Genomic DNA, 110,860 nt, shown 5'->3' with positions numbered 1-110,860 from the left:
CGTTTTTATCAGAGCCATCTGGCTAACGCCACGCCCTCGGCCCGATCAGGCTTTCGCTGGCAGGCTCAGGCAGGCGACCGCTTCCACCTGCATCGCGCGAGGGGAAGATCCCGAGCGACGATCAGGCCTTCGCTGGCAGGCTCAGGCGAGCAACGGCTTCCACGTGCATGGAGTGCGGGAACATGTCCACCGGCTGCACCTCGTCCAGCACGAAGCCCTGCTTGACCAGCCAGGCGAGATCCCGGGCCAGGGTCTGGGGGTTGCAGGATACATAGACCAGACGGCGCGGCGCCATCGCCACCAGGGTCTGCAATACCGCCTTGTCACAGCCCTTGCGGGGCGGATCCATCACCACCACGTCGGCACTCACCCCGTCGGCATGCAGGGCAGGCATCAGCTGCTCCGCCTTGCCCACGTGGAACTCGGTCTGCTCGATGCCGTTGAGGGCCGCATTGCGACGGGCGTCGCTGATGGCGCTCTCCACCGACTCGATCCCCACCACCTTGGCGGCCTTGCCTGCCAGGAACAGGGAGATGGTGCCGATGCCGCAATAGATGTCGAACACCGTCTCGCTGCCGGTCAGCTCGCAATACTCCAGCGCCTTGGAGTAGAGCACGTCGGTCTGGCTCGGGTTGTTCTGGAAGAAGGAGAGGGGCGAGATCTCGAATTCGAGCTCGTGGATCTTGTCGCGGATCACCCCGCTGCCCAGCAGCACCCGGTTCTTGTCACCCAGGATGCGGTTGGTGCGCGCCTCGTTGATGTTCTGCACCAGAGTAGTGACCGGCAGATCCGCCAGGGCCGCCAGCAGCTCGGTTTCGAACGGCAGCGCTTCGCCCAGGGTCACCAGCACCACCATCAGCTCGCCGCTCTTGAAGCCCTTGCGGGTCATCAGGTTGCGCACGCAGCCGGTGTGGGCCACCTCGTCATAGGCCGCGATGTCGTGCTCGCGCATCCAGTTGCGTACCCGGGCATTGAGCTCCACGTGCAGCGAGTCCTGCACCGCGCAATCATCGGCGGTGATGAGGTCATGGGAGTGCTTGCGGTAGAAGCCGATCTCGGCGCCCGTCTCGCTGCCACGCACCGCGTACTGGGCCTTGTTGCGGTAGGCAAACGGCGTCTCCATGCCGAGGATGGGGTTGACCACGGCCTCACCCAGCCCGACCTGCTCCAGTGCGCTCTGCACCAGGCTCTGCTTGAGGGCAAGCTGGGCCGGATAGGCCAGCGGGCGCACCTGGCAGCCACCGCATTCGGTGTTGGGGCAAAAATCGGCCACCCGATCGGCAGAGGGCTGGGTCAGCTCGACCAGCTTGCCGTGCAGGTAGTTCGGTTTGACCTCGGTCAACTCGACCAGCGCCTGCTCACCGGGCAGCAGACCCTCGACAAACAGGGGGCGATCGAACAGGCGACCCTTGCCATCCCCCTTGTCGGTCAGTTCCAGAATATCGATCTGATGTTGGTGTCCCACTAACGGCATGAGCGGCTCCGAAGGCATGAAAGAGAGGGTGACGACGGGGTAGACCCGGCGACCCCGAATAAAGGGTGGCAGAGTTTAGCGGAGATCCGCCCAAAATGCAGGCATAAAAGACCCTGCAAACACAAATAGCGACCCCGGCCACCAGCGGCCCGGTCCGGGCAGCCTGGCCATCTCGCCCCAATAAAAAAACCGCCGGACGGGGCCGGCGGTATGACATTCATGGCAGCAGGATCAATGGCTGTAGGCTTTCTCGCCGTGGCTGGTCACGTCCAGCCCTTCGCGCTCGGCATCTTCCTTCACCCGCAGACCGATCAGCAGGTCCACCAGCTTGTAGGCCACGGCCGAGACCAGGGCGGTCCAGACCACGGTCACCCCCACGCCGATGACCTGTACCTTGACCTGGGCCAGGATGGAGTATCCCTCGGCCACCTGGTTGGTCACATAGTCCCACACCCCGGTGCCGCCCAGATCCGGGCTGGCGAACACCCCGGTCAGCACGGCCCCCAGGATCCCGCACACCCCGTGCAGGCCGAACACGTCCAGGCTATCATCGGCCCCCAGCAGACGCTTGAGACCGTGCACGCCCCACAAACCGGCCACACCGCTGAGCAGGCCGATGATAAGGGCGCCCCCCACACCGACGAAACCGGCGGCAGGGGTGATGGCGACCAGACCCGCCACCGCACCGGAGACAGCGCCAAGCAGGGAGGGACGGCCCTTCATCGCCCACTCGGCGAAGGTCCAGGAGAGGGCGGCAGCGGCTGGCGCGATCCAGGTGTTGGCGAAGGCCAGAGCCGCCGTGCCGTTGGCTTCGAGGGAAGAGCCAGCGTTGAAGCCGAACCAGCCGAACCACAGCAGGGCGGCACCGATCATGGTCATGGTCAGGCTGTGGGGGGTCATGGGGTCACGGCCATAGCCAACCCGTTTGCCCACCATGAAGGCCCCAACCAGACCGGCCACCGCAGCGTTGATGTGCACCACTGTGCCGCCGGCGAAGTCCAGAGCGCCGTGCTGGAACAGATAGCCTGCGGTGGCACCGGCCGCTTCGGCGGCGGCCGCATCCGTGTAAGCATCCGGACCCGCCCAGTACCACACCATGTGCGCCATCGGGATATAGGCGAAGGTGAACCAGATCACCGCGAACAGCAGCACCGCCGAGAACTTCATCCGCTCGGCAAAGCCGCCGACGATGAGCCCGCAGGTGATGGCGGCAAAGGCACCCTGGAACACCACGTAGATGAACTCGCTGATCCCGACCCCCTTGCTGAAGGTGGCGGCGATGGAATCCGGCGTCACCCCCATCAACAGCACCTTGTCGAAGGAGCCGTAGAAGGCGCCGCCCTCGGTGAAGGCCAGGGAGTAGCCGTAGACCACCCAGAGGACGGTGATGAGGCAGAACAGGGTGAACACCTGCATCAGCACGCTCAGCATGTTCTTGGCGCGCACCAGGCCGCCGTAAAAGAGGGCGAGGCCCGGCACGGACATCAGGATCACCAGGGCCGCTGCCACCATCAGCCAGGTATTGTCCCCCTTGTTGATGGTCACGGTCGCGGCCGCCTGTACCACATCGGCCTGCGCGGCCACCTCTTCGGCCCAGCCCGGGGCGGCCATGGTGGCGGCCAGCGCCAGCAGGCCAGTCATTACGAGTCTCTTGAACATACAGCCCTCTCCTTGTCGTCCCGGCATCCGGGTCCATTTCCTGATATGCATTTCCAACCTGGCCACCTGCCCACCGCACCTGTGTGGCTCACGGAGACATCATGGCGACATGACATGGGGAAAGCATAAAGCAGGCCAAGAAAAATAATCCTTTTATTTCATGGATTTATGTTTTTATCACATTCAACACGCACCATCTTGGCGCACGATGCCCGGTTACAGGGGGAAAATCGCACTTTGGCTGTGCATTGCCGGGAAAGTGCACCAGGATGACCCAACCACCTCACAATGACGGGGCGAACCCGTGGTGATGTCACCCTGGCAGGCTTATCTATCCCGCTAAGGTATTTATGAAATAAATGAAATGGGCCATACCATGGTGAAATCAAATGAGGCTGACGGCCAATATCCCCCCACCCGAGGGGCACAAGCACGATAAGAGTGCAAACTCGCGCCATTCGTCTGGCCTGCCCCGACATGCCCGGTCATACTGGCAAGCCATCTTCCCCTGTTCCCAGCGCCGCGAGGAGCCCATGCCCAATCTCAACGTGACCGAAATCAAGGCCTTCGTGCCTGCCCGGGATTTCCCGCTGTCAAAACAGTTCTATCAGGATCTCGGCTTTACCCTGGCCTCCGATGGCGACGGCGTGGCCTATTTTCATCTCGGCAACGCAAGCTTCCTGCTGCAGGATGGCAACCCCCCGGGGCTGGCCGAGCAGCTCATGATGCACCTCCTGGTGGAGGACGTGGCCGCCTGGCAGGCCCAAGTGGAGGCGAGCCAGGTCGCCGCCCGCTATGGCGTCAGGGTCACGGAGCTCGTCACCCAGCCGTGGCGCATGAAGGAATTCTGTCTGTACGATCCCGCCGGCGTGCTGTGGCGCATCGCGCAGAACATCGACTGAGGGGATGGCAGTCCGAGAGGCTGATGGCCTGACAGCCTGTGGGTCTGAAGGGCTGAGGGGCTGAGGGTCTGAGGGTCTGTGGGTCTGTGGGTACACCTCTTCGCACCGCCCGGAAAAACAAAAGGCCATCCGCGAGGATGGCCTTTTGTCATGGAATCTGATGGTGCCCGGGGTCGGACTCGAACCGACACGTATTGCTACGGCGGATTTTGAATCCGCTGCGTCTACCGATTTCGCCACCCGGGCAGCTGCGAGGGATTATACGAATGGCGCTTGGCCATGCAAGGTGTTTTTCTTGCGCCCACCGTTGTTTGCTCATTTATTCAACGCCTTGCCGATGCCAGGCCAGTTACATAGAATGCCCGCATCATATTAATGGAATAATCATCATGGCCAAGCGCAAGACCCCCTCCCCTCTCCAGCCTGCTCCCCGGCATCCGTCCGCCGGTCTGCTGCGCCGTCTCGGCGCCCTGCTCTATGACTATCTGGTGGTGATTGCCCTGCTGATCATCGCCGGCTTCATCGGGATGGGTGTGGCCCACCTGCTGCTGGCCACCGGCATGGCGAGCGTCCCCGAGGGCAAGGATGCCGCCTGGCTGCTCACCAGCCCCCTCTACAGCGCCTGGCTGGCCTTCGTCATCTGCGGTTTCTACACCTGGTTCTGGGTCCGCGCCGGCCAGACCATCGGCATGCGGGCCTGGCGCCTGCGCATCCAGAACCTGGACGGCAGCAACATTCGCGTCACCCAGGCCCTGATCCGGCTCGCCACCTCGGCCTTTGGCCTGGGCAACCTGCTGTGTGTGTTCAATCGCGCCCGCCCCCGCGCCTTCCAGGACATCTGGGCCGAGTGCGAGGTGGTGGTGCTCGGCAAGGCGGAAAACCTGGAGCAGCTCAATCGCTGATCCCAAGGCGGCAACGAAAAAGGGCACCCCGAGGTGCCCTTTTTGTTGACCAGAACTGACGGCTTGCAGCCCAGAACCTTGACGGAAACGGTGCATCGAGAGCAATGGCCGCCTTTTGTCAGCAGCCCGCCGTCCTTCAGGCCGCTACTGCTTGCGGCTCAGGATATAGAAGGAGATGCCGCCAAACAGCAGGCTGGGTGCGATGGCCGCGAGGATGGGCGGGACCGCATAGACCAGGCTGACCGGGCCGAACACCCTGTCGCTCACATAGACCGCGAAGCCGGTCATGATCCCCATCAGCATCCGCGCCCCCATGCTCACCGAACGCAGCGGGCCGAAGATGAAGGAGGAGGCGAGCAGTATCATGGCCACCACGGAGAGCGGTGAGAGCAGCTTGCGCCACATCTCCAGCTTGTAGCGGCCGGCATCCTGCTTGTTGGCATCCAGATAACCGATGTAGTCCCGCAGCCCCGAGATGGGCAGGTTCTCGGGATCGATGCTGACCACCCCGAGCTGCTTGGGGGTCAGCTCGGATTGCCAGGCCATCTGGGCATGCTCTTCGTCCTGGATCCGGGTGGGATCGTCAAACCGGGTGATGTGCACCTGTTTCAGCAGCCAGTGGTGATCCTCGAACACCCCCTCCTTCGCCTGCACCACGTCGATCAGGTTGCGGGACGGAGTGAAGCGGTAGAGGGTGATGCCGGTCAGGGCGCCATCGTTGCGCACCCCGTTGATGTTGACGAAGTTGTTGCCATCCCGTGCCCAGACCCCGTAGGCCGAGACCGTGAGCCGCCCTTCCGACATGGCCCCCGCCTTGATGTCATCCGCCATCCGCTTGGCGGCCGGTGCGACGTACTCGCCCATCAGCCCCACCAGCAGCATCAGGGGAATGGCGGTCTTGAGCGCCGCCATGACGATGCTGATCTTGGAGCGACCCGCCGCCTGCATCACCACCAGCTCGGAGCTGGTCGCGAGCTGGCCCAGACCGATGAGGCCACCGAGCAGGGCCGCCAGGGGGAAGAAGAGCACCGCCTCCTTGGGCATGGAGAGCAGCACGTAGTAGAGGGCGTTGAGCATGTCGTAGTTGCCTTCCCCGACCGCCTTCAACTGCTCCACGTACTTGATGAGCGCGGCCAGCCCGACCAGGGTCAGCTCGCACAGCAGGATCGACATGAAGATGACCCTGCCTATGTATCTATCGAGAATGCCGAACATCAGCAGAGACTCCCAGGTTGCAGCATCATGCTGACTTTCTCTTGAACAATTGCCCTTTGACCCCGTTCCACCAGCTGGTGCCCTGCAGGTTGAGAGGCAACCCTATCAGAAGCAGATAGACCAGGGGCACCAGGAACATCCCGGGCCAGTGGGGCAGACGCCCGCTGTCGATGGCCGACCGGGCGGCGCTGAGCAGCAGGAAATAGGAGAGATAGAGCAGGATGGCCGGCAGCAGCTTGGCGTAACGCCCCTGACGGGGATTGACCCGCGCCATCGGCACCACCAGGAAGGTGAGCACCAGTATGGAGAGAGGCAGCGACAGGCGCCACTGCAATTCGGCCATCAGCTGGTTGTCCTGGGTACCGAGCAATGCCAGGGTCGGCTTGGCCGCCGCCTTGCGGTTGGATCGCTCCATCTCCTGCTGGCGGATCACCAGGCTGTATTCACGAAACTCCGAGACCTGGAACTGCTTGCCGGTGAAATGCCCCTCGTAGCGCGAACCATCCTTCAGGGTCAGCCACTGCAAGCCGTTGCTGTCGGCGGTCACCTGCCCCTCGTTGGCCACCACCACTGACGGGGGTGAGCCCCCCTCGGCCCGTTGCAGCACGAAGATTTTCTGCAACTCCGACCCCTTGTCGTTCAGATCCTGGATGTAGGCCACCAGACGCCCCTTGTCGAGCTCCATGAAGCGGCCGGCCTGCAGGAAAGAGATACCGGGATCGGCCTTGAACTCGTCGATCACCTGGTACTCCCGCTCCTTGGCCTGGGGGGCGACCCAGCCGGTGTTGAACGCCGCGACGGCGGCGGTCAGCAAGGCCAGCACCAGGGCGCTGCCCATGATGAAACGGTGACTGAAACCCACCGCGTGCATCACCGTCATCTCGCTTTCCGCGTACAAACGGCCGTGAGCAAACAGAATGGCTAAAAACAGACTGATAGGCAGCATCAACAACGCCATATTCGGCAGGTTGAGCAGCAGGAGGGTGGATACCAGGCGCGTCGGCACCTCACCATCGGCGGCATCGCCAATGATCTGGATAAATTGCTGGCTGACGAAGATAAGCAGCAGCACGAACAGCACCGCCAGCTGGGTTTTCAGGGTCTCCCTGAACAAATATCGGAAAACGATCACAGTCATTCCCAAGTAAACTTGTGTTTTTAGTCGAATGCCTGAAAAATAGGGCCCTATATTGGATTTTTACCAGTTTGAACTGCGGAGCCTGTGACTGTTCGCTCCGCCTCTGATACCCCAACAAGCACCGCATTATTCAATAAATGGTGCCTTTTGTCTTTAGGATGTAGGAGATTCCATGGAGTTCAGTGTAAAGAGTGGCAGTCCTGAGAAGCAACGCAGTGCCTGCGTCGTGGTCGGCGTTTTTGAGCCCCGCCGCCTCTCTCCGGTTGCCGAACAGCTGGACAAGATCAGCGACGGCTACCTCAGCTCGCTGCTGCGCCGTGGCGACCTGGAAGGGAAACCGGGCCAGATGCTGCTGCTGCATCAAGTACCGGGCGTGCTCAGCGAGCGCGTACTGCTGGTCGGGTGCGGCAAGGAGCGCGAACTCGACGAGCGCCAGTACAAGCAGATCATCAACAAGACCATCACCACCCTGAACGAAACCGGCTCCATGGAAGCGGTCTGCTTCCTGACCGAGCTGCACGTCAAGGGTCGGGATACCTACTGGAAGGTGCGTCAGGCGGTTGAAACCACCAAGGCAGGCCTCTACAGCTTCGATCAGTTCAAGACCAACAAGGCCGAACCGCGCCGTCCGTTGCGCAAGCTGGTCTTCAACGTGCCGACGCGTCGGGAACTGACCATAGGCGAGCGCGCCATCAACCACGGCCTGGCCGTGGCGAAAGGCGTGCGCATCTGCCGCGACGTGGCGAACATGCCGCCCAACGTCTGCAATCCCGCCTACCTCGCCTCCCAGGCCCGCCGTCTGGCGGATGCCTATGACAACATCACCACCAGGGTGGTGGGGGAGCAGGAGATGGCCGAGCTCGGCATGAACTCCTACCTGGCGGTGGCCCGCGGCTCCGAGAACGAAGCCATGATGGCCATCATCGAATACAAGGGCAACGCCGACGCCAAGCCCATCGTGCTGGTGGGCAAGGGGCTGACCTTCGACTCCGGCGGCATCTCCATCAAGCCGGCAGACGGCATGGACGAGATGAAGTACGACATGGGTGGCGCCGCCTCCGTGCTCGGCACCATGCACGCTCTGGCCCAGTTGCAGCTGCCCATCAACGTCATCGGCGTGCTGGCGGGCTGCGAGAACATGCCGGGGGGCAACGCCTACCGCCCTGGTGACATCCTCACTACCATGTCCGGCCAGACCGTCGAGGTGCTCAACACCGACGCCGAAGGCCGCCTGGTGTTGTGCGATGCCCTCACCTATGTGGACCGCTACGATCCCGAGACCGTGATCGACGTGGCGACCCTGACCGGTGCCTGCATCATCGCCCTTGGCCACCATACCTCTGGCCTCTTGGCGAACCACAACCCCCTGGCCCACGAGCTGCTCAACGCCTCCGAACAGGCCGGCGATCGTGCCTGGCGTCTGCCCCTGTTCGACGAGTATCAGGAGCAGCTGGAAAGCCCGTTCGCGGACATGGCCAACATCGGTGGCCGTCCGGCCGGTACCATCACCGCCGCGGCCTTCCTGTCGCGCTTCACCAAGAAGTACAACTGGGCCCACCTGGATATCGCAGGGACCGCCTGGAAGAGCGGCAAGGAGAAGGGCTCCACCGGCCGTCCTGTGCCCCTGCTGACCCAGTTCCTGCTCAACCGGGCCGGCGTGGCGGACATCGAAGACAAGGAGTAATCCCCTTCCCCATCGACTCGAAGAGCGATGCGAGAAGGCGTTACCCTATATCACAAGGAAGAGGCCTGCCTCTTCCTTGTTTCATTGAGAGAATCCGGGAAGTCCGTGCCAGACGCGGCTCCCGAAGACGGCCAATCGCTGTCCGTCACAGCCAAACGGGACCGACCTGATGAGCCAAGTGACCTTTTACCTGATGAGCCAGCCCGATGATGCGGATGCCTCCGCCGTCGAGCGCCTCGCCTGCCAACTTGCGGCCGATGGCTGGAGCGCAGGCCACCTCTATCTGCTGTGCGAGGACGAGGCCCAGGCCCTGCGTCTGGACGAGCTGTTGTGGCAGTTGCCGCCCGATCGCTTCGTGCCGCACCAGTTGCAGGGGGAGAGCGGTCAGGCTCCGGTGGAGATAGGCCATCAGCCGCCACGGCGGCGCTATGCCTGCCTCATCAACCTGGCCCGGCAGACACCTTTGTTTGCAGGACACTTCGCTCAAGTGGTAGATTTTGTCCCCACTGACGAAACGCAAAAGCAGCAAGCCCGCGAGCGCTACAAGCACTATCGCCAGGCGGGCCATACCCTCGAGATGAGGGATCAGCCCGTCCTTGCCGCACCGGATCCGGCGCAGCCCTGACTGTGCCACCCTCGATCCACGACGAATCAACACCAGAATCCATCCATCCAGAATACGGCGAGACCATGGAAAAGACTTTTAATCACAACGCCATCGAACAGGCGCTCTACCAGCACTGGGAAGCCCAGGGTTACTTCAAGCCCCACGGCGACACCAGCAAAGACTCCTTCTGCATCATGATCCCGCCGCCGAACGTCACCGGCAGCCTGCACATGGGCCACGCCTTCCAGCAGACCCTGATGGACACCCTGATCCGCTACAACCGCATGCAGGGCAAGAACACCCTGTGGCAAGCGGGTACCGACCACGCCGGTATCGCCACCCAGATGGTGGTTGAGCGCAAGATCGCCGCAGAAGAGGGCAAGACCCGCCACGATTACGGCCGGGAAGCCTTCATTGACAAGATCTGGCAGTGGAAGGAAGAGTCCGGCGGCACCATCACCCGTCAGATGCGCCGTCTGGGTGACTCCGTGGACTGGGAGCGCGAGCGCTTCACCATGGATGAGGGCCTCTCCGCCGCCGTCCAGGAAGTGTTCGTGCGCCTGTACGAAGACGGCCTGATGTACCGCGGCAAGCGTCTGGTGAACTGGGATCCCAAGCTCAACACCGCCATCTCCGACCTGGAAGTGGAAAACCGCGAGATCAAGGGCCACATGTGGCACCTTCGCTACCCGCTGGCCAACGGCGCCAAGACCGCCGAAGGCCAGGATCACCTGATCGTCGCCACCACCCGTCCGGAAACCATGCTGGGCGATACCGCCGTGGCCGTGAACCCGGAAGACCCGCGCTACAAGGCGCTGATCGGCCAGCATATCCTGCTGCCGCTGGTGAACCGTCTGATCCCCATCGTTGCCGACGAACATGCCGACATGGAGAAGGGCACCGGCTGCGTGAAAATCACCCCGGCCCACGACTTCAACGACAACGAAGTGGGCAAGCGCCACAACCTGCCGATGATCAACATCTTCACCCTGGACGCCCACGTGCGTGCCGAGGCCGAAGTGGTCGATACCAATGGCAACCCCAGCACCGCCTATGACGCCGCCCTGCCGACCGAGTTCGCCGGGATGGAGCGCTTCGCCGCCCGCAAGGCCATCGTCGCCAAGCTGGACGAGCTGGGCCTCCTGGCCGAGATCAAGGATCACGTGCTGCAACAGCCTTACGGCGATCGCGGCGGCGTGCCCATCGAGCCCATGCTGACCGACCAGTGGTACGTGCGCGTGGCCCCCATGGCCAAGACCGCCATCGAGGCGGTGGAAGATGGCCGCATCCAGTTCGTGCCGAAGCAGTACGAAAACATGTACTTCTCCTGGATGCGCGACATTCAGGACTGGTGCGTCTCCCGTCAGCTGTGGTGGGGTCACCGCATCCCGGCCTGGTATGACGATGCCGGCAACGTCTACGTGGGCCGCAACGAAGAGGAAGTGCGCGCCAAGCACAGCATCCCGTCCGTGACCGTGCTGCGTCAGGACGAAGACGTGCTCGACACCTGGTTCAGCTCCGCCCTGTGGACCTTCTCCACCCTGGGCTGGCCGAACAACACCGAGGCGCTCAAGACCTTCCACCCGACCGACGTGCTGATGAGCGGCTTCGACATCATCTTCTTCTGGATTGCCCGGATGATCATGATGACCATGCACTTCATCAAGGACGAGAACGGCCAGCCGCAAGTCCCGTTCAAGACCGTCTATATCACCGGCCTCATCCGTGACGAAGAAGGCCAGAAGATGTCCAAGTCCAAGGGCAACGTGCTGGACCCCCTCGACATGATCGATGGCATCTCCCTGGAAGACCTGCTGGAGAAGCGCACCGGCAACATGATGCAGCCGCAGATGGCCGAGAAGATCGCCAAGCGCACCGCCAAGCAGTTCCCGGAAGGGATCAATGCCCACGGCACCGACGCCCTGCGCTTCACCCTGGCGGCGCTGGCCTCTACCGGTCGTGACATCAACTGGGACATGAAGCGCCTGGATGGCTACAACAACTTCTGCAACAAGCTGTGGAACGCCTCCCGCTATGTGCTGATGAACACCGAAGATCAGGATTGCGGCTTTGCCGGTGGCGAGATGCAGTTCAGCCTGGCGGATCGCTGGATCCAGTCCCAGCTGCAAGTGGCCATCCGTGACTTCCGCACCGCCCTCGATACCTACCGCTTCGACATCGCTGCAGGCGTCTTGTACGAATTTATCTGGAACCAGTTCTGTGACTGGTATCTGGAGCTGACCAAGCCGGTACTGACCAAGGGCTCCGAGGCCGAGCAGCGCGCTGCCCGCCACACCCTCGTCAGTGTCCTCGAGACCCTGCTGCGCCTGGCACACCCGATCATCCCGTTCATCACCGAAACCATCTGGAAATCGGTCGCCCCGCTGGCCGGCGTACACGCCGACACCATCATGATTCAGGCTTTCCCGGAATTCGACGCAGCCAAGGTGGACGACGCCGCGATGGCGGATCAGGAGTGGGTGAAGGAGTTCATCGTCAGCATCCGCAACATCCGCGCCGAGATGAACGTGGCCCCGAGCGTGCCCCTCAACGTGCTGCTCCAGTGCGATGCCAAGGATGCCCAGCGCGCCGCTGACAACGAGGCCTTCCTCAAGTCGCTGGCCCGTCTGGAATCCATCCGCGTACTTGGCGCAGGTGAAACCGCCCCGCTGTCGGTCAAGAAATTGATCGGTGCCACCGAGCTGATGATCCCCATGGCCGGTCTCATCGACAAGGAAGCCGAGCTGGCCCGTCTGGCCAAAGAGGTGGCCCGTCTGGTGGGCGAGTGCGGCCGCATCGAAGGCAAGCTCGGCAACGAAGCCTTCGTCGCCAAGGCGCCGGAAGCGGTCATCATCAAGGAGCGCGAGAAGCTGGAAGATTACCGTCTCCAGCTGACCAAGCTGGAAGCCCAGCAGGCCGAGATCGCCGCGCTCTAAGCCACAGCGCAACATGACAAGCCCCCGTTTATCGGGGGCTTTTTCATGTCAGGGGTTCAGTTCTCCCTCTCCTGCCCCGCAGTTTTATCCCTCCCACCGGGACGATATTCAAAAATTCACGAGCCAAATCACCTCCTTTCACAAGCGCAGAGCCCGCAAATTCATTACACTGCCAGCGGTCTTTTCTATCGGGAGTGCTGCTGCAGTATGGAAATATTGATCCTGTTTGGATTGATTTTGCTCAATGGCGTCTTCGCCATGTCGGAAATCGCCATCGTGACGGCACGCAAGGCACGCCTCGCCAAAATGGCGAGCGAAGGGAGCCGCTCCGCCGCCATCGCCCTCAAGCTCGGGGAAGATCCGACCCATTTCCTCTCCGCCGTGCAGATCGGCATCACCAGCATCGGTCTGCTCAACGGTATCTATGGCGAGTCCCTGCTGGCCCAGCCCTTCGCTCTCTGGCTGCAGGAGTGGGGGTTCTCCCCCAAGAGCAGCAGCCTGCTCGCCACCGTCATCGTGGTCGTGCTGGTCACCTATCTCTCCATCGTGGTAGGGGAGCTCGTGCCCAAACGCCTCGGACAGCTCAGCGCCGAGCGCATTGCCTGTCTGGTAGCCCGCCCCATGCTCTGGCTGGCGACCCTGACCCGTCCCTTCGTCTGGTTGCTCTCCGCCTCCACCAACGCCAGCCTGCGGCTGCTGCGGGTCGATCAGCGCAGCAGCAACAACGTCACTCAGGAGGAGATCCACGCCATGCTGGTGGAGGGCTCCGAAGCGGGGGTGATTGAGGACCATGAGCACACTATGTTGCGCAACGTGTTCCGCCTCGACGAACGCAGCCTGGCCTCCCTGATGGTGCCGCGCAGCGACATCCGCTATCTGGACCTGTCACTGCCGCTGGAAGTGAACCTCCAACGTCTGGTGGAGTATCGCCACAGCTTCTTCCCTGTCTGTGACGGCAGCCTGTCGGATCTCGTCGGCATCCTCAACGTCAGCAAGGTGCTGCACGCCTACATCAAGGGAGAGCCCATCGATCTGGCGGCGCTGACCCAGGACGGCAGCCTGCTGCCGGAGACCCTCAACGGCCTGGAGCTGCTCAACCACTTCCGTACCCACTCCGAGCACATGGTGCTGGTGGTGGACGAATATGGCGAGCTGCAGGGGCTGGTCACCCAGCAGGATCTGCTGGAAACCCTGGCCGGCGACTTCCAGCAGGAAGATGGGGAAGACAACTGGGCCTTCCAGCGCGCCGACGGCAGCTGGCTGCTCGACGGCCTCATTCCACTGCCAGAATTGAAGGACTGTCTGGAGCTGGTTCGTCTGCCGGAAGAAGAAAAACATCACTATCACACCCTTGGAGGGCTTATCATGCTGCTCCTTGGCCGCCTTCCCCAGACCGGAGACCTGGTCACCCTGGAACAGTGGCAACTGGAAATCGTGGATATGGACGGCCTGCGCATCGACAAGGTGCTTGCCATGCCCTTGACCGACCAACCCAGCTAACCTGCGGAGTTTGCATGTATGGAGCAGTTTTACCACCTGGCTCACGCCTTTATGCATCAGGATCTGGCGACACTCTCTGATCCCAAGATGGTCTTCATGGTCTATGTCGTCCTGCTGACCTTCCTGGTGCTCGAGAATGGCTTTATCCCCACCGCCTTCCTGCCAGGGGATACCCTGCTGATCCTGACCGGCGTGCTGATCTATCAGGGGGTGTTGCCGATGGCAGTGGTCCCGCTGCTGATCATGGCGACCTTCGTCGGTACCTGGCTTGGCTACATGCAGGGGCGTTTCCTCGGCCACACCCGGATGTATCACAGGCTGATGTCCCATCTCGATGACAAGCACAAGGAGAAGGTGCACTACCTGCTCAACAAGTACGGCATCATCACCCTGATCACCGCCCGCTACATCGCCTTCGTGCGTACCGCCTACCCCTATATCGTCGGCGCCAACGAGATCCCCCAGGGGCGCTTCCTGGTGGTCAACCTGATCAGCTCCATCATGTGGATCTGCCCCCTGGTCGGGCTGGGTTACTACCTGAGCCACACCAAGCTGGCCGCGCAGTATGAGTCCCAATTTCTCAGCGTCATTCTCTACCTGCCGGTCGTGCTGCTGGTGGGCGGCCTCATCGCTCTGGTCTGGCGCTGGTGGAGCAGACGCAAGCCCGGCGTCTCCAGAGAGTGAGACAAACCACAGGGTCGCCCACAGGCGGCCCTTTTTTATGGAAAATAGTGGCGAATTCCCCCTGCTCGCTCTTGTAAAGCAGGGGCAAAAATGAGTGAATCTAGCGCCTTTTTTCGCTGTGGATGGAGTTGGTTGTATGGGGTGTTGGATTCGCGCAATCGCGCTGGTAGGTGGATTGATGGGACTGCTGGGTTCGCAGACAGCCCTGGCGACCCCCGACCCGGCCAAGCTGCAGCTCAAATCGGGCAGTGCCCTGGTGATGGACGTCAACACCGGCAAGACCCTGTATCAGAAAAACCCCACCCGGGTGCGCCCCATCGCCTCTCTCACCAAGCTGATGACGGCGCTGGTGGTGCTGGATGCCCGCCAGAACCTCAATCAGACCCTGACCATCGATCAGAACGACAGGGACAACATCAAGCACACCTATTCACGGGTGCGCATGGGCACCCAGGTCAGCCGCCGCGACGCCCTGCATCTGGCGCTGATGTCCTCCGAGAACCGCATGGCCTCGGCGCTTGCCCGCCACTACCCGGGGGGTCGCCAGGCCTTCATCCGCGCCATGAACAACAAGGCCAGACAGCTCGGCATGCGCAACACCCGCTACTATGACTCCACCGGTCTCTCCACCCGCAACGTCTCCACCGCCCAGGATCTGGCCAAGCTCCTCTCTGCGGCCTATCGACAGCCGCTGATCCGTGAATTCACCCAGGACACCAGCAGGGAGATGCGCTTTCACAAGCCGGCCTACAGCCTGATGTTCAACAATACCAACCCGCTGGTGAAGAACCCGGACTGGGATGTACGCCTCTCCAAGACAGGCTATACCGACGAAGCGGGCCGCTGCCTGCTGATGCGTGCCAAACCGGATCGTCAGGAGCTCGCCATCGTACTGCTCAACTCGGTGGGCAAACGCACCCCTGTCGGGGATGCCAACCGCATCCGCAAGTGGCTGAAAAGCTGATTCTCTCCACGAAGACATGAAAGGATGCCGCGGCATCCTTTTTATTGCCCGCCAAACGCCTCAGCAAGCCGCCAGAGAGCGCCAGCCCCGCACAGCATAGTGCGTATGGTAAGGGCACCCAGGTTCACAGGCACGGCCACGGGATGCATCAGCAGCCTGCCAGGCAAGACCCGTCGAGAGTGGTTACCCGGGGGCACGTGCAGCCAGGGGGAACCGTCCCCCGTGGGAGCGTCAGGGAGAAGAACACGAGAGAGACAACCCCATGATGGGGAGGAGGATATCGCCCATAAAAAAACAGCCCCGACTGACGTCGAGGCTGTCTGTATGGTGCGCCCGAGAGGATTCGAACCTCTGACCACCTGGTTCGTAGCCAGGTACTCTATCCAGCTGAGCTACGGGCGCTCACAACTTGTTGCACTGCTTGAAATATGGTGCGCCCGAGAGGATTCGAACCTCTGACCACCTGGTTCGTAGCCAGGTACTCTATCCAGCTGAGCTACGGGCGCTCATAAATTGTTGCACTGCTTGAAACATGGTGCGCCCGAGAGGATTCGAACCTCTGACCACCTGGTTCGTAGCCAGGTACTCTATCCAGCTGAGCTACGGGCGCTCATAAATCATTGTATTGCTTGAAATGGTGCGCCCGAGAGGATTCGAACCTCTGACCACCTGGTTCGTAGCCAGGTACTCTATCCAGCTGAGCTACGGGCGCCCTGTTTTCAAACGATAAAAAAAGCTTACTCAACAGTAAGCCTTCTTTAGTGCCGACTTGCTGATGGTCAACACATGACTCCAAGAGTCAAATATGGTGCGCCCGAGAGGATTCGAACCTCTGACCACCTGGTTCGTAGCCAGGTACTCTATCCAGCTGAGCTACGGGCGCAAAATGGCGGAGAAGGGGGGATTCGAACCCCCGATGCGGGTATAAGCCGCATACTCCCTTAGCAGGGGAGCGCCTTCAGCCTCTCGGCCACCTCTCCGTTTGCGGGGCTGATAATACTTCACAGGGATTTTTAGTCAAACACTTTTTTGGAGAAAACAGAGCGTTCGCTCAGCATTTGGCCAAAGAGTGGAATATTCAAGCAATATCGACACTTACCCAGTAGTTTCGCGCTCTGCAGGCCGATTTGCAGGCCCCTGAAAAACAAAAGGCGACATCCGGGATGTCGCCTTCAGGCAGCCATGAAATGGCTTAGAAATTCGGTTGGCCCGGGACTTTCTCGGCCTGTATCCGCATGTAGATCTCTTCGCGGTGTACGGAAACCTCTTTCGGTGCATTCACACCGATACGAACCTGGTTCCCTTTTACGCCCAGTACGGTAACGGTTACTTCGTCACCAATCATCAGGGTTTCCCCTACACGACGAGTCAAAATAAGCATTCGCTTGCTCCTGTATCCTGTTTTGTATTTATATCGATATGCGCCATTATCTTACAAAGATACCGATATGGTAAATGGTTGAAACTAAATCAATCAGGGATTGTTTCCCAAGGGCTGCTCATGAGGCTCTTGATCCAACCCGAACGCCGAGTGCAACGAACGCACGGCCAGCTCCAGGTACTTCTCGTCAATCACCACGGATATCTTGATTTCAGAGGTGGAGATCAGCTGCATGTTGATCCCTTCCTCACCCAATACCTTGAACATGGTGCGCGCTACACCAGGATGATTCCACATGCCGACCCCGACGATGGAGACCTTGGCGATCTCTCCGTTGCCCTGCACGCAGGCGGCCCCCAGCTCGCTGGCGGTCTCCTCCAGCAAGGCGCGGGCCCGGCGATAATCATCGCGATTCACCGTGAAGGTGAAGTCGGCGGTACCATCCCCCATGGTGTTCTGCACTATCATGTCGACATCTATGTTGGCGTCGCTGATCGGATTCAGGATCTGCGCGGCCACGGTCGGCCTGTCCGGCACACCCAGAATGGTCAGGCTGGCCTCGTTGCGATTGAACGCAATGCCGGATACCAGGGGTGCTTCCATCCTCTCACCTCCATATGTGATTAAGGTTCCCTCTCCGTCGACGAAACTCGACAGCACCCTTAGCGGCACGCGGTACTTGCCCGCGAACTCGACCGAACGGATCTGCAACACCTTGGCTCCGAGACTCGCCATCTCGAGCATCTCCTCGAAGGTGATGGTATCGAGGCGACGCGCCTTGGGCTCGATGCGCGGATCCGTGGTATACACCCCGTCCACATCGGTAAAGATCTGGCACTCATCGGCCTTGATGGCCGCAGCCACGGCCACCGCGGTGGTATCCGACCCCCCTCGGCCCAGGGTAGTGATGGCATTGTGCTCATCGCGCCCCTGGAAACCGGCGATCACCACCACCTTGCCGGCACCGAGTGCGGCTTCCACCTGCTCGGTGTCGATACGGGTGATGCGCGCCTTGCCATAGGCGGAGTCGGTGTGGATGCGGACCTGATCACCGGTCATCGAGACTGCGGGGCAACCGCGCTTGTTGAGCGCAATCGCCAGCAGTGCAATAGTGACCTGCTCACCGGTGGAGATCAGCACATCCATCTCGCGCCGGTTGGCATCCTGGTCCAGCTGCTGGGCCATGCCCAGCAACCGGTTGGTTTCGCCCGACATGGCGGAGACCACCACCACCACGTCATGTCCCTGGGCACGGGTCAGTTGAACCCGCTCAGCAACTGCCTCGATCCGCTCCAGCGTGCCGACCGAGGTGCCACCGTACTTCTGTACATAGAGTGCCACAGATCACCTCGCCCGCTTACAGGCGCTCTTCCAGCCAGGAGTGAACGGATTGCAGCGCCGCCGGCACCGCCTCAGGCTGGGTACCACCCGCCTGGGCCATGTCGGGACGACCACCGCCCTTGCCACCCACCTGCTGGGCCACCAGATTGACCAGCTCACCAGCTTTGACCTTGCCGGTCAGATCATTGGTCACGCCCGCGATCAGGTTGACCTTGCCATCACTGCTGGTTGCCAGCAGCACGACACCGGATTTCATCTGGTTCTTCAGCTCGTCCAGCATGCCGCGCAGGGATTTGGGGTCGACCCCTTCCAGGGCGGCAACCAGCACCTTCTGGCCATTGATGTCGATGACCTGACTCAGCAGGTCGTTACCCGCCTGCGCCGCCAGCTTGGCCTTGAGCTGTTCCAGCTCGCGCTCCATCATCTTGGCCTTGTCCAGTACCTGGCGCACCTTGTCGGCGATGGAGAACTGATCGCCCTTCACCAACGCGGCGGCCTCTTCGATCTGTTCACCCAGCTGGTGCATCAGATCGATGGCGCTCTTGCCGGTGACCGCTTCGATACGACGCACGCCAGCCGCGATGCCGCTCTCGGCAATGATCTTGAAGAAGCCGATGTCACCGGTGCGCTTGGCGTGAGTACCGCCGCACAGCTCGGTGGAGTAGTCGCCCATGCGTACCACACGCACATCGTCTTCATATTTCTCGCCAAACAGCGCCATAGCACCGGCTGACTTGGCCTCTTCCAGCCCCATCAGCTGGGTGGCCACCTCGTGGTTGGCACGGATCTGGGCGTTGACGAGCTCCTCGATCCGGCGAATGGTCGCCATGGTCAGCCCTTCGAAGTGGGAGAAGTCGAAGCGCATGCGCTCGGCGCCCACCAGGGATCCTTTCTGGGTCACGTGCTCACCCAGCGCCTGGCGCAAGGCCGCGTGCAGCAGGTGAGTCACGGAGTGGTTAAGGGCGATGGCCTGACGACGGTCGCCATCGACCACGGCCTCGACCTCGGCTCCCTTCTCCAGGGTACCCAGTTCCAGATAGCCCTTGTGGATGATCGCCTTGCCCGCTTTCTGGGTGTCGGTGACGGCGAAGATGCCGTCATCCACCTTGAGGATGCCACTGTCACCCACCTGACCGCCGGACTCCGCATAGAAGGGGGTTTCCGCCAGCACGATCACTGCCTCTTCCCCGGCGATGAGGCCATTGACCTCGACACCATCCTTGTAGATACCGACCACCTGGGTGTTCTGGCTCAGCTGCTTGTAACCGGTAAAGGGAGTCTCGAAATCGAGCTTCAGCACGTCGTTGTAGTTCACGCCGAAACTGGAAGCCTCTTTCGCGCGGGCGCGCTGCTTCTCCATCTCGGCCTTGAAGCCCTCTTCGTCGATGCCGATCTCGCGCTCGCGCACCACATCGGCGGTCAGGTCGGCCGGGAAGCCGTAAGTGTCATAGAGCTTGAACACCACTTCACCCGGGATAACCTTGGCATCACCGAGGTTGGCCAGGACGTCTTCCAGCAGCAGCAGACCTCTGTCCAACGTGCGGACGAATTGCTCCTCCTCGATGCGCAACACTCGCTCGACCAGCGGCAGCTGGGCGATCAGTTCCGCCGCCACATCCTTCATCTGCACGGCCAGCTCGGCAGCCAGCTTGTAGAAGAAGACGTCGGTAGCACCCAGCTTGCGGCCGTGACGCACGGCGCGGCGGATGATGCGGCGCAGCACGTAGCCGCGACCTTCATTGGAGGGCATGACACCGTCAGCCACCAGGAAGGCGCAGGAACGGATGTGGTCCGCGATGACGCGCAGGGACTGGTTGCTCAGATCCGTGGTGCCGACAATCTCGGCCGCCTTCTTGATCAACGCCTGGAAGATGTCGATCTCGTAGTTGGAGTGCACCCCCTGCATGATGGCGGAGATACGCTCCAGACCCATGCCGGTATCCACGGACGGACGGGGCAGCGGCTCCATGGTGCCGTCAGCCTGACGGTTGAACTGCATGAAGACCACGTTCCAGATCTCGATGAAGCGGTCGCCATCCTCTTCCGGTGAACCGGGAGGGCCACCCCAGATGTGATCGCCGTGGTCGTAGAAGATCTCGGTGCAGGGACCGCATGGGCCGGTATCGCCCATAGCCCAGAAGTTGTCGGATGCATAAGGAGCACCCTTGTTGTCACCGATGCGCACGATGCGATCGGCCGGCACGCCGACCTCTTTTTCCCAGATGTCGAAGGCTTCGTCGTCAGTCGCGTAGACGGTCACCAGCAGGCGCTCTTTGGGCAGCTTGAGGGTACCGGTCAGGAATTCCCATGCAAACCGGATGGCGTCCTGCTTGAAGTAGTCACCGAAGCTGAAGTTGCCCAGCATCTCGAAGAAGGTGTGGTGACGGGCGGTATAGCCGACGTTTTCCAGGTCATTGTGCTTGCCGCCAGCCCGCACGCAACGCTGGGCCGTGGTGGCACGGTGATAGGCACGCTTGTCGGCGCCAAGGAACACGTCCTTGAACTGGTTCATCCCTGCGTTGGTGAACAGCAGGGTCGGATCGTTGTGCGGTACCAGCGAGCTGGAAGAGACAACCTGGTGTCCCTGGGTGCGGAAATACTCGAGAAACGCAGCGCGAATCTCTGACGTGGACATGTACATGGAAAATCCTGCTTGATTCGAATACGGACTTTTAACCGCATTAATGTAAGTTTTCTGCAAGGTAAAGTAAAACGTGGGGACCCTTGGCGGGTGAAATAGCCCCCAAGGGGCCAGCGTTTGGCAGCAGCACCCGCAAGGACGTCACAACAGGGGGGCTTCAGGATGCCTCGCTCGACCACAGGGCCGCCATCGACAGACCCGGCGAAGGGCTGATATTCCCCACCAGCCGCACCGCACGCCAGTTGCTATAGGTGTTCAACCTCGGCGCGCCACTATTGCTCACCTTGCATGGCTGAGAGGGCGTAACGGGCTTGTTCCTGGGTAAAACCACGCCCCATCAGATATTTGAGCCACTTCATGCGCAGTTTGAAGTCGGCAAGGTCGGTCGCCTTTGCCCGACGCGACAACAACGCAAGCGCCAGTTCGAACCAATCAAGCTCGGGTTGATCCAGGGCCGCCTCGATCTGGGTGTCATCCAGCCCCTTGCGGCGCAGGTCGAAGCGGATCCTGAGCGGACCATGGCCTTTGGCCGCACCAGCCCGCACCGCCATGGCACCGTAACGATCGTCATTGACCCAGCCATAGCCACGGCAATGGTCGAGTACAACGGCGACCACCTCCTCCTCGAATCCCTTCTGACGCAGGCGTCTGGCCAGCTCCGACTCGGCACTCTCGCGACGGGCCAGACTGCGCATGGCGTAGGCACGGGCGGCCGCCAGCTGCTCTTCAAAGGTCAATTCGACGGGCTCGCCCGTTTCGTTCACTGATTCATCCGCCATAAACAACAAGGCCGGGTATCAACCCGGCCTTTCCTCATTCCTTATTCGAACTCTTGTTCGTTTTCGGCTTCAAACTCGTCGTATTCGGCAGCCGTGGCCTTCTCTTCCACCGGCGCGGCGCCAGAGAGCAGCAGCTCGCGCAGCTTCACTTCCACCTCGGCAGCCAGTGCCTTGTTTTCGGAGAAGAGCTTCATCACGTTGGCTTTGCCCTGGCCGATCTTCTCGCCGTTGTAGCTGTACCAGGCGCCCGCCTTGTCGATCAGCTTGTGCTTGACGCCGAGATCCACCAGTTCGCCCTCCTTGGAGATACCGGCACCATAGAAGATCTGGAACTCAGCCTGCTTGAAGGGTGGCGCCACCTTGTTCTTGACGACCTTGACGCGGGTTTCGTTGCCGACCACCTCGTCCCCTTCCTTGATGGCGCCGGTACGACGGATGTCCAGGCGCACGGAGGCGTAAAACTTCAGAGCGTTACCACCGGTGGTGGTCTCCGGGCTGCCGAACATGACGCCAATCTTCATCCGGATCTGGTTGATGAAGATGCACAGGCAGTTGGCGTTCTTGATGTTGGCGGTCAATTTACGCAGCGCCTGGGACATCAGTCGGGCCTGCAGGCCGACGTGGGAGTCACCCATTTCGCCTTCGATTTCCGCTTTCGGGGTCAGGGCCGCCACGGAGTCGACGATGATGACGTCGACGGCATTGGAGCGCACCAGCATGTCGCAAATCTCCAGTGCCTGTTCACCGGTATCCGGCTGGGAGATGAGCAGGTCGTCGACGTTGACGCCCAGCTTGGCGGCATAGATAGGATCAAGTGCGTGCTCCGCATCGACGAAGGCACAGGTTTTGCCCTTCTTCTGGGCTTCGGCGATCACCTGCAGGGTCAGCGTAGTTTTACCGGACGATTCCGGACCGTAGATCTCGACGATACGACCGCACGGCAGACCACCGATCCCCAGCGCCACGTCCAGAGAGAGAGAGCCGGTGGAGATGGCTTCGATATCCATGGTCTTGCTGTCGCCCAGACGCATGATGGAGCCTTTGCCAAACTGCTTTTCGATCTGGCCCAGCGCAGCCGCCAGTGCCTTCTGTTTGTTCTGATCCATGCCAATCTCCGCTGGGAATCGTGAGTAAGAAGTGAAGTTGGGCTAAGTATACTGTTTATGCATACAGTATCAAGCCCAATTTATTTGAGCAGTGCCAGGAGTCCGGACAAGGCCTGTCTGACCGCCTGCTGGCGCACCTGATGGCGATCCCCATCGAAACGGGCAAGCAGGGAGTGGTGACGACCGGTACGATCTGCCCAGGCAAACCAGACAGTGCCGACCGGTTTCTCCTCGCTGCCACCACCAGGCCCGGCGATACCGCTGATGGCCACGCAGATACCCGCATCGGAGCGAGCCAGGCAGCCCCGGGTCATCTCCAACACCACGGGTTCGCTGACGGCGCCGTGGCGCAACAGGCTGTAGATGCTGACGCCGAGCATCTGCTGTTTGGCTTCGTTGGTGTAGGTCACGAAACCGCGATCGAACCAGGCAGAGCTGCCGGCAGTATCCGTGATGGCAGTGGCAACCCCGCCGCCGGTGCAGGATTCCGCCGTGGCGGCCAGCCAGCCTCTGGCCAGCAGTGCCTCGCCCAGCTCTCGGGATAGACGGTCGATCTCTGCCTCAAGTCCCATCATGATGCCCTCTCTGGCCCCTTGCGGGGAAAACATGGGGGCCATTATGCAGTTGCCCCGAATTGCGAGCAACCGGCCCAAGGCCGGCTGCGTCAGTCGCCAATCGACATGGCCCTGGGGGGATGCGGCGCAAGCGCACCGCAGCGGCAAGTTACCCGCGCTTAAGCTCCAGTACATGGGTGCTTCCTATAATCAGCAGGCACCGCCATCCATGCGGTTTCTATTTGTTAGATACTGGAGAAAGCAGATGAAGCATCAATTTAAAGTCGCCGTTGCCGCCCTGGCGATGTGCTTTGCCAGCAATACCTTTGCCACCGAGGCTGCCACAGACCTGCAGAGCGAGACCACCCTGGCCCAGGAGCTGAACTTGTCCAGCGCCCAGACGGAGCAGATCAAAGGATTGCGTGAACAAACCATGAATAGCCTGAGCTCACTCAAGCTCGACGCCATCGGCCAGGACGTGATCGTCAACATGATCAAGTCTGGCAAGTGGGATGAGGCAGCCGCCAAGAAACAACTGCAGGCCATCAGCGACATTCAGGCCCAGGCCCGTTACTACCGCGCCTTCTACCTGTTCGAAGTCAGCAAGGTGCTGACCCCCGAGCAGAAAGCCAAGCTGCAGCAGATGATGAGTGGCGACGAAGCCATGTATTGAGAGACGGCTCCCGTTTCTGTGATGCCAATCCCCGCACTGATGGCGGGGATCTTGCCCCTCCCCCGGCACGCCTCGCCCCCCGCCCCTCCTCGCTTCTGATCCCCATGACGGCCTTCCAACGCCACCCGGCCCCTGAAACCTCAGGACTGCCTTCCCCAAAATGAGATAACCCCTCACCATCTCGGCCCGAGCATGTAGAATGGCCCCCAGATTCAGACCCATGACGGCAGACGTTTGCCCGCAAGAGCACCTTCTGGAATAGCACATGACAGCACAATACCAAGCGCCAGGCGCCAACTTGAGCGCCCACACCCCCATGATGCAGCAGTATCTGACCCTCAAGGCCGAGAACCCGGAGATCCTGCTGTTCTATCGCATGGGTGACTTCTACGAGCTCTTCTACGACGACGCCCGCAAGGCCTCCCAGCTGCTCGACATCTCCCTGACCAAGCGCGGCCAGTCGGCCGGCAGTCCCATCCCGATGGCCGGGGTGCCCTATCACGCCATCGAGGGGTATCTCGCCAAGCTGGTACAGCTCGGCGAATCGGCCGCCATCTGCGAGCAGGTGGGGGATCCCGCCACCAGCAAGGGGCCGGTGGAACGCAAGGTCATTCGCATCATCACCCCGGGTACCGTCTCCGACGAGGCGCTGCTCAGCGAGCGGCAGGACAACCTGATCGCCGCCGTCTACCACGATGGCCGCCGCTTCGGTTACGGCACCATGGACATCGGCTCCGGACGCTTCTTCATCAACCAGTTCGAGAAAGAAGAGACCCTGCTGGCGGAGCTGCAACGCACCAATCCGGCGGAGCTGCTCTACCCCGAATCGTTCGCCTTCCTGCACCATGTCGAGGGTCGCCGCGGTCTGCGCCGCCGCCCGGAGTGGGAGTTCGAGCTCGGCACCGCCCGCAAGCTCTTGTGCCAGCAGTTCGGCACCCAGGATCTGGTGGGCTTTGGGGTCGAGCAGAGCGAGACCGCCCTGTGCGCCGCCGGCTGCCTGATGCAGTACGTGAAAGACACCCAGCGCACCGCCCTGCCCCACATTCGCAGCGTGCGCCTGGAGCAGCCCGACCATGCGGTCATCATGGATGCCGCCACCCGCCGCAATCTGGAGCTGACCCAGAATCTGGCCGGCGGTCACGACAATACCCTCTCCGCCGTGCTCGATTGCACCGCCACGCCGATGGGCAGCCGCCTGCTCAAGCGCTGGATCCACCAGCCGATCCGCGATCGGGTGATCCTCAAAGGTCGCCAGAGCACCATCAAGGAGCTCATCGAGCAGAACCTCTATGACGAGCTGGGCGGATTGCTGCGCCAGGTCGGCGATGTGGAGCGGGTGCTGGCCCGCCTCGCCCTGCGCTCGGCCCGCCCGCGCGATCTGACCCGATTGCGGCAGGCTTTTGCTCAGCTGCCCGAGTTGCAGCGTCTGCTGGCGGAGAGCGAGCACGAGGCGGTGCAGCAGCTGCGCGAGCGGGCGAGCACCTTCCCCGAGCTGTTCGACCTGCTGGAGCGTGCCGTGATGGAGGTGCCGCCGGTGCTCATCCGCGATGGCGGCGTCATCCGTGAAGGGTTCAATCAGGAGCTGGACGAGCTGCGGGATCTGGCCAATGGCGCCACCGCCAGCCTGGCCCGCATTGAGGAGCGGGAGAAGGCGCTCACCGGCATCAACACCCTCAAGGTGGGCTACAACAAGGTGCACGGCTTCTATATCGAGGTGAGCCGCGCCAACAGCCACCTGGTGCCGGCCCACTACATCCGCCGCCAGACGCTGAAAAACAACGAGCGCTACATCATCGATGAGCTGAAGAAGTACGAGGACAAGGTGCTCACCGCCCAGGCACAGGCGCTGGCGCTGGAAAAACGTCTCTACGAAGAGCTGCTCGACGCCCTGCTGCCCCACCTCGGCGATCTGCAGGAGTCTGCTGCCGCACTGGCGGAGCTGGACGTGCTGGCCAACCTGGCCGAGCGGGCAGAGACCCTCGACTATCGCTGCCCCACCCTCATCAACGAGGATCAGATCCTCATCGAGGCGGGCCGCCATCCGGTGGTGGAGCAGGTGATGACCGACCCCTTTATCGCCAACCCGATACGGCTGGAGCGGGAGCGGCGGATGCTGATCATCACCGGCCCCAACATGGGCGGTAAATCCACTTACATGCGCCAGACCGCACTCATCGTGCTGCTGGCCCATATCGGCGCATTCGTGCCCGCCGACAGCGCCCGCATCGGCCCCATCGACCGCATCTTCACCCGCATCGGAGCGTCGGATGATCTCGCCTCCGGCCGCTCCACCTTTATGGTGGAGATGACCGAAACCGCCAATATCCTCAACAACGCCACCGCCCGCAGTCTGGTGCTGATGGACGAGATTGGCCGCGGCACCAGCACCTACGACGGCCTCTCCCTGGCCTGGGCCTGCGCCGAGCAGCTGGCGAGCAAGATTGGCGCCTACACCCTGTTTGCCACCCACTACTTCGAGCTGACCCGCCTACCCGAGCTGATGAGCGGGCTGGCCAACGTCCACCTGGATGCGGTGGAGCACGGCGACACCATCGCCTTCATGCACGCGGTGCAGGAAGGTGCGGCCAGCCGCTCCTACGGCCTGCAGGTAGCGGCGCTGGCCGGGGTGCCGAAATCGGTGATCCACCAGGCCCGCCACAAGCTGCACGAGCTGGAGAGTGCCACTCCGGTGGCCGCCGGCGAAAGCCGTCCGGCTCCGGTCACTCTCGCCCCGCAACCCCATCCTGTGGTGGAGGAGCTGGCAGCAGTACGCCCGGACGAGCTGACCCCGCGACAGGCCCTTGACCTGCTCTATCGACTCAAGCAGATGCTGTAGCTAACGACCGCCGAACAGGCATGAAAAAGGGGAACCGCGAGGTTCCCCTTTCGTTTGACCGAACCTGTCATCAGCCCGGACCGATGCGATCCATCAGGCTCAGATTGACCGACCCCGGATGGCGCTTGAGCTTCTGCCTGTATTCGAACTGGTGCTGGCTCTCCTGTTTCAGCCCCTGCATCAGGGAGTAGCACATGGCCAGCATGATGACCGAGAAGGGCAGCGCGGCGATGATGCTGGCGGCCTGCAGGGCGGCAAGTCCGCCGGAGACCAGCAGAATGGCCGCGACCAGCCCCTGCCCCAGTCCCCAGATGGCGCGGTGCAGCACGGGGGGATCCTGGTCGCCGATGGAGAGCAGCGTCGTAATCACGAGCGTGCCCGAGTCACTGGAGGTGATGAAGTAGGTGCAGATAAGCAGGGTCAGCACCCCTTTGGCAATCCAGCCGAAGGTCTCCCAGTGCAGCAGTTCCACCGTCTTGTAGAGCGCCATGGTGACATCCTGATTGACCGCTTCCACCACGCCGCCGCCACCGAACAGCTCCAGGTTCATGGCAGTCCCGCCAAACACGGTGAGCCAGAGCATGCCGAGCAGGGAGGGCACCAGCAGAACACCGAGCACGAATTCACGGATCGTGCGGCCCTTGGAGATGCGCGCGATGAACATGCCGACAAAGGGGGCCCACGCAATCCACCAGCCCCAGTAGAACGCGGTCCAGCTAGACTGCCAGGCCGAGGTACCGTTGGCTTCGGTATTGGTCCAGAAGCTCAGCTTGACGATGTTCTGCAGGTAATCACCGATGTTCTGCACATAGGCGTTGAGGATGTAGGTGGTCGGCCCCAGCACCAGGAAGAGGCCAAGCACGAACACGCTCAACCAGATATTGAGTTCGGAGAGAATCTTCACCCCGCGCCCAACACCGGAGATGGCCGACAGGGTGGCAATCAGGCTGATGCCACCGATGAGCCAGAGCTGGTTCGCTTGTGACACGCCCATGCCGAACATCTGGTTGAGGCCGGTGTTCATCTGGGAGACTCCCAGCCCAAGGGAGGTCGCCACCCCGAACACGGTACCGAACACCGCCAGCACGTCGGCGGCATGGCCCCAGAAGCCGTAGATGCGATCGCCAAGAATGGGATAGAGCACGGAGCGGATGGCCAGCGGCAACTTGCGCCGGTAGCTGAAGAAGGCCAGCGACAGGCCGACGATCACATAGATGGCCCAGGGGTGCAGACCCCAGTGGAAGAAGGTGAGGCGCATGGCGATCTGGGCCGCTTCCGGCGTCATGCCTTCGGTGATGAAGGGGTTGCCCTGCAGGTGATACATGGGCTCGGCGATGCTCCAGAACACCAGGCCTATGCCCATGCCTGCGCTGAACAGCATGGAGAACCAGGCAAAGTAGCCAAACTCCGGTACCTGGTCGTCGTCGCCCAGCCGGATGCTGCCGAAGCGGCTGAACATCAGGTAGACGGCGAAGAACAGGAACAGGGCGACCACCAGGATGTAATACCACTTGAAGCCAGCAATGATGGTGTCCTTGGCCCCGGTAAACCAGGTGCCTGCGGTATCCGGATCAAAGACGCCGAACAGCAGGAAGAGGGTCACGACGGTGAGGGCCGTCATGGCCATGGTGGGATTGAGGCCTTTCAAAAGCCCTTTGGTTGCTCGCATCGGGCCTCCTTAGTCGTTGTTGAAAAAGTCTTCACCCACGTGATCGCCGGCACCGCCGATGGCGCGATAGGCCAGACGACCTGCAACCTGCTCACGGTGATCCACCAGGGTCACCGACGGCTGACCGTTCACTGCGTGGCGTTTGCCAAGGAAGATAGCCATCGGCACCCCCAGATTGGAGACACCGCTGGTGATCCAGAGGCGGTTGAAGTCATAGGAGCCACCGATGAACTCCAGCTGTGCCAGCCCATTGTCCAGACCCGCCAGATAAAAGTTCATGGCACTCTCGTCGGGGAAGAGGTGAACCAGCACATAGGCATAGCGCAACTCATTGACCAACTCCTTTAGACTGAAAGAACCTGTGTTGCTACAAGAGAGCGGCAGCTCACCATCGTAGTGGTGTACCTTGAGGTTGTTGGGGTCCTCGTCATAGGCAGGTTGATAACGCACAAACGCCGCGGTATCCGGCAGTTCATAGCGAACTCTGACCACGCGCAGATCGGCAACCAGGGACTTGATATCCAGGTCGTCATGCATGATTTCACTCCTCAAATATCGGGTTGGAATGGGGCAATTGTCCGATAACCTAACACAATATTCATTAGAGCTAAAACCATTACATCAAAAACCATATTGACCTTGTTATGGATTAGGCGGAGAATTTCGCGCCTCTCCACAGCCCTGCGATGACCCAGACCCCATGGAAAAACATGATGAAGTGCTGATCGCCCTGCGCCAGATCATCCGTGCCATCGACATGCACTCCAAGCGCTTGATCAAGGAGGCCGGCCTGACCTCGCCTCAGCTCCTGCTGCTCAAGGGAATCGACGAGCTTGGCCAGATCTCCATGCGCCAGCTGGCGGATCACACCAACATGAGCCAGGCCACCGCCACCACCATCATGGACCGGCTGGAGAGCCGCCAGCTGGTGCAGCGCATTCGCAGCGAAACCGACAAACGCAAGGTGCATGCGACGCTCACTGACGCGGGACGCGCCCTGCTTGCCCAGGCTCCGACCCCCTTGCAGGAGAGTTTCATTCAACGCTTTCAGGCGCTGGAGAACTGGGAGCAGGGGTTGTTGCTCTCATCCCTGCAACGCATCTCCGCCATGATGAATGCCGACGGCATCGATGCCGCCCCCGTGCTGAGTGTCAGCCCCCTGACCGAAGAGCGGGCCTGAACCGCAGCCATAAAAAAAAGCTCCCGACCGGGAGCTTTTTTTATGGGCAGTACGCGATGGCGTTACGCCTCCAGGCTGATGCCGATGTTGGAGACGCCGTCCTGGGCCGCGAAGGCGCGGATGGCAAGGATGCGGTCGCTGTCCCGTTCATGGGCCACCCGTTTGAGCAGTTCGACCTGGAACTCCAGCTCCGCCTCCATGTACTCGTGCTCATAGAGCTCCTCATCGCTGAGATCCCGCTCTTCCAGCATCTCGATGAAGCCGGCGACCGTGCCGACAGACGCATGGCTGGCGTCGTTGGCCTCTTCCCCCACCCGGCAGATCACCGAGTTGTAGGCACAACCCAGCGCCACGCAGGCGTCCAGTGCCGGATAGGCGCCGTAGGATTCAAACTTGCGGGGATCGGGAATGTAGACTTCAAACGCTTCCAGAATGGCACCAAGATTGACGCGGGATCCCTTGACCGTCAGGTAGTTCCACATCTGATCCAGCGCGTGACGGAATGCCCTCGCATCCCCGAAACCGGAAGCCTGGGTAAAGAGCACATAGTTGGGGTACATGCGCTCTGCCAGCGCCAGGGTATAGACGGTTTGCTGCCAGGGCTGCAGCTCGGCCAGTCGCTTATAAAACTTGTCACCAAACACTGGAGTCGGATCCTTTGCAAAATGTGGGGCAGATTGTAGCCCACGAGGGCCCCGTCTAAAAATGAAAAAGCGCCCTGCTCGACTATCTTGCCCGATCAACTGGGGTAAGATGGAGACAGCATCCCTCTCGCCTTGCCATAAACACGATAAGGAACAAGAGTATGAGCCAACGTACCCTGCTGCTGTTGAGTCAGGACAACAGCCACTATGAACGCCTGCTCAAGGCGGCCCATCTTCCCCATCTGCACATTCTTCGGGCCGACAATCAGGCCGAGGCCGAACAGCTTATCGGTGACGCTCATATCCTGATGGCCGAGCCTGCCCGGGCCAAGCCGCTGCTGGCCAAGGCCGGCAAGCTCAGCTGGCTCCAGTCGACTTATGCCGGGGTCGATGTGCTGCTGGACGCCAGTTGCCGCCGCGACTACCTGCTCACCAATGTCCGCGGCATCTTCGGCCCCTTGATGAGCGAGTATGTGTTCGGCCATCTGCTCAGCCTGACCCGCCAGTTGCCACTCTATCGCGAGCAGCAGCAACAGGGCGTCTGGCAGAGCCATCCCTATCAGGGCTTGAAGGGAAAGACGCTGCTGCTGCTCGGCACCGGTAGCATAGGGCAGCATATCGCCCACACCGGCAAGCATTTTGGCATGAGGGTGCTCGGCATCAGTCACAGTGGCCGTGAGCGTGCCGGGTTCGATCAGGTGTACCAGTTGCCGGCACTCAACAAGATGCTGGCCCAAGCCGATGTCATCGTCAGCGTGCTGCCCGCCACCCGCGAGACACGCCATCTCTTCACCGCCGAACGCTTCAGCCACTGCAAAGCGGGCGCCATCTTCTTCAACGTCGGCAGGGGCAATGCCGTCCATGAGGGGGAGCTGCTGGCGGCACTGCAAGCCGGCAAACCCGCCATGGCGGTGCTAGATGTGTTCGAGCAGGAACCCCTGCCCGCTGACAGCCCGCTCTGGCACCAGCCCAATCTCATCGTGACGCCCCACAACAGCGCCTACAGCTTCCCGGAAGATGTGGCCCAGATCTTCATCCGCAACTACATCCGCTTCATTGATGGTCAGCAGCTGGACGGCCGGATCGACTTTGACAAGGGTTATTGAAGCCGTTCTGCAATGAAAAGGCCCCGCCAGTTGGCGGGGCCTTTTTCGTCAGGAGGGAGCCGTTCAGCCCGCCTCCATCTCTTTGCGGTAGCTCTTCACCTTGGCGAGGAACTGACGCTTGTCCTTGCCGGAGAGCGGCTCCGCCATCGGCAGCTTGATCTTCATGGGATCCACCGGCCGGTTGTTGATGCGTACTTCGTAGTGCAGGTGAGCACCGGTGGAACGGCCCGTGTTGCCGGAGAGGGCTATCTTGTCGCCCATTTTCACCTTCTGCCCGGGTTTCACCAGCAGCTTGCTCAGGTGCAGGTAACGGGTCATCAGGGTACGACCGTGCTTGATCACGACATAGGTGCCTGCCAGCGGGTGGCTGGTTGCCTTGAGGACCACACCGTCACCGGTCGCCATGATGGGCGTGCCTACTGGCAGGGCAAAGTCGGTCCCCTCATGGGGCCGGACCTGCCCGGTAATGGGATGACGGCGATTCGGGTTGAAACTGGAGCTGACCCGGTAACGGCTGTGAGTCGGATAACGGCGGAAGCCGCGCTCCAGGCTGTTTGCCTGACCGTCATAATAGTTGCCATCTTCCGACAACCAGGCTGACACGGCCTTGCCTTGACTGAACACCTCGACCCCCAGCAACTGGGTATTGCCCGTACTCTTGCCCTCGACCGTCTCCTGGCGGACCAGCACCTTGAACTTGTCACCCTTTTTCAAATCCTTGGCGAAGTTGAGGCGCCACTGGAACAGGTTGGCAATTTTCTGGATGTGGTTGGCCGGGATCCCGGCATTGCGGGCGCTGACGTAGAAGCTGCCGTTGATGACACCGTCATAGCTCTTCTGCTGCCACTCCACCTCTTCATTGAGCATGTTGGCGCTATAGGTGTCGTCGGTACGCTCCAGCACCAGGGTCTGCTTGATGTTCAGGCGGATCTTCAGCTGCTGCAGAATGTTGTCCTGATCGATCAGCAACTCGATGGTCTGACCGGGTTTGAGACGCGCCAGGTTGTTCTTGGCATCCGCATCCAGCACCTTGTAGAGGGTGGTGGTGGACAGCCCCAGGTTGTTGAAGATGGTGGTCAGATTCTCGCCGTTGCGCACCCGGTAATCCTGCCATTGAGGCGTGGCATCGGCCGGGATGTCGTCTTCGGGAGCAGCTGACTCGACCAGCTCGTGATCCGGAATGTCGTTGAAGTCGGTGTTGTCTTCGTTGGTTGCGGTGCCCGTGGTGGCGATCGGCAACTCCAGACGCAGTGGCCGCTCCAGGATGTCACCGGGAGCTGGCAATACGGCTACTGCTGACAGCGTCATGGCCGTGAGCAATAGCATGGCATAGAAATGCTTGCGGGGAACCGGGGGTTCCCAATTGGCAGCCTGAGCTACCAAGGGACGGAGACGTTTCATCCGCTATCCTGTTATTAGATCTAAGGGTGGTGGTTGTGGGTCTGTTTTTATGAGTTTTTATTATGAAAACCGAATATCTGGCTTTTAGACCTAAATACTTACAAAAAGTTCATAGCTCCATGCACGAAACTCACATTTTATGCATAACCTTCCAGCATGGGCAGAAATGATCGTCATTTTCAGCCATTTTTTTCTATTTTTAAGAACCAAGTCCGGTTGTGGTGCTCTCCGGCCCAGAAAATGTTGCAAAAACATCTCCATGGAGTGGGTATGTCATTGGCAAAATTGTTAAATGTAATCATCCTAATCCTCTTCACCATCGGCGCCGCGCTGCTGCTCGTGCTGGAGATCACGACGGTACGACAGTCTATTCTCGACCAGATGTCGGCCAACCTTGAAACCGCCATCACCGCACTGGGGCTGGTGCTGCAGGGCACTCTGCTCAACGATGACAAGGTCCTTGCCGAGACCATAGTGAACGCCATGTTCGACGGAGGCTTCGTCAACTCCGTCGTCCTGCTGGATCCGGATGGCCAGGTGCTGTTCCAGAAGGTGTTCCACACCGCACAGCAAAATATTCCAGGCTGGCTCCCCTCAGTTATCGACATGCCACCGGTCAAGATTGAGCAGGAGTTGACCGACGGCTGGCGCATTCTCGGTACCCTCACGCTCGAGGGACACAAGGGTTACGCCTACCAGCATCTGTGGAACGCCATCAGTCGTACCGGACTTGCGCTGCTCGCCGGCCTGCTGGTGTTCAGTCTGGTGATCACCTGGGTGTGCCGCCGCCTGCTACGCCCCCTCGAACAGATCAGTCTGCAGCTGACCCGGATCCGCAAACGCCAGTTCAGCGGCAACCTGCCAACCCCGTGGCTTCGCGAATTGCAGGAAGTCGTCGTCTCCATCAACCAGCTGGTCTCCGAACGCAAACGGGACCTGCTGCAACAACGGCTGAAGATCACCCAGCTTGGCAAGCACGACGCCCTCCCGACCCACCAGAAGCTCGTTGGTCTGGTCGACACCGATGGCAACTCCTATCAGCAGCATTTCTTCTCCACTCAGGGGAGTATCAGGCTCTACAGCCGCCTGTTACCCAAGCACCCCCCCACCACGGACAGCTCGCCGGATGAAATTCGGGCGCTGCTCAACGACTGGCTGACCCAGAAGGCGGAAGGGCTCCAACTGCCTCTCAGCCTGCTCGGCCATCCAGACTGGGCGCAGTTTGCCCCCGTGCTGGCCAGCGCTCGTGGCAAGACACTGGACTGGCGCTGGGATCTGGCTATCTTCCCTCCCCTGGCCGAGGAGCGACTGACTGCACTCCAGTCCCAGGGGATTGAGCTGGCGTTCAGCAATATCCCGATGAACAATGACAATCTGGCCAGGCTCGACCCCATCAGACCTGTCTTCATCAGTTGCCAGCTCACCCAGTCCCCCCTTTATTGGAACCTGCTTTCCCAATGCCTCCATGCTTCCGGCTACACCTTGCTGGCGGAAGCCGGCGACGTGAGCGATGTGGACATGCTGCGCAGTTGGGGCATCGATGGTTATGCCACTCAGGAGAATGCATCATGAGGATCCCGCTGCTGCTGCTCGCCCTGCTGTGGCAACCGACCCTGCACGCGACCACCATGACCATAGGCACCGGGGGGGAGCAAGGCATCTATTACCAGGTCATCAAGGAGTTCTGCAGACTGGCCAAAAAAAGTGACCCCACGATGCCCTGCAAACTGCAGGCCAGCTCCGGGTCCATCGAAAATCTCCGCCAGCTGAAAACGGGAGAGGTACCCTATGCGCTCGTCCAGTCCGACTGGCTCTATCAGGCCAGCCAGGGCACCGGGCCTTTCGCTGCCCAGCCACAACCCGAGCTGAGGGCGCTCTTTGCCACCCACGCCGAACCTTTCACCATAGTGGTGCGAGCCGATGGGGATATCACCACCCTGGAGCAGCTCAAGCTGGCCCCCATCGACATGGGCCTGAAGAGTTCAGGGACTCGTCAAACGGCATTGGCCCTGTTCAATGTTCTGGGCGCAAAGGAGCAGGATCTCGATTTGAAGAGCGTCGCCAATCTCTCCGAAGCGTTGTGCAATAAACAGATCGATGCCTATGGCCTTGTCATGGGTCATCCCAACCGCATCGTGCTGGACACCGCCAAGCGCTGCGCCGTGCGCTTCCTGGCGATCGAGGGGCCCGTCAGGGACCAGCTTCTCAAAGGGGTCAGGTATTACCAGCGCAGCCAGGTGCCGGCACGCATCTACCCGGGCAACCTCAAGGCAACCCCCACCTTCGCCATCGCCGCCACCCTGGTGACCAATGCCGCCACTCCCGATGACGAGGTCTATCGGCTGACCCGGGCCATGCTGAGCCAGCAAACCAGTTTCAACGAACAGACCTATGGCTATGCGAACCTGTTTCACAAGGCGCGCAACAAAATAGGCCCGGTGCTGAGTGTCGAACAGCATCCGGGCGCGGGAAAATATTTCGAGGAGTTGAAGGCGGCTGGCAAGTTATAGCTGGCGACGGGGGGAGCGCAGATGCTCGCTGGAGAACCGGCTCTGCATCGAGGTCCACTGGGCCAGGCGATCGGCGCTCCCCGCCAGGGTTCCCTCGCGACGAGATTTCATGATCCAGATGCTTTTGGCATCGAAACTGTAAACCGGCTGCAGATCATTGCGCTTGCTCCCCGGCAGGATGCGGCCATTGATGTTGTCCAGCACCAGGGGATCTGACTTGATGGTCGGGAAATACAACGTCACCATGTGGAACTGGTTGTAACGAATTGCCTTCACATAGGCCAGCCGCAGCTTCTTCTCGTCGACCCCCAGCTCCATCAGGGTGTAGTACTTGGCGATGCTGTAGTCCTCGCAATCCCCTCCTCTCGCCCCGATGAACTCCAGCGGATTGGCCCAATAATCATCATCCCCCCACAGTCTGGGATCCTCGCTGTAGGTCAGGTTGTTGAAGTAGTTATTCACCAGCTCCAGCTTCTGCTGGTCCGTCGTTCCGGCCCTTGGCGTCAGCAGACGAGAGAAGGCCTCGGACCGCTGGATCGCTCTGGCGCCATAGACCGCCTGCATTTTTGCCCTGAGTTCCGGGCTGGCGATGTGTTCGGAAAGACCGGATGCCTGTATGCCGGATCCCAGCAGGGTCAGCGTGCAGACAGAGACGAGCAACCATTTCATGACTGACACTCCATATCAGATGCTGGAGGTCAGTATAGTTGGCCGCGCCGCCTCTATCGTCAATGTCGGGCAAGGCCTAGCGGCACTGGGCGAAGGCGTCCGCCAATTGCTGCATGAATTGCGGATAACCGTCCGGACCGAGCGGCACCTGCTCGCCGACTTCGTCCAGCAGCAGCACCTTGGCCCCGGTATTGCGGGCAACCGACTCGATCACCGCCGGGGAGAACTGCGGCTCGGCGTAGATGCAGCTCGCCTTTTTCTCTTCCAGCGCCTTGCGGATATCAATCAGCGTCTTGGCTCCCGGGCGACGCTCCGGACTCACGGTGAAGTGTCCCTTGGAGCTCATGCCGTAGTGACGCTCCCAGTATCCATAGGCTTCGTGGAACACGAAGTAGCCCTTCTGATCCACCGCCTCCATCTGCACGGCGATCACCTTGTCCAGGGCGTTCACCTTGCCCTCGAAGGCCGCGAGATTGGCGGCATAGCGCGCCTGGTTGGCAGGGTCCAGCTTGCCCAGTTCGGTTGCAATCGCCTTGGCAATCACCTTGGCCTGGGTTGGACCCAGCCAGATGTGGGGATCCACCCCTTCGTGGTGGTGCCCTTCATGGCCCTCGTCGTGCGAGCCGTGGTCATGGGCGGCATGGTCATGATCCTTGTCATCATGGTGATGATCGTCATGTTCCCCCTGGGTCGCATAGTTGTACAGCGGCATGCCGGGAACCTGGGTCAGGGTCAATACATGAGGATGCCGGGCCAGGGGTTTGGCCATGAAGCCTTCCAGCTCGGGACCGACCCACACCACCAGATCGGCCTCCTTAATGTTGCGCATGTCAGAAGGGCGCAGGGAGAAATCGTGGGGCGACGCGCCAGTGGGCAGCAGCACCCCGGGCTCGCTCACGCCATCGGTGATCGCCGCCGCGATGAAGCCCAGGGGTTTGATGGTGGTCAGCACCTCGAGGGCACGGACAGGCAGACTCACCGCCATCAGGGCAGTGATCAGAGCAAGAATTCGCATAGAGGTCTCGTCAGGGAGTATGTGTGTGATAATATAACAAACCAACGTCGCTGTTATATTATAACTCTCACAGGCTGTAAACCCCGGAGCTGTCATGACCCAACTGGTGGAGCTGAAAGAGGTCTGTCTCTCATTTGACGGACGACTCGTGCTCGACAAGGTCTCCTTTACCCTGAATAAAGGCAAAATCACCACCCTGGTCGGCCCCAACGGGGCGGGCAAGAGCACCCTGAGCAAGCTGGTGCTGGGTTTGCTCCGCCCAGATTCGGGGGACATCGTCCGCCGCCGCGACCTGCGGGTCGGCTATGTGCCCCAGCGCCTCTATCTGGATCCCACCCTGCCGCTGACGGTGCGCCGTTTCCTGCAACTCGGCAAGAATGGCCGCCTCTCCATCGAGGAGGCGTTGAACCGGGTCGGTGCGGAAGATCTCTTGGACAACCGGATGCAGAAACTCTCCGGTGGCGAGATGCAGCGGGTACTGCTGGCCCGCGCCCTGCTGGTCAAGCCCGAGCTGCTGGTGCTGGATGAACCGGTGCAAGGGGTAGATATCACGGGCCAGATCGAGCTCTACGCCCTCATCAGCCAGCTGGCCGCCGAGTTCCACTGCGCCGTGCTGATGGTCTCCCACGACCTGCACCTGGTGATGGCCAGCACCCACGAGGTGATCTGCCTCAACCGCCACGTCTGCTGTCACGGCGAACCGGAGAGCGTGGCTCGCCACCCCGAGTTTGCCCGTCTGTTCGGCCGACCGGAACAGGAGGTCCTGGCGGTCTACACCCACCATCACCACTGCGACGGTGAACACCATCATCATGAACCGCAGGCCCCCGTCATCCGCCTGCCCTCCCGCAATCAATAACGAACCAGACAGGATCATCAAGTGGACAGCTTTCTGTTATACGCCCTCGCGGCCGGGCTCGGCATCGCCCTGCTGGCCGGGCCCCTGGGCAGCTTCGTGGTGTGGCGCAAGATGGCCTATTTTGGCGACACCCTCTCCCATGCCTGCCTCTTCGGCATCGCCCTCGGCATCCTGCTGCAGGTGGACCTCACCCTGGCGGTCGTGGTCTGCTGCCTCGCCATGGCGATGCTGCTGGTGATCATGAGCCGCAACCAGCAGGTGGCCACCGACACCCTGCTCGGCATTCTGGCCCACAGCGCCCTGTCGCTGGGTCTGGTCACCCTGAGCTTCATGGACAACGTGCGGGTGGATCTGATGGCCTACCTGTTTGGCGACCTGCTCTCGGTGCAGCCCATGGACCTGCTCTGGATCTACGGCGGCGGCGCCCTGGTGCTGCTCACCCTGTGGCGGCTCTGGGATCCCCTGCTCTCCATGACCATCTCGGAAGAGCTGGCCCGGGTGGAAGGGGTGCGGGTGGATGTGCTGCGCTGCGTGCTGATGTTGCTGATAGGCCTGGTCATCGCCGTGGCCATGAAGTTCGTCGGGGCGCTCATCATCACCTCCTTGCTGATCATTCCCGCCGCCACCGCCCGCCGCTTCAGCCAGACCCCGGAGCAGATGGCCGGCTTTGCCGCCCTGACAGGCTGTCTCGCCGTGCTGGGGGGCCTTGCCCTCTCCTGGTATCAGGACACCCCGGCCGGTCCCTCGGTCGTAGTCTGCGCCACCACCCTCTTTGTACTGAGCCAGTTCAAGCGCACCTGACCCGCTCCTGATGGCCCTGGTCTCGCCAGTGCCATCAGGCCCCCCCGAAGCAGACTCCTGCGTCGTGGGCTGCGCCATCCATTCTGCATAGGGCACCCAGCCCGTTCAGACACGCCTGAGAGGCTCGTTTTCCCCGGGTCTCAGGCTCGCCTGCGACTCCTGCCACAGCCACTGACGCAACCGGCTGATGGCGGGTTCATGGGCGCGCGAGCGCTTGAAGACGAAATAGAAGTTGTCGCCGGTCTCGAGGGCGTGCAGGGGCAGCCGCACCAGACGCGGATCCTCCGGCTGCAACATATAGTCGTTGATGAGCGCCATTCCCTGGTCCCAGTTCGCCGCCTCCAGCGCGAGCAGGATATGGCTGAAATGGTGCACCCTCGCCTCGGGGGGAATGGTCAGCCCCCCCATTTCGGCCCAGCGCCGCCAATCTTCCCCCTTCTCGCGGTAGATAGCCTGGATGGAGAGCAGCGGCAACTGCCACAGGGTGGCGGGCCACTCCCCTTCCACCTGCTGCCACATCCGGCGACTGCACACCGGCATCAGCCGCTCCCGATAGAGCAGATCGTGCATGTAGCCCGGCCCTTCGGGGGAGACGGTGATGAAACCGTCCGCCACCCTGTCGGAAAGCTCGGGATCTTCCGCCACCATCTCCAGGCTGAGATCCAGCTCGGGATAGAGCTGGCGCAGCCCGGCCAGGCGCGGGATCAGCCACTTCACCGCAAAGGAGCTGTAGACCGCGAGCCGCACCCGCATCTCGCCGCCGCCGCGCAACTGCTCGCTGCTCTGGGCAATCTGGACCAGCCCGGCGGCGATCCCCTCGAAATAGATCTCCCCCTGGGGCGTCAGGGAGAGCAGCCGCCCCTGGCGCAGCAGCAGCCGCTCCCCCAGAAAATCCTCCAGCAGACGGATCTGGTGACTGACCGCACTCTGGCTGACATTGAGCTCCAGGGCGGCGCGGGAAAAACTCAGCAGGCGGGCAACCACCTCGAAATATTGAACGGCGCGCAGGGGGGGCAGCTTCATTATCCAAATTTCTCATGCGTGATGATTTTTTATCATTTTACTGGATAACAGGCCGCGGGCTACCCTCCCCTCATCTGAATCTGGAGGTGGTATGAATGCAGTCGGAATAGGCATCCTCTATCTGGTGCTCGGCAACATGGTGGCGGTCTTCTCCGATGCCCTGGTCAAGGTGCTGGAGCCGGACCAGCCCATTTTCCAGTTTGTCTTTTTCCGCCAGCTCTCCGCAGCCCTGCTGCTCGCCCCCTGGCTGCTCTGGTCCTGGCGGCGCAACCCGCCGGTAGCCCTCAAGTGGCACCTGCTGCGGGCCCACATCTGGGCCGTCGGCGTCTGCCTGATGGTGGTCGCCCTCACCCGACTGCCGCTCGCCACCGCCAACGCCCTCTTCTATGCCGCCCCGCTGCTGATGGTGCCGCTCGCGGTCTGGCTGGCGGGGGAGGCACTCTCGCGCCAGAAGGTGCTGACGGCGCTGCTCGGCTTCGTCGGGGTGCTCATCGTGCTGCGCCCGACCGAGGTAAACTGGGCCGCCCTGGCGGCGCTCGGGGTGGCGCTCTCCCTGGCGGTCAACAACCTGCTGATCAAGCGCATCCCGCTCCAGCAGCCCATCGCCCAGACCCTGTTTTTCACCAATGTGCTGAGCATGCCCTTCATCCTGGCGCTGGCCTGGTGGGAAGGGGGCGAGTGGCAATGGCAGATGTGGTGGCCCGCCTTCGGCTCCTCGGCGCTCATCATGGTCTATGCAGGATTGTGCGTGATGGCCTATCGCAAGGCGGAGGCGAGCAAGATCGCCTCGGCAGAGTACACCGGGCTGCTGATGGCGGTCGCCATCGGGGTCTGGCTGTTTGACGAACAGCCGGGGCTGCCGCTGCTGCTGGGGTGCCTGTGCATCATACTGCCGCTGGTCGCCATGGCCCGCAGCAAGCCCAAGCCCCAGGCCGAGCCGGCGCTCTAGCCTGCCGGGTCAAGCAGGGGGGCGACCCTCTGCTGCAGATGGGGGATCACCGCCTGCTCGAACCAGGGGTTCTTCCTGAGCCAGAGGGTGTTGCGCGGGGACGGGTGCGGCAGCGGCAACCAGGCCGGGCCATAGTCCGTCCAGTGTCGCACCGTCTCAGTGAGGGTCTCCTTGCCCGCCTTGCCCAGGTAGTAGGCTTGCGCATACTGGCCGATAAGCAGGGTCAGCTCGATATTGGGCAGCAGCATCAACACCTTGTCGTGCCAGGTCGGTGCACACTCGGGCCTGGGGGGCAGATCTCCCGACTTGCCCCGGCCGGGGTAACAGAGCCCCATGGGCATGATGGCGATGCGGGATTCGTCGTAGAAGACGCTCTTGTCCACTCCGAGCCACTGGCGCAGCCGATCACCGGAAGGGTCGTCCCAGGGAATGCCACTGGCATGGACCCGGGTCCCCGGAGCCTGGCCGATGATCAGCAGACGGGCGCACTCGCTGCCGCGGATCACCGGCCTCGGTCCCAGGGGGAGGTGAGCCTCGCACAGGCGGCAGGCCCGGATCTGTTCAAACAGGGAGTCGAGTCGGTTCATGGCCGGATAGTAACAGAGTTTTCCCCCGCTCCCGCTTGTGAAAGTGTCAGCGGATACTTATCATGCAGCCGCCATTGTTTAGTTTAATAAACGGAGAGAGATGAAGAACTGGATGGGCACCGGCAGCGCGGCCCTCTCATTCGTGCTGTGGGGCATGCTGCCCCTCTATTACCAGTTCATGCCCGAGATCAACATGTGGGAACTGCTCTCCCACCGGGTGCTCTGGTCCGTGGTGCTGCTGGGAGGCCTGCTTCTGCTCCTCGGCCAGCGGGTACCCTGGGGGGCCCTGCGCGGCGATCCCCGGCAGCTCGGCCTCGTGCTGCTGGCAGGCCCCGTGATGTCCATCAGCTGGTGCATGTTCACCTGGTGCCTGACCACGGGCCAGGTGCTGGCCACCAGCCTCGCCTTCTTCATGACCCCGCTCTTCAACATCGCCTTTGCGGTGCTCTTCCTCAAAGAGAAGCTCACCCCGCAAAAACACCTGGCGGTGGCGCTCGCCCTGGCGGGGCTCGCCTACATGCTCTTCTCCTACGGCGAGCTGCCCTGGTTCTCCCTCGTGATGGGGGCCAACTTCGCCCTCTACGGCCTCATCAAGAAGAAGGTGAGACTGGACGCCGGTACCAGTCTCTATCTGGAGTCCCTGGTGCAGTTGCCCGTCGCCCTTCTCATCATCGGCTGGCTGACCTTGCAGGGCACCAGCCAGTTTATGGCCGGTGACTGGACCGATCGCCTGCTGCTGATGGGCAGCGCCCCCGCCACCCTGCTGCCGGTGGGGCTGTTCTGCTATGCGGTGGCGCGCACGCCCATGAGCACGGTGGGGCTGCTGCAATACATAGAGCCGAGCCTCGCCTTCCTGCTCGCCCTCTTCTGGTTTGGCGAGATCCCGGATCCGGTGAAATCCGTGGGCTTTGCCTTCATCTGGGCCGGCCTGCTGGTGAGCCTGCTGCCCCTGCACCGGCTTGGGCGCCAGCGGGCCAGGTGGCGTACCTCGTGACCCTCGCCACCCCCACTCCCTCCCGCTGGTTTGTCTATCTGGTGCGCACCGGCACCGGGGCACTCTATGCGGGGATCAGCACGGATCCCGAGCGGCGACTGCGTCAGCACCAGAGCGGCAAGGGGGCCAGAGCCCTGCGCGGCAAGGGACCCCTCTCCCTGGTATGGCAGCAGGAGGTCCCCGGCAAACCCGAGGCGCTGCGCCTCGAGTACCGCCTCAAGCAGCAGAGCAAGGCGTTCAAGGAGCGCCTGGTACACGAGCCGGCGCTGTGGCACGGCTGGAGCCTTTCCTGGCTTGCCACCCCGCACACCGACCCTGTGTCGCCCCCATAAAAAGGGCCACTGCAAGCAGTGGCCAAGGAAGGATGCGAAATCAGGGGGGCTTAACGGTAGGTGTTCGACTGCTTGCGCCTGTTGCTGAGGAGCCAGCACACCACCAGCACCACCAGCAACCAGGGCGCCAGCTTGATGATGAGGGCAAACATGCCGGCCAGGGCGCCAAACAGCACGAAGACCCCGCTCACCAGCAGCATGGCCAGCACGGTGAATCCGGTCAGCGCCATGCCGATCAGCACCAGGATCAAGACGATAAATTCCAGCATGTTGTGCTCCTCACGGGCTTGCACTTGCCGACGGGGCGATCCGGAGATCACCCCAGCCAGCGTTGAAGTTCACGGCGGGGAGGCATGACGAGCCCCCCCACCAGATAGAGCGCCAGGGCCAGCGGCGGCATCAGGATCAGGGCGAGCAGGGCCACCACCCGCACCGTCACTCTGGACACCCCCAGCCCTCTGGCAAGACCGGCGCAGACCCCGGTCAGCTTGCGATGGGCGAGATCCTTGAGCCAGGGTGTCATGTTATGCCTCCACCTTCTGACCCTTGAGCCGGGCCAGCTCCCGCTCAATCTCGTCGTTCAGCTCCAGCTCGCGGAACTGGGCCTCGAGGGACGGATTCTGCCCCAGGGTCGCCGCCTCCAGCTGGGCCTCCAGCTGATCGACCCGGTTCTGGAAGCCGTCGAAGCGGGCCACCAGCTCGTGCATGCGCTGGTTGTCCACCTGGGCACGGGCGCGGATGCGGCTGTGGGCGGTCTGCTCGCGCAGGGTCAGCATCTTCTGCTTCTCCCGCGCCTCGGTCAGCTTGGCCGCCAGTCGCTCGCTGTCGGCGGTGAGCTGGGCCAGCACTTCGGCCACCCGCGCCTTGTCCTCTTCCAGCCGCTCGCACTGCTTCATCTCCGCCAGCTTCTCGGTGAGGGCGGCACGGGCCAGATCTTCGCGGCCCTTCTGGATGGCGAGTTCGGCCTTGGCTGCCCACTCCTGGATCTGGTTGCGCAGCGCCTGCTGATGGCGCTCCAACTGTTTCTGTTCGGCGATGATGCGGGCGGCCTGGGTTCTCATCTCGACCTGGACCTGCTCCATCTCCTCGATCATCAGCCGCAGCATCTTCTCCGGCTCTTCGCTCTTGTCGAGCAGGCTGTGCAGGTTGGCATTGATCACGTCGGTCAGGCGGCTGAATACGCTCATGGTCTGGCTCCTTGTTGATGGGGTGTCACTCTCTTCCCATGACATTACAAGAGCCGTGCCAGAATATTTTTTCCTTTATTTACAATTAGATGAAAGTTAACGATGGATGTCCATTGGATACAACGTGGTGAAAAAAACCAACAAGATGGTGATTTTCACCAATAAAAAAGGGAGCCAGCGGCTCCCTCTCTTCTCTGCAACCGGGCTCAGGCCGCCGGCCGATGGCCGAGCTTGCCATCCAGCTCCGCCAGCTTGGCTTCCATCTTCTCCCGGCAGGTGTCGGAGAGCTCGCGGATGCCGGCGGCGCCGTGCTCCTTGCTGCACACCGGGGCCATCACCTCCAGCAGCACCTCGCCGTTGTCCCAGCGGTTGAGATCGACCTGACCGAAGTAGCTGGAGCAGACGATGGGCACCACGGGCACCTCGGCCTGGACGGCTGTGTGGAAGGCCCCCGCCTTGAACGGCAGCAGACCACGCCCCTGGGAGCGGGTCCCCTCCGGGAACATCCAGATGGAGGTGCCGCGATGCTTGATGCGATCCACCACCTGGCCGATGGTGCCGATGGCGCGGGAGCGGTTGGAGCGGTCGATCAGCACGTTGCCGGAGAGCCAGAAGATGAGACCGAAGAAGGGGAGCCACAGCAGGCTCTTCTTGCCCACCGCCACCACGCCGGGCTGCACGGCGCCGGTCACGGTGAAGATGTCGTAGTTGCTCTGGTGATTGCAGACGTAGACCGCAGGTCCCACCGATTTGACCTCGTCGGCCACCGTCACCCGGACCTTGAGGCCGATCAGCGGGCAGACCGCATGATACATGCGGGCGAAGACATAGACGTTGTTCGGGTGGCGCGGGCGCACCAGACAAAGCAACAGGCCGAACAGGAACCAGAAGACGAGCAGCAGTGCCAGCAGCAGCACACGGGCAAGTTTGAGCATCGAACACCTCGGAATTTGACTCGGCGCAGTATACTGGTCCCCCTTTTAGCGAACAAGCGTTCGCCAGACAGAACCGACCAGCCCCGGACGCCACCGGCCACCCCGGCTTGCCCCACCCGCCATTGCCCGCTAGGATGTGGCCATCTTGATGAACGGGGCGAGCATGATTTTGCAACAACGCGCGGCGACACGACTCCTGCTGCTGGTCTGCCTGCTGGTGCTCAATTGCGCGGCCCAGCCGCTGGCCCGCCTCGCCCTGCTCGATCACGCCGTGAGTTGCCAGACCCTGCCCCAGTTCGCCTCAGCCGACGACCAGGCCGACAAGGGCACCCCCGCCAGTGTGCAGCCCAGCAGCTGCCAGCTCAACGGCAAGTGGCTGAGCGCCGCCAGTCTGCTGTGCGTGGAGCAACTCTTCTTCGCCATCGCCTTCGTGATTGCCCTGCTGGTGCCCCTGTCACGGCGCGCGCCGGCACTGCCTCCCCCCATCAATGTCTCGCCGCCAGAGCGGCGACTGCACCTCACCCTCTGCGTCTGGCGGGAATGAGTTCAGCCGCGCTTTTTCAGCCTGCTGTCACTCATTTTTTTGCGAGACCCAACACATGTCGAATCTCTTCAAGGCGGCCCTGCTACTGGGCAGCCTGCTGTGGCAATCCAGCGGATTGGCCAGCGATACGGGGTGGCTCACCCGCCCCCAGAACAGTCACGCCAAGGTCAGGCTGCAAGCCGACCGCAGCGTCCCGGATCAGACCCGCATCCTGCTCGATGTCCAGCTGGCGTCAGGCTGGAAGACCTACTGGCACAGCCCGGGTGAAGGGGGCATAGCGCCCCAGATCCTGTGGGATGAGCCGGTCGGCGACTTCCAGTGGCACTGGCCCACGCCGCGCCCCTTCGAGGTGGCCGGGCTCAGCACCCAGGGCTATCAGGAGCAGGTACGCTTCCCCCTGAGCCTGGGCTACCCGGCCGGGCAGCCGCTCAAGGGCACCTTGCGCCTCTCCACCTGCAGCAATGTCTGCATTCTGACCGACTACCCCTTCACCCTGGCGGCGGATGAGCAAGCGCCGGCCGGTTTTGACTTCGCCTGGGCCCGGACCATGAGCACCCTGCCACAGACGCTGCCCGCCGACACCCGGGTCGAGCTCGGCTACCAGCACAACCAGCTGCAACTGCGGGCCGAGCGGGCAGAAGGCTGGCAGGAACCTGCGCTCTTCATCGATGCGCTGGAGGGGGCCGAGTTCGGCAAGCCCGCGCTCGAGGTAAGCGGCACCACCCTGATTGCCCGGGTGCCGGTCAGCGACGGCTGGCAGGGGGATGCCCCTGACTTGCGCGGTCAATCCCTCGGCCTGCTGCTCACCAGCGGCGAGCAGGCCTGGCAGACCCGCGCCACCATCGCCGATCCCCTCGCCCTGCCGGCCCCGGGGCAGCCACTTCTCTGGCTGCTGGGGGCGGCACTGCTCGGCGGTCTCATCCTCAACCTGATGCCCTGCGTGCTGCCGGTGCTGGCTCTGAAACTCGGCACCGTGCTGCAGCAGCAAGAGAGCGAACAAGGAGGCGTGCGCAAGCAGTTCCTCGCCGCCAGCGCCGGGATAATCACCTCCTTCTGGGTGCTGGCGGCCATGAGCAGCCTGCTGCGCGCCACACAAGGGGCGGTCGGCTGGGGGATCCAGTTCCAGAGCGCCGGTTTCATCGGCTTCATGGTGCTGGTCACCCTGCTGTTTTGCGCCAACCTGCTGGGCTTGTTCGAGATAAGGTTGCCCAGCGATCTCAGCACTCGCCTCGCCACCCGCGGCGGCGAGGGGCTCGGTGGTCACTTCCTGCAAGGGAGTTTCGCCACCCTGCTGGCCACTCCATGCTCGGCCCCCTTCCTCGGCACCGCGGTGGCCTTTGCCCTGGCGGCGCCCCTCGGCCAGCTCTGGCTCATCTTCACGGCCCTCGGCATTGGCATGAGCCTGCCCTGGCTGCTGGTGGCGGCCCTGCCGCGCCTCGCCCTCTGGCTGCCCAAACCGGGGCGCTGGATGGGGCAACTGCGCATCCTGCTCGGGCTGATAATGCTGGGCTCCAGCCTCTGGCTGGCGAGCCTGCTCGGCAACCATCTGGGCAGCACGGCCACCGGCTGGCTGATGGCCGCCATGGTGCTGGCGCTGCTGATGGGCATCCTCTGGCGTTATGGTCTGCGCGGTTTCACCCTGGCCCTCTCCCTCTCGGCACTCATCGGCGGCGCCCTGCTGCTGGGGGGCGCCCTCACGGTGAAAGGGAGTGGCAGCGTCGATCGCATCGCCTGGCAGCCGCTCTCCGAACAGGCCATCGCCGACGCCCTGGCCCAGAACAAGCGGATCTTCGTGGATGTCACCGCCGACTGGTGCGTCACCTGCAAGGCCAACAAATACAACGTGCTGCTGCGTGACGAGGTGCAGCGCGCCCTGTCGGCCCCGGACGTGGTGGCCCTTCGCGGCGACTGGAGCCGGCCGAGCGATGCCATCTCCGCCTTCCTGCGCCAGCGTGGCGCCGCCGCCGTTCCCTTCAACCAGATCTACGGGCCCGGCCTGCCGGAAGGGGAGATCCTCTCTCCCCTGCTGGACAAGGCCGACTTGCTCGACAGCTTGCACAAGGCCGGCCTCGTTCAGGCCGATGCCACCCATTTCTAAGGAGAATGCCATGAGACTGCGAACCCTGACCCTCTGCACCGCCCTGGTAGCCGCCACCCTGGGCACCCCCACGCTGCACGCCGCCCCCTTCACCCCGGAGCAGGAGGCCCGCATCAAGGAGCTCATTCGCGAGACCCTGATCGCCAACCCCGGGATCCTCGACGAGGCAGCCGAATCCTGGGAGAAACAGAACGCCGCGACCCAGCAGGCCCAGATGGGTGACTTCATCAAGGGCAACCAGGATGTGCTGTTCAACAGCCCCACCAGCCCGCGCCTCGGTGCCAAGCATCCCAAACTGACCCTGGTGCTGTTCACCGACTACAACTGCCCCTACTGCAAGCAGTTCGACCCGGCGGTCGCCAAGCTGCTCGCGGCCTATCCGGACGATCTGGGGCTGGTGATCAAGCTGCTGCCGTTCAAGGGGCAGACCTCCGCCAAGGCGGCCCAGTACAGCCTGACCCTGTGGCAACAGGATCCTGCCCGCTTCCTCCCCCTGCACGACAAGCTCATGAGCAAGCAGGGGATGCTGACCGAGACGGACATCAACAAGGCGCTGGCCGCCACCGACAACCTGACCCTCAAGCCCGCAGGCAAGGCCACTGAGGAGCTGCGCAACAGCCTGCGCATCGGCACCCTGCTCGGCGTGCAAGGCACCCCGGCGACCCTTATCGGCAACCAGCTGGTGCCGGGTGCCATTCCCTATGACGAGCTGGAGCAGTTGGTCAAAGCCGAGCTGGCCAAGCGGAGCTAAGCCATGGCCGAGGATACAGGCATAAAGGCCCCCCGCTGGCGCCGCTGGGGCAAGGAGGCGCTCTGGCTGCTGCTGATGGCGCTCGTCATCACCACCCTGGTGGATCTGTGGCGCAGCCCCACCCTGCCGGCGGGTGCCATGGAGGCCCCCTTCACCCTGCAGGACGGCACCACCACCACGCTGGCCGAGCAGAGCCGCGGCAAGCCCCTGCTGGTCTACTACTGGGCCAGCTGGTGCGGGGTGTGCCGCTTCACCACTCCCACGGTGGAGCAGCTCTGGCAGGAGGGTGAAAATGTGCTGACGGTGGCCCTGCGCTCCGGCAGCGATGAGCCGTTGCGCGCCGGGATGGCGAAGAAGGGGCTGACCTTCCCCACCCACAACGACGAGTCCGGGGATCTGGCCGCCCGCTGGCAGGTGGGGGTGACACCAACCTTCCTCGTCATCAAGGATGGGGCTCTGGTGAGCAGCACCACCGGCTGGAGCAGCGCCTGGGGGCTCAGGTTGCGGCTGCTCTGGGCAAGCTGGTAGCCCCCTTCATGCCAGAGATACAAAGAGCCCGGTATCGCTACCGGGCTCTTTTTCATCAGAGGGCTGACAACCCGCCCTATTGGGCGGCCTCCATCGCCCGCTTCTCCAGATTGGCCTTGATGTCGAGACGCTCAGACTCCCCGATCACCCCGTCACCGTTCTTGTCCAGGCGAGAGAAGAGCGCCTCCTGCCGCGCCATGAACTGGGCCCTGGTGGTCTCCCGCGACGGCTTGAGCTGGCTCATCCGCTCCGGGACCGGCTTGCCAGCCTGTTGCATCACGCCAGCCAGCTTTGCCAGGTTGGCCTCTTTCTCGGCAACCGACAGCACGCCGTCACCGTTTTTGTCCTGCAAGGCGAAGCGCTGGGCGGCGCGCTCCATGAACTGGGCCCTGGTGACATCCCCCATCAGCGGCGAGACGGGCAATATGTCGCTGGCAGAGGCGGCACTGCCTGCCAGCGCGAGCACGAAAAACGCGGACTTGACCATGGCGATGACTCCTTGTGACGGCAGAATCCGGATGGTTCGGACAAGAGGGGGTCGGGCAACGCCGGGGCCTGCCGCCCCCCTCTGCCAGTGTAGCCCCGCCGCCATCTCGCACCGCCCGCTCTTTTCGTACAGAAAGACCGCACTTTCATGGCAGAGGCGCCGGCTTTCCGTTAAAATCTCCGGTTTTTGCCGAGCCTGGTTTGCCGACGTTGCGCCACCAGGTCGACACAGGATGAATTCCACCATGCCAGTGAGGCAGGATCCGTCATGAACAACTACTTCCGGGTGTTGGGCGTCAAGTCCAACGCCAGTGAAAACGACATCAAAAAAGCCTATCGACGGCTGTCGAACCAGTACCACCCCGACAAGCTGCACGGGGCGAGCGAAGAAGAGAAAGAGCAGGCAGCCGCCCGGCTGCACCAGGTAAAGCAGGCTTATGAAGTGCTGTCCGATCCGAAACAGCGGGCCGCCTTTATCAAGGATTTCAACAACGTCATCGTGACCGATCCCGCTGCTGCCATGCAGGAGATGTGGGACCAGTTCTACCCCTGAGCCACCAGGCAAGAAGAGCGACTATGCAAAAAAAATGGGACCAGGCACGGCTCAAGGCCCTGCAAAGCGATGCCAGCGAGAACATCGAATCCTACCGGGATCAGGATGACCCCAAGGGGCTCGAGCAGTTCACCGACAAGATGAAGGCCCTGCTGCTGGCCGACATGAGCATGCTGGAGTTCATGCCCGAATACCTGCCGCTTGCCCTCTATGGCCGGGTGCAGTTCCCGCCCAAGGCCAAGTCGCAGTGGAACAAGTGGCTCGCCAGCGGCGAGCAGCCCTCCTGGGACGAGTTCAAGGTGAGTGTCGGCTTCAACAATGCCATCCTGCCGCTGGTCAAGGCGGTGCGGGCCCAGAGCGAAGATCAGCTGATGGAAGCCTGCGCCGTGCTGTTCCTGCTGGACAACCCGCTGCCCCGCGGCAGCCACCGCGGCGATGACGACTATGAGCTGCGGGACGAAGAAGAGGAAGACGGGGAAGATGCCGACGCCGATTACCACGGCGGTAGCGACCGCTATGGTGATGACGACGGCGATCAGGATATGTACGACGAAGTCCGTTTCTAATTGGGGCAAGGCATGAGCAACAGTCTGATAGAAATTACCGCCATCGAGATCAAAGAGCTGGCCGTTATCGAGCCGAAGCAGGCCAGCGAGAAGTTCGAGCTGATCGCCAAGACCATGTCTGACGACCAGTTGGCAGAAGTGATTGAAAACATTGATATCGTTACCCTGACCCAGATCAACGGCCAGCACGACATCTCCTTCCCTTCCATCATCTCCGAGCTGATGACCCCGGAGCGGATCCGCGACATCGTCTGCCAGCAGCCCCTCTACTGGGAAGAGGCGATCAAGAACAACGCCGACGAGCTGCAACAGCACACCTTCGACTTCCTCAACTACCTGATCCGCACCCAGGAGAGCGAAGCCAAGCAGCGGGAGATCCTCGAGTGCGTGGCCGAGGATCCGGCCGGTCTCTTCTACCTCGCCATCCCCTTTATCGAGTTCTATCGCGGCGATCGCTATGAAGAGGACGAGGGCTATCGCGACGTGCTGCACGCCGAAGAGGAAGATCTCGAAGAGTCCCTGCGCTACAGCGAGCGCCAGCAGGCCGAAGACAGCCACGACTACGCCCTGGACGACCCGCGCAGCCTCTTGATGCTCATTCGCGAGCTGGCCCCCGAGGTGGAAAAATCCATCAAGGCGCTGCTGCGCAACGAACACTCCACCTGGGACGGCATCATCAACAAGTTTGCCGCCGAGCTGGTGATGCAGGCCAAAGAGAAGAACAAGGTCGAGGAAGACGAGTACGGTGACGTCGACGACATGTTCAGCTTTCTGGATTAAGGAGCCCATTCATGCAGTTAGTCATTCGCGATGCCAACCAGGGCCCCTTTCTGACCCAGGTGCTGCGCTTTGGCCGCGACAACGAACTCTTGAGTCAGCAGCAGCTGGCCGCCATCAAAGGCAAGGCGGTGCTGATGAGCCTCAAATTCGCCGACAAGTACTACAACAAGTACAAGATGCACCTGCTGGAGCAGGCCGCCCACGACGTCATCGGCGTGGTGAGCCTCGGTCTGCAGGAGCTCTCCCAACGGGATCCGGCCAAGGCACTGGCCCTGTTGCAGGCGCCAGAAGGCCCCATCAAGCCGTTCCAGAAGGGCTGGTCCATGCTCATCACCGTCAGCCCCAAGCAGGCTGGCAACAGCCTCTACGGTGACGTGGATGCGCGGCTCTTGGACAAGATCTCCAGCCCGCCCGATGTGGAGGAGTGGCAAGGGTGGCAGGAGTACGAGAAGGCGCTGACCGAGCACAACAAGAGCCGCCTGATGGCGCTCATCGACCAGCACTTCTTCGCCTGCGAGAGCGACCACCCCACCATGGAGGACAAGCTGGCCGAGGCCCTGCTCTACCGCATCCTCTGCGGCAAGGGCAGTGGCGCCGCCCCCCTCAAGGTGAAGCAGGATCTCAAGCGCCGACTTGCGCGGGAGATTGAGCTCGACGAGGGCTGGTACGACACCGGCTACCTCGCCGCCCAGCTCACCCTGATGCTGAACGCTCTGCCCGCAGACATGGCCGCCGCCCTGCGTCAGGAGCTGAGCCCTGGCTTTGTGCCCAACCTGCTGCATACCCTGGGGTTTGTGCGTCAGTACCAGCAGTTGCAAAAAGAGGACGCCTCGCCGGAGAAGCTCGACAACATGGAGATGCGCGCCGGGATCCGCCACCCCCTGCTCGGCTGGCCCCTCTACCACGACTTCTAAGGGGCCATGCACCCTTGCAGGACGGCACTTGCCTCTCCTCCCACAACGCCCGGCTTGCCGGGCGTTGTCATCTTTGCAGCTCGCAGATGGCGGCGCCGACCCTATCGGGCAATGGTCCACATGGCGCTCTGCATCCCGGTCTCCCGAAAATCGATCACCACGGGATAGTCGTTGCCACAGCCCGTCACCGTCCAGCGCTCCTGCCAGTGGCGACTGCCCGGCTCCCCCTCGGGAAGGTGCAACACCACGGGCACGAAGCGCTCCGGCGCGTCACACCCCTTGGTGGCCACCCAGGATGCGACCCCCACCATGGCATCCCGGATCAGCTGCTGATTGGCCAGGGTACCTTCCTGCACGGGTTCACTCGGACTGGCCTCGGCCTGGCACACCAGGGGGAAAAGCAACAGCAGGGCACAGGGTCTCATCGCACCTCCAGAGGGGTCAGTCAAAAAGTGGTTCGTTCGGGGCTTTCATCATGACCCGAAACGGCGCCAGACAGAAGAGGCCACCAGGGGGGAAGCAGGCGCAGGATCCGGGGCGCAGTGGCTTGCACGCAAGTCGGACTACCTCCTAAGCGTCATTGGCCCACATTTTGTCAGGGATATAATGACTCCCCCATACAAGCCGCCGGGGAACGAGCCGTGAGCAGAAAGCCGGACCGCATGACCGCCATGCAGCAGATCATCGACGCCGTGAAGGCGGAATTTCCGCTCTATCAACCGGATACCTTCAAATGCGGGCCGGACAACACCTGCATCGGCTGCCCCAAGAAGCTGATGGAGCTGGTGGATACGGACCTCTGCTACTGGCAATATCAGATCGATCGCGGCATCCCGCCCAGCTTCGACGAGCTCAACCGCTTCGGCAAGATGTGCAAAAATATCCGCCGGGCCCTGGTGCGCAATGGCCGCATTCCCGCCTGATGAGAAGCAATATGCTGCCTTCATCGGTTTTTTATGATGGTTTTATCCACCAGAATGAATCACCACCTCATTTAATGGCGCAGCACACCTTGTTCACCGCCTACCGTGCTGATGGCCGACGCAGGTTCATTGCCCCAAGGAGCACTATATGACTCAGGAAAGTATCCAGACCCGCTATACGCTGGATCCCGCCCTTGCCAGCGCCACCGAGCTGGAGCAAGCCATCGCCCAGGCCATCGAGGCCAACAAGCAGGACTTCTTCCCCCTGCTGGAGCGGCTGGTGGATGTGGGTGACAGCCGGGTCAAGCTCAGCCAGAAGGATCCCCTGCGGGTGCTGGGGGTGGAACTCGACGAGGCTCGCACCGGCGGCACTGCTCGCCTCGGCTACGAATCCAACTTTTCCGAGAGCTGCCGCCTTATCGACGAATACGACCAGCACCAGACCAGCGTGGCCTTCACCCTCGACGGGGATCAGCTTGTTTTCGATCTTGAGCTGCCCATCGAGTGGAACTTCGACAACTGATTGGCGGCGGTGCCATTCCCCTGGCGTGTTGTAGCCAGCGGCGCCCCTTTCCCCCCTTTCTGGTGTAGGGTTGTCTGCACAGCAACGGATAAACATCCCGAGGATCACCATGGGTGAGCATCAACCTACAGCATTGCCGGTATTGAATGACAGTGAGCGCCTCGGGCTCGAGCGCAAGAGCGCCGGGGATTTCCCCCTCTATCGCCAGGATCCTCACACCCCGTCTGCCCGTGGCTGGGCACTCATCCTGCTGGGGGTCATCCTGGGGTTTGCGGCACTCTCCGCCCCCATCGACTTTTTCAAGACCACCTCAGGGGGCTTTGTGCCCGCCCTCCTGTTCCCTCTCATTCCTCTGGCCGTGCTCGCCATGGTGGCGGGAACAGGGTGGCGCTCACTGTTTCGAACGCCGACGCGGCGGGATTGTCTCTTGATGCTGGCGATTACCGGCATCAACATACTGGTCTCAATCGCCGTTGCCATGACCATGCAGCACCTGTTCCAGCTGAATGCAAACCCGGTCAACGCCATGCTGGCAGAGGCGTCCAATACGGCGCGCATCCTCTTTTATCTCAAGACGGCGCCCCAGCTCTTCGGCGAGGAGGTGATCTCCATCCTGCCTTTTCTGGCCATCCTCTGGTGTTGTCACCAGAAGCTCGGCCTGACCCGCAAGTCCGCCATCCTCATCGCCTGGCTATCGACGGCTCTAATCTTCGGAGCCCTGCACCTGCCCACTTATGACTGGAATTTTCTGCAATGTTTTCTGGTGATTGGCACGGCCCGCATCGTGCTGCTCAGTGGCTACATCATCACCAAAAACATCTGGGTATCGACCGGCTCACACATCATCAATGACTGGCTGCTGTTTAGCCTGATGCTGCTGCTTGGCAGCCACACAGGCACCTGATGCACGCAATACACAGGCTGGCCATGGATAGAGAGAGCCGTAGGCGTGCCCGCAGCATGGCGGCAGCTTTTTTCGCGAACGTCTGATGACGCTTCGCTAATCAGACCTACGGCCTCCCCTCACCCTGACCCTCTCCCAAGGGGAGAGGGGATCAGCGCCTGCCAACCTGTAGCCATAGCTGTCACTCCATTTAAAAATTGCTGCGATCTGGGCTCCCTTCTCCCCTTGCGGGAGAAGGGCTGGGGATGAGGGGGTCACAAAATAAAATTACCGACCACATTAAGGTAATAGGTTTTTGCGATCGTCTGATTACGCTTTTCTAATCAGATCTACGGGCCTAATACTTGCCCTATTCAATAGACAACGATAGATTATCTACCAGATAATTGAAAACGAAACATCAAAATAAAGGGTATATGATGACGACTCATGATAACTTTATAAAGTCAGTTGAAGATTGGCGTAACATAGTCGTATTAAATGCAGAGAGTAACTCACTAAATTCCTTTGTGGATTCTGTTGTATCATCAAGTCCTGATATAGATAATATGTCCCGTTGGGCTCTAGGCGCCTCCGGTGCAATTGCTGGATTAATTATTAGTAACATCGATAAAGTTGGTTCTGCTTTTTATAACTCGTTTGAGATTAAACTCATGCTCCTCATGCTAGTTATTTCAATTTTATGTGGACTAGGCCAAAGATCATTGGCCGTATTATGTGCCATTCATATCAAAATAAAGGAAGCTTTATCAATAAAGTTAAAGGAAATATTGGCTGATTTTGATGCGGATGCAATGCTAATTAAAGAAATGGCAGAGAATCATGATTTAGATATCTCAGTTGAGTTAAACCTAGAAAGTGTGATAACCACATTCATTGAGATATCACCACGCTCAATCAGATATTTAATAAAGAAAGAGTCTGCAAAATCCATGACCAATCCAGTACACAGCGCAGAAAAAATATTGGGAATCTATTACAGACAAAATATTTGGCTATTGTTTCAAGGTGTATTTTTTATTGCTTTCATTCTCTGCGCAGTAGTTTTTATATAAAGAAGAACCATTTAAAAAATACAATGACACCTTCAAAAACAATTCGACTGCAGCTATACAGAAAATATAAAAACAATCGTGTTTTACAAAAGACTTTATGTTTATAAAATATCTGTACAAACAGGGCGCTTTCGCGCCCTTTATATTTATTACCCTTCCTGATTTTCCCCGGCTGCCGGCTCGGCGCCCGCGACGGGTTCAATCTCGATGCGATCCACGCGCTGCAAACCGCGGGGCAGCTTGGCGCCACGGCGGCCGCGCTCGCCACGGTAGTAGTCAAGGTCAGATGGCTTGAGGGTCAGCTTGCGCTTGCCGGCAAACAGGGTCACCGACTGGCCCTGCGGGATAATGGCCGCCATCACCATAAACTCCTCCCGCGCCTTGACGCGAGCAGAGGGGATGCTGATGAGCTTGTTGCCCTTGCCCTTGCCGAGTACCGGCAGGGTATTGAGCGGGAACAGCAGCATGCGCCCCTCGTTGGAGATGGCCATGCAGAGATCCGTGTCCGGCGCGCCTATCCTCTGGGGCGCCATGACGATGCCCCCTTCCGGCACGGTCAGCAGCGCCTTGCCGTTCTTGTTCTTACCGATCAGGTCATCGTACTTGCAGACGAAGCCGTAACCGGCGTCAGAACAGATGAGATACGGCTCGCCCTCGTTACCCATCACCAGATGGCGCACCTCTTCCCCGGCCCCCAGCGCGAAGCGGCCGGTGAGCGGCTCGCCCTGACTGCGGGCCGACGGCAGAGTATGGGCCTCCAGCGAGTAGGTACGTCCCAGGGTAGAGAGGAACACCGCCTGCTGGTTGCTGCGGCCATGGGCGTGGGCGAGATAACCGTCCCCCGCCTTGTAGGAGAGGCCCTCCACATCGACGTCGTGGCCCTTGGCGGCGCGCACCCAGCCCTTGTCGGACAGGATCACGGTCACTGGCTCGCTCGGGGTCAGCTCCTTCTCGGTCAGGGCCACGGCGGTGGCGCGCTCCACCAGCGGGGTACGGCGATCGTCGCCGTACTTCTCGGCATCCGCCAGGATCTCTTTCTTCAGCAATGTGCTGAGACGGCGCTCGGAACCCAGGATCAGTTCCAGCTTGTCGCGCTCTTCCGCCAGTTCGTTCTGTTCGGCGCGCAGCTTGAACTCTTCGAGCTTGGCCAGGTGGCGCAGTTTCAGCTCGAGGATCGCCTCGGCCTGGGTTTCGCTGATGTTGAAGCGCTCCATCATCACCCGGCCCGGCTCCTCCTCGGTGCGGATGATCTCGATCACCTCGTCGATGTTGAGATAGGCGATGAGCAAGCCTTCGAGGATGTGCAGGCGGGCCAGCACCTTGTCGAGGCGATACTGCAGGCGGCGACGCACCGTCTCACGGCGAAAACTCAGCCACTCGGTGAGGATGGTCTTGAGGTCTTTGACCTGGGGCCGGTTGTCCAGACCCAGGATGTTGAGGTTGACCCGGTAGTTCTTCTCCAGATCCGTGGTGGCGAACAGGTGGGCCATCAGCCCCTCCACATCCACCCGGTTGGAGCGCGGCACGATCACCAGACGGGTCGGGTTCTCATGGTCCGATTCATCCCGCAGGTCGGTGACCATGGGCAGCTTCTTGGCCACCATCTGGGCGGCAATCTGCTCCATGATCTTGGCGCCGGAGGCCTGATGAGGCAGCGCCGTGATAACGATGTCGCCATCCTCCTCGCTCCACACCGCTCGCTGCTTGATGGAGCCCTTGCCGGTCTCGTAGATTTTGCGGATGTCATCGCGGGGCGTGATGATCTCGGCATTGGTCGGGTAGTCCGGCCCCTGCACATGGGCCATCAGCGCATCCAGGCCGGCATTGGGGTTGTCCAAGAGCTCCACGCAGGCGTGGGCCACTTCCCGCGCGTTGTGGGGCGGGATATCGGTCGCCATGCCCACCGCGATGCCGGTCACCCCGTTGAGCAGGATGTGCGGCAGGCGGGCGGGCAGCACCACCGGCTCTTTCATGGTGCCATCGAAGTTCGGCGTCCACTCCACCGTGCCCTGGCCGAGCTCGGAGAGCAGCAGCTCGGAGAAGCGTGACAGGCGCGCCTCGGTGTAACGCATGGCGGCGAAGGATTTGGGATCGTCCGGTGCCCCCCAGTTGCCCTGACCGTCCACCAGCGGGTAGCGGTAGGAGAAGGGCTGGGCCATCAGCACCATGGCTTCGTAACAGGCGATGTCGCCATGGGGGTGATATTTACCCAGCACGTCACCCACGGTACGGGCGGATTTCTTGTGCTTGGACAGCGCCGACAGACCCAGCTCGCTCATGGCGTAGATGATGCGCCGCTGCACGGGCTTGAGGCCGTCGCCGATGTGGGGCAGGGCCCGATCCATGATGACGTACATGGAGTAGTTCAAGTAAGCCTGCTCGGTGAAGGCGCGCATGGGCTGGCGCTCCACCCCGTCCAGACTGAGCTCGATAGCATCACTCATGTGATTATCTCTTTCGGTTCGGGAGCTGGTTGGCGCTCTACTTCATCCAACAGACTGAGCTCGATAGCATCACTCATAAGGTTGTTCTCTTGCTATGGCGCGCCCTCAGAGGGCACGCCGGAAATGCGGGTCGGCAGGGGGCCGACGGTGAATCACAAGACCCCCTCCCAACCTCCCCCTCCATGAGGGGGAGGAGAGGCTTGGCCCCCTCCCCTTGCGAAGGGGAGGGCCGGGGTGGGGTACTTGCGACTCGCTTTAGATGATGGCGAGGTTGCCCTTCTCTTCCAGCCATTCGCGGCGATCGGAGGCGCGCTTCTTGGCCAGCAGCATGTCCATCATCTGCAGGGTCTCGCCCCCCTCCTCCCCCTCTTCGCCCATGGTGAGCTGCACCAGGCGGCGGGTGTTGGGATCCATGGTGGTTTCCCGCAGCTGTTTCGGGTTCATCTCACCCAGCCCCTTGAATCGGGTCACCATCACCTTGCCCTTCTTCTTCTCGGCCTCGACCCGCTCCAGCACGCCGTTCTTCTCGTCCTCGTCGAGGGCGTAGAACACCTCCTTGCCGATGTCGATACGATAGAGCGGCGGCATGGCCACATAGACGTGGCCCTTCTCCACCAGCGTGCGGAAGTGCTTCACAAAGAGGGCGCAGAGCAGGGTGGCGATGTGCAGACCGTCCGAGTCCGCATCCGCGAGGATGCACACCTTGCCGTAGCGCAGGCCGGAGAGGTCGTTGGAGTCCGGATCCAGGCCGATGGCCACGGAGATGTCGTGCACCTCTTGCGAGGCGAGCACCTGACCGGCCTCCACCTCCCAGGTGTTCAGGATCTTGCCGCGCAGGGGCATGATGGCCTGGAATTCGCGATCCCGCGCCTGCTTGGCACTGCCGCCCGCGGAGTCACCCTCCACCAGGAACAGCTCCCCCTGCATGGGATCGGCGCAGCCGCAATCGGTCAGCTTGCCGGGCAGGGCCGGGCCCTGGGTGATCTTCTTGCGCACCACCGTCTTGGCGGCGCGCATCCGGCGCTGGGCGCTGGAGATGCAGAGCTCGGCCAGCTGTTCGGCCAGTTCGGTGTTGCTGTTGAGGTAGAGGCTGAAGGCATCCTTCACCACGCCGGAGACGAAGGCCGAGCTCTGGCGGGACGAGAGCCGCTCCTTGGTCTGGCCGGCGAACTGGGGATCCTGCATCTTGATGGAGAGGATGTAGGCACAGCGATCCCAGATATCCTCCGGTGTCAGCTTGACCCCGCGCGGCAGCAGGTTGCGGAACTCGCAGAACTCGCGCATGGCGTCCAGCAGGCCCTGACGCAGGCCGTTGACGTGGGTGCCACCCAGCGCCGTGGGGATCAGGTTCACATAGGATTCGGCGAGGCACTCCCCCCCTTCCGGCAGCCAGCACAGGGCCCAGTCCACCGCCGACTGCTCGGAGCTGAAAGAGCCGACGAAGGGCTGCTCCGGCAGGCAGGTGAACTGCTTGACCGCATCGATGAGGTAATCCTTGAGGCCGTCTTCATAGCACCACTCAAGCTTGATGCCGGTGTTCTTGTCGAGGAACTTGATGGTGAGGCCCGGGCAGAGCACGGCCTTGGCTTTGAGCAGGTGCTCCAGCTTGGAGACCGAGAAGCGCGGCGAATCGAAGTAGCGCGCCTCTGGCCAGAAGCGCACCCGGGTGCCGGTGTTGCGGCGTCCGCAGGTGCCGGTGATGGTCAGATCAGACACCTTGTCGCCTCGCTCGAAGGCGATGTCATAGACCTGGCCGTCCCGGCGCACCGTCACCTCGACCCGATCGGAGAGGGCGTTCACCACGGAGATCCCCACCCCGTGCAAGCCACCGGAGAACTGATAGTTCTTGTTGGAGAACTTGCCCCCCGCGTGCAGCTTGCAGAGGATCAGCTCCACGCCGGAGACCCCTTCCTCCGGGTGGATGTCCACCGGCATGCCGCGACCGTCGTCGATCACCTCGAGGGACTGATCCTCGTGCAGGATCACCTCCAGATTGCGGGCGTGACCCGCCAGCGCCTCGTCGACGCTGTTGTCGATGACCTCCTGGCCGAGGTGATTGGGCCGGGTGGTGTCGGTGTACATGCCGGGGCGGCGACGCACCGGTTCAAGGCCATTGAGGACCTCAATGGCATCCGCATTGTATTGAGTGGACATGGAGGGCCTTGCGAATTGACGTTTGGGGGGAATCTTACTCGCTGGGAGGGCCCGGGACAAATGGGGCGCTCGCAAAGGGTGATCCAGAGGGGCTCCGGCCTCCCCGCCCGGGATCAGGCGGGTTCCCCGGGCAGGGCCTGCACAAGCTGGGAGAGGGAGCAGTGGAGTCGCCACACCAGCCCCGCCAGAGCCCGGGCCGCCGGGTCTGCATGTTCCCCCAGCCCCTGGCTGATGCGGTCCAGCTCCGCCAGGGTGCGCCCCAGGGGCTCGTGCTGCACGCCCCCTTCGGTCAGAATGCCTTTCAGGCAGCGCAGACAGCCGTCCCGCACCAGATAGAGGGCCGGATCCCGGCTGCGCCAGAGCCTGAGCTGCCAGACGATGTGGCTGCAATTGAGCAGCACCACGCCCCAGCGCAGCACCCAGAGCCGGGCCCCCTGATCCTGACTCTGGCTGAGCTGGCTCACCGCGTGATAGACCCGGGATTCAAACTCCCCCTCGCTCTGCTGCGGGGCCGGGGCCAGCTGGTCCACGAAATCACGCCGCAGACGATGCATCAGGCGGCGGCTCTTGCGCCGATCCGAGCTGGGCCTCAGGAGCTGGAACGCCAGTCCGGCACTCATCACCCCCAGTGCCTGCGCTAGGCTGCTGTTGACGAAGGCGAGGTAGTCGTAGCTCGGCGGATTGGTGATGGCGAGGAAGGAGCCGAGCAGCACGATGAGCTGGCCCCAGAGCGCCGCCCCCTGGGGTCGCTGCAATTTCAGCAGTTGCAGGGTGATGAGGGCGGGGAACAGCAGGGCGCAGAAGATCCAGAAGTCGTCGATGCGGATCATCAGCCCGAACTTGACCCCGAAGCAGATAAAGCTGAGCAGCACGATGGCCTTGAGCATGGTCTGGGCCCCCTTGGCCGGGGCCGGGGTGGCGGAATAGAGCACGCAGCAGATGGCGAGCAGGGTCAGGGCTGCGGCGCCCGCATCCCACTGGGTGTGGATCCAGAAGGTGCAGCCCAGCATCACGCAGAGGAAGGTACGCCCCCCGTTGTAGGCCGCCTCCAGGCCGTCGGTGTGGCTGGTCAGAGAGCTGTGGCGCGGCGGCGCCGGCCACTCCTGGCCATCGTGGCGGGCCAGCCTTTCCAGCCAGCGCTGACACTCCAGGTAGCTCCAGCAGAAGTGGCGCAGCCGCAGCCAGAAGGCCTGACAGCGATAATCATCCCCCGAGCGGGCCACGAAGGGCGCCATCAGGCGGGCAATGCGCAGCTTGTCGCAGCCCCCCTGTCCCAGCTCCCGCAGCACGGCGGCCAGCATGGGGGCCGGGTCGACTGCGTCCTCTGGCCAATGTTGCAGCATGCGGCGCAGCCCCGAGATGAGGCTGACCATCCTCAGCTGGCGATGGAGCAGATAGTTCAGCAACTGGTTGTGGCGACGCAGGCGGTGGTGGCTCCAGACTGCCTGGATGCGCAGCACGTTCAGGGTGAGGATCTGACCGATCACCCCCTCGTGGGCGGTGCGCACATCGGCGCCCGTCTCCCCGAGCCAGAGCAGCTGGGCATGTTCCAGCAGCCGGGTCTGGCTCTTGCCAAGGGAGTCCAGCAGAGTCTCGCCATCGGAGAAACTCGGCAGGATCATCATCATCAGGCCGCCGCAGAGGATGCCGACGATCACCTCGCTCACCCGGGCCTGGGCGATGTCGAAGATATGTTGCGGGTCGGTCAGGTTGACGCAGGAGAAGGCGATGATGGCGGCGGTATAGCCCGCCAGGGCGAAACCGTAGGAGACGTTGTTCTGATGGTGGTTGGAGATGTAGGTGCACCCCCCCAGCCAGAGGGCGATAAGCAGGCTGAAGAGCCAGGGATCACCGATGCCAAGGCCGGTGATCATCACCGCCGCCATGGCGCCGATGAGGCTGCCCACCACTCGCCCCAGGCTCTTGCTGATGACGCCCCCCACGGTGGGAAAGCTCACCACGGCGGCGGAGGTCATGGCCCAGTAGGGAGAGTCGAGTTGCAGCACGAACGCCAGCCAGAGTGACAGGCACATGGCCAGGGCATTGCGCAGGGCGTAGCGCCACTGGCCGCCGTTGGCCTTGCCCCAGGGGGTCTGGCGCCAGAGCGAGAGGATCACCCTAGTCCCCTATGGTGATGGTGCAGGTCGTGCCCGCGATCAAGACCAGATCCGGGGGAATCGCCAGCAGCCTGATCCGCACCGGCACCCGCTGGGCCAGACGCACCCAGGGCACGTTCGGCTTGACGTCGAGCAGCAGCCCCTCGCTGCCTTCCAGGCTCTGATCGTGAATGGCGCGCCCTATGCTTTCCACCTCCCCCCTGAGTACCCGATCCCCGCTGTAGAGCACCACCTCTGCCGGTTTGCCGGGGGCGATGTGCCTGAGCTTGGTCTCTTCGAAATAGCCCTGCACATAGAAGGAGTGGGTGTCTATCAGGGCCACCAGGGGCACCCCGGCGGTGGCGTAGTTGCCGACCCTGGCCTGCAGGTTGGTGATGTAGCCGTCGCTCGCAGCGTGGACCTCGGTCCGGGCAAGGGACCATCTGGCCTGCTCCAGATTGGCCTGGGCCACCTCATAGGCCGCCTTCATCGCCTGGGCATTGAGCCTGGATTCATCCACCGCCTCGGCGGAGATGACGGTGCGGGAGAGGCTCTGGCGACGGTTCGCCTCGTGCTCCGCCTTGTCGAGATCCGACCTGGCCTTGGCCAGGGCCGCGCTGGCGTTGTCCAGCGCGATGCGATAGGTCTCGGGATCCAGGGTAAAGAGCAGGTCCCCCGCCTTCACCAGCTGGTTGTCCTTGACCCCTATCCTGACGATCTTGCCCGACACCTGGGGCGTGATGCTGACCAGCTCGGCCCGCACCTTGCCATCCCGGGTCCAGGGACCCTGCATGTAGTCGTTCCACAGCCACCAGAGCGACACCAGCGCCAGGGCAAAGACCAGCAGGGTGGAGAAGTATTTGAGGGTCGCGAGGGGTGATTTAGCCATGTAGCAATATCCATAGGGCGCCGCTGACGGCGAGGATGAAGAGGGAGAGATCCATCAGCAGGGGGTGCCAGACATCCCCACCGTAGAGCCAGTCCCGCAGCAGATGGTGCAGCGGCAGCCAGCCCAGCAGGCCGAGCAGCACGGCCTTGAACAGGGGCGGAAAGTAGAGCGAGGCCCCGAGGATCAGATCCGGCAGCGCTGAAGCAGTCGTCACGGGTGTGCCCCCTGTTGGCAGAGATGGAATGAAGAGAGAGGCCGGGGTCCGCCGGGAGACGGACAGGGCAAGGTTAACACAGCCATGGCGGGGGCTACACAAGCAGATGACCCCCTGAGGTGTCGTCACGGGAGTGACGCGGCAACGCCTCGCCCGTCCTCCCCGCCACCCGTCGGGGCAGTCACCTCGCGTTCAATCGGCCACGGTATCTGCCGGGTGATGCACCCCGTCCCGGGTCGGCACCTCTCCCAGATCGAACGGGTTGACCCCCTCCAGACAGGCGAGGTTGTAGCCATATTCCGCCGGATTGGATCGGCGCTGGTGATGGGTGTAGATGCCGCAGACGCTGCAGAAGTAGTGTTTCGCGGTGCGGGTGTTGAACTGGTAGCAGCGAAGCGCCGCCTCCCCTTGCAGGATGCGGATGCCGGAGCGCGGCACCGAGGCGACGATGGCCCCACGCCGCCGACAGAAGGAGCAGTCGCAGCGGCGCGGATCCACCACGCCATCCGGCAGGGTCAGCTCCAGCACCACGGCGCCGCAGTGGCAGCTCGCCTTGTGTTTCTTCTGGATGGGGGTATTGCCGATGCGTGTGATCATGCTGCCTCCTTGCCGCAGTGTCAGGCTGCGAACCGGTTAATCGAACAGGGTATCCCGCCGCCCTTGTAAAAGATGGTCATGGAGGGTGCGTAGCTGGGACGCCACCACCCGGTGGCGGGAGAGTTCGGGCAAGGCGTCGATGGGGAAGTACCCCGCCCCTTTGGTTTCATCGGTGTCGGTAAGCAGAGCGCCCCCCGTCACCTCGCACAGGAAGAAGGCCTTGTGGGCATGGGGCAGCTGCGGGGGATGGGGATGCTTGAGCTTGTCGAACAACGCCAGCAGCTGCACCGCCCGACAGACGAGGCCGGTCTCCTCGCTCACTTCCCGCACCACGGCGTCCGCCGGCGAGTCGCCGATGTCGCACCAGCCCCCCGGCAGGGTCCAGCAACCGTCACTGCGCTCCTGCACCAGCAGGACATGGCCCGCATCGTTCTGAATGAAGGCCCGCACATCGAGCTTGGGGGTGGGATAGCCGCTGTCGAGGGAAATCCAGTCGCCGATGGCGTCGGGGGCCTGCTCGCTCTGGCTGGCAATGAGCGTCACCGTGGCCGCTCGCAGCGCCTCGAAGCGGGCGATGTCGAAGGGATCCCGGGAGTAGGTGAGCCCCGCCTGGGCCGTGGCCAGCACCTGTTCGAGGAAGGCGGCCAACGGCGGTTGCATGGCTAGAGCCCGAGGAAACGGACGATCTGGGCGGGGTAACGCTCGAAGCCTGTGAAGGCGTGATCGCCGCCGCACTCCAGGGAGAGACGGGCAAAGCGGTATTCGTCCAGCGCCTTGCGATAGTCGAGCACCTCGTCCTCCTGCTGTTGCAGCACCCAGAGCCGCTCGGGAGCAGTCACCGGCACCGCCAGCGCTCTCAGCTCGTCCATGTGCACAGGCAGCAGTTCATAGCGTTCGCCGCTGTAGGGGTTGGTCTGGGGGCCGAGGTAGTCGCAGAGCAGCTCGTGGGGGCGCACCGCCGGGTTGATGAGGGCGGCGCGGCAACCGTACATCTCGCTCACTCGCGTGGCCATGAAGCCACCGAGGGAGCTGCCCACGGCGCCCAGTCGCAGGGCGCTGCCGTGGCGGGCCTTCAGGTCGGTGATGGCCTGCTCGATGGCCGCCCAGGCGGCCGCCGGGGTGTTGGGCTGGGCCGGGATCACCACCTCGATATCGGGCCTGTTCTCGGCCACCCAGGCCGCCATCTGCTGCGCCTTGGCAGAGCCGGGGGATGAATTGAAACCGTGCAGATAGAGCAGGACGGGCTTCATGGCAACGCCTCAGTAACCGGTGGCATTGGGGTCGGGCACGAACTGCCCCAGCGGCAGGCGCCACACCTGACTCGCCACCCGGCCATCCGGGTGCAGGGTGAGGTAGCGCCAGCCCGGGCCGGATTCGTCCAGTGCGAAACCGTCGGAGAGCGGCTTGAACTGGATGCAGGTAGAGGGGCTGGCGATGAGCCGCACTCCGTGGTGCACCTCGTCAAACTCCTGATGGACGTGGCCGAACAGTATGGTCTTCTGCTGCGGGTGGCGGGCCAGCACGGCGAACAGGTCGTCGGCATTCTTGAGGTTGTGCTGATCCAGCCAGGCGCAGCCCACCGGCACCGCCTGATGGTGCAGGGCGATGAGGGCGTGGCGCTCGGGATGCTGGCGCAGGGCCTGATCCAGGGCCGCCAGCTGGTGATCCCCCAGCACCCCGTGGGGTTTGCCGCGCACCTGGGTATCCAGCAGGATCACCTGCCAGTGATCCCCCACCAGCTGCTTGGCCTCGCTGATGCCGGCCGCATGGAGGTATTCGGTCATCAGGGGGCCGTCGTCGTGGTTGCCGGGCAACCAGTAGATGGGGCGAGCCAGGGGGGCCATCATGGAGGCGAAGCGCTGGTAGGACTCCGGGCTGTGATCCTGGGAGAGATCCCCGGTGGCGAGGATGAGATCGAACGGGTGCTCGTTGGCCTGCACCCGCTCCAGCACGGCGGCCAGGCTCTGCGCCGTGGGTACGGCCAGCAGCCGCCCCTCGGCACTGGCGAAGAGATGGGTATCGGTAATCTGTAACAGGCGCACACTGCCGTCCGGCGCCTGAGGTAGCTCTGTTTCCAAAATCACGCTTCTTTTTTATGGGTTCGACTAGAGGATGTTAATCAGGCTGGTGCCGTGTTTGAGACAAAATCTCAACCAATCGGCCAAGAATAGATTTACCTGCTCCTTTTCATCCCTGTGATGCATTTTTTGATTGGGATAATCATAACGTGGTTGCAACATTGAAATCTGTTGCGCCGCACACACTTCCGCCATTCGCACATCATGATACAAACGAATCTCTATCCGGGCTTGCAAGTAGCTCGGCAATTCGGGGTTGTGCTGGGCCAGGATCACCTGGCTGGTGAAGCGGCTCTCCTCGGTCACCGTGAGCTGGAACTGCAGGCCGTTGCCGACCTGATAGCGGCGCTCGGCACCCACGCTGCCGCCGGGCGGCAACAGTTTCATCAGCGCCATGTAATTGACCTCGCAGGTACGCTGCAAGGACATCAAATCAGGCACATAGCGCTTCATCGGGCTCTGGACTAATGACATGTCGCGGCTCCCTCAATCAGGGTCCATGAAGGGTGGACCCACTGCACAGTGTTCCAGTCGGACACAGGGCACCTGACCCGGGTCTGAACGAGCGTCACCTCAGCGCCCCGCCAACCAGCGTGCCCGCAGCTCGCCGTGGTTCAGGGCCAGCCACTGCAGGGCGATGACGGAGGCGGCATTGTCGATGCGCCCCTCTTTGAGCCAGGCATAGGCCTGCTCGCGGCTCACCACGTGGACCCGGATGTCTTCCCCCTCTTCCGCCAGACCGTGGATCCCCTTGGCCTGGCTGGCATCCACCTCGCCCACGAACACCTCGATGCGCTCGGTGCTGCCACCCGGGCTCACCAGATAGCTGATGGCGTGTTCGCAGCGTCCCACCTCGATCCCTGCCTCTTCCACCGCTTCGCGCCGCACCACTGCCTCGGCGGCCTCCCCTTCATCGATGATGCCGGCCACCAGCTCCAGCAGCCAGGGGGTGGCGCTGGTCTCCATGGCGCCGATGCGAAACTGCTCCACCAGCACGATCTCGTCCCGCACCGGATCATAAGGCAGCAGGGCGGCGGCATGGCCACGTTCGAACAGTTCCCGGACGATGGGGGCGTTCCAGCCACCGGCAAACAGCCTGTGTTGCAGGCGGTAGACATTCACCTTGAAGAAGCCATTATATCCAGCTGATTTTTCAATGATTTTCACATCATCGCTGGAGTAGTGGCAGGTTTGAGGCAAGGCTTGCTGTGACATTCGAGACTCCTGCCAGCTTGACTTGGCTTGGTTTGACCATAATATTCGGGGGCATGAATGAACATTCATTCACTCGCTCTCGCCGACGATGAGGGAAGGATTTTAGCAGCCACAGGGCATTTGGCTAGGCGCGTTGCCGAGAAAACTCGCCCCGGACCTTGACGTTTCCGCAGCTGGAAAAGAGACAGTTCGCAATGAAATCTGCTTATAGTAGAGTGGTTAAGCTGAAATCAAGCTTGGTCGGTGACAATCCCCCCTTCATCCAGCGGACAGCTTTGGGTTGATACAAAAGGTTAAAACTATCATATGAAAAGAACACTCTTGTCAGTCATGGTGATGCTGGGTGTGAGCGGCGCCGCTCATGCCGAAAACCTGCTCGATATTTACCAACAGGCCCAGATCAAGGACACCCAGCTGCTGGAATCCAAGGCCAAGCGGGACCAGGCCTTCGAGAAGATCAACGAATCCCGTGCAGCCCTGCTGCCCCAGATCAACCTGGGCGCCGGCCTGAACTACCTGCAAAACAAGAACGACACCATGACCAACACGGGCGCTACCGGCTCCGTGACCCTGGATCAATCCATCTACCGTCGCAGCAACTGGGTCAACCTGGATCTGACCGAGAAGAGCGCCACCCAGTCCGACGTGGCCTACAACCTCGAGTACCAGAACCTGATGCTGCGTACCGCCCAGGCCTACTTCGACGTGCTCAAAGCCATGGATACCCTGGAATTCGTGCGTGCCAACAAGACCGCGGTCGAGCGTCAGCTTGAACAGACCCAGCAGCGCTTCGAAGTGGGCCTGACCGCCATCACCGACGTGCACGAGGCCGAGGCCGAGCGCGATCAGGCGCTGGCGGACGAGATCAATGCCGAGAACACCCTGGACAACAGCTACGAGAGCCTGCGCGAGCTGACCGGTATCGACCACCGTCAACTGGACGTGCTCAACACCGATCGCTTCAGCCCGCAGAAGACCGCGTTCAACTCCGACAAGTGGCTGGAACTGGCCCTGGACAAGAACCTGGAGCTGCACAGCGCCCGCATCGGCAAGGACATCGCCAAGGAGCAGATCGATCTGGCCAAGACCGGTCATGAACCGACCCTGGATCTGGGCGCCGGCCTGAACGCCGGTTACAACGATTACAAGGACGAGATCCGCAACCCCGAGAGCAACAGCAATCAGGGCAACATCGGCCTGAACTTCAAGCTGCCCATCTACACCGGCGGGGCCACCACCTCCCAGGTCAAGCAGGCACAGTTCAACTACGTGGCCGCCAGCGAACAGCTCGAGCGCAGCTTCCGCTCGGTGCAGAGCACGGTCCGCTCCTCCTACAACAACGTGAACGCCAGCATCGGCTCGGTCCGCGCCTACAGCCAGTCCGTCATCTCCGCCGACAGCGCCCTGAAGGCGACCGAGGCCGGTTACGAGGTGGGTACCCGCACCATCGTCGACGTGCTGGACTCCACCCGCAAGCTGTATCAGGCCAAGCAGAAGCTCTCCGAGGCCCGCTACAACTACATCCTCAGCATCCTCTCCCTCAAGCAGGCCGCCGGCATCCTGGAGCAGAAGGATCTGGAAGAGGTGAACCAGGGTCTGATGCCCGCCGCCCAGGTCACCAAGAAGTCCTGAGCCAGGCGCACACCATGAGAAAAGGCGACCCCGGGGTCGCCTTTTTCATCTCTGTTCGCCGCTGGAAGTGCGTTGGTCGGGGCCTGCCAGGCAGCGGCCATGTCACCGACCCGGCAGCCCCATCAAAAAACCCGGCCTTGGCCGGGTTTTACGCTTATCCGCGCTCGCGGATGGTCTTGATGATGTCGGTGGTGGAGCAGCCGTCCTCGAAGTTCAGCACCCGCACCTCGCCGCCATTGGCGGTCACCTCGGCGTAACCGGCGATCTCTTCGGGCTTGTAGTCGCCCCCCTTGACCAGGAGGTCTGGCAGGATCTCGGCGATCAGACGCTGGGGAGTGTCTTCGCTGAAGGGGACCACCCAGTCCACGGCACCCAGGGCCGCCAGCACAGTCATACGGCGCTCGGTCGGGTTGACCGGGCGACCCGGCCCCTTGAGGCGACGCACGGACTCGTCGGTGTTCACCGCCACGATCAGGCGGTCCCCCAGCTTGCCCGCATTGGCCAGATAGGAGACATGACCCGCGTGCAGAATGTCGAAGCAGCCGTTGGTCATCACCACCTTCTCGCCGCGCAGACGGGCGGCCTGGACGGCCACCTTGAGCTGGGCCTCGGACATGACGCCAAAGCCGGTCTCCTGCTCGGTGTAGAGGGCGTTGGCCAGCTCCACCGGGCTCACGGTGGAGGTCCCCAGCTTGCCGACCACGATGCCGGCGGCGGTGTTGGCCAGGGCGCAGGCCTCGTCCAGACTCTTGCCCGCGGCAAGGGAAGTCGCCAGGGTGGAGATGACGGTGTCACCGGCACCGGTGACGTCATAGACCTCGTGGGCCTGGGCCGGCAGGTGCAGCTCGGGCTGCCCTTCGCGGATCAGGGTCATGCCGTTCTCGGAACGGGTGACCAGCAGGGCGTCCAGCTCGAAGCGCTTGACCAGCTCCAGCCCCCTGGCGACCAGGTCTTCTTCCCCCTTCACCTTACCCACCACGGCCTCGAACTCGGACATGTTGGGGGTCAGCAGGGTGGCACCGCGGTACTTCTCGAAATCGGTCCCCTTGGGGTCGACCAGCACGGGGATGCCGGCGGCGCGGGCACGCCGGATCATGCCGGGCACATCGTTGAGGGCGCCCTTGCCGTAGTCGGAGAGGATCATCACGTCCGCCTGGGGCAGCGCCTGCTCCACCTTGCCCATCAGCAGGCTGGCATCCACGTCGTGGAAGGCCTCTTCGAAGTCGAGGCGCAGCAGTTGCTGGTTGCGGGACAACACCCGCAGCTTGGTGATGGTCGGATAGTCGGTCAGGCGCACGAAATCACAGGCCACCTTGACACCAGCCATCTGGCTGGCGAGGGCATCGGCGGCTTCATCCTGACCGGTCAGGCCCAGCAGCACGGCCTGGGCGCCGAGGGCGGCGGAGTTGAGCGCTACGTTGGCGGCGCCACCCGGACGCTCCTCGATGTGCTCGACCTTGACCACGGGGACCGGTGCCTCGGGGGAGATCCGGCCGGTAGGGCCATGCCAGTAGCGATCCAACATGACATCGCCAACGACCAGGATGCGGGCTTTTTCAAACTCGGGCAGGGTGATTTTCATCTGTATCGGCTCTCAAAACCTGAAAAATTCAGCGGCCGATTTTATCACACTCTTTTCCGGGGCGTGAAAAAAGCACGGCCCTGCCCCCTGATGCCCCCTCTGACCAGATGACGGCGATTCGCGCCCGCCCCCGCTTTTCGGATAGAATCCTCCACATGCGAGTGACCGCATCCGCGCCGGGCCACCCCACACAGGCCCCCCGGTTCGGTCGGACTCCCCCCTTTGCCTTTGCGAACAAGAGACTCTTCATGGCCCAAGAACACGCTCCCCGCCTCGAACCCCGTCTGTTCCATCCCCGTTACTGGGGGAGCTGGCTGGGCCTCTCCCTGCTCTGGCTGCTGGTGTTGCTGCCCTGGCGCAGCCAGATGTGGCTGGGCCGCCAGCTCGGCACCCTGGCCCGCAAGCTGCTGAAATCCCGCGTCAAGATTGCCCGCCGCAACCTGGAGCTGGCGATGCCCGAGCTCAGCCGGGATGAGCGCGAAACCCTCCTGGTGCAGAACTTCGAGAGCGTGGGCTGCGCCATCTTCGAGGTAGGCATGGCCTGGTTCTGGCCAGACTGGCGGATGCGCCGCCTGATGAAGGTGGAAGGGGAAGAGCACGTCATCAACGCCATGGAGAAGGGCCAGGGGATGCTGCTGCTCTCCTGCCACTTCCTCACCCTTGAGCTCAATGCCCGCTGCTTCGGCCTGGTGCGCCCCGGGGTCGGCGTCTATCGCCCCAACACCAATCCGGTGCTGGAGTACGCCCAGTACCACGGTCGCTGCGCCTCCAACAAATACCTGGTGGACCGGATGGACGTGAAGGGGATGATCAAGGCGCTGCGCAACGGCGACGCCCTCTGGTATGCACCGGATCACGACTACGGCAGCCATGCCAGCGTCTTCGTGCCCTACTTCGCGGTGGAGCAGGCCGCCACCATCACGGGTACCGCCACCCTGGCCCGGGTGAAGAACACCGTCACCCTGCCCTGCTACAACATCCGCACCCGGGAGGGCTACACCCTGCATATCGGGGCCCCGCTCGCGGACTACCCGAGCGGTGACGACATGGCGGATGCCAGCCGCGCCAACCGCGAGATTGAAGCCGCCGTACGCAAGGCGCCGGAGCAGTACATGTGGCTGCACCGCCGCTTCAAGACCCGCCCCAATCCGGACGATCCCGGCTACTACTGATGCCCTCCCGCCCCGTCGACCGGGCAAGCCCAGACGACAGGACAGGATGGCACCGCGCCCCATGAAAAAGCCCTCGCACTGCGAGGGCTTTTTTGTTGGCTGCCAGCGTCTGCCTTACTGGCGGATCAGGCGGTAGATGGCGTAGCCGGGGTGCTTGGCGTCATCCATCGGCAGGGTGGACTGATACGACAGATCCGCCCCCGCCAGGGCCTTGGCCTCGTCGGTCGGCGAGGAGTAGAGGCGCACGTCCACGTTGGCGGGCAGGGCCTTCATGTGCCAGTTGTTGTTGGCCGCCGGGCTGAAGCCAGCCGGGTTGTCCGCAGACTGGGCCTTCAGGTACTGGGCGATGATCTCCCGCGTCTCGAAGGGATCTTCATGGACGATGTTGCTGCCGTCGATGCCCGGGAAGTGGCCGCCGCCGCTGGCGCGGTAGTTGTTGGTCACCACGTAGAACTTCTGGGCCGGGTCCACGGGCTGGCCGTTGAAGGTGAGGCCGCTGATGCGCTGGCCGTCGCTCACCTTGACCCCGTCCTTGCTGTAGCGGGCCGGCTGGGTGATGTCCACCTCGTAGTTGACCCCGTCAATCACATCGAAGTTGTAGGTGGGGAAGCTCTCGTTCACCAGCCACTGCACCTCTGTCTTGCCGGTGTCGATCTGATTGAACTGGCCGGCACTCATCTCCAGCCACTCCTTGACGGTGGCCCCGTTCACCTCGACCACCTGCAGGGTGTTCGGATAGATGTAGAGGTCGGAGACGTTGCGCAGGGAGATGTCACCCTGGGCCACGTAGGTGAAGTCGTTGATGCCGTTGCGACCGCCACGGAAGGGGGCCGCCACCGAGAGGATGGGGTAGGACTCCTTGAGCAGGCCGTCTTGTTGCAACTGCTCCGCGTGGCGGCGCTGGGCATCGCTCACCAGCTGCACCGAGGGGTCGTCCTGTACCAGGGCGAAGAAGCTGTGGATGGGGGAGGTGATCTTGCCGAGCGGCTCGTCCAGCCACTGGTTGGTGGCGTCGTGATCCGCCTGCACCAGGTCCACCACCCGCTGATCCACCGCACTGCCCTCGCTGGCGTCTATCTTGCGCAGGCTGGCCTGGCTCTGCTTCACCTGCCACTTGCCGTCCACCTGCTCCAGCTTGAGGTCGATGATGCCGAGGTGGTTGCCCCAGTAACCGGGCATCACGGTGGGGATGCCGCTCAGGGTGCCAGCCTGGTTGTCCACCTCCGGCAGATCCGGGAAGTCCCCGGGGAAGTTCTTGTGGGCATGGCCCAGCATCAGGGCGTCCACCCCCTTCACCTTGGCCAGATGCCAGGCGGAGTTCTCCATCATGGCCTCGTAGCTGCTGGCATTGATGCCGGTGTGAGCCACCACTACCACGATGTCGGCGCCCTTGGCGCGCAGCTCGGGCACATAGTGATTGGCGGTCTCGACCATGTCGGCCACCACCACCTTGCCCTCCAGATGACGCTTGTCCCACTGCAGCACCTGGGGCGGGGTCAGACCCAGGATGCCCACCTTGACGCGCTGGCGCTGGCCCTTGTCATCGGTCACCTCGCGCTCCAGCAGCAGATAGGGGGTGAACTTGTTGCCGCTCCAGTCAATCTGTCCCTTGGCATCGCGCTTGAAGGCCCCCGCCTCGAACACGTTGGCGTTCACATAGGGGAAGTCGGCTCCCGCCAGCACCTTGCCAAGGTAGTCCAGGCCGTAGTTGAACTCGTGGTTGCCCAGGTTGCCCGCATCGTAGCCCAGCTCGTTCATCGCCTTGAACACCGGGTGCGCCTGCTTCTCGAGGTAGCCGGCACCGGACTGCTCGAAGATGTAGTCCGCCAGCGGCGTGCCCTGAATGAGGTCACCGTTGTCGAGCAGCAGGTTGTTGGGGTTCTCGGCGCGGGCGGCGCGGATCAGCAGGGCGGTGCGGGAGAGGCCGAACTTGCGATCCTCCTTGTTCTGGTAGTAGTCGTACCCCAGCACGTTGGAGTGGATGTCGGAGGTCTGGATCAGGCGCAGGGAGACGGTCCCCGGCTGCGCCTTGCTGTCATTCTCGTTGCTGCAGGCAGACAGCAGCACGATGGCGGCAATAGCCCCCAGCTTCATGGTGTTATTCACTGTTTTTTCCCTTTTATTATGAGTAACGCTTTACCAGCGCCGGGAATTTAACAGACGAATATGTCAGCAGATGGCACCGGGACTCATTTTTATGAAGCCCGGCACAAAAATAGCCTCATGAGGCCGGTATGGCACCCAACGCCAGCTTGGCCGCCAGCACCAGCATGATGAGACCTACAACAAGATCAATGGCTTGCTGCACCCGGCCCCGGGCAAGCCAGGGGGAGAGTGCCGCCGCCCCGAACGCCAGTCCGTAGAACCAGACCAGAGAAGCCAGCATGGCCCCCGCCGCGAAGGCAGGTCTGAGCTCCTCGGCAAACTGGCTGCCGAAGGAGCCAAGCAACATCAGGGTATCCAGGTAGACGTGGGGATTGAGCAGGGTCACTCCGAGGGTCATGGCCAGCACGCTCTTGACCCCCATCAACCGGGGCGAGTCCGCCAGGGCCGCCTCCTGGCCGCGCCAGGCACTGCGCAGGGAACGGATACCGAACCAGCCGAGGAAGAGCACGCCGCCCCAGGTCAACAGGGCCAGGCCGATCGGGCTGGCCGCCAGCAGGTTGGCCCCGCCGAACACCCCGATGCCGATCAGCACGAGATCGCACAGGCAGCAGAGGGTCGCCGTCAGCAGGTGGTGGTTGCGGTGAATGCCCCGGCTCAGCACGAAGGCATTCTGGGCCCCGATGGGGATGATCATGGCAAGGCCGAGGGTAAAGCCTTGCAGGGTGGTGGCGAACATGGGGATGCGTTCCTGTGAAAGAGAGAAACGCACTATAAGGGGGCGCGGGCAATCAGAGAAATTCATTCATTTTCTGATGCATTCATAAAACTGATGAAAACCGGACCGAAACCACACAAAGAAGGTTGTCAATTGCAGGATCTGACAATTGTGGGGTCACAGCCCCGCCCCGAGAATCGGCGGCAGGATGGGACGGCGCAGGACAGCGGTGATGGCGACAGAGGGGATGCCGGGCGACGAGCCGGTGCCGCCGGGCCTGTATTCACTGCAGCAGGGAGGGGAAGTTGGTGACCACCACCTGCTCCAGGTTCGGCAGCAGGATGCCGCTGCTCACCCCCTTGGCGATGGCCTGGTAGCGGTTCATCGACCCTGTCTTGCGGGTGACCTGATTGAGGTGGTAGTTCACGGTGCGCTCCGTGATGCCGAGGATGCAGGCGATCTCCCCCGATGTCTTCCCTTCGCTGGCCCAGAACAGGCACTCGGTCTCCCGCTCCGTCAGGGGCTCCTGGGGATCGTCCTCCCTCATGCTCTGGCGCACGATCCGGATCGCCGCCTCGAAGATGTAGTTGGACATCCAGGAGAGGATGGGCGAGGACTCCAGCATCAGATCGCTCGACGCCCGCTCCCGGGTGATGAAAGAGAGTATGCCGTTTTCCCCCGCCGCCCCGTGCAGCGGGAACGAGATGCCGTTGCGCAACCCGAATTCCGCCGCCAGCCCCATCACATCCATGCTCCCTTCTTGCAGGAAGCGCGCCTTCTCGTCCAGCCGGTTCCAGTAGATGGGCAGGGTCTGCCTGCGGGCGAGCTGGATGATGGGATCGCAGGCCAGCATGTTGTTCAGGGTGTAGGCCTGTACCCAGGAGTCGGGGCACTGGTTGAACAGCACCACCTTGGGCCTTTGCATCGACATGGGCAGGATGAGGGCGAAGCGGTAGTAGTCGTAACCCATTCCCAGGGTGAAGCGGCCGATGAGCTCGGACAGCCGGTTGCCATCGGTCACCAGCGTGAAATGTTCCAGGTACTCAAGCAGTTGGTCGCGTGTCATAGGCAAGCCTCCCCTGGCCAAGGCCTTGGATTATAGCGCCTAACCATGAAATGGAGAGACATGAATGCTTGTTTTCAAAGGAAAATTGAAAGAACACCCCAGATGGGAGGTCGAAAACGAGCTCTACCGATTTCGCAACCGCATCTTCTCCGATCGACTCGGTTGGGACGTGGAATCCCGCCGTGGCCTGGAGCGGGACAACTTCGACAAGCCCGACACCCACTGGGTGCTGATTGAAGACAAGCAGGGGCTGTGCGGCTGCATCCGCCTGCTCAGTTGCGCCCAGGATTACATGCTGCCCAGCATCTTCCCCACCGCCCTCGCTGGCGAAGCCCCGCCGCGCGGCAACGACGTGTGGGAGCTGACCCGCCTCGCCATCGACGCCGACCGGGCCCCTCGCCTGGAGAACGGCATCAGCGAACTCACCTGCGTCATCTTCCGCGAGGTGCTGGCCTTCGCCAGGGAGCAGGGGATCCGCGAGCTGGTGGCCGTGGTCAGCCTGCCGGTGGAGCGCATCTTCCGCCGCCTCGGCCTGCCCATCGAGCGCCTCGGCCATCGCCAGGCGGTGGATCTGGGGGCCGTGCGCGGAGTCGGCATCCGCTTCCACCTGGACGAGCGTTTCGACCGCGCCGTCCATCGCCCCCTGCAGGGCCATTACCGGCCGGCGGGGGATGCTCTGCTCGCCGTCATCTGAGCAAAAAAAGTCCCGGGACCGGCCCGGGATTCAAGACGCTCGCTATGGTCCGTTTCCACCCCATGCAAAAACGGACCGGATGAGTATCTTATGAATCTCATGCCAGGACTACTGTCACATCTCACAGGGGCGGCCCCGGAGACGGGCCCCCTCCATGGGGGCGGTCGGGTTGTCCTCTGGCGCTCCCTTGAGTAGCATTCTTGCTGAACTCCCTTTTTTCATAAGGAATGCTGATGAAAACGCTGGACTACAAGCTGCTGCTGGCCCTGGACGCGGTGATCCGGGAGCAAAACTTCGAGCGTGCCGCCCAGCGCCTGCACATCACCCAGTCCGCCATCTCCCAGCGCATCAAGCAGCTGGAGCAGCAGTTTGCGGAGCCGCTCATCATCCGCAGCCAGCCGCTGCAGGCCACGGGGCTCGGCCAGAAGCTGCTGGCCCACTATCGCCAGGTGCGCCAGCTGGAGCTGGAGCTGGCCGGCGAGCTCTCCCCCGACGAGCCCAGGGCCCCCATCCGGGTCAGCATCGCCGTCAATGCCGACAGCCTGGCCACCTGGTTCCTGCCCGCCCTGGCGCCACTGCTGGAGCAATACCCCATCGAGCTGAACCTGCTGGTGGATGACGAGAGCCGCACCCTGGACCGGGTGCGCGAGGGGCAGGCGTTCGGCGCCGTCAGCCTGCAACCCCAGCCGCTGGCGGGCTGCTGCGTCGACGAACTCGGCGAGATGCGCTATCTGCTCACCGCCAGCCCCGCCTTCGTCGCCCGCCACTTCCCGAACGGCCTCACGGCGGCGGCCCTGGCCAAGGCGCCGGCGGTGGCCTTCGATCAGCGCGACGACATGCACATCAGCTACATGGCCCGTCATTTCGCCCTCCCCCCCGGTGGCTACCCCTGCCACACGGTGCGATCCTCCGAGGCCTTCGTCGCCATGGCGGAGCAGGGGCTGGCCTGCTGCCTCATCCCGGAATTACAGATCCGCCAGCAACTGGAAGAGGGGCGCCTGCTCGATCTCAACCCGGATCACCACCTGGTCGAGCAGCTCTACTGGCACCGCTGGGTGCTGGAGCGGGGGCTGCACAAGCAGATATCCCAGCGCCTGATCCAGCAGGGGCGACGGGCACTGCAACCCCGTTGAGGGGGCCATTCACCTTGGCTTTGGGGGGGTAAAAACGTATAGTGCTGGGCGATTAACCATCAGGTCTCCACTCAGGTTCCCCATTTATGTTCCAAGACAATCCGCTGCTGGCCCAGCTCAAGCAACAAATCCGCGAAAACATCCCCAAGAAAGAGGGTGTGATCCGCGCCTCCGATCGGGGCTTCGGCTTCCTGGAGGTCGATGAGAAGACCAGCTATTTCGTGCCGCCTCCCTACATGAAGAAGGTGATGCACGGTGACCGGGTGAGCGCCCTGATCCGCACTGAAAAAGAGAAAGAGGTGGCCGAGCCGGATGCCCTGCTGGAACAGGCCGTCACCCGCTTCGTCGGCCGCGTCAAGATGTTCCGCGACCGCCTCAACGTGGTGCCCGACCACCCCCTCATCAAGGACGCCATCAAGGCCCGCGCCAAGAAGGGTCTGGACGAGAAATCCTTCAAGGAAGGGGACTGGGTGGTTGCCACCCTCAAGCGCCATGCCCTGGTGGACGGCAACTTCTCCGCCGAGATCACCCAGCTCATCGCCACCCAGGAAGATCACAACGTGCCCTGGTGGGTGGTGCTGGCGCGCCACAACCTGGCCCAGATTGAACCGGCGGACCTGCCGGAGTGGAAGGTGATCGAAGAGGAAGAGCTGCCCCGCCGGGATCTGACCCAGGTTCCCTTCTTCACCATCGACGGTGCCAAGACCAAGGACATGGACGATGCCCTGGCCATCACCAAGCTGGAGAACGGCTGGGAGCTGCTGGTGGCCATCGCCGACCCGACCGCCTATGTGGCCGAGGGGAGCGAGCTGGACAAGGAGGCCGCCCAGCGCGCCTTCACCGTCTACATGCCGGGACGCAACGTACCCATGATCCCGCGCACCCTCTCCGACGAGCTCTGCTCCCTGAAAGAGGGCGAGGAGCGCAACACCCTGTGCGCCCGTCTGCTCATCGCCGAGGATGGCCTGCTGCTGGAGGAGACCGAGTTCTTCGCCGCCCGCATCAATTCCCATGCCCGTCTCAGCTATGACGACGTCTCCGACTGGGCCGAGCACGGCAAAGCGCTGGATATCGACGCCGGCGTCCTGGCCCAGCTGCCCCTGATGAAGGCGATGACGGAGGCTCGCATCAAGTGGCGCACCGAGCACGCCCTGGTGTTCCCGGACAGACCCGACTACGACTTCGAGCTGGGTGAAGACGGCGAAGTGCTGGCCATCCACGTGGAGCCGCGCCGCATCGCCAACCGCATGGTGGAAGAGTCGATGATCGCCGCCAACATCTGCGCCGGCCGCGTGCTGGGCAAAGAGGTCGGCTACGGCATCTTCAACGTCCACACCGGCTTTGACGAGGAGTCCCTGGACGGCGCCATCGAGCTGCTCAAGACCGCCGAGGCCCCGTTCGAGAAGGAAGAGATCGCGAGCCTCTCCGGCTTCTGCGCCCTGCGCCGCTGGATAGACAACCTGGACACCCGCTGGCTGGACGGCAAGATCCGCCGCTTCCAGAGCTATGCCCTGATGTCCGCCGAACCGGGTGCCCACTACGGCCTGGGTCTGGATGCCTACGCCACCTGGACCTCCCCCATCCGCAAATACGGCGACATGGTCAACCATCGCCTGCTGAAAGCCGTCATCGCCGGCAAGACCCCGGGTGAGCGCCCCAGCCTGGAGCTGACCGAGCACCTGACCGCCTGCCGCCGCCTGCACCGCATGGTGGAGCGCGACATCGGCGACTGGCTCTATGTGCGCTACCTCAAGGCCGATGCGGGCACCGACAAGGTGTTCAACGCCGAAATCATCGACGTGATGCGCGCCGGCCTCAAACTGCGCCTGCAGGAGAACGGCGCCGTGGTCTTCATGCCCGCCCGCCATATCCTGGACAACAAGGATCGGCTGGAGTGCAACTGGGACAACGGCCGCGTCTATCTGGACAAGACCGAGGTGGTCTACGAGCTCGGCCAGATCATCGAGGTGAAGCTGACCGAGGCGGTGGAAGAGACCCGCTCCCTCATCGCCAAGCCGGCGGTGGATCTGGTGCCGGGTCCGGCGCCGGTGGCCCCTGCCAGCGAGGCCGATGCCGCGCCTGCCGACGAGGCCCCCAAGGCGCAGTGATCCCCCTGCTTGTCTGCTCTGCAAAAGCCCGCATCCCGCGGGCTTTTTTTATGGCTGCGCTCCGCGGGCAGACGGGATGGGAGACCCGCTCGCAGGCCCCTGCCTGCGTCGCGACCGGCAGGGAGGAGCGAGACGGGAGCGGATCAGGATCCGCCACCCGGGCGTCACAAGAGGCCTTGTCGGAACCGATCCTCTCGGGGGAAAAACTGAAAGTGGGTTACAAAATAAATGATTCATTGATGATTAACGATGAACTGCGGCATATCCATCGTCATTACTTGCGAATACGAGGCGACAAACCATGACTCATTTGAGTGCAAAATTTGATTTTGTGACGACAATCACGTTGACACCGCATTTGCGCAAACCACAAAACGAGACATCAATCACAAAAAATTGACACCCAGAGGCGAGAAGATCGAAATGTAGCCGAAATACAGCGACTGACTGTGATCGTCATCACTATGTCGGGAGGGGGGAGGTCGGGGTATTTGAGATCCAGGTCACAAGACACCCCGTTTTCAGCCTAATTTGATCACAAGCTGGTAGATTGAAGTTGCTTAGACGACTGGGATGGGAGTTCGGCAAAACTCGTCATCCCGACTACCACTTTTAATCACACAGGCTTAAAACGGGGTCCCGACATGTTATCACCGGATACCAAAGTCAAGATACAGAATTTTGGACGCTTCCTGTCCAATATGGTCATGCCCAACATAGGCGCCTTCATCGCCTGGGGCTTCATCACTGCCCTCTTCATCCCCACTGGCTGGCTGCCCAATGAAACCTTGGCCAAGCTGGTCGGTCCCATGATCACCTACCTGCTGCCGCTGCTGATTGGCTATACCGGCGGCAAGCTGATGGGTGGTGAGCGCGGCGGCGTGGTCGGTGCCATCACCACCATGGGCGTCATCGTGGGGACCGACATTCCCATGTTCATGGGCGCCATGATGGTCGGCCCGCTGGGTGGCTGGGCCATCAAGCGCTTCGACAAGGCGATGGAAGGTCGCGTCAAGAGCGGCTTCGAGATGCTGGTGAACAACTTCTCCGCCGGCATCATCGGCATGTTGCTCGCCATTCTCGCCTTCTTCGTCATCGGTCCCTTCGTCAAGGTACTCTCCGGCGTGCTGGCGAGCGGTGTCGGCTTCCTGGTGGACAACCACATGCTGCCCCTCACCTCCATCTTCGTCGAGCCGGCCAAGATCCTGTTCCTGAACAACGCCATCAACCACGGCATCTTCTCGCCGCTCGGGATCCAGCAAGCCACCGAACAGGGCCGCTCCATCTTCTTCCTGATCGAAGCGAACCCGGGCCCGGGCATGGGCGTGCTGCTGGCCTACATGGTGTTCGGCCGTGGCGCCGCCAAGCAGTCCGCTGCCGGTGCGTCCATCATCCACTTCTTCGGCGGCATCCACGAAATCTACTTCCCGTACGTGCTGATGAACCCGCGCCTCATCCTGGCGGTGATCGCAGGCGGCATGACCGGGGTCTTCACCCTGACCCTGTTCAACGCAGGTCTGGTCTCCCCCGCCTCCCCGGGCTCCATCTTCGCCGTGCTGCTGATGACGCCGAAAGCCTCCCTCATCGGGGTGCTGCTCTCCATCATCGCCTCCGCCACCGTCTCCTTCCTGGTCGCTGCCGTGTTCGTCCGTGCCCAGCAGCCGGAAGCCGACGAGGCCGATGCCCTGGGTGAAGCCACCCGCAAGATGAAGGCCATGAAGGGTGCCAAGCCCGAGACCACCGCCGCCAAGAAGCCGGAAACCGAGCTGACCGCAGTGCGCAACATCGTCGTCGCCTGCGATGCGGGCATGGGCTCCAGCGCCATGGGCGCCGGCATGCTGCGCAAGCGAGTGCAGGCCGCCGGTCTCGACATCAGCGTGACCAACCGTGCCATCAACAACCTGGACGATCAGGTGGATCTGGTCATCACCCACAAGGATCTCACCGACCGTGCCCGTCGCCATGCGCCGCATGCACAGCACATTTCGCTGACCAACTTCCTCGACAACGCCCTCTATCAGGAGCTGGTACAGAACCTCAGCCTGGCCAACGCGGCCAACGATGACGTCGCCAACCCGCAACTGCTGGTGGCGGCCAACGACGACAGCTACGAGCCGCAGGAGCCGGAAGTCTTCACCCTGAGCCTGCAGGACGTGCACCTGGGCCTCAAGGCCGAGAGCAAGGAAGCGGCCATCGTGACCGCCGGCAAGCTGCTGGCCGAGCGAGGCTATGTGGCACCGGACTACGTCGACGCCATGCTGGAGCGCGAACAGCTGGTCTCCACCTACCTCGGCGAATCCATCGCCGTGCCCCACGGCACCATCGCCGCCAAGGAGCACGTGAAGCGTACCGGCATCGTCATCTGCCAGTACCCGGCCGGAGTCGCCTTCGGCGAGGGCGCCGATGAGGTAGCGCGCCTGGTCATCGGCATTGCCGCCCGCAACGATGAACACATACAGGTCATAACCCGCCTGACCAATGCACTGGATGAGCCCGGTCTCGTCGACCGTCTGGCCAGCACCCAGGATCCCCAGGAGTTCCTGGATCTGCTGGGGGCCGAGCAGGCCGCGTAATCATCCGTCATCGTCTTTGGTTGTAGAGGTTAATATCATGAAAACATTGCATTTTGGTGCCGGCAACATCGGTCGGGGCTTCATTGGCAAACTGCTGGCTGACGCCAGCCATCAGGTCACCTTCGCCGACGTCAACGAGACCCTGATCGACCAGCTCAACCACCGCCAGGAGTACAAGGTGCACGTGGTGGGCACGGATCAGAAGCTGGACGTGGTGCGCAACGTTGCCGCCGTCAGCTCGGCCGGACACGAGGTGATCGCCCGTATCATCACCGCCGATCTGGTTACCACGGCGGTCGGCCCCAACATCCTGGACAAGATTGCCAGCACCCTGGCCAAGGGGCTGCAGGCCCGCTTCGATGCCGGCAACCTGACTCCCCTCAACGTCATCGCCTGCGAGAACATGGTGCGCGGCACCAGCCACCTCAAGGAGGAGGTACTCAAGTACCTGCCGGTCGCGTATCATGCCACCCTCGAGCAGTGCGTCGGCTTCGTCGACTCGGCGGTGGATCGCATCGTTCCGCCCGCCGCGGCGAACGACGATCCCCTGGAGGTGACGGTGGAGAGCTTCAGCGAGTGGATCGTCGATCGGACCCAGTTCAAGGGGGAGTTGCCCCAGGTGGCGGGCATGGAGCCCACCGACAACCTGATGGCCTTCGTCGAGCGCAAGCTGTTCACCCTCAACACCGGCCACATCGTCACCGCCTATCTCGGCAAGCTCAGGGGATATCGCACCGTGCGCGAGGCGATCGAGGATCCGCTGATCCGCAGCAAGGTGCGCCGCGCCATGGAGGAGAGCGGGGCCGTGCTGGTGAAACGCTACGGCTTCGACCCGCGCCTGCACGCCGCCTACATCGAGAAGATTCTCTCCCGCTTCGCCAACCCCTATCTGGTGGACGAGATTGACCGGGTCGGTCGCCAGCCGCTGCGCAAGCTGGCGGCGGGGGACAGGCTGGTGAAGCCGCTGCTCGGCACCCTGGAGTACGGCCTGCCGAGCGATCACCTGCAGGAGGGCATCGCCGCCGCACTGCATTACCGCAATGAGGACGATCCCCAGGCGGTGGAGCTGCAGGCCATGCTGGCGGAACTTGGTCCGGCACGGACCCTGGCCCGCGTCACCGGCCTGGATGAGCACAGCGATGTGGTACGCACCATCGTCGCCCGTTACAACAACTTGAAGTGACCTGATGGGGTGGCGTCACACCGCCCGTGACGGACCCCATACGATACAAACCGGGGGAGGGCCTGCTCTCCCCCTGTCAGCCGGACCCGAAGCACTTATGACCACACACCAGGAAGATGAAGTACTGGAGCGACTGAACGAGCAGGATGGCCCCCGCGGCTTCTTTCTCGAGGTCGTGACCATCCTGGAAGAGGCGGTCGACTCCCTGATGCGGCGAGCCTTTCGTCAGGAGGAGTATGCCGTCAAATACGCCATCGAACCCCTGCTCAACCAGAGCGGCCCCCTCGGCCAGCTGGAGGTGCGCCTCAAGCTCATCTTCGCCCTCGGCCTCATCTCCCTCGAGCGCTATCAGGATCTCGAGGCGTACCTGAAGATCCGCGACTTTCTGGTACGCGACCCCAAGGATTACCGCTTCAGCGACAAGCCGGTCCGCGATCTGCTCGAGCGCCTGAATGCCATCCAGCAGGGCAGCATGATGCCGCAGGATCCCCCGGCCAACGAGGAAGACTGGCCCCTCTACCAGATGCAGCTCAACCGGCTCGATCAGATGGTGCGCTCCGCCCTGGTGCTGGCGGTGACCGATTGCGTCACCGAACTCCACAAAGAGAGCCCCATCTGATCTGAGCGGCTCTCCCCTGCACGCCTGGCGGGTGTCATCTTGCCCCCCTTCCCCGCTACACTAGGTCCAACCCCATCACCTGTACGAGGTTGGCATGATTGCTCTCTCCCTCGCCGGAATAGCCCTCATCTCCCTGCTCGCCCAATGGCTTGCCTGGTCCGTGCGCGTTCCCGCCATTTTGTTCCTGCTGCTGAGCGGCCTCTTGCTCGGCCCGGTGACCGGTCTGCTCGATCCCGATCAGTTGCTGGGGGATCTGCTGTTTCCCCTGGTCTCCCTCTCGGTCGCCATCATCCTGTTTGAAGGGGCGCTGACCCTGCACCTGACCGAACTCAAGGGGATCGGCAAGGTGGTACGCAACCTCTGCTCCACCGGCATGGTGACCAGCTTTGCCGTCATCGGCGCCGCCAGCTACTTCCTGCTTGGGCTGGACTGGCGGGTCGCCATGGTGCTCGGCGCCGTGCTGGTAGTGACCGGCCCCACGGTGATCGCCCCCATGCTCAACGTGATCCGCCCGGTCCGGGAGGTGGACAAGATCCTGCGCTGGGAGGGGATCGTCATCGACCCCATCGGCGCCCTGTTCGCGGTACTGGTGTTCGAGGCGGTGCGCCTCGGCAGCCAGGGAGATCTGGTCGGTCATACCCTGCTGGCCCTGGCCAAGACGGTGGGAGTGGGGTCGCTCATCGGGGTCGGTGCCGGCTGGCTCACCACCCTGCTCATCCGCAAGGACTGGCTGCCGGTCAGCCTGCACAAGTTCGGGGTACTGGCGCTGGTGCTGGTGACCTTCACCCTGTCTGACTGGCTCAGTCACGAATCCGGCCTGCTGGCGGTGACCGTGTTCGGCATCTGGCTCGCCAACCAGGAGGGGCTGGATCTGGAGGAAGTGCTGGCCTTCAAGGAGGATCTCGCCGTCATTCTCATCTCCTCCCTCTTCATCCTGCTGGCAGCCCGCCTCGATCTGGCCCAGCTCTGGCAGCTCGGCCCCATGGTGCTGGCCCTGCTGTGCGTGGTGCAGTTCGTGGCCCGCCCGCTCTGCATCCTGGTCTCGACCCGGGGGTCGGACCTGCCCTGGCGCGCCCGCGCCCTGCTCGCCTGGATAGCCCCCCGGGGCATAGTGGCGGCGGCGGTCAGCGCCTCCTTCGCCATCAGCATGCACGAGGCCGGCATCGAGGATGCCGACAAGCTGGTGCCCCTGGTGTTTGCGGTCATCATCTTCACCGTGGTACTGCAGAGCCTGACGGCCACGCCATTGGCCAGATTGCTCGACATGCGCCAGAGCGCCCCCAATGTCTGGCTGCTCATCGGCGCCAACTCGGTGGCCCGGGCCATCGGCAAGGCGCTGGCGGATCAGGGGATCCCGGTGCAGCTCTCCGATCCTGCCTGGGAGCACTGCAAGCTGGCCCGCATGAGCGGCCTGCCCTGCTACTTCGGCAACCCCCAGTCGGAGCACGCCGAGCGGCACCTGCCCCTCACCAGCATCAGCACCGTGCTGGCGCTCTCTCCCAGCCGCCACAACAACGCCCTCGGGGTGCTGCACTTCGCCCACCTCTACGGGGAGGAGAAGGTCCACTCCCTGCGTTCCAGCGAACAGCACGGCAAGGCCAACCGGGAGAGTGCCACCTTCCGTGCCCGCCAGAACCTGTTCGGTGCCGACATCAACTTCGCCAGGCTGAGCGGCCTGCTGAGCCGGGGCGGGCAGATCAAGGCGACCCGCCTGAGCGACACCTTCGACTGGGACCAGTATCAGGAGGCCAATCCCGGCGCCATTCCTCTGTTCGTGCTGGATGCCAGGGCCAGACCCAGGGTGGTCACCGGCCCTGTCACGCCGCTGCCCGGGGAGCTGCTGATCGCCCTGCAACCACCCCGTGAGGGGGCGACGGCGCCCTGATCCGATGACGGCGCCACCGGGAAGGAGAACTAGACTTGAGGGTGGCGCCATGAGTCATAGGAGGATGTCATGACAGTCAGTGAATTGCGCGCGCTTCACCAGCAGCACAGGTTCAAGGAGGCGGAGATCATGCACGACATCGTCTCCCCCGGCTGGATCGTGGAGTTCAGGGGGCAGGACGGCCACCTCTACGTAATGACGGACACCCTGGGGTGCCCCATGAGCTTCTCGTCCACCGAGGAGGCACGGGACCACATCCACCTAGTGGCCGACTGCCCCGTCCAGGTCGAGCACCTCTACCGCTTCTTCGAACGCTGAGCACCCATCGAAAAAGGCTCCCGAGGGAGCCTTTTCTCATTCCGGCTGCGTGGACTCAGCCTCCTTTCCCTCCAGCCGCCTCACCGGCTTTTGCAGAATAAGGTTCGCCGGATAGGTGACCAGATCGCCGTTGTCATCCCGCACCCGCACGTAGAAGAGGCCGATCTCGGTGATGATGCCGGTAACGGAGTCATCCTTGTCGAGGATGCGGATGCGATCGCCAATCTTGTAGGGGAAGGCGAAGAAGATGGTGATGCTGGCGGTGATGTTGGAGAGGATCGACCACTGGGCCACCATGGCGACCCCCAGTACCGCGAAGAAGGAGGAGGCGAGCACCACCAGCCGGGAGAAGTCGAGCCCCCAGACCCCGGCCAGGATCAGCAGGGTGGCGCAGCCCAGCAGGAAGTGGAATACGTGTTCCACGTAGAGTACCCGGTTCTCGCTCACCTGCCGGCTCTGGCCAAGGGCCATCAGGCTCTTGTGAATGAGGCCGCGCACCAGGGTGTGCCCCAGCAACAACAGCAGGGTCACGCCAAAAGATTCCCATGTCGTCATGTTCACTCCTTACCACCAGCGCCTGTGCTTGAGCCAGACCGCCAGTCCGGTCGCCAGCACCAGCAGGAAGCCACAGAACACCCAGAAGGCAGTCGGACTCTCGGCCCCGGGGATCCCCCCCAGGTTGATGCCGAACAGGCCGGTCAGGAAGCTGGCTGGCAGGAACAGCAGCGCCATCACCGACATCTGGTAGGCGCGGCGGTTGGTCGCCTCCGCCATCAGGTTGTTGATCTCGTCCGCCAGCACGGCGGTGCGCGCCACCCCGGCATCCAGATCGTCGAGCCAGCGCCGCAAGCGGTCGGCGATGTCGAGCAGGCGTCGCCTGTCATCTTCGTCCAGCCAGCTGATCTTCTCGTTGGCCAGGCGCGCCACCAGATCCCGCTGAGGGGAGAGGTAGCGACGGATCATGATGAGCTGCTTGCGGATGCGCGCAAGCCGACCGTTGGCGGGCAGGTCGCGCATCAGCACCATCTCCTCCAGATCCAGGATCTGGTCGTGCAGCTCCTCGACGAACTCCCCGGCCCGGTCGGTCAGGGCGTCGCATATCTCCACCAGCCAGTCGGCGGGTGTGTCGGCACCGCCCCCCAGCGACAGCTGCTCGAACACATCTTTCTCGGAGAGCAGCGGACGACGTCGGCTGCTGATGATGAGATCCGGCGTGATGAAGATCCGCAGGGCAACCATCTCTTCAGGCCTGTGATCCTTGTTGTGGTTGATGCCGCGCAGGATCAGCAGCACCGTCTCCCCCATCCGCACCAGCTTGGGACGATTGCTCTGGCCGAGCAGGGCCTCCCGGGCCGCCTCCCCCAGCAGCGGCGTCTGCAGCAGCCAGCGCGCCGACTCCGGGTTGCCGTAGTCCAGATGCAGCCAGCCGGGCTGGGCACAGGGGATCTCGCTACCTTCGGCCAGCGGGGTCATGCCCCCCTTGCCGTCCAGGGTCAGGCCATAAATCACGTCACCGGGCACCCGATCCATCTCGTCTCCTTCTCGTTTCATGTGCAGGCCCCAGCTTACACCAAAGGCGGGGACGACTCAGCCCCGGGCAGCCGCCCCGCGCCAGCCATGCTAAGATGCGCCACCCGTTCCAGACACAGGAAGCCATGCCATGCCCATCTGGGTTGATGCCGATGCCTGCCCCATCCCGGTCAAGGAGATCCTCTACCGCGCCGCCCACCGCGCCCAGGTGGTGACCACGCTAGTGGCCAACCAGGGGCTCAGAGTCCCCCCCTCCCCCTTCATCAAGACCCAGCAGGTGGAGAAGGGCTTCGATGTGGCAGATCATGTCATCGCCCAGCAGGTCAAGCCAGGCGACCTGGTGATCACCGGCGACATTCCCCTCGCCTCCTGGGTCATCGACGCCGGGGGCGAGGCGCTCAATCCCCGGGGCGAGATCTACACCCGGGAGACCATCCAGGCACGGCTCGGGATGCGCAACTTCATGGAGGAGCTGCGCTCTGCCGGCGTCCAGACCGGTGGCCCTGCGCCCTTCAACGCCGCCGACAAGCAGCGCTTCGCCAATGCGCTGGACAAGTGGCTGGTCAGGGGCAAGCTGAGCTGATCACCCTCTCCCCGGCCCCCTGCCGGGGAGAGCCATTCATTTCCCTTTTCCCTTAATTCTTCCTTAATGCGCCTTGATTAGCCTTGCGACTGTTGACCCAACCACCCGCAAGGAGCAAGCAATGAAACTGACCCCCCTGTTGTTACTGATCCCCCTGTTGAGCGGCGCAGCCCTGGCCGACCCCCAATGCACCCAGGCCGACAAGAGCAAGTGGATGAGCGAAGCCGACGCCCAGCAGCAGATCAAGGCGATGGGATACGACATCAAGAAGTTCAAGGCCACCAAGACCGGCTGCTACGAGATCTACGGCTGGGACAAGGAGAAGCGCAAGGTCGAGATCTACTTCGACCCGACCGACCTGAAAAAGGTGAAAGAAGAGATCGACGAGTAACGCCGCCCCGGGCCGGTCTTCCCCCGGCCCCCACCATGGAGCCTTGCCATGACACCTGCCTCTGAAGTGAAAGTCTGGGATCCCCTCATCCGGGTGTTTCACTGGGCGACCGTCACCCTCTGCCTGCTCAACTTCTTCGTGCTGGAAGAGGGCAGCAAACCCCACAGATATGCTGGCTACGCGGTGGGCCTCCTGCTCATCATCCGCCTGCTGTGGGGGCTGGTCGGCCCCTATTACGCCCGCTTCGGCCAGTGGTGGCCAACCCCTGCCCGGGTCCGCTACTACCTGCGCCAGCTCGCCCAGGGGCGCCACCCCTACTACCTCGGCCACAATCCGGTCGGCTCCCTGATGATCTGGTTGCTGCTGCTGTCCCTGGTCGGGACCGTCGTCACCGGCTGGCTCACCACCTGGGATGCCTTCTGGGGCGAGGAGTGGCTGGAGGAGCTGCACGGCATCATCGCCAACACCCTGATGGCCGCCGTTGGCATCCATGCGACCGTGGTACTCCTGACCGATCGCCTCACCCGCAGCGATTTGGTCCGCGCCATGGTGCTGGGCAAAAAGCGGGTCCCCGCCAACATCAAGGTGGAAGACCCCCGCGCTTGATGGCCGGGCTGCCAACCAGTCCCCTCCTCTGTTCACCCGCTCATCTGCCCAAAAACAGACCCCCTGCCAAGGCAGGGGGTCGTCATGAGCAGCGCGGGGGGAGGACCTAGATCATCACACCGGCGATAACGGCGGAAAGCAGGCTCACCAGGGTGGAGCCATAGACCAGCTTCAGACCGAAGCGGGAGACCATGTTGCCCTTCTCTTCGTTGAGCGCCTTCACCGCACCGGCGATGATGCCGATGGAGCTGAAGTTGGCGAACGACACCATGAAGATGGAGAGGATGCCGACGGTGCGCGGGGAGAGCTCGGCGGCAATCTTGCCCAGATCCATCATGGCCACGAACTCGTTGGTCACCAGCTTGGTCGCCATGATGGAGCCGGCCTGCAGCGCTTCACTGCCCGGGATGCCCAGGATCCAGGCAACGGGATAGAAGATGTAGCCCATGACGTGCTGGAAGTTGACGCCGAACGCCGCCTCGAACAGGTAGTTGATGAGGGCGATCAGGGCGATGAAGCCCACCAGCATGGCACCGACGATCACCGCCACGGTGAAACCGGCCATGATGTATTCCCCCAGCATCTCGAAGAAGTTCTCCTTCTTCGGCGTGTGGTGCTCGTCACCCTCGGCCAGCGCCTTGGCATCGGTCACGGTGTTGTCGGGCTCGTAGGGGTTGATGAGGGAGAGCACCACGAAGGTGCTGAACATGTTGAGCACCAGCGCGGCCACCACGTAGCGCGGCTCGATCAGCTGCATGTAGGCACCGACGATGGACATGGAGACGGTGGACATGGCCGTCGCCGCCAGGGTGTACATCTGCTTCTCGTTCAAGTGCGGCAGTATGTTCTTGAGGGCGATGAAGTTCTCGGACTGACCGACGATCATGGAGCTGATGGCGTTGAAGGACTCCAGCTTGCCCATGCCGTTGATCTTGGCCAGCACGGTGCCGATGCCACGAATGACGATGGGCAGCAGACGGATGTACTGCAAAATGCCGATCAACACGGAGATGAAGACGATGGGCATCAGCACCATCAGGAAGAAGGAGAAGGCCCCTTCGTTGACCAGACCGCCGAACACGAAGTCGGTCCCCTGCTTGGCAAACTCCATCAGCTTGGTGAAGCCGGCGGCAAAGCCACCCACCACCGCCAGACCCACTTCGGAGTTGAGCATGAACCAGGCGAGCGCCAGCTCGACCACCAGCAGCTGGCCGATGTAACGCAGCTTGATCTGTTTCCAGTTGCGGCGGTTTGCCAGCAACGCCAATGCCAGGACCATCACGAGTCCGAGCACGAAATGAACGTATTCCATACCAGTAGCACCCATTGAATTGTTATTTTTGACCGGCGCCATCATAAAGAACTGCATATTTAAAAATCAGAGAATCATCACAATCCGCGGTAAAAATATGCATGCGAAATAATACAAACGTTTTTAAATTAATTGCCATGACACACGATTATTAATCGTTAATGGATGAGGTTAAAAATAAATCAAAAACAATAAGTTATGCCAATTTGTTAATTTCATTCCTCATTCGTATATAGATTGAATAACGACCATATCCCATATGGCATCCACCGATGACTCATCATCACCAGGGCATGTTTAATTAAAAACGTTTTCTCGCCATTCATCATGATCTGGCCATGACCACCCCCTACTCCATTGTGCTCTTTTTACATACCGCAAGCCCGCCAACGCAGACAGAAGCCTCCATCGGCAACCCATGACGCCAACCGTTCAAATATTCACCGCATCCGGCGGCACATTCTGGTATGATGCGCCCCCTTGCGCACCGCGCCCCCCCATTTCTGGTTTTCCGACATAGAGTCCTTTTGTGAACAACAGCGAATTTAGCAGCCTGAACCTCTCCTCCGCCCTGCAGGACAACCTCGCCAGCCTGGGCTATCTGCAGATGACCCCGATCCAGGCCCAGAGCCTGCCCCTGGTGCTCGACGGCAAAGATTTGATCGCCAAGGCGAAAACCGGCAGCGGCAAGACCGCGGCCTTCGGCCTGGGTCTGCTGGCCAAGCTGGACGTCAACCGGCTGGCCGTGCAGGCGCTGGTGCTCTGTCCGACCCGCGAGCTGGCGGATCAGGTGGCCACCGAGATCCGCCGTCTTGCCCGTACCCTGCCCAACGTCAAGCTGGTGACCCTGTGCGGCGGCACCCCGACCGCACCGCAATCCGCCACCCTGGGCTTTGGCGCCCACATCGCCGTCGGCACCCCCGGCCGGATCCTCAAGCACCTGGAGCAGGGCACCCTTGAGCTCGACGACCTCAAGACGCTGGTGCTGGACGAAGCGGATCGCATGCTGGACATGGGCTTTGGCGAAGAGATCAACCGGGTCATCAGCCACGCCCCGCGTGACCGGCAAACCCTGCTCTTCTCCGCCACCTATCCGGAAGGGATCGCCCAGATGAGCCGCGGCGTGCAACGCAACCCGGTGGAGGTGAGCGTGGAGTCCCTGCACGAAGAGAGCGCCATCGAACAGAAGCTGTATGAAGTGCCGGCCGGCCAGCGCCTCGATGCCCTCACCTGGCTGCTCAGCCACTACCAGCCGAGCTCCTGCGTGGTGTTCTGCAACACCAAGCGCGCCTGCAACGACGTGGCCGATCACCTGGCCGCCAAGGGCTTCTCGGCGCTGGCGCTGAACGGCGATCTGGAGCAGCGTGAGCGGGATCAGGTGCTGGTGCGCTTCGCCAACGGCAGCGCCACCATACTGGTCGCCACCGACGTGGCGGCCCGCGGCCTCGACATCAAGGAGCTGGGGGCCGTCATCAACTACGAGCTCACCTACGACCCCGAGGTGCACGTGCACCGCATCGGCCGTACCGGCCGCGCCGGCCAGCAGGGCCTGGCCCTGAGCCTCTACCAGCCGAACGAGGCCCAGCGCGTCAACTTCATCGAGGAGTACCAGCAGGCCCCCATTCCCCAGGGCGACCTGGCCGGGATCGGCCGCGACATCAAGCCGATCGCGCCGCAGATGGTGACCCTCTCCATCGATGCGGGCCGCAAGAGCAAGGTGCGTGCCGGTGACATCCTCGGCGCCCTGACTGGCGAAGGCGGCATTGCCGGGGCCGATGTAGGCAAGATCCAGATTTCCGAGCAGTACTCCTACGTGGCGGTGAAGCGCCAGGTGGCGAGCGCCGCCCTCAAGCGGTTGCAGGAAGGCAAGATCAAGGGGCGCAGCTACCGTGCCCGCAAACTGGGCTAAGGTATTTCACACGCCCGGCCAGACCACAGGCGCCTGACAGGCGCCTGTTTCATATCATTCGCCGCCATGCGGCAAGACAGGTGACATGACCCAAGCAATCCAGAGCGATGTGAGCTGCCAGAACTGCGAAGCCTGCTGCTGCCGCCTCGAGGTGATGCTCTTCACCGACACCGGCGTGCCGGACCGCTATATCGAGGAACGGGAAGGAGAAGTGCCCGTGATGCACAGACTGGAAGATGGCTGGTGCGCCGCCCTCGACCGCAACACCATGATGTGTCGCATCTACGAGGTGCGGCCGCTGATCTGCCGTGAATTCGAGATGGGGGAGCCCGACTGCCTCGACGAGCGGGACAAGTGGTTCATCAGGCTGGAGTAACCGGGGTGTTCAACCCGTGCTGACGTGGATCTCCGTGCCTTGCAGCCCCTCGAGGCGCTGTGTCAGCCAGTGGATGGCCTGCGCTTCCTCCTCGAAATAGCGCACCTCCTGAAAGGGAAGCTCGCTGAAAACGTGATCCGCCAGATAACGTTTGAAATCCCCGATCATGACCACCGCCAGAAAGGCGCAGCCATGAGTGGCGCACCAGTTGAACTGGCGACGAAAACGGGCCAGCACCTCGGGGCCGGCGGCCTCGAACTCGGTCGCGACCTCGACGATGCCCCAGGGTGCTCCCTGCAAACGGCTTATCTGCTGGCTGAACTTGCCCTCATAGGCCATGGCGCCTGCCAGGTTGAAAGGGCCGCTCGGCCGACAGATCAGCAGTTGCCCTTGTCGCTGCATCTCAAAATGGCCGTGTGCTTGCACGTTCACCTCCTGCCTTGAGTCCTTCGCTGCGGCTGATATGCCCTGTGTTGCCACAAAGTAAGAATTTCTCCCCGAAAAGTCCATGAAGCTCCCCGCATTGTGAACGGAAAGCGCCATTCAACCCCCGCTTTTACCCCGGTGGCGGAATGTACATTTCCTCGACATGTTCTGTTGCAGTTAACAAAACGTTGCTGCTATTATCCGCGCCATTCAAAACATTCCACCTACTGAAACCTTTTGGCGTTCACCCAGGGATCAACGATGAAGCAACAAGACGCAAGTTATTACCAACGGATCTGGCGCTGGCATTTCTATGCCGGTCTCTTCGTCGCCCCCTTCCTGATCCTGCTCTCCCTCACCGGCATCGTCTATCTGTTCAAACCGCAGCTGGACAACCTGCTCTACCCCCAGCTGATGAAGGTGACGCCCGCCACCCAGACCCTGAGTGCCGACCAGCTGCTGGCCAAGGCAACCATCGCCATGCCGGACGCCAGCCTGCGCAAATACCTGCCCCCGGTGGCAGCGGACGCGAGCGCCCAGATAGTCGTGATGCGTGAAGGGCAGGAGCTGACCCTCTTCATGGATCCCGCGAACGGCGCCCTGCTCGGTACCATGGACAACAAGTGGAACCTGCAGGCGGTGGCGCGCGCTCTCCATGCGGAGCTGATGCTTGGCACCACGGGAGATCGCCTGATCGAGCTGGCCGCAGGCTGGGGAATCGTGCTCCTCGTCAGCGGACTCTATCTCTGGTGGCCCCGCAAGGGACCGGGTGTGGGGGGCATCCTCTGGCCGAGAATGCACCAGCGCGGCCGTCTCTGGTGGCGTGATCTGCACGCCGTGGTCGGCTTCTGGGGCGCAGGTTTCCTGCTGCTGCTGCTGCTGACGGGCATGACCTGGACCGGTTTCTGGGGCGGCCAGTTCGCCGACGTCTGGAACCGCTTCCCTGCGGCCATGTGGAACGAGGTGCCCAAGTCGGCCCCCCTCACCCGCAGCCTCAACCAGGCTCACGAACAGACCGTCTCCTGGGGGGCCGAGACCCTGCCCATGCCGAGCTCCCAACCCACGGCAGAGAGCCATGATCACAGCGCCATGACCCATGGCGGCGGACACGAGGGCATGGTCATGGCCAGCCATCGCATTCCGCTGCAACAGGTGGTCGACATCGCCAGCGAGCGTGGGGTCAGCCCGGGTTACAGCATCACCCCCCCGGTCGGTGAAACCGGCGTCTATACCATCGCCATCTTTGCCGATGATCCCCGCAACGACGCCACACTGCACATCGACCAATACAGCGGCAAGGTGCTGGTCGACGTGCGCTGGCAGGATTACGGCCCGGTCGCCAAGACGGTGGAAACCGGCGTCATGCTGCACATGGGCAAGCTCTACGGCTGGCCGCACCAGCTCGTCATGCTGCTCATCTGCCTGATGATTCTGGCAAGCTCGGTGAGCGGGCTCTGGATCTGGTGGAGCCGCCGTCCCAGTGGTCGCCTCGCCGCCCCGCCCCTGCCCGCCAAGCTGCCTCCCATGGGCGGTGCCATCGCGGTGCTGGTCGTGCTCGGGATCTGCTTCCCGCTGGTGGGGGCCTCCATGGTTGCCATCTGGCTGCTGGACAGTCTCTTCTTCTCTCGCCGCACGGCCGTGGCCCAGGCAAGCTGACCCAGGGGCAAGCCCACCTCATGCACACGAGGGCTCCCTGTCGGGGGCCCTCGTCGTCTGCATCACCTGGCATCATCCTTGGCCTGGCGGCATGCTCCTCCCCTGGCGATCATCACATCGGTCTGATGAAACAACAGCGCGTCGACACATCAACAAAAAGGGCTCCCGTTCGGGAGCCCTTTTTGTTGCCAAACGCGTCGGCCTCAGGTGAGCGCCAGCCCGGCGGAGAGCAGCAGGCTGAACAGAAATGCGCTGATGGCGGTCTTCTTGAGGGCGCCGGTCAGCACCTCGCCATCGAAACTCTCTCGCAGGGTGCGGGCGGCATCGGTGAGGGGCTTCATGGCGGGCAGGAAGATCCAGGGCCAGAGGCTCGCAGGCTGAGTCAGCAGGAAGGCGATGGTCGCCAGCAGCGCCGCCCCCAGCAAGACCCAGTGATAGGCGATGGCCCGGTTGCGGCCAAGGCGCACCGCCAGGGTGATCTTGCCGCTGGCGGCATCGGTCTCGATGTCCCGCACGTTGTTGATGTTGAGCACGGCTGTCGCCAGCAGGCCGCAGGCGGTGGCGGGCAGCAACAGGTCCCACTCCAGGCTATGGGTGAAGAGGTAGTAGGAGCCGAGCACCCCCAGCAGGCCGAAGAACAGGAACACCGAGATGTCCCCGAAGCCGCGATAGCCGTAGGGGCTCTTGCCCACCGTGTAGGTGATGGCCGCGACGATGGCCGCTCCCCCCAGCAGGATGAACGTCAGGATCTGCTGCCACGCCTCCCCGAAGGCGCAGACCAGCAGGGAGAGGCCGCTCACCACGGCCGCCAGGGCGGTCAGCCCCATGGCCACACACATCTGGTGCCGGGTGATGAGGCCGGAAACCACGGCGCGCTGGGGACCGATCCGCTCCCCGTTGTCGGCACCGGAGACCGCATCGCCATAGTCGTTGGCCAGATTGGAGAGAATTTGCAGCAGGATGGCGGTCAGCAGGGAGAGCCCCATGATGGTGCCGTCAAACGCTCCCCGGCTGGCTGCCAGCCCCGAGCCCAGCAAGATGGAGGAGCACGCCAGGGGCAGTGTTCGCAAACGCGCCGCCAGCAACCAAACAGAGAAGGTATTTGTCATATTGTGATGGCCAAACAATCAGATATTGATCGTGTTAAGGGTTATCGAACCGGATTTAGGTATACTTGGCTGCGCGGGGGCGTCGGCTCCCCCGGGCAATTTACATGGACGAATGGGCAGATAATATATAGGAAATCGTCGCCCTTTGGCATCAACCTGCGCCATCCTCCCCCGGAGCGATCGCGATTATCCGGCTCAGACTAGACATCCATGTTGGCTCAGACCCACCTCAAGCAACAACTGGACGCCCTGCGTCACAGCACTGTCAGCGGTTTCGTGCGACTGCGCGTGGCCGCTCACGTCGACGTCTTTCCCGGCTGGTTGGCGGCCCAGACGCTCTACCCCCGCATCTATTGGCACGCCAGAGGGCAACAGAGCCCGGAGTACGTGGCGCTTGGCGCCATCCACGAGCTGACGCGGCCGGAGGATATCCAGCGGGTCTGCGACCTTGCCGGCACGGCCAGTGAAGACAGCCCTCGCTACTACGGCGGTCTGGCGTTCGACCCGGATCTGCCCGGCTGGCAGGGGTTTGGCCCCTGCCGCTTCGTGCTGCCCCGTATCGAGCTGGTACGCCGGGGGGAGTGCACCAGCCTCTGCCTCAATCTCTGGCTGCCCGCCCGGGAAGAGGGTCACGCATTCGAAACCGAACTCTGCGCCGCCGAGGCGGCGCTCGATGCCCTGCAACCCGAGGCCCCCCTGCCCGCCCTGCAAAAGCGGCCATGGCAGCGCCAGGACCTGCCGGGCCCTGCCCAGTGGCAGACCCTGGTGGAGCAGGTCACGGCCCCCGACTTCCAGGCCCGCACCCCCAAGGTGGTGCTGTCGCGGGAGAGCCTGCTCCAGAGCGAGGCGCACGATGCGCCCCTCTGCCCCTGGTCCCTGCTGACACAGTGGGCCCGCCACGCCCAGGAGTGCTTCCACTTCGGCTTCCAGTTTTCCCCCGAGCAGAGCTTCATCTCCTGCTCCCCCGAGCGCCTCTACCGCCGGGAGAAGGGCCACCTCTTTACCGAGGCGCTGGCAGGCACCATTCGCCGTTCCGGGGATGAGGCGACCGACGCGGCCCTGGCCGCCGAGCTGCTGGCCGACAGCAAGAACCGGCTGGAGAACCGGCTGGTTCATGCCGACATTCTCAGCCGCCTGGCCCCCCTCACGACCGATGCCACCCTAACCGAGCCGCGCATTCTGAAATTGCGGCTGCTGCAACACCTCAAGTGCGACATTGAGGCCGAGCTCAAACCCGGCGTCTGCGACTGGCAACTGCTGGCTGCCCTGCACCCCACTCCCGCCGTGGGGGGCGCCCCCCGCGAGGCGGCGCTCGCTTTCATCCGTGAATACGAGCCCCATGATCGCGGCTGGTATGCCGGTGCCTGCGGCATGCTGAGCCGGGAGACCTCGGAGTTCTCCGTCGCCATTCGCAGCGCCCGGATCAGGGGCCCGCGCATCAGCCTGTTCGCCGGTGCCGGCATAGTGGCGGGATCGGAGCCCGCCGCCGAATGGGCCGAACTCGACAACAAGATCGCCAACGTGCTCTCCCTGCTGGGATAGCGTTTCTCACCGACTCCTCACTGCGAGAGCTTCATGTCCGCCAGCCACGTGTCCGCGCATCACGCCTTTGCCAGCCATCACGCCACCTTCAACCATGTCTGGTCCTCCCTCTTGCTGGAAGAGCTCTTTCGCCTCGGCGTACGTGACATCGCTCTGGCCTCCGGCTCCCGCTCGGCGCCGCTCACCATGGCCGCCGCAGCCCACCCGGGCTTTCGCCGCCATCTGCACTTCGACGAGCGGGGTCTGGGCTTCATGGCGTTGGGGCTGGCCAAGGGGAGCGGCCGCCCGGTGGCGGTGATCATGACCTCGGGCACCGCGGTGGCCAACCTCTGGCCCGCGGTGGCGGAAGCCCAGCTCACCGGGGTCCCGCTCATCATTCTCTCTGCCGACAGGCCACCCGAGCTCATCGACAACGGGGCCAACCAGGCCATCGATCAGCCGGGGATCTTCGGTCGCTACCCCGTCTATCAGCAAAATCTGCCGAGCCCCACTCCCACCATTCCGGCGGCCTTCGTGTTGAGCTCGGTGGATCAGGCCCTGGCCCGACAGGCGCACACCCCGGGGCCGGTGCACTTCAACTGCATGTACCCCGAGCCCCTCTACCCCGGCGACCACTATCTGGACTTTTCCGATTACCTGGCGCCCCTCGGCGACTGGCTGCACTCGGCCAAGCCCTGGAGCCCCTGGCTGGCGGGCGAGCCGGGCTGCCCCGCCCAGCCGGACTGGGAGGAGCTGAAGGGCAAGCGTGGTGTCATCGTCGCCGGACGCATCCAGGATCCGGTGCAAGGCAAGGCGGTGGCCGAGCTGGCCGACCGCCTCGGCTGGCCCCTGCTGGCGGATCTGCAAAGCCAGATCCGCTTCGATGATCGCAACCTCGTCCACACGGATCTCGCCCTGCAACACAGCGACTTCGTGGCCGAGCTGGCCCGCGCCGAGGTAGTTCTGCAATTCGGCGCTCGCCTCATCTCCAAGCGCCTCGGCCAGTTCATCAAACAACACCCCTGGCAGGATTACTGGCTGGTGGACCCGCAGCCGGCACGCCTCGACCCCGACTATCGGCTGCGCCGTCGCCTGGTGTGCGACCCCGCCACCTTTGCGGCCGCCCATCCAATCCCGCATTCGCAGCAGCCCTGGCACCAGTTGGCCACGCGCCAGCAGGCCATCAGCCAGCAGATCCGCACCGCCTGTGATCGCTTCTCGGAGCTCGGAGTGTGCCACCGCCTGAATCAGCTCATCCAGGGTCAGTTGTTCGTCGGCAACAGCATGCCGGCCCGGCTGATGGACATGCTGGGCGAGGTGGGCAAGGGCCCCAGCCGGGTGATGACCAACCGCGGCGCCTCCGGCATCGATGGCCTTATCGCCACCGCATACGGCTTCGCACAGTCGGTCCCGCCTGACAGTCGCGAGCCCACCACCCTGCTGCTCGGGGATCTCAGCGCCCTGCACGATCTCAACAGCCTGGCGCTGCTCGGCAAGGGGAGCCGCCCCCTGGTGGTGATCCTGCTCAACAACGACGGCGGCAGCATCTTCCGCATGCTGCCTGTGCCCACCCAGGACGCCCTGCTGGAGACCTACTACTGCCTGCCCCACGGCCTGCACTTCGAGCACGCCGCCGCCATGTTCGGCCTGCACTACCGGGCCCCCACCACCCTCGACGCATTTGAGCGGGACTATGCCGCAGCCCTGAAAAACGGGGTAACCCTGATTGAAATCAAGGTACCGAGCAGTGAAGTCGCCGAGGATCTCAAGGCACTGGGAGCCGCTATCCGTGGTCTCTGATCCCGCCGTACCGCTGGTGCTGCTGCACGGCCTGCTGGGGGACGCCGACGACTGGCGACCTGTCATCCAGACCCTGCCCGGCGTCCCGTGCCATGCCCTGGATCTGCCGGGCCACGGCCGCAACCGGGCACTGCGGGTGAGCGGCTTTGACGAGGCCCATCGCTGGCTCTGCGACGAGCTGGCCGCGCGGGATATCGACCACTACCGGCTGGTGGGGTATTCGCTGGGGGGGCGGCTCGCGCTTCATCACGCCAGCCACTCCCCGGCGGGGTTGCAGGCCCTGCTGCTGGAGAACTGCCACCCCGGGCTGCCTGCCGGGGAACGTCCGGCCCGCATCGCTCACGATGAAGCCTGGGCCCGGCGTTTCGAGTGCGAGCCCCTGACCCGGGTGCTTGCCGACTGGTACCGCCAGGGCGTCTTCGCCGACCTGGACGACGATGCCCGCACCCGCCAGGCCGCACGCCGCCTTGGCAACGACGGCAAGGCCGTGGCCGCCATGCTGAGGGCCACGTCCCTGGGGCGGCAGCCGGATCTCGCCCCCTGGCTTCGGGATACCCGGCTGCCGGTGCAGTGGATCTCAGGCAACCGGGATCACAAATTCCATGCCCTCGCTTGCCAGTTGGTAAAGCAAGGCTGCAATATCAAACACTTGGCTCTGGATGGCGGACACAATCTGCACACAAGCCAGCCCGATACCTTTGCCCGGCTCCTGCGGGAGTGGGCTCACCAACCAGAAGAGAAGATCCATGATTGAAGCAATGACGGAAGCCGAGCTCTATGCCCCTGTCGAGTGGCACGACTGCTCCGCCGGTTACGAGGACATCCTCTATCACAAGTCCCCAGAGGGCATTGCCAAGATCACCATCAACCGTCCCCAGGTGCGCAACGCCTTCCGCCCCCGTACCGTGAAAGAGATGCTGCAAGCCCTGGCCGATGCCCGCTACGACGACAAGGTCGGCTCCATCATCCTCACCGGCTTCGGCGAGAAGGCCTTCTGCGCCGGCGGCGACCAGAAGATCCGCGGCGACTACGGTGGCTACAAGGACGATGAAGGCACCCATCACCTCAACGTGCTCGACTTCCAGCGTGACATCCGTACCTGCCCCAAACCCGTGGTGGCCATGGTGGCTGGCTACGCCGTCGGTGGCGGCCACGTGCTGCACATGATGTGCGACCTGACCATCGCCGCCGACAACGCCCAGTTCGGCCAGACCGGCCCCAAGGTGGGCTCCTTCGACGGCGGCTGGGGCGCCTCCTACATGGCCCGCATCGTCGGCCAGAAGAAGGCTCGGGAGATCTGGTTCCTCTGCCGCCTCTACGACGCCAAACAGGCCCTCGACATGGGGCTGGTCAACACCGTCGTGCCCCTGGCCGAGCTGGAGCGTGAAACCGTGCGCTGGTGCCGCGAGATGCTGCAACACAGCCCCATGGCTCTGCGCTGCCTGAAGGCGGCCCTCAACGCCGACTGTGACGGCCAGGCCGGTTTGCAGGAGCTGGCAGGCAATGCCACCATGCTGTTCTACATGACCGAAGAGGGTCAGGAAGGGCGCAACGCATTCAACGAGAAACGCCGTCCCGACTTCTCCAAATACAAGCGGAATCCCTGATGACACTCGCCCTCTACCGCTACCAACTGCCCTTTACCCAGCCCCTGGCCTTTCACGGTCAGTTGCAGGTAGCGCGCGAGGGCCTGCTGGTACGCATCGACGATGGCTGGGGGGAGATAGCCCCCCTGCCAGGATTTTCCAAAGAGACCCTGGCCGACGCCCAGGCCGAGGCCCTCGACTGTCTGGCGCAGCTGGCGCGGGGACAGACCCCGACGCCACAGCTGCCCTCGGTGCAGTTCGGGCTCGACTGCGCCCGTCGTAGCTGGCCCGAGCAGGGTACCCCCCTGCCCGAGCCCTATCCGCTGATCCAGGGCTCCCCCCAGGAGCTGCTCAAGAACTGGAAGCAGTGGCTGCACGAGACCCCCCTCAAGGCCAAGCTGAAGGTGGCCCGCTACCCCATGCGCGACGAGCTGGCGCTGATCCGGCTGCTGCTCGATCGGCGCCCCAACCTCAAGCTGGTCCTGGACGCCAACCAGGGCTGGACCCGCGAGGAAGCCTGGGCCTTCTGCGGCCACCTGGATCCGAATCGCATCGAATACCTCGAAGATCTGTGCGCCGACTTCGAGGACATCGCCTTCGTCGCCAGCCGCACCGGCATGCCGGTGGCGCTGGACGAACTGCTGGCCCAGGGCAAGCCCTGGGAGCCCATCCCGCAACTGCGCGCCCTGGTGCTCAAGCCGACCCTGCTCGGCACCCTGGCCAACAGCGAGGCCCTGGTGGCCCGCGCTCGCGAACTGAAGCTCAAGGTGATCGTCTCCTCCTGTTTCGAGTCCGGTCTCGGCCTCGGCCAGCTCGCCCGTCTCGCGGGGGAGTGGGCGCCGGATCAGGCCCCTGGCCTCGATACCCGCCGCTGGCTGGCCAGGGATCTGCTGGACAAGCAGGGGCAACCCGATCCGGGCAGGATGGACCCCCTGTTTCACCGTGACTGACCCATGGTGACCCGTCAGATCCCACGGCAGGAAACCTGCCCGGTACGACGCTGGGCGACACAGGCCCCTCATCGCATTGCCATCCACAGCGGGGAGCCTCTTAGCTACCAGCGCCTCGACCTGCGCCTCAACAGCCTGTGCAATCAGCTCGCCCGGGCCGGGCTGGAGCGGGGAGATCATCTCGCCGCCGTGGTGCGCGGCGCCCTGGAGGATGTGTTGCTGGCCTGGGCCTGCGTGCGCAGCGGCATCGTCTTCTGCCCCCTCAATCCCGCCTTTCCGACAACCAGACACAGCGAACTGGCAAGCCAGCTCGAGGCCCGGGCATTCTGGTCGGCAGGCGAGATCCCGGCGGGCGACTGGCAAGCCCTCAGCCTCGACTTCACGGGCGAGCTGGCCGCAGATGGGGAGTCCCCGCTGGTACCCGACCAGCCGAACAACATGATCCTCACCTCGGGATCCAGCGGTACCCCCAAGGCGGTGGTCCACCGCCTCGCCAACCACCTCGCCTCGGCCCGGGGTTCCGCCACCCTGATCCCCCTGGACGAAGCCTGCGGCTGGCTGCTCTCCCTGCCGCTGTTTCATGTCGGCGGTTACGCCATCCTGTTCCGGGTCTTTCTGGCGGGAGCCGCCCTGGTGCTGGACGATCGCACCCGGCCCCTCAAGGCGCGGCTCGAGGATCAGCCCATCACCCACCTCTCGCTGGTGCCGACCCAGCTCTGGCGCCTGCTGGCACAGGGGTTCGACCCATCCCGCACCCGGGTGCGAGAGTTGCTGCTCGGGGGCGCCGCCATCCCGGCGCCCCTGGTCAACCGGCTGACCGCTCTGGGGCTGGAGCCCAAGGTGAGCTATGGACTCTCCGAGATGGGCAGCCAGGTCTGCACCGGGCAACCCTGCGCCGCCGGCGTGGTGGGTCGCCCGCTGCCGGGGCGGGAGGTCTGCATCCGCCAGGGGGAGATCTGCGTGCGCGGTGAGACCCTGTTTGCCGGCTATTTCAGGGAGGGCGAGCTGGTGCGCCCCCTCGATGAAGAGGGCTGGTTCCACACCCGGGACAAGGGCCGCCTCACTCCGGGGGGCGAGCTGGTGGTGGAGGGGCGGCTCGACAACCTCTTCATCTCGGGGGGGGAGAACATCCAGCCCGAGACCATAGAGCAGCGGCTGGTGGATCACCCCGCCGTGGCCCAGGCCCTGGTGGTGCCGGTGCCGAGCGACGAGTGGGGGCATAGGCCCGCCGCCTTTATCGACTGGCACGACGAACCTGTCCCCCCTGCCGAACTGGCCGCCTGGATCAGGGTGTCGTTACCCGGCTTCATGGTACCGGACCAGTGGCATCCCTGGCCGGATCTCGGCGGCAATCTGAAACCCTCCCGCACCCTGCTCGCCCGCAGCTTGCGACAAGAGGAGTGACGCCTCCCCCATATGGGGCGGAGTCCTTGCTATCAACACAGCCCCTTTTGGGGCTGTTTTTGTGTTGTTTGCTCCCGAATGCATCATTCCGCTGCGCCATCTGGCCAATTGATATTCCTTTGGAGCCCAATACCCTCTCTGGTCCCCACGCCTCTCCATCCACCAAAGGGATCATGATGAAGCACATCTCTCCCCGGCTGCTGCTCCTGGCAGCCCCAAGCCTGCTCGCCACTTCGGCGCTGGCCAACTACTCCCCCTCCGACTGGCAACAGTATCAACTCAACGGTGAATCCAGCCGTCAGCTGGGGGATCGTCTCACCGAAGTGACCTTTGAACTGAGCGCCCACAGCAGCGACGCCCCTTATCAGCAGTTGAGGGTGTATCGCCGCTTCGACTGGCGCGATGCCAACCTGGCTGCGCTGGCAGAGCAGCAGTGCGGCGAGCCGCAACTCAAGATCGAGCAGGGCTGGCAGATCCGCTACCTCAGCTGTGAAGAGGTGGTACCGGCCGGCAAGGCCGTCCCGGCCAGCAGCTATGACTATGGCTACGGCATGAAGCAGGGCCGCTGGGAGCCGCTGGCGGGCACCCCGACCGCGCCGCGTCAGGATCGTCTGCCGCTGGCTGAGCGGGTCATCCTGGGTCACAGCGAGCAGGAGCTGGATCGCTGCGAGCTCAACGCCGAAGGTCGCTGCGCCGAGCAGGCATGGCAGTACCAGCCGCAAAACTGGCAGCAATTGAAGGTGCTGGAAGAGACCCCCAATGAACGGGATGGCCGCCTCGAGCAGATCTTCTTCCGCCTGCAGCCCATCGCGGGCAGCCAGGCCGCCAAGCAGGTGAGCGAGTTGCACGTCTGGCGCCAGTACACCTGGTTGCTGGACGAGATCAAGACCCAGCAGGAGTGCGATGAACCCCAGACCCGTCAGGAAGGGGACAAGACCATCAGCTATCGGGTGTGCCGTCAGACCCTGCCCGCCGGCAGCGAAGTGCAGGTGGTCTTGAAGGACACCGGCTATCAATACCCGGTGGGGGGCAGCGAATGGCAGACCCTGCCGGAAACAACCGAGTGGCAGGAGAGCCGGGTGCTCAACCACCCCATCGTGCTGGCCAGCAAGGAAGAGCAGCTCGACTGTCGCCGTGCCGACGGCCGCGCCTGCTCCGAGCCGGATCTGCCGGGCACCGAACTGCTGGACGCCGAAGCTGCCAAGATAGTGCAGGATGCCAGTGGCCAGCCCGCGCCGGTCTGGCAGGAGAACTATGGTCACGATGACACCAAGCTGCTGGCCGTGTCGCGCGGCATCCAGAGCCTGCTGGCGGCCAATCAGCCGGCCCATCCGGCCATGAAACTGCTGCTGGAATACGTGCGAGCCCACAACTACCACAACTACGGCAAGCACAAGGAAGACGGCCCGGCCGCCGCCGAGGCGCTGGCCGAGGCATTGACCGCACTGGGTGCCCATCCGCTGCTCTTCCCGGAGCAGGCCAGCGACGAGGTAGGTGCCGTAATGGGTGCCTGGAGCATCGCCCTGCACGGCCAGTTCAAGAGCCCGGCAGTGCAGAGCCGTTTTGGCACCCTGCTCGGCGAGTTCAACCAGATGCTGGCCTACGCCACCCGCCATGCCAGCGAGATCAACGGTCAGCACGCCTGGGCAACCGGCCTGTTCGATCTGCTCAACTTCCTCGACTTCGCCAGCGACTACAGCGACCCCTTCGCCAACGACTTCCGCCAGCAGGATGGCGAGCTGCGCAAGCAGCTGCACGCCCTCGGCATGAGCGAACTCGCGTTGTGGAAGGGACGGGATGGCGCCGATCTGTTCCTGCTCAACAACGTGCTGGATGCCTACACCCGCCTCTACCGGGTCGCCCGCTATACCCGCCCGGACGAGCTCGACGGCTACCGCAAGCTGCTGGATGACTCCGTCATCGCACTGGTTCGCCACCACGACCTGATCCCTGGTGGTCAGCAGAGTCAGGACCTGCTGGAAGACATGTCACTGACCCTCTCCACCTATTACCTGACCTACACGGACCGCACCAGCGAAGCCTGCATCAGCGGTGACTTCGCCGGGCTCTGCACCCCTGTCCGGGTGGAGGACGTGCTGCCGTTCGAGCACACCTGCTCGCCGACCCTGCGCCTGCGGGCCCAGGACCTGACCATGGATCAGGCCGAAGGGATCTGCCGTGAACTGGGCGCCGAAGAGCAGCAGTTCCACCAGCAGATGGAGACCGGCTGGCAGCCGGTGGCGGACGATCACAACGAGGCGCTGGAACTGGTGGTCTTCAACTCCTCCGCCGACTGGAAACGCTACGGCAGTGCCCTGTTCGGTGGCGTCTCCACCGACAACGGCGGCATCTACCTCGAAGGGGATCCGGCTCGCCCCGGCAACCAGGCCCGCTTCTTCGCCTACGAGGCGGAGTGGAAGCGCCCAGCGTTCCAGGTGTGGAACCTGCGCCACGAGTACGTGCACTACCTGGACGGCCGCTTCAACCAGTACGGCAGCTTCGGCCACTACCCGCTCAACCGCACCACCTGGTGGTCGGAAGGGCTGGCGGAGTTCATCGCCCACGGTCAGTGCTTCGCCCGTGGTCTGGACAACGTCGCCGGCCGCCCGGCCAGCGATCGTCCGGCCCTGGCCGACATCCTGCACCTGGATTACGACAAGGGCGGCGAGATGGTCTACTCTTGGTCCTACACCGTGCACCGCTTCCTGAACGAGACCGGTCGCGGCGCCAGCTGGCTGGCCATGGCCCGGGCCCTGCGAGGCCCGGATCGAGAGCAGGCCATGAGTGCCTTCGAAGCCGAGCTGGACCAGCTGATTGCCAATGACAGCGAGGCCTACCAGCAGTGGCTCGGCCGCGAGCTGCTGCCCTGGTGGGAAGCCAACAAGGACTCCGACGAGTGCAAGGCCAACGACTCATCCCACTGAGGACGAGACGGCTATGACAAGGGGCGGCCATGGCCGCCCCTTGTTTATGGCGCCGTTTGATAAGCCCGGGATCCTGGCGCGCGCTGCGACAACCTCTGCCCGAGTGAGCCCCTGCGCCGCCATCAAACCTGACGCGCCACAACAACTTGTAATAGAATGACCCCCTGTCTTCTCTTACTTCAGACCCGAACCGCACCGCGCATGAAGAAGTTTGCCAAGATCCTGCTCGCCTGCCTCTGCCTGTTGCTGGCCTCCATCGCCGCCCTGCTTGGCTACAGCGAGTGGACCGTCTCGGACGCCCGTCACTACACCTACGACGACGTCAACGCGGTGCCCTACAACCGGGTCGCCCTGGTGCTCGGCACCTCCAAATACCTGATTGGCGGCAGCCCGAACCACTACTTCAAATACCGGATCAAGGCCGCCGCCGAGCTCTACAACAACGGCAAGGTGGACTACATCCTGGTCTCCGGCGACAACGCCACCGTGCAGTACAACGAACCGCGCCAGATGCGGCGGGCCCTGATCCAGGCCGGCATCCCGGCCAACGCCATCTACAGCGACTACGCCGGCTTTCGGACTCTGGACTCCATCGTGCGTGCCAAGGAGGTGTTCGGTCAGGCCCACTTCACCGTGGTCTCCCAGGCCTTTCACAACGAGCGTGCCATCTTCATCGCCCGCCATTTCGGCATCGAGGCGGTCGGCTTCAACGCCGTGGATCCCAGCGCCTATCAGGGCATCAAGACCCGGGTGCGCGAGGTGTTCGCCCGCCTGATGGGGCTGCTCGACCTCTACGTGCTGGACAAGGGTCCCAAGTTCCTCGGCGAGCCCATCGTCATCGGCGGCTCGGTCCCCTGCCAGGCGTTGAGCACCATAGGGGCAAGCCAGCCCTGCCTGCCCATTGCACCGCCCCCTCATCAGCCGAAGGCCAAGCAGGCAACGGCCGTGAGCACGGCAACCGCCACCAGTGCAGCGGCTGCAACCAGCGGTGCACCAGCCACCAGCGCAGCCGTGCCGAGCGAAGCAACACCCGTGGATAATCCGGCTGCCAGCAGCGCGCCGACCCCTCAATAGCAGAGACCCGCCAACAGGCGGGTCTCTTTCATCAGGTGAAATGGGTCGTCAGGCCCTTGCCGCCACGTAACGCCGTGCCACCTCATCCCAGTCGATCACGTTGTAAAACGCGGCTATGTAGTCGGGACGCTTGTTCTGGTACTTGAGGTAGTAGGCATGCTCCCACACATCCAGCCCGAGTATGGGGGTGAGCCCCTCCATCAGGGGGCTGTCCTGGTTCGCGCTGCTCACCACCTGCAACTTGCCGCGCCCATCGACCACCAGCCAGGCCCAGCCGCTGCCAAAACGGCTCAGCGCCGCCTGAGTAAAGGCCTGCTTGAAGGCCTCCAGCCCACCCAGATCCCGCTCCATCGCTGCGGCCAGCTCGCCGTCCGGCTCGCCGCCGCCCTGCGGACTCATCACCTGCCAGAACAGGCTGTGGTTGGCGTGGCCGCCGCCGTGATTGCGCACCGCCCCCTGAACCTGGGCCGGCAGGTTGTCGATACGGGCAAGCAATGCCTCCAGCGGCAGGGCAGCCAGCTCCGGCAGGTCGGCCAGGGCGGCATTGAGGTTGGTGACATAGGTCTGATGGTGACGGCTGTGATGGATCTCCATGGTCTTTGCATCGATATGGGGTTCCAGCGCGTCATAAGCGTAAGGAAGGGCTGGCAGGGTATGGCTCATGTTCATTGTCTCTCCTGTTGGGCTCAATGCAGTTGATGGGCAGAGCCGGTCTGACACAGACATTGGCCCAGGCTGCGCTGGATGCCGTCGTGATGACCGTGTTTGCCCAGAAAGGCGAGCAGCTCGGTACGGGTGCTGCGGGCGTGGCGAGCAGCCGCCTCCCGCAAGGCAGCGGAACTGGTGGGGGACTGGCTGGTGGCCAGCAGGCAATCATGGATGTGACACAGCAGGTCGGCGGCCCGATCCGGCAGGGTCATGGCCACCAGCAGATCCGCCAGGTTGTGATGGGCCACCACCAGGGCCGCCACCGCTTCGTCGGCATCATGCCAGTCCGCAAACTGCTGGCGGGCAAGCCACAGCGCCTGCTGATAGCAGTCGAGCGCCCTGGCGTACTCCCCCGCATCGAAATGGCGGTTGCCACTCAGGGTCTGCGCCTTCCAGTGCGCCATGCTGCTGTCCGCTCCGGTGGTACCGACCCACCCCTTCACCCAGGTTCCCGTCATGACTCGATCACTCAAATGATAATAATTATTATTTAACTTATTTGATGGGCAGACACAAGGAATAGTTGGTGCAGCCTTTTTTGCCCATATGGGTAGGGTTTTTCTGCAATCCCCGGTTTAGTGATCCCATCCACAGATACATTTGAGTTCAGCCACCATGCTGCCGGTACTGGCATGAGGCCGGTGGCTGCCCGGTGACGACCAGAGTGCAGCCGGTTTTTTCACAAGGATGGTGAAGATGAAAAGATGGCTATTGATGCTGTTGTGCGCCCTGCCCATGCTGGGTCAGGGGGCCGGTTATACCCAGACCCGCTACCCCATAGTGCTGGTGCACGGTCTGTTCGGTTTCGACAAGCTGCTCGGTGTCGATTACTTCTACGGCATCCCCCAGGCCCTGACCCGGGATGGCGCCAAGGTCTACGTGGCACAGGTCTCCGCCACCCAGAGCTCGGAGCTGCGCGGTGAACAGCTGCTCAAGCAGGTGCAGCAGGTGCTCGCCGTCACGGGGGCGGAGAAGGTGAACCTCATCGGCCACTCTCACGGTGGCCCCACCATTCGCTACGTCGCTTCGGTCGCCCCCGAGCTGGTCGCTTCCGCCACCAGCGTGGGCGGGGTCAACCATGGCTCGGAGATCGCCGACCTGGTGCGGGCCAAGGTGACGCCGGGCTCGGCGGCCGAAGGTCTGGCGGTGGCCGCCGCCTCGGCCCTGTCCGGGGTCATCTCGCTGCTCTCCGGGGGCAGCCAGCTGCCGCAGGATCCCCTCGCCGCCCTCGACGCCCTCACCAGCACCGGCGCCCAGCGCTTCAACCAGCGCTATCCGGAAGGGCTGCCGAGCCAGCATTGCGGTGAAGGGCCCATGCAGGCCGCCAACGGGGTCTACTACTTCTCCTGGAGCGGACGCGGCACCATGACCAACATCCTGGATCCGGTGGATCCGGCACTGGCGCTGACCGGCAGCTTCTTCAAGGAGCCCAGTGACGGCCTGGTCGGGGTGTGCAGCAGCCACCTCGGCAAGGTGATCGGCACCCACTACCGCATGAACCATCTGGACGAGGTGAACCAGTCGTTCGGCATTCGCCACCTGTTCGAGACCGACCCGGTCAACCTCTATCGCCAGCACGCCAACCGCCTGCAGAGGCTGGGACTATGAACAGGGCATGGCTGATGGCCGTTCCGATGGCGGCGGCCCTGCTACTGGGGGGCTGGCAGTATTGGCCCTCCGCTGACGCAACCGCCCCTTCGCCGCAACATGCCGGGCCCGCTTCCCCTTTGGTCAGGCAGGCCGCACCGCCGCCGGACAAGGGCTCGCTGCAGGCCCGCCATGAAGCCTTTCTCGCGGCTGAGGGCAGCCTGACGGTGCCGGCGGATCCGGGCCTGGCCAGCTTGCAGAAGCTGTTCGACGAGCGCGAACAGTTGCGCAGGCAGCGCTTCACCCCGGCCGAGCAGGAGCAGCTGTTTGCCGAGGACAGGCTGATGGAGCAGTGGACCCTGCGCCGCAAGGCGCTGGCGGAGGCCAGCGATGCCGACAAGCCGCTGCTGGCGAGCGAGCTGGAGCTCTGGCTGGCGGAGCAGCCCCAGTGGTTTCGGGAGGCGGAGGCCAACAGCCGCCTGCTCGGCGATCTGCAGGCTCTGGAGCAACTCCCCGCAGCAGGGCGTGACGCCGCACTGCGCGAACAGTTGGGACCGGAGGCGGCAGACCGGTTGCACCAGCTGGCAGAGAGCCAGCAGGGGTTCGAGCAGCAGCTGGCCGGCTATCTGGCAGAGATCAGGCCCCTGCCTGCCGAGGCCCGTGCCAGCCAGCAGCCAGAGATCCTGGCACGCTGGTTCGAGCCCGGTCAGTGGCGACGGGTGGAGGCCCTCACCCGGCTCACCCTGGGCGAGCAGTAACCGGCATGAAAAAGGGGCCCGCAAGTGGGCCCCCATTCTTTGACGCTGCCGCCCTTACTGCGGCTTGTTGGCACCCGGCAGCGGCTGCCAGGTGAGGCGAGTCACCCGATTGCCCTGCACCTCGCAGGTGAGGCAGAGATCCTGCCACCCCTTCTCCTGGCGCAGGGAAACTTCTCCCTTGATGCCCTCTGCACTCCTCTTGAGTTTGGCCGGCTCGAAGGTCACCTTGTCACCTCCGGCAAGCGCCATCAGCTTGCCATTGCAGAGCCACTGGGCGAGCTCGGCCCCCTTGAGCTTGACGCCCCCCTTGTCAGCCTTCTCCTCGGCGGTGCTCGGTGCAAACAACCCGCCCAGCTCGGCCGCCCGTCTGGTCAGCCAGGCTTCCCGCTGCTGCATGCTCATCTTGCTGACAAACTCCGCAGGCTGCCCCTTGTCGTCCAGCCATTGGGTCAGCTTGCCACTGTCATCGAAGGCGAACTGAGCGGCGGGCTCCTTCACCCCGAACAGCTTGCCGCCCTTGAAGTAGTAACGGCTCTCCCCTTCCTGTTTGCCCTGCTCGTTCAGGATGGGCACGGCGATGATGACGGGCGTGCCGTCGACCCAGGCCTTGATGTCAACGCCATCGTGGCTGAACAAGCGGGTATCGAGGGCGCTGTCGGCCCCCTTCTCCATCAGGGTGAACTGCTCGGCCAGGGAGGCGGCGAATGAAGGCAGG

Annotated in this window: 104 protein-coding genes and 7 tRNA genes (1 of these 111 running past the window's edge); 57 read left to right on the top strand and 54 right to left on the bottom strand. The window is 62.8% G+C overall.

What is annotated here, in order from left to right:
- Positions 1-121: 121 nt before the first annotated feature.
- A complete protein-coding gene (gene rlmD, locus AB5Y80_RS07550) occupies positions 122-1,474 on the bottom strand; it encodes a 23S rRNA (uracil(1939)-C(5))-methyltransferase RlmD (protein WP_368172744.1) in 1,353 nt (450 codons plus the stop codon).
- Positions 1,475-1,705: 231 nt separating this feature from the next.
- A complete protein-coding gene (gene amt / locus AB5Y80_RS07545) occupies positions 1,706-3,133 on the bottom strand; it encodes an ammonium transporter (RefSeq protein ID WP_010673021.1) in 1,428 nt (475 codons plus the stop codon).
- Between the two features lie 533 nt (positions 3,134-3,666).
- Between amt and AB5Y80_RS07540 the strand changes: the two genes are divergently transcribed.
- On the top strand, positions 3,667-4,035 hold the full coding sequence (locus AB5Y80_RS07540; protein ID WP_167825787.1) for a VOC family protein: 369 nt from the start codon (positions 3,667-3,669) through the stop codon (positions 4,033-4,035).
- Positions 4,036-4,196: 161 nt separating this feature from the next.
- Here the strand turns inward: AB5Y80_RS07540 and AB5Y80_RS07535 are convergent.
- Positions 4,197-4,281 (bottom strand) — tRNA-Leu (locus AB5Y80_RS07535).
- Between the two features lie 143 nt (positions 4,282-4,424).
- Here AB5Y80_RS07535 and AB5Y80_RS07530 point away from each other — a divergent pair.
- Positions 4,425-4,937, top strand: coding sequence for an RDD family protein (locus AB5Y80_RS07530; RefSeq protein WP_182955507.1), 513 nt, complete (start codon positions 4,425-4,427; stop codon positions 4,935-4,937).
- A gap of 144 nt (positions 4,938-5,081) precedes the next feature.
- On the opposite strand, the gene lptG is transcribed toward AB5Y80_RS07530, so the two are convergent.
- The gene (lptG, locus tag AB5Y80_RS07525) at positions 5,082-6,152 is read right to left on the bottom strand and encodes an LPS export ABC transporter permease LptG (protein ID WP_010672962.1); all 1,071 of its coding nucleotides are present in this window, start codon (positions 6,150-6,152) and stop codon (positions 5,082-5,084) included.
- 25 nt (positions 6,153-6,177) lie between these two features.
- Positions 6,178-7,290: an LPS export ABC transporter permease LptF gene (gene lptF / locus AB5Y80_RS07520; RefSeq protein ID WP_029313726.1), complete on the bottom strand. Its 1,113-nt coding sequence runs from the start codon at positions 7,288-7,290 to the stop codon at positions 6,178-6,180.
- Positions 7,291-7,462: 172 nt separating this feature from the next.
- On the opposite strand from lptF, the gene pepA reads away from it, so the two are divergent.
- The 6 genes from pepA to pbpG all read left to right on the top strand — a co-directional run bounded on the left by pepA (position 7,463) and on the right by pbpG (position 15,665).
- Positions 7,463-8,974, top strand: a complete 1,512-nt coding sequence (gene pepA / locus AB5Y80_RS07515) for a leucyl aminopeptidase (protein ID WP_042864475.1) — start codon at positions 7,463-7,465, stop codon at positions 8,972-8,974.
- A 169-nt stretch (positions 8,975-9,143) separates the two neighbouring features.
- The gene (locus AB5Y80_RS07510) at positions 9,144-9,599 is read left to right on the top strand and encodes a DNA polymerase III subunit chi (RefSeq protein ID WP_010672959.1); all 456 of its coding nucleotides are present in this window, start codon (positions 9,144-9,146) and stop codon (positions 9,597-9,599) included.
- A 65-nt stretch (positions 9,600-9,664) separates the two neighbouring features.
- On the top strand, positions 9,665-12,517 hold the full coding sequence (locus AB5Y80_RS07505) for a valine--tRNA ligase (protein WP_183149268.1): 2,853 nt from the start codon (positions 9,665-9,667) through the stop codon (positions 12,515-12,517).
- Positions 12,518-12,724: 207 nt separating this feature from the next.
- A complete protein-coding gene (locus tag AB5Y80_RS07500; protein ID WP_368172743.1) occupies positions 12,725-14,017 on the top strand; it encodes a hemolysin family protein in 1,293 nt (430 codons plus the stop codon).
- A gap of 18 nt (positions 14,018-14,035) precedes the next feature.
- Positions 14,036-14,701, top strand: a complete 666-nt coding sequence (locus tag AB5Y80_RS07495; protein ID WP_010672956.1) for a DedA family protein — start codon at positions 14,036-14,038, stop codon at positions 14,699-14,701.
- A gap of 136 nt (positions 14,702-14,837) precedes the next feature.
- Positions 14,838-15,665 (top strand): D-alanyl-D-alanine endopeptidase, encoded by an 828-nt coding sequence (gene pbpG, locus AB5Y80_RS07490; protein ID WP_029313722.1) that lies wholly within the window; start codon positions 14,838-14,840, stop codon positions 15,663-15,665.
- 325 nt (positions 15,666-15,990) lie between these two features.
- Here the strand turns inward: pbpG and AB5Y80_RS07485 are convergent.
- From AB5Y80_RS07485 to pncC, 12 genes are all read right to left on the bottom strand, one after another.
- Positions 15,991-16,067 (bottom strand) — tRNA-Arg (locus tag AB5Y80_RS07485).
- Positions 16,068-16,094: 27 nt separating this feature from the next.
- Positions 16,095-16,171: transfer RNA gene (locus AB5Y80_RS07480), tRNA-Arg, on the bottom strand.
- A gap of 27 nt (positions 16,172-16,198) precedes the next feature.
- Positions 16,199-16,275 (bottom strand) — tRNA-Arg (locus tag AB5Y80_RS07475).
- A gap of 25 nt (positions 16,276-16,300) precedes the next feature.
- A tRNA-Arg gene (locus tag AB5Y80_RS07470) sits at positions 16,301-16,377 on the bottom strand.
- Positions 16,378-16,471: 94 nt separating this feature from the next.
- Positions 16,472-16,548: transfer RNA gene (locus tag AB5Y80_RS07465), tRNA-Arg, on the bottom strand.
- 4 nt (positions 16,549-16,552) lie between these two features.
- Positions 16,553-16,645, bottom strand: a tRNA-Ser gene (locus AB5Y80_RS07460).
- A 212-nt stretch (positions 16,646-16,857) separates the two neighbouring features.
- The gene (csrA, locus tag AB5Y80_RS07455) at positions 16,858-17,046 is read right to left on the bottom strand and encodes a carbon storage regulator CsrA (RefSeq protein ID WP_005315760.1); all 189 of its coding nucleotides are present in this window, start codon (positions 17,044-17,046) and stop codon (positions 16,858-16,860) included.
- 93 nt (positions 17,047-17,139) lie between these two features.
- Positions 17,140-18,387: an aspartate kinase gene (locus tag AB5Y80_RS07450; protein WP_010672822.1), complete on the bottom strand. Its 1,248-nt coding sequence runs from the start codon at positions 18,385-18,387 to the stop codon at positions 17,140-17,142.
- 16 nt (positions 18,388-18,403) lie between these two features.
- Entirely contained in the window at positions 18,404-21,028 is a 2,625-nt protein-coding gene (gene alaS / locus AB5Y80_RS07445) for an alanine--tRNA ligase (protein ID WP_010672821.1), read from the bottom strand.
- Between the two features lie 272 nt (positions 21,029-21,300).
- Positions 21,301-21,807 carry a regulatory protein RecX gene (locus tag AB5Y80_RS07440; RefSeq protein ID WP_113978665.1) on the bottom strand — a complete coding sequence of 169 codons (507 nt, stop codon included), beginning with the start codon at positions 21,805-21,807 and terminating at the stop codon, positions 21,301-21,303.
- Between the two features lie 41 nt (positions 21,808-21,848).
- A complete protein-coding gene (recA, locus tag AB5Y80_RS07435) occupies positions 21,849-22,913 on the bottom strand; it encodes a recombinase RecA (RefSeq protein ID WP_010672819.1) in 1,065 nt (354 codons plus the stop codon).
- A gap of 80 nt (positions 22,914-22,993) precedes the next feature.
- Complete coding sequence (gene pncC / locus AB5Y80_RS07430) at positions 22,994-23,485, bottom strand: nicotinamide-nucleotide amidase (RefSeq protein ID WP_368172777.1); 492 nt, start codon at positions 23,483-23,485, stop codon at positions 22,994-22,996.
- A gap of 247 nt (positions 23,486-23,732) precedes the next feature.
- On the opposite strand from pncC, the gene AB5Y80_RS07425 reads away from it, so the two are divergent.
- Both AB5Y80_RS07425 and mutS read left to right on the top strand, forming a co-directional pair.
- Entirely contained in the window at positions 23,733-24,140 is a 408-nt protein-coding gene (locus AB5Y80_RS07425; RefSeq protein ID WP_042879416.1) for a Spy/CpxP family protein refolding chaperone, read from the top strand.
- 265 nt (positions 24,141-24,405) lie between these two features.
- Complete coding sequence (mutS, locus tag AB5Y80_RS07420) at positions 24,406-26,976, top strand: DNA mismatch repair protein MutS (protein WP_042014950.1); 2,571 nt, start codon at positions 24,406-24,408, stop codon at positions 26,974-26,976.
- A gap of 70 nt (positions 26,977-27,046) precedes the next feature.
- Here mutS and AB5Y80_RS07415 read toward each other — a convergent pair whose 3' ends face one another.
- Positions 27,047-28,645 carry a BCCT family transporter gene (locus AB5Y80_RS07415; protein ID WP_010672815.1) on the bottom strand — a complete coding sequence of 533 codons (1,599 nt, stop codon included), beginning with the start codon at positions 28,643-28,645 and terminating at the stop codon, positions 27,047-27,049.
- A gap of 9 nt (positions 28,646-28,654) precedes the next feature.
- Positions 28,655-29,182, bottom strand: a complete 528-nt coding sequence (locus tag AB5Y80_RS07410) for a hypothetical protein (RefSeq protein WP_010672814.1) — start codon at positions 29,180-29,182, stop codon at positions 28,655-28,657.
- A 163-nt stretch (positions 29,183-29,345) separates the two neighbouring features.
- Between AB5Y80_RS07410 and AB5Y80_RS07405 the strand changes: the two genes are divergently transcribed.
- Positions 29,346-29,825 (top strand): MarR family winged helix-turn-helix transcriptional regulator, encoded by a 480-nt coding sequence (locus AB5Y80_RS07405; protein ID WP_010672813.1) that lies wholly within the window; start codon positions 29,346-29,348, stop codon positions 29,823-29,825.
- A 62-nt stretch (positions 29,826-29,887) separates the two neighbouring features.
- On the opposite strand, the gene AB5Y80_RS07400 is transcribed toward AB5Y80_RS07405, so the two are convergent.
- A complete protein-coding gene (locus AB5Y80_RS07400; protein ID WP_042864483.1) occupies positions 29,888-30,469 on the bottom strand; it encodes a YjaG family protein in 582 nt (193 codons plus the stop codon).
- 161 nt (positions 30,470-30,630) lie between these two features.
- Between AB5Y80_RS07400 and AB5Y80_RS07395 the strand changes: the two genes are divergently transcribed.
- Positions 30,631-31,575, top strand: a complete 945-nt coding sequence (locus AB5Y80_RS07395; protein WP_182956634.1) for a D-2-hydroxyacid dehydrogenase — start codon at positions 30,631-30,633, stop codon at positions 31,573-31,575.
- Positions 31,576-31,638: 63 nt separating this feature from the next.
- Here AB5Y80_RS07395 and mepM read toward each other — a convergent pair whose 3' ends face one another.
- A complete protein-coding gene (gene mepM / locus AB5Y80_RS07390) occupies positions 31,639-32,976 on the bottom strand; it encodes a murein DD-endopeptidase MepM (protein ID WP_010672809.1) in 1,338 nt (445 codons plus the stop codon).
- Positions 32,977-33,246: 270 nt separating this feature from the next.
- Here mepM and AB5Y80_RS07385 point away from each other — a divergent pair, with 270 nt between their 5' ends.
- Together AB5Y80_RS07385 and AB5Y80_RS07380 are read left to right on the top strand one after the other, a co-directional pair.
- Entirely contained in the window at positions 33,247-34,548 is a 1,302-nt protein-coding gene (locus AB5Y80_RS07385) for a LapD/MoxY N-terminal periplasmic domain-containing protein (RefSeq protein WP_368172742.1), read from the top strand.
- Positions 34,545-35,486 carry a TAXI family TRAP transporter solute-binding subunit gene (locus AB5Y80_RS07380; protein WP_042014953.1) on the top strand — a complete coding sequence of 314 codons (942 nt, stop codon included), beginning with the start codon at positions 34,545-34,547 and terminating at the stop codon, positions 35,484-35,486. Before AB5Y80_RS07385 ends, AB5Y80_RS07380 begins: the two co-directional genes overlap by 4 nt.
- Here the strand turns inward: AB5Y80_RS07380 and AB5Y80_RS07375 are convergent.
- Positions 35,481-36,155, bottom strand: coding sequence for a transglutaminase-like cysteine peptidase (locus tag AB5Y80_RS07375; protein WP_042878306.1), 675 nt, complete (start codon positions 36,153-36,155; stop codon positions 35,481-35,483). The two genes, AB5Y80_RS07380 and AB5Y80_RS07375, sit on opposite strands and share 6 nt — an antisense overlap.
- A gap of 76 nt (positions 36,156-36,231) precedes the next feature.
- Positions 36,232-37,170 carry a zinc ABC transporter substrate-binding protein ZnuA gene (gene znuA, locus AB5Y80_RS07370; RefSeq protein WP_368172741.1) on the bottom strand — a complete coding sequence of 313 codons (939 nt, stop codon included), beginning with the start codon at positions 37,168-37,170 and terminating at the stop codon, positions 36,232-36,234.
- 94 nt (positions 37,171-37,264) lie between these two features.
- Between znuA and znuC the strand changes: the two genes are divergently transcribed.
- A complete protein-coding gene (gene znuC, locus AB5Y80_RS07365; protein WP_368172740.1) occupies positions 37,265-38,029 on the top strand; it encodes a zinc ABC transporter ATP-binding protein ZnuC in 765 nt (254 codons plus the stop codon).
- Positions 38,030-38,050: 21 nt separating this feature from the next.
- Entirely contained in the window at positions 38,051-38,830 is a 780-nt protein-coding gene (znuB, locus tag AB5Y80_RS07360) for a zinc ABC transporter permease subunit ZnuB (RefSeq protein ID WP_010672803.1), read from the top strand.
- A 105-nt stretch (positions 38,831-38,935) separates the two neighbouring features.
- On the opposite strand, the gene AB5Y80_RS07355 is transcribed toward znuB, so the two are convergent.
- Positions 38,936-39,853, bottom strand: coding sequence for a LysR substrate-binding domain-containing protein (locus AB5Y80_RS07355; protein ID WP_042014956.1), 918 nt, complete (start codon positions 39,851-39,853; stop codon positions 38,936-38,938).
- Between the two features lie 91 nt (positions 39,854-39,944).
- Between AB5Y80_RS07355 and AB5Y80_RS07350 the strand changes: the two genes are divergently transcribed.
- Entirely contained in the window at positions 39,945-40,802 is an 858-nt protein-coding gene (locus tag AB5Y80_RS07350) for a DMT family transporter (protein ID WP_010672801.1), read from the top strand.
- On the opposite strand, the gene AB5Y80_RS07345 is transcribed toward AB5Y80_RS07350, so the two are convergent.
- Complete coding sequence (locus AB5Y80_RS07345; protein ID WP_368172739.1) at positions 40,799-41,389, bottom strand: uracil-DNA glycosylase family protein; 591 nt, start codon at positions 41,387-41,389, stop codon at positions 40,799-40,801. The two genes, AB5Y80_RS07350 and AB5Y80_RS07345, sit on opposite strands and share 4 nt — an antisense overlap.
- A gap of 100 nt (positions 41,390-41,489) precedes the next feature.
- Here AB5Y80_RS07345 and rarD point away from each other — a divergent pair, with 100 nt between their 5' ends.
- The gene (gene rarD, locus AB5Y80_RS07340) at positions 41,490-42,383 is read left to right on the top strand and encodes an EamA family transporter RarD (protein ID WP_368172738.1); all 894 of its coding nucleotides are present in this window, start codon (positions 41,490-41,492) and stop codon (positions 42,381-42,383) included.
- On the top strand, positions 42,380-42,715 hold the full coding sequence (locus AB5Y80_RS07335) for a GIY-YIG nuclease family protein (RefSeq protein WP_045523126.1): 336 nt from the start codon (positions 42,380-42,382) through the stop codon (positions 42,713-42,715). Before rarD ends, AB5Y80_RS07335 begins: the two co-directional genes overlap by 4 nt.
- Positions 42,716-42,765: 50 nt before the next feature.
- On the opposite strand, the gene pspG is transcribed toward AB5Y80_RS07335, so the two are convergent.
- The 4 genes from pspG to AB5Y80_RS07315 all read right to left on the bottom strand — a co-directional run bounded on the left by pspG (position 42,766) and on the right by AB5Y80_RS07315 (position 44,837).
- On the bottom strand, positions 42,766-42,984 hold the full coding sequence (gene pspG, locus AB5Y80_RS07330; RefSeq protein ID WP_010672797.1) for an envelope stress response protein PspG: 219 nt from the start codon (positions 42,982-42,984) through the stop codon (positions 42,766-42,768).
- Between the two features lie 47 nt (positions 42,985-43,031).
- Positions 43,032-43,238 (bottom strand): PspC domain-containing protein, encoded by a 207-nt coding sequence (locus AB5Y80_RS07325; protein ID WP_368172737.1) that lies wholly within the window; start codon positions 43,236-43,238, stop codon positions 43,032-43,034.
- Between the two features lies 1 nt (position 43,239).
- Positions 43,240-43,902, bottom strand: coding sequence for a phage shock protein PspA (gene pspA / locus AB5Y80_RS07320; RefSeq protein ID WP_042864494.1), 663 nt, complete (start codon positions 43,900-43,902; stop codon positions 43,240-43,242).
- Between the two features lie 206 nt (positions 43,903-44,108).
- A complete protein-coding gene (locus tag AB5Y80_RS07315; RefSeq protein WP_039039739.1) occupies positions 44,109-44,837 on the bottom strand; it encodes a 1-acylglycerol-3-phosphate O-acyltransferase in 729 nt (242 codons plus the stop codon).
- Positions 44,838-45,000: 163 nt separating this feature from the next.
- Here AB5Y80_RS07315 and AB5Y80_RS07310 point away from each other — a divergent pair, with 163 nt between their 5' ends.
- From AB5Y80_RS07310 to AB5Y80_RS07295, 4 genes are read left to right on the top strand one after another with little or no spacing between them, the layout of a single operon-like run.
- Positions 45,001-45,381: a hypothetical protein gene (locus AB5Y80_RS07310; RefSeq protein ID WP_043152974.1), complete on the top strand. Its 381-nt coding sequence runs from the start codon at positions 45,001-45,003 to the stop codon at positions 45,379-45,381.
- A 55-nt stretch (positions 45,382-45,436) separates the two neighbouring features.
- Positions 45,437-47,479, top strand: a complete 2,043-nt coding sequence (locus AB5Y80_RS07305) for a protein-disulfide reductase DsbD family protein (RefSeq protein ID WP_368172736.1) — start codon at positions 45,437-45,439, stop codon at positions 47,477-47,479.
- Between the two features lie 10 nt (positions 47,480-47,489).
- Positions 47,490-48,230: a DsbA family protein gene (locus AB5Y80_RS07300; protein ID WP_010672791.1), complete on the top strand. Its 741-nt coding sequence runs from the start codon at positions 47,490-47,492 to the stop codon at positions 48,228-48,230.
- A 3-nt stretch (positions 48,231-48,233) separates the two neighbouring features.
- Positions 48,234-48,758, top strand: coding sequence for a protein disulfide oxidoreductase (locus AB5Y80_RS07295; RefSeq protein ID WP_103255088.1), 525 nt, complete (start codon positions 48,234-48,236; stop codon positions 48,756-48,758).
- A 76-nt stretch (positions 48,759-48,834) separates the two neighbouring features.
- Here the strand turns inward: AB5Y80_RS07295 and AB5Y80_RS07290 are convergent, their stop codons facing one another.
- Entirely contained in the window at positions 48,835-49,245 is a 411-nt protein-coding gene (locus AB5Y80_RS07290; RefSeq protein ID WP_041212307.1) for an EF-hand domain-containing protein, read from the bottom strand.
- Between the two features lie 267 nt (positions 49,246-49,512).
- Between AB5Y80_RS07290 and AB5Y80_RS07285 the strand changes: the two genes are divergently transcribed.
- Genes AB5Y80_RS07285 through AB5Y80_RS07270 form a run of 4 tightly spaced genes read left to right on the top strand, consistent with a single transcriptional unit; the run spans position 49,513 to position 52,057 of the window.
- The gene (locus AB5Y80_RS07285; protein ID WP_024943298.1) at positions 49,513-49,797 is read left to right on the top strand and encodes a DnaJ domain-containing protein; all 285 of its coding nucleotides are present in this window, start codon (positions 49,513-49,515) and stop codon (positions 49,795-49,797) included.
- A 23-nt stretch (positions 49,798-49,820) separates the two neighbouring features.
- A complete protein-coding gene (locus tag AB5Y80_RS07280) occupies positions 49,821-50,363 on the top strand; it encodes a hypothetical protein (RefSeq protein ID WP_069785611.1) in 543 nt (180 codons plus the stop codon).
- Between the two features lie 12 nt (positions 50,364-50,375).
- A complete protein-coding gene (locus AB5Y80_RS07275) occupies positions 50,376-51,143 on the top strand; it encodes a hypothetical protein (RefSeq protein WP_202044566.1) in 768 nt (255 codons plus the stop codon).
- Positions 51,144-51,154: 11 nt separating this feature from the next.
- Positions 51,155-52,057 carry a hypothetical protein gene (locus AB5Y80_RS07270; protein ID WP_368172735.1) on the top strand — a complete coding sequence of 301 codons (903 nt, stop codon included), beginning with the start codon at positions 51,155-51,157 and terminating at the stop codon, positions 52,055-52,057.
- 101 nt (positions 52,058-52,158) lie between these two features.
- Here the strand turns inward: AB5Y80_RS07270 and AB5Y80_RS07265 are convergent, their stop codons facing one another.
- Complete coding sequence (locus tag AB5Y80_RS07265) at positions 52,159-52,482, bottom strand: hypothetical protein (RefSeq protein ID WP_052130383.1); 324 nt, start codon at positions 52,480-52,482, stop codon at positions 52,159-52,161.
- A 246-nt stretch (positions 52,483-52,728) separates the two neighbouring features.
- Here AB5Y80_RS07265 and AB5Y80_RS07260 point away from each other — a divergent pair, with 246 nt between their 5' ends.
- The 4 genes from AB5Y80_RS07260 (at position 52,729) to AB5Y80_RS07245 (ending at position 55,462) form a co-directional block, all read left to right on the top strand.
- A complete protein-coding gene (locus tag AB5Y80_RS07260) occupies positions 52,729-52,980 on the top strand; it encodes a hypothetical protein (RefSeq protein WP_039039818.1) in 252 nt (83 codons plus the stop codon).
- Positions 52,981-53,128: 148 nt separating this feature from the next.
- Positions 53,129-53,503, top strand: a complete 375-nt coding sequence (locus AB5Y80_RS07255; protein ID WP_103260890.1) for a hypothetical protein — start codon at positions 53,129-53,131, stop codon at positions 53,501-53,503.
- A 109-nt stretch (positions 53,504-53,612) separates the two neighbouring features.
- A complete protein-coding gene (locus AB5Y80_RS07250) occupies positions 53,613-54,407 on the top strand; it encodes a CPBP family intramembrane glutamic endopeptidase (protein ID WP_257713647.1) in 795 nt (264 codons plus the stop codon).
- A gap of 419 nt (positions 54,408-54,826) precedes the next feature.
- A complete protein-coding gene (locus tag AB5Y80_RS07245; protein ID WP_257713646.1) occupies positions 54,827-55,462 on the top strand; it encodes a hypothetical protein in 636 nt (211 codons plus the stop codon).
- 149 nt (positions 55,463-55,611) lie between these two features.
- Here AB5Y80_RS07245 and parC read toward each other — a convergent pair whose 3' ends face one another.
- The 11 genes from parC to nudF form a co-directional block, all read right to left on the bottom strand.
- Positions 55,612-57,906: a DNA topoisomerase IV subunit A gene (parC, locus tag AB5Y80_RS07240; protein ID WP_368172734.1), complete on the bottom strand. Its 2,295-nt coding sequence runs from the start codon at positions 57,904-57,906 to the stop codon at positions 55,612-55,614.
- 255 nt (positions 57,907-58,161) lie between these two features.
- Complete coding sequence (gene parE, locus AB5Y80_RS07235) at positions 58,162-60,060, bottom strand: DNA topoisomerase IV subunit B (RefSeq protein ID WP_368172733.1); 1,899 nt, start codon at positions 60,058-60,060, stop codon at positions 58,162-58,164.
- A 113-nt stretch (positions 60,061-60,173) separates the two neighbouring features.
- Positions 60,174-62,177, bottom strand: a complete 2,004-nt coding sequence (locus AB5Y80_RS07230) for an FUSC family protein (RefSeq protein WP_368172732.1) — start codon at positions 62,175-62,177, stop codon at positions 60,174-60,176.
- A gap of 1 nt (position 62,178) precedes the next feature.
- Complete coding sequence (locus tag AB5Y80_RS07225) at positions 62,179-63,045, bottom strand: efflux RND transporter periplasmic adaptor subunit (protein WP_368172731.1); 867 nt, start codon at positions 63,043-63,045, stop codon at positions 62,179-62,181.
- Complete coding sequence (locus AB5Y80_RS07220; RefSeq protein ID WP_042865381.1) at positions 63,038-63,280, bottom strand: DUF1656 domain-containing protein; 243 nt, start codon at positions 63,278-63,280, stop codon at positions 63,038-63,040. Before AB5Y80_RS07220 ends, AB5Y80_RS07225 begins: the two co-directional genes overlap by 8 nt.
- A gap of 171 nt (positions 63,281-63,451) precedes the next feature.
- On the bottom strand, positions 63,452-63,856 hold the full coding sequence (locus AB5Y80_RS07215) for a GFA family protein (RefSeq protein WP_221436439.1): 405 nt from the start codon (positions 63,854-63,856) through the stop codon (positions 63,452-63,454).
- 36 nt (positions 63,857-63,892) lie between these two features.
- Complete coding sequence (locus tag AB5Y80_RS07210; protein ID WP_324033186.1) at positions 63,893-64,516, bottom strand: NUDIX hydrolase; 624 nt, start codon at positions 64,514-64,516, stop codon at positions 63,893-63,895.
- A 2-nt stretch (positions 64,517-64,518) separates the two neighbouring features.
- Positions 64,519-65,106 carry a YqiA/YcfP family alpha/beta fold hydrolase gene (locus tag AB5Y80_RS07205; protein WP_219604352.1) on the bottom strand — a complete coding sequence of 196 codons (588 nt, stop codon included), beginning with the start codon at positions 65,104-65,106 and terminating at the stop codon, positions 64,519-64,521.
- Positions 65,107-65,115: 9 nt separating this feature from the next.
- Positions 65,116-65,934 (bottom strand): 3',5'-cyclic-AMP phosphodiesterase, encoded by an 819-nt coding sequence (gene cpdA / locus AB5Y80_RS07200; protein WP_039039757.1) that lies wholly within the window; start codon positions 65,932-65,934, stop codon positions 65,116-65,118.
- A 27-nt stretch (positions 65,935-65,961) separates the two neighbouring features.
- The gene (locus tag AB5Y80_RS07195) at positions 65,962-66,408 is read right to left on the bottom strand and encodes a DUF1249 domain-containing protein (protein WP_039039758.1); all 447 of its coding nucleotides are present in this window, start codon (positions 66,406-66,408) and stop codon (positions 65,962-65,964) included.
- 99 nt (positions 66,409-66,507) lie between these two features.
- Complete coding sequence (gene nudF / locus AB5Y80_RS07190; RefSeq protein ID WP_368172730.1) at positions 66,508-67,149, bottom strand: ADP-ribose diphosphatase; 642 nt, start codon at positions 67,147-67,149, stop codon at positions 66,508-66,510.
- A 306-nt stretch (positions 67,150-67,455) separates the two neighbouring features.
- On the opposite strand from nudF, the gene tolC reads away from it, so the two are divergent.
- Positions 67,456-68,781: an outer membrane channel protein TolC gene (tolC, locus tag AB5Y80_RS07185; protein WP_029313618.1), complete on the top strand. Its 1,326-nt coding sequence runs from the start codon at positions 67,456-67,458 to the stop codon at positions 68,779-68,781.
- Between the two features lie 154 nt (positions 68,782-68,935).
- Here the strand turns inward: tolC and hldE are convergent, their stop codons facing one another.
- The gene (gene hldE / locus AB5Y80_RS07180) at positions 68,936-70,363 is read right to left on the bottom strand and encodes a bifunctional D-glycero-beta-D-manno-heptose-7-phosphate kinase/D-glycero-beta-D-manno-heptose 1-phosphate adenylyltransferase HldE (RefSeq protein WP_039039759.1); all 1,428 of its coding nucleotides are present in this window, start codon (positions 70,361-70,363) and stop codon (positions 68,936-68,938) included.
- A gap of 248 nt (positions 70,364-70,611) precedes the next feature.
- Here hldE and lpxL point away from each other — a divergent pair, with 248 nt between their 5' ends.
- Positions 70,612-71,535 carry an LpxL/LpxP family Kdo(2)-lipid IV(A) lauroyl/palmitoleoyl acyltransferase gene (gene lpxL, locus AB5Y80_RS07175; RefSeq protein ID WP_201894585.1) on the top strand — a complete coding sequence of 308 codons (924 nt, stop codon included), beginning with the start codon at positions 70,612-70,614 and terminating at the stop codon, positions 71,533-71,535.
- 114 nt (positions 71,536-71,649) lie between these two features.
- Here the strand turns inward: lpxL and AB5Y80_RS07170 are convergent, their stop codons facing one another.
- From AB5Y80_RS07170 to AB5Y80_RS07160, 3 genes are all read right to left on the bottom strand, one after another.
- Entirely contained in the window at positions 71,650-73,629 is a 1,980-nt protein-coding gene (locus AB5Y80_RS07170) for a bifunctional 2',3'-cyclic-nucleotide 2'-phosphodiesterase/3'-nucleotidase (protein WP_041214379.1), read from the bottom strand.
- Positions 73,630-73,756: 127 nt separating this feature from the next.
- Positions 73,757-74,377, bottom strand: a complete 621-nt coding sequence (gene lysE, locus AB5Y80_RS07165; RefSeq protein ID WP_103243798.1) for an L-lysine exporter — start codon at positions 74,375-74,377, stop codon at positions 73,757-73,759.
- Positions 74,378-74,639: 262 nt separating this feature from the next.
- Complete coding sequence (locus tag AB5Y80_RS07160; protein WP_010672766.1) at positions 74,640-75,422, bottom strand: LuxR family transcriptional regulator; 783 nt, start codon at positions 75,420-75,422, stop codon at positions 74,640-74,642.
- A gap of 64 nt (positions 75,423-75,486) precedes the next feature.
- Between AB5Y80_RS07160 and AB5Y80_RS07155 the strand changes: the two genes are divergently transcribed.
- The 8 genes from AB5Y80_RS07155 to AB5Y80_RS07120 all read left to right on the top strand — a co-directional run bounded on the left by AB5Y80_RS07155 (position 75,487) and on the right by AB5Y80_RS07120 (position 85,935).
- On the top strand, positions 75,487-76,116 hold the full coding sequence (locus AB5Y80_RS07155; RefSeq protein ID WP_368172729.1) for an acyl-homoserine-lactone synthase: 630 nt from the start codon (positions 75,487-75,489) through the stop codon (positions 76,114-76,116).
- A gap of 233 nt (positions 76,117-76,349) precedes the next feature.
- Complete coding sequence (locus AB5Y80_RS07150) at positions 76,350-77,249, top strand: LysR family transcriptional regulator ArgP (RefSeq protein WP_010672764.1); 900 nt, start codon at positions 76,350-76,352, stop codon at positions 77,247-77,249.
- Between the two features lie 86 nt (positions 77,250-77,335).
- Entirely contained in the window at positions 77,336-79,357 is a 2,022-nt protein-coding gene (locus AB5Y80_RS07145; RefSeq protein WP_010672763.1) for an exoribonuclease II, read from the top strand.
- A 644-nt stretch (positions 79,358-80,001) separates the two neighbouring features.
- A complete protein-coding gene (locus AB5Y80_RS07140; RefSeq protein WP_368172728.1) occupies positions 80,002-81,930 on the top strand; it encodes a PTS mannitol transporter subunit IICBA in 1,929 nt (642 codons plus the stop codon).
- Between the two features lie 37 nt (positions 81,931-81,967).
- Positions 81,968-83,113, top strand: a complete 1,146-nt coding sequence (locus AB5Y80_RS07135; RefSeq protein ID WP_052815685.1) for a mannitol-1-phosphate 5-dehydrogenase — start codon at positions 81,968-81,970, stop codon at positions 83,111-83,113.
- A gap of 97 nt (positions 83,114-83,210) precedes the next feature.
- Positions 83,211-83,732: an MltR family transcriptional regulator gene (locus AB5Y80_RS07130; RefSeq protein ID WP_010672759.1), complete on the top strand. Its 522-nt coding sequence runs from the start codon at positions 83,211-83,213 to the stop codon at positions 83,730-83,732.
- A 94-nt stretch (positions 83,733-83,826) separates the two neighbouring features.
- Positions 83,827-85,617: a sodium:proton antiporter gene (locus tag AB5Y80_RS07125; RefSeq protein ID WP_045523088.1), complete on the top strand. Its 1,791-nt coding sequence runs from the start codon at positions 83,827-83,829 to the stop codon at positions 85,615-85,617.
- Positions 85,618-85,686: 69 nt separating this feature from the next.
- Positions 85,687-85,935 carry a hypothetical protein gene (locus AB5Y80_RS07120; RefSeq protein WP_010672757.1) on the top strand — a complete coding sequence of 83 codons (249 nt, stop codon included), beginning with the start codon at positions 85,687-85,689 and terminating at the stop codon, positions 85,933-85,935.
- 36 nt (positions 85,936-85,971) lie between these two features.
- On the opposite strand, the gene AB5Y80_RS07115 is transcribed toward AB5Y80_RS07120, so the two are convergent.
- Together AB5Y80_RS07115 and zntB are read right to left on the bottom strand one after the other, a co-directional pair.
- Complete coding sequence (locus tag AB5Y80_RS07115) at positions 85,972-86,490, bottom strand: mechanosensitive ion channel domain-containing protein (RefSeq protein WP_039039767.1); 519 nt, start codon at positions 86,488-86,490, stop codon at positions 85,972-85,974.
- A 9-nt stretch (positions 86,491-86,499) separates the two neighbouring features.
- A complete protein-coding gene (gene zntB / locus AB5Y80_RS07110) occupies positions 86,500-87,465 on the bottom strand; it encodes a zinc transporter ZntB (protein ID WP_174213885.1) in 966 nt (321 codons plus the stop codon).
- A gap of 130 nt (positions 87,466-87,595) precedes the next feature.
- On the opposite strand from zntB, the gene AB5Y80_RS07105 reads away from it, so the two are divergent.
- The 3 genes from AB5Y80_RS07105 (at position 87,596) to AB5Y80_RS07095 (ending at position 89,045) form a co-directional block, all read left to right on the top strand.
- Positions 87,596-88,048, top strand: coding sequence for a YaiI/YqxD family protein (locus tag AB5Y80_RS07105; RefSeq protein ID WP_039039769.1), 453 nt, complete (start codon positions 87,596-87,598; stop codon positions 88,046-88,048).
- Between the two features lie 121 nt (positions 88,049-88,169).
- Positions 88,170-88,439 carry a PepSY domain-containing protein gene (locus AB5Y80_RS07100; protein ID WP_010672753.1) on the top strand — a complete coding sequence of 90 codons (270 nt, stop codon included), beginning with the start codon at positions 88,170-88,172 and terminating at the stop codon, positions 88,437-88,439.
- Between the two features lie 48 nt (positions 88,440-88,487).
- A complete protein-coding gene (locus AB5Y80_RS07095; RefSeq protein WP_323891364.1) occupies positions 88,488-89,045 on the top strand; it encodes a cytochrome b/b6 domain-containing protein in 558 nt (185 codons plus the stop codon).
- Positions 89,046-89,151: 106 nt separating this feature from the next.
- Here the strand turns inward: AB5Y80_RS07095 and AB5Y80_RS07090 are convergent, their stop codons facing one another.
- Entirely contained in the window at positions 89,152-90,357 is a 1,206-nt protein-coding gene (locus AB5Y80_RS07090) for a NupC/NupG family nucleoside CNT transporter (protein WP_010672751.1), read from the bottom strand.
- A 529-nt stretch (positions 90,358-90,886) separates the two neighbouring features.
- Between AB5Y80_RS07090 and dbpA the strand changes: the two genes are divergently transcribed.
- Both dbpA and AB5Y80_RS07080 read left to right on the top strand, forming a co-directional pair.
- Entirely contained in the window at positions 90,887-92,266 is a 1,380-nt protein-coding gene (dbpA, locus tag AB5Y80_RS07085) for an ATP-dependent RNA helicase DbpA (protein ID WP_368172727.1), read from the top strand.
- 85 nt (positions 92,267-92,351) lie between these two features.
- Positions 92,352-92,642, top strand: coding sequence for a YkgJ family cysteine cluster protein (locus tag AB5Y80_RS07080; protein WP_039039772.1), 291 nt, complete (start codon positions 92,352-92,354; stop codon positions 92,640-92,642).
- Positions 92,643-92,651: 9 nt separating this feature from the next.
- On the opposite strand, the gene AB5Y80_RS07075 is transcribed toward AB5Y80_RS07080, so the two are convergent.
- Positions 92,652-93,074 carry a hypothetical protein gene (locus AB5Y80_RS07075; protein ID WP_029313610.1) on the bottom strand — a complete coding sequence of 141 codons (423 nt, stop codon included), beginning with the start codon at positions 93,072-93,074 and terminating at the stop codon, positions 92,652-92,654.
- 255 nt (positions 93,075-93,329) lie between these two features.
- Between AB5Y80_RS07075 and AB5Y80_RS07070 the strand changes: the two genes are divergently transcribed.
- A complete protein-coding gene (locus AB5Y80_RS07070; RefSeq protein ID WP_045523081.1) occupies positions 93,330-94,724 on the top strand; it encodes a PepSY domain-containing protein in 1,395 nt (464 codons plus the stop codon).
- 203 nt (positions 94,725-94,927) lie between these two features.
- Here AB5Y80_RS07070 and AB5Y80_RS07065 read toward each other — a convergent pair whose 3' ends face one another.
- Positions 94,928-95,833, bottom strand: coding sequence for a 1,4-dihydroxy-2-naphthoate polyprenyltransferase (locus AB5Y80_RS07065; RefSeq protein ID WP_029313608.1), 906 nt, complete (start codon positions 95,831-95,833; stop codon positions 94,928-94,930).
- Between the two features lie 210 nt (positions 95,834-96,043).
- Between AB5Y80_RS07065 and AB5Y80_RS07060 the strand changes: the two genes are divergently transcribed.
- From AB5Y80_RS07060 to AB5Y80_RS07025, 8 genes are all read left to right on the top strand, one after another.
- Positions 96,044-97,375 (top strand): isochorismate synthase MenF, encoded by a 1,332-nt coding sequence (locus tag AB5Y80_RS07060; protein ID WP_368172726.1) that lies wholly within the window; start codon positions 96,044-96,046, stop codon positions 97,373-97,375.
- Between the two features lie 33 nt (positions 97,376-97,408).
- Complete coding sequence (gene menD, locus AB5Y80_RS07055) at positions 97,409-99,154, top strand: 2-succinyl-5-enolpyruvyl-6-hydroxy-3-cyclohexene-1-carboxylic-acid synthase (protein WP_368172725.1); 1,746 nt, start codon at positions 97,409-97,411, stop codon at positions 99,152-99,154.
- Positions 99,144-99,908 carry a 2-succinyl-6-hydroxy-2,4-cyclohexadiene-1-carboxylate synthase gene (gene menH / locus AB5Y80_RS07050; protein ID WP_368172724.1) on the top strand — a complete coding sequence of 255 codons (765 nt, stop codon included), beginning with the start codon at positions 99,144-99,146 and terminating at the stop codon, positions 99,906-99,908. Before menD ends, menH begins: the two co-directional genes overlap by 11 nt.
- 4 nt (positions 99,909-99,912) lie before the next feature.
- Positions 99,913-100,761, top strand: a complete 849-nt coding sequence (gene menB, locus AB5Y80_RS07045) for a 1,4-dihydroxy-2-naphthoyl-CoA synthase (protein ID WP_010672740.1) — start codon at positions 99,913-99,915, stop codon at positions 100,759-100,761.
- Positions 100,761-101,690, top strand: a complete 930-nt coding sequence (gene menC / locus AB5Y80_RS07040) for an o-succinylbenzoate synthase (RefSeq protein ID WP_368172723.1) — start codon at positions 100,761-100,763, stop codon at positions 101,688-101,690. The genes menB and menC overlap by 1 nt, the downstream gene beginning before the upstream one ends.
- Positions 101,691-101,693: 3 nt before the next feature.
- Positions 101,694-103,094 carry an o-succinylbenzoate--CoA ligase gene (menE, locus tag AB5Y80_RS07035; protein ID WP_368172722.1) on the top strand — a complete coding sequence of 467 codons (1,401 nt, stop codon included), beginning with the start codon at positions 101,694-101,696 and terminating at the stop codon, positions 103,092-103,094.
- Between the two features lie 176 nt (positions 103,095-103,270).
- A complete protein-coding gene (locus AB5Y80_RS07030; RefSeq protein ID WP_368172721.1) occupies positions 103,271-106,018 on the top strand; it encodes a collagenase in 2,748 nt (915 codons plus the stop codon).
- A gap of 156 nt (positions 106,019-106,174) precedes the next feature.
- Positions 106,175-107,092 carry a vancomycin high temperature exclusion protein gene (locus AB5Y80_RS07025; RefSeq protein WP_368172720.1) on the top strand — a complete coding sequence of 306 codons (918 nt, stop codon included), beginning with the start codon at positions 106,175-106,177 and terminating at the stop codon, positions 107,090-107,092.
- 48 nt (positions 107,093-107,140) lie between these two features.
- Here AB5Y80_RS07025 and AB5Y80_RS07020 read toward each other — a convergent pair whose 3' ends face one another.
- Positions 107,141-107,755, bottom strand: coding sequence for a superoxide dismutase (locus AB5Y80_RS07020; RefSeq protein ID WP_368172776.1), 615 nt, complete (start codon positions 107,753-107,755; stop codon positions 107,141-107,143).
- A gap of 23 nt (positions 107,756-107,778) precedes the next feature.
- Complete coding sequence (locus tag AB5Y80_RS07015; RefSeq protein ID WP_368172775.1) at positions 107,779-108,204, bottom strand: hypothetical protein; 426 nt, start codon at positions 108,202-108,204, stop codon at positions 107,779-107,781.
- Between the two features lie 292 nt (positions 108,205-108,496).
- Between AB5Y80_RS07015 and AB5Y80_RS07010 the strand changes: the two genes are divergently transcribed.
- Together AB5Y80_RS07010 and AB5Y80_RS07005 are read left to right on the top strand one after the other, a co-directional pair.
- A complete protein-coding gene (locus AB5Y80_RS07010; protein ID WP_029313597.1) occupies positions 108,497-109,408 on the top strand; it encodes a triacylglycerol lipase in 912 nt (303 codons plus the stop codon).
- The gene (locus tag AB5Y80_RS07005; RefSeq protein ID WP_368172719.1) at positions 109,405-110,145 is read left to right on the top strand and encodes a lipase secretion chaperone; all 741 of its coding nucleotides are present in this window, start codon (positions 109,405-109,407) and stop codon (positions 110,143-110,145) included. The genes AB5Y80_RS07010 and AB5Y80_RS07005 overlap by 4 nt, the downstream gene beginning before the upstream one ends.
- Before the next feature lie 54 nt (positions 110,146-110,199).
- Here the strand turns inward: AB5Y80_RS07005 and AB5Y80_RS07000 are convergent, their stop codons facing one another.
- Positions 110,200-110,860 carry the 3' portion of a hypothetical protein gene (locus AB5Y80_RS07000; protein ID WP_010672732.1) on the bottom strand. Its footprint extends 53 nt past the window's final position, so the window shows 661 of its 714 coding nt (coding positions 54-714); the start codon falls outside the window, past its right edge — the gene reads right to left on this strand; it ends in the stop codon at positions 110,200-110,202.

The sequence above is a fragment of the Aeromonas sp. R2-1 genome (assembly GCF_040908425.1).
Lineage (GTDB): Bacteria > Pseudomonadota > Gammaproteobacteria > Enterobacterales > Aeromonadaceae > Aeromonas > Aeromonas caviae.
Note: the sequence above shows the minus strand (reverse complement) of the source record. Positions and strands in the feature narration are given on the sequence as shown.

Bases quoted from the DNA above. Each gene is read 5' to 3' on its own strand.
- rlmD (WP_368172744.1), bottom strand. From the start codon at position 1,474: ATGCCGTTAGTGGGACACCAACATCAGATCGATATTCTGGAACTGACC.
- amt (WP_010673021.1), bottom strand. From the start codon at position 3,133: ATGTTCAAGAGACTCGTAATGACTGGCCTGCTGGCGCTGGCCGCCACC.
- AB5Y80_RS07540 (WP_167825787.1), top strand. From the start codon at position 3,667: ATGCCCAATCTCAACGTGACCGAAATCAAGGCCTTCGTGCCTGCCCGG.
- AB5Y80_RS07530 (WP_182955507.1), top strand. From the start codon at position 4,425: ATGGCCAAGCGCAAGACCCCCTCCCCTCTCCAGCCTGCTCCCCGGCAT.
- lptG (WP_010672962.1), bottom strand. From the start codon at position 6,152: ATGTTCGGCATTCTCGATAGATACATAGGCAGGGTCATCTTCATGTCG.
- lptF (WP_029313726.1), bottom strand. From the start codon at position 7,290: ATGACTGTGATCGTTTTCCGATATTTGTTCAGGGAGACCCTGAAAACC.
- pepA (WP_042864475.1), top strand. From the start codon at position 7,463: ATGGAGTTCAGTGTAAAGAGTGGCAGTCCTGAGAAGCAACGCAGTGCC.
- AB5Y80_RS07510 (WP_010672959.1), top strand. From the start codon at position 9,144: ATGAGCCAAGTGACCTTTTACCTGATGAGCCAGCCCGATGATGCGGAT.
- AB5Y80_RS07505 (WP_183149268.1), top strand. From the start codon at position 9,665: ATGGAAAAGACTTTTAATCACAACGCCATCGAACAGGCGCTCTACCAG.
- AB5Y80_RS07500 (WP_368172743.1), top strand. From the start codon at position 12,725: ATGGAAATATTGATCCTGTTTGGATTGATTTTGCTCAATGGCGTCTTC.
- AB5Y80_RS07495 (WP_010672956.1), top strand. From the start codon at position 14,036: ATGGAGCAGTTTTACCACCTGGCTCACGCCTTTATGCATCAGGATCTG.
- pbpG (WP_029313722.1), top strand. From the start codon at position 14,838: ATGGGGTGTTGGATTCGCGCAATCGCGCTGGTAGGTGGATTGATGGGA.
- csrA (WP_005315760.1), bottom strand. From the start codon at position 17,046: ATGCTTATTTTGACTCGTCGTGTAGGGGAAACCCTGATGATTGGTGAC.
- alaS (WP_010672821.1), bottom strand. From the start codon at position 21,028: ATGTACATGTCCACGTCAGAGATTCGCGCTGCGTTTCTCGAGTATTTC.
- AB5Y80_RS07440 (WP_113978665.1), bottom strand. From the start codon at position 21,807: ATGGCGGATGAATCAGTGAACGAAACGGGCGAGCCCGTCGAATTGACC.
- recA (WP_010672819.1), bottom strand. From the start codon at position 22,913: ATGGATCAGAACAAACAGAAGGCACTGGCGGCTGCGCTGGGCCAGATC.
- pncC (WP_368172777.1), bottom strand. From the start codon at position 23,485: ATGGGACTTGAGGCAGAGATCGACCGTCTATCCCGAGAGCTGGGCGAG.
- AB5Y80_RS07425 (WP_042879416.1), top strand. From the start codon at position 23,733: ATGAAGCATCAATTTAAAGTCGCCGTTGCCGCCCTGGCGATGTGCTTT.
- mutS (WP_042014950.1), top strand. From the start codon at position 24,406: ATGACAGCACAATACCAAGCGCCAGGCGCCAACTTGAGCGCCCACACC.
- AB5Y80_RS07415 (WP_010672815.1), bottom strand. From the start codon at position 28,645: ATGCGAGCAACCAAAGGGCTTTTGAAAGGCCTCAATCCCACCATGGCC.
- AB5Y80_RS07410 (WP_010672814.1), bottom strand. From the start codon at position 29,182: ATGCATGACGACCTGGATATCAAGTCCCTGGTTGCCGATCTGCGCGTG.
- AB5Y80_RS07405 (WP_010672813.1), top strand. From the start codon at position 29,346: ATGGAAAAACATGATGAAGTGCTGATCGCCCTGCGCCAGATCATCCGT.
- AB5Y80_RS07395 (WP_182956634.1), top strand. From the start codon at position 30,631: ATGAGCCAACGTACCCTGCTGCTGTTGAGTCAGGACAACAGCCACTAT.
- mepM (WP_010672809.1), bottom strand. From the start codon at position 32,976: ATGAAACGTCTCCGTCCCTTGGTAGCTCAGGCTGCCAATTGGGAACCC.
- AB5Y80_RS07385 (WP_368172742.1), top strand. From the start codon at position 33,247: ATGTCATTGGCAAAATTGTTAAATGTAATCATCCTAATCCTCTTCACC.
- AB5Y80_RS07380 (WP_042014953.1), top strand. From the start codon at position 34,545: ATGAGGATCCCGCTGCTGCTGCTCGCCCTGCTGTGGCAACCGACCCTG.
- AB5Y80_RS07375 (WP_042878306.1), bottom strand. From the start codon at position 36,155: ATGAAATGGTTGCTCGTCTCTGTCTGCACGCTGACCCTGCTGGGATCC.
- znuA (WP_368172741.1), bottom strand. From the start codon at position 37,170: ATGCGAATTCTTGCTCTGATCACTGCCCTGATGGCGGTGAGTCTGCCT.
- znuC (WP_368172740.1), top strand. From the start codon at position 37,265: ATGACCCAACTGGTGGAGCTGAAAGAGGTCTGTCTCTCATTTGACGGA.
- AB5Y80_RS07355 (WP_042014956.1), bottom strand. From the start codon at position 39,853: ATGAAGCTGCCCCCCCTGCGCGCCGTTCAATATTTCGAGGTGGTTGCC.
- AB5Y80_RS07350 (WP_010672801.1), top strand. From the start codon at position 39,945: ATGAATGCAGTCGGAATAGGCATCCTCTATCTGGTGCTCGGCAACATG.
- AB5Y80_RS07345 (WP_368172739.1), bottom strand. From the start codon at position 41,389: ATGAACCGACTCGACTCCCTGTTTGAACAGATCCGGGCCTGCCGCCTG.
- rarD (WP_368172738.1), top strand. From the start codon at position 41,490: ATGAAGAACTGGATGGGCACCGGCAGCGCGGCCCTCTCATTCGTGCTG.
- pspG (WP_010672797.1), bottom strand. From the start codon at position 42,984: ATGCTGGAATTTATCGTCTTGATCCTGGTGCTGATCGGCATGGCGCTG.
- AB5Y80_RS07325 (WP_368172737.1), bottom strand. From the start codon at position 43,238: ATGACACCCTGGCTCAAGGATCTCGCCCATCGCAAGCTGACCGGGGTC.
- pspA (WP_042864494.1), bottom strand. From the start codon at position 43,902: ATGAGCGTATTCAGCCGCCTGACCGACGTGATCAATGCCAACCTGCAC.
- AB5Y80_RS07315 (WP_039039739.1), bottom strand. From the start codon at position 44,837: ATGCTCAAACTTGCCCGTGTGCTGCTGCTGGCACTGCTGCTCGTCTTC.
- AB5Y80_RS07310 (WP_043152974.1), top strand. From the start codon at position 45,001: ATGATTTTGCAACAACGCGCGGCGACACGACTCCTGCTGCTGGTCTGC.
- AB5Y80_RS07305 (WP_368172736.1), top strand. From the start codon at position 45,437: ATGTCGAATCTCTTCAAGGCGGCCCTGCTACTGGGCAGCCTGCTGTGG.
- AB5Y80_RS07300 (WP_010672791.1), top strand. From the start codon at position 47,490: ATGAGACTGCGAACCCTGACCCTCTGCACCGCCCTGGTAGCCGCCACC.
- AB5Y80_RS07295 (WP_103255088.1), top strand. From the start codon at position 48,234: ATGGCCGAGGATACAGGCATAAAGGCCCCCCGCTGGCGCCGCTGGGGC.
- AB5Y80_RS07290 (WP_041212307.1), bottom strand. From the start codon at position 49,245: ATGGTCAAGTCCGCGTTTTTCGTGCTCGCGCTGGCAGGCAGTGCCGCC.
- AB5Y80_RS07285 (WP_024943298.1), top strand. From the start codon at position 49,513: ATGAACAACTACTTCCGGGTGTTGGGCGTCAAGTCCAACGCCAGTGAA.
- AB5Y80_RS07280 (WP_069785611.1), top strand. From the start codon at position 49,821: ATGCAAAAAAAATGGGACCAGGCACGGCTCAAGGCCCTGCAAAGCGAT.
- AB5Y80_RS07275 (WP_202044566.1), top strand. From the start codon at position 50,376: ATGAGCAACAGTCTGATAGAAATTACCGCCATCGAGATCAAAGAGCTG.
- AB5Y80_RS07270 (WP_368172735.1), top strand. From the start codon at position 51,155: ATGCAGTTAGTCATTCGCGATGCCAACCAGGGCCCCTTTCTGACCCAG.
- AB5Y80_RS07265 (WP_052130383.1), bottom strand. From the start codon at position 52,482: ATGAGACCCTGTGCCCTGCTGTTGCTTTTCCCCCTGGTGTGCCAGGCC.
- AB5Y80_RS07260 (WP_039039818.1), top strand. From the start codon at position 52,729: ATGCAGCAGATCATCGACGCCGTGAAGGCGGAATTTCCGCTCTATCAA.
- AB5Y80_RS07255 (WP_103260890.1), top strand. From the start codon at position 53,129: ATGACTCAGGAAAGTATCCAGACCCGCTATACGCTGGATCCCGCCCTT.
- AB5Y80_RS07250 (WP_257713647.1), top strand. From the start codon at position 53,613: ATGGGTGAGCATCAACCTACAGCATTGCCGGTATTGAATGACAGTGAG.
- AB5Y80_RS07245 (WP_257713646.1), top strand. From the start codon at position 54,827: ATGACGACTCATGATAACTTTATAAAGTCAGTTGAAGATTGGCGTAAC.
- parC (WP_368172734.1), bottom strand. From the start codon at position 57,906: ATGAGTGATGCTATCGAGCTCAGTCTGGACGGGGTGGAGCGCCAGCCC.
- parE (WP_368172733.1), bottom strand. From the start codon at position 60,060: ATGTCCACTCAATACAATGCGGATGCCATTGAGGTCCTCAATGGCCTT.
- AB5Y80_RS07225 (WP_368172731.1), bottom strand. From the start codon at position 63,045: ATGGCTAAATCACCCCTCGCGACCCTCAAATACTTCTCCACCCTGCTG.
- AB5Y80_RS07215 (WP_221436439.1), bottom strand. From the start codon at position 63,856: ATGATCACACGCATCGGCAATACCCCCATCCAGAAGAAACACAAGGCG.
- AB5Y80_RS07210 (WP_324033186.1), bottom strand. From the start codon at position 64,516: ATGCAACCGCCGTTGGCCGCCTTCCTCGAACAGGTGCTGGCCACGGCC.
- AB5Y80_RS07205 (WP_219604352.1), bottom strand. From the start codon at position 65,106: ATGAAGCCCGTCCTGCTCTATCTGCACGGTTTCAATTCATCCCCCGGC.
- AB5Y80_RS07195 (WP_039039758.1), bottom strand. From the start codon at position 66,408: ATGTCATTAGTCCAGAGCCCGATGAAGCGCTATGTGCCTGATTTGATG.
- nudF (WP_368172730.1), bottom strand. From the start codon at position 67,149: ATGTCACAGCAAGCCTTGCCTCAAACCTGCCACTACTCCAGCGATGAT.
- tolC (WP_029313618.1), top strand. From the start codon at position 67,456: ATGAAAAGAACACTCTTGTCAGTCATGGTGATGCTGGGTGTGAGCGGC.
- hldE (WP_039039759.1), bottom strand. From the start codon at position 70,363: ATGAAAATCACCCTGCCCGAGTTTGAAAAAGCCCGCATCCTGGTCGTT.
- lpxL (WP_201894585.1), top strand. From the start codon at position 70,612: ATGGCCCAAGAACACGCTCCCCGCCTCGAACCCCGTCTGTTCCATCCC.
- AB5Y80_RS07170 (WP_041214379.1), bottom strand. From the start codon at position 73,629: ATGAAGCTGGGGGCTATTGCCGCCATCGTGCTGCTGTCTGCCTGCAGC.
- lysE (WP_103243798.1), bottom strand. From the start codon at position 74,377: ATGTTCGCCACCACCCTGCAAGGCTTTACCCTCGGCCTTGCCATGATC.
- AB5Y80_RS07160 (WP_010672766.1), bottom strand. From the start codon at position 75,422: ATGACACGCGACCAACTGCTTGAGTACCTGGAACATTTCACGCTGGTG.
- AB5Y80_RS07155 (WP_368172729.1), top strand. From the start codon at position 75,487: ATGCTTGTTTTCAAAGGAAAATTGAAAGAACACCCCAGATGGGAGGTC.
- AB5Y80_RS07150 (WP_010672764.1), top strand. From the start codon at position 76,350: ATGAAAACGCTGGACTACAAGCTGCTGCTGGCCCTGGACGCGGTGATC.
- AB5Y80_RS07145 (WP_010672763.1), top strand. From the start codon at position 77,336: ATGTTCCAAGACAATCCGCTGCTGGCCCAGCTCAAGCAACAAATCCGC.
- AB5Y80_RS07140 (WP_368172728.1), top strand. From the start codon at position 80,002: ATGTTATCACCGGATACCAAAGTCAAGATACAGAATTTTGGACGCTTC.
- AB5Y80_RS07135 (WP_052815685.1), top strand. From the start codon at position 81,968: ATGAAAACATTGCATTTTGGTGCCGGCAACATCGGTCGGGGCTTCATT.
- AB5Y80_RS07130 (WP_010672759.1), top strand. From the start codon at position 83,211: ATGACCACACACCAGGAAGATGAAGTACTGGAGCGACTGAACGAGCAG.
- AB5Y80_RS07125 (WP_045523088.1), top strand. From the start codon at position 83,827: ATGATTGCTCTCTCCCTCGCCGGAATAGCCCTCATCTCCCTGCTCGCC.
- AB5Y80_RS07120 (WP_010672757.1), top strand. From the start codon at position 85,687: ATGACAGTCAGTGAATTGCGCGCGCTTCACCAGCAGCACAGGTTCAAG.
- AB5Y80_RS07115 (WP_039039767.1), bottom strand. From the start codon at position 86,490: ATGACGACATGGGAATCTTTTGGCGTGACCCTGCTGTTGTTGCTGGGG.
- zntB (WP_174213885.1), bottom strand. From the start codon at position 87,465: ATGGATCGGGTGCCCGGTGACGTGATTTATGGCCTGACCCTGGACGGC.
- AB5Y80_RS07105 (WP_039039769.1), top strand. From the start codon at position 87,596: ATGCCCATCTGGGTTGATGCCGATGCCTGCCCCATCCCGGTCAAGGAG.
- AB5Y80_RS07100 (WP_010672753.1), top strand. From the start codon at position 88,170: ATGAAACTGACCCCCCTGTTGTTACTGATCCCCCTGTTGAGCGGCGCA.
- AB5Y80_RS07095 (WP_323891364.1), top strand. From the start codon at position 88,488: ATGACACCTGCCTCTGAAGTGAAAGTCTGGGATCCCCTCATCCGGGTG.
- AB5Y80_RS07090 (WP_010672751.1), bottom strand. From the start codon at position 90,357: ATGGAATACGTTCATTTCGTGCTCGGACTCGTGATGGTCCTGGCATTG.
- AB5Y80_RS07080 (WP_039039772.1), top strand. From the start codon at position 92,352: ATGACCCAAGCAATCCAGAGCGATGTGAGCTGCCAGAACTGCGAAGCC.
- AB5Y80_RS07070 (WP_045523081.1), top strand. From the start codon at position 93,330: ATGAAGCAACAAGACGCAAGTTATTACCAACGGATCTGGCGCTGGCAT.
- AB5Y80_RS07065 (WP_029313608.1), bottom strand. From the start codon at position 95,833: ATGACAAATACCTTCTCTGTTTGGTTGCTGGCGGCGCGTTTGCGAACA.
- AB5Y80_RS07060 (WP_368172726.1), top strand. From the start codon at position 96,044: ATGTTGGCTCAGACCCACCTCAAGCAACAACTGGACGCCCTGCGTCAC.
- menD (WP_368172725.1), top strand. From the start codon at position 97,409: ATGTCCGCCAGCCACGTGTCCGCGCATCACGCCTTTGCCAGCCATCAC.
- menB (WP_010672740.1), top strand. From the start codon at position 99,913: ATGACGGAAGCCGAGCTCTATGCCCCTGTCGAGTGGCACGACTGCTCC.
- menC (WP_368172723.1), top strand. From the start codon at position 100,761: ATGACACTCGCCCTCTACCGCTACCAACTGCCCTTTACCCAGCCCCTG.
- menE (WP_368172722.1), top strand. From the start codon at position 101,694: ATGGTGACCCGTCAGATCCCACGGCAGGAAACCTGCCCGGTACGACGC.
- AB5Y80_RS07030 (WP_368172721.1), top strand. From the start codon at position 103,271: ATGAAGCACATCTCTCCCCGGCTGCTGCTCCTGGCAGCCCCAAGCCTG.
- AB5Y80_RS07025 (WP_368172720.1), top strand. From the start codon at position 106,175: ATGACCCCCTGTCTTCTCTTACTTCAGACCCGAACCGCACCGCGCATG.
- AB5Y80_RS07020 (WP_368172776.1), bottom strand. From the start codon at position 107,755: ATGAGCCATACCCTGCCAGCCCTTCCTTACGCTTATGACGCGCTGGAA.
- AB5Y80_RS07015 (WP_368172775.1), bottom strand. From the start codon at position 108,204: ATGGCGCACTGGAAGGCGCAGACCCTGAGTGGCAACCGCCATTTCGAT.
- AB5Y80_RS07010 (WP_029313597.1), top strand. From the start codon at position 108,497: ATGAAAAGATGGCTATTGATGCTGTTGTGCGCCCTGCCCATGCTGGGT.
- AB5Y80_RS07005 (WP_368172719.1), top strand. From the start codon at position 109,405: ATGAACAGGGCATGGCTGATGGCCGTTCCGATGGCGGCGGCCCTGCTA.